The 111,870-nt window shown below is 68.5% G+C and carries 109 protein-coding genes and 1 pseudogene (1 of these 110 only partly in view); 57 read left to right on the top strand and 53 right to left on the bottom strand.

Annotated elements, in window-relative coordinates; translation table 11 throughout:
* Nucleotides 1-340 carry the final stretch of a glycoside hydrolase 5 family protein gene (locus ACNUDN_RS26920; protein WP_419125334.1) on the top strand. 797 nt of this gene lie to the left of the window's left edge, so only the last 340 of its 1,137 coding nucleotides appear in the window; its start codon lies beyond the left edge, outside the window; it ends in the stop codon at nt 338-340.
* Here the strand turns inward: ACNUDN_RS26920 and ACNUDN_RS26915 are convergent.
* Together ACNUDN_RS26915 and ACNUDN_RS26910 are read right to left on the bottom strand one after the other, a co-directional pair.
* Nucleotides 337-1,542, bottom strand: a complete 1,206-nt coding sequence (locus ACNUDN_RS26915) for an MFS transporter (RefSeq protein WP_419125333.1) — start codon at nt 1,540-1,542, stop codon at nt 337-339. The two genes, ACNUDN_RS26920 and ACNUDN_RS26915, sit on opposite strands and share 4 nt — an antisense overlap.
* A gap of 143 nt (nt 1,543-1,685) precedes the next feature.
* On the bottom strand, nt 1,686-1,961 hold the full coding sequence (locus ACNUDN_RS26910; protein ID WP_419125332.1) for a hypothetical protein: 276 nt from the start codon (nt 1,959-1,961) through the stop codon (nt 1,686-1,688).
* A 21-nt stretch (nt 1,962-1,982) separates the two neighbouring features.
* Here ACNUDN_RS26910 and ACNUDN_RS26905 point away from each other — a divergent pair, with 21 nt between their 5' ends.
* The gene (locus tag ACNUDN_RS26905; RefSeq protein WP_419125331.1) at nt 1,983-2,150 is read left to right on the top strand and encodes an Rv1535 domain-containing protein; all 168 of its coding nucleotides are present in this window, start codon (nt 1,983-1,985) and stop codon (nt 2,148-2,150) included.
* 5 nt (nt 2,151-2,155) lie between these two features.
* On the opposite strand, the pseudogene ACNUDN_RS26900 reads toward ACNUDN_RS26905, so the two are convergent.
* The 3 genes and pseudogenes from ACNUDN_RS26900 to ACNUDN_RS26890 form a co-directional block, all read right to left on the bottom strand.
* A pseudogene (locus ACNUDN_RS26900) lies at nt 2,156-6,439 on the bottom strand (HAD-IC family P-type ATPase); the annotation flags it as partial.
* Nucleotides 6,436-6,927 carry a hypothetical protein gene (locus ACNUDN_RS26895; RefSeq protein ID WP_419124732.1) on the bottom strand — a complete coding sequence of 164 codons (492 nt, stop codon included), beginning with the start codon at nt 6,925-6,927 and terminating at the stop codon, nt 6,436-6,438. The gene ACNUDN_RS26895 and the pseudogene ACNUDN_RS26900, both read right to left, overlap by 4 nt.
* Nucleotides 6,928-7,048: 121 nt before the next feature.
* Nucleotides 7,049-7,606, bottom strand: a complete 558-nt coding sequence (locus ACNUDN_RS26890) for a type 1 glutamine amidotransferase domain-containing protein (protein ID WP_419124731.1) — start codon at nt 7,604-7,606, stop codon at nt 7,049-7,051.
* An 87-nt stretch (nt 7,607-7,693) separates the two neighbouring features.
* On the opposite strand from ACNUDN_RS26890, the gene ACNUDN_RS26885 reads away from it, so the two are divergent.
* Together ACNUDN_RS26885 and ACNUDN_RS26880 are read left to right on the top strand one after the other, a co-directional pair.
* Nucleotides 7,694-7,969, top strand: coding sequence for a hypothetical protein (locus tag ACNUDN_RS26885; protein WP_419124730.1), 276 nt, complete (start codon nt 7,694-7,696; stop codon nt 7,967-7,969).
* Nucleotides 7,970-8,124: 155 nt separating this feature from the next.
* Nucleotides 8,125-8,775, top strand: a complete 651-nt coding sequence (locus tag ACNUDN_RS26880; protein ID WP_419124729.1) for a cutinase family protein — start codon at nt 8,125-8,127, stop codon at nt 8,773-8,775.
* Between the two features lie 16 nt (nt 8,776-8,791).
* On the opposite strand, the gene ACNUDN_RS26875 is transcribed toward ACNUDN_RS26880, so the two are convergent.
* Entirely contained in the window at nt 8,792-9,046 is a 255-nt protein-coding gene (locus ACNUDN_RS26875; protein WP_419125330.1) for a metallothionein, read from the bottom strand.
* Nucleotides 9,047-9,115: 69 nt separating this feature from the next.
* Here ACNUDN_RS26875 and ACNUDN_RS26870 point away from each other — a divergent pair, with 69 nt between their 5' ends.
* Both ACNUDN_RS26870 and ACNUDN_RS26865 read left to right on the top strand, forming a co-directional pair.
* Nucleotides 9,116-9,808: a HemK2/MTQ2 family protein methyltransferase gene (locus tag ACNUDN_RS26870; RefSeq protein WP_419124728.1), complete on the top strand. Its 693-nt coding sequence runs from the start codon at nt 9,116-9,118 to the stop codon at nt 9,806-9,808.
* Nucleotides 9,809-9,855: 47 nt separating this feature from the next.
* The gene (locus ACNUDN_RS26865; RefSeq protein ID WP_419125329.1) at nt 9,856-10,008 is read left to right on the top strand and encodes a CDGSH iron-sulfur domain-containing protein; all 153 of its coding nucleotides are present in this window, start codon (nt 9,856-9,858) and stop codon (nt 10,006-10,008) included.
* Nucleotides 10,009-10,033: 25 nt separating this feature from the next.
* Here the strand turns inward: ACNUDN_RS26865 and ACNUDN_RS26860 are convergent, their stop codons facing one another.
* The gene (locus ACNUDN_RS26860) at nt 10,034-11,044 is read right to left on the bottom strand and encodes an iron-containing redox enzyme family protein (protein WP_419125328.1); all 1,011 of its coding nucleotides are present in this window, start codon (nt 11,042-11,044) and stop codon (nt 10,034-10,036) included.
* Nucleotides 11,045-11,296: 252 nt separating this feature from the next.
* Here ACNUDN_RS26860 and ACNUDN_RS26855 point away from each other — a divergent pair, with 252 nt between their 5' ends.
* A complete protein-coding gene (locus ACNUDN_RS26855; RefSeq protein ID WP_419124727.1) occupies nt 11,297-12,286 on the top strand; it encodes a ferritin-like domain-containing protein in 990 nt (329 codons plus the stop codon).
* A gap of 370 nt (nt 12,287-12,656) precedes the next feature.
* On the opposite strand, the gene ACNUDN_RS26850 is transcribed toward ACNUDN_RS26855, so the two are convergent.
* Nucleotides 12,657-13,397, bottom strand: coding sequence for a hemerythrin domain-containing protein (locus ACNUDN_RS26850; RefSeq protein ID WP_419124726.1), 741 nt, complete (start codon nt 13,395-13,397; stop codon nt 12,657-12,659).
* A gap of 68 nt (nt 13,398-13,465) precedes the next feature.
* On the opposite strand from ACNUDN_RS26850, the gene ACNUDN_RS26845 reads away from it, so the two are divergent.
* Both ACNUDN_RS26845 and ACNUDN_RS26840 read left to right on the top strand, forming a co-directional pair.
* Nucleotides 13,466-14,182, top strand: a complete 717-nt coding sequence (locus tag ACNUDN_RS26845) for an NUDIX hydrolase (protein ID WP_419124725.1) — start codon at nt 13,466-13,468, stop codon at nt 14,180-14,182.
* Between the two features lie 70 nt (nt 14,183-14,252).
* The gene (locus tag ACNUDN_RS26840) at nt 14,253-14,765 is read left to right on the top strand and encodes a hypothetical protein (protein WP_419124724.1); all 513 of its coding nucleotides are present in this window, start codon (nt 14,253-14,255) and stop codon (nt 14,763-14,765) included.
* On the opposite strand, the gene ACNUDN_RS26835 is transcribed toward ACNUDN_RS26840, so the two are convergent.
* The 6 genes from ACNUDN_RS26835 to ACNUDN_RS26810 all read right to left on the bottom strand — a co-directional run bounded on the left by ACNUDN_RS26835 (nt 14,747) and on the right by ACNUDN_RS26810 (nt 19,756).
* Complete coding sequence (locus ACNUDN_RS26835) at nt 14,747-15,688, bottom strand: phosphotransferase family protein (protein WP_419124723.1); 942 nt, start codon at nt 15,686-15,688, stop codon at nt 14,747-14,749. The two genes, ACNUDN_RS26840 and ACNUDN_RS26835, sit on opposite strands and share 19 nt — an antisense overlap.
* 2 nt (nt 15,689-15,690) lie before the next feature.
* Complete coding sequence (locus ACNUDN_RS26830; protein WP_419124722.1) at nt 15,691-16,902, bottom strand: mechanosensitive ion channel family protein; 1,212 nt, start codon at nt 16,900-16,902, stop codon at nt 15,691-15,693.
* A 122-nt stretch (nt 16,903-17,024) separates the two neighbouring features.
* Entirely contained in the window at nt 17,025-17,672 is a 648-nt protein-coding gene (locus tag ACNUDN_RS26825; RefSeq protein ID WP_419124721.1) for an MOSC domain-containing protein, read from the bottom strand.
* 58 nt (nt 17,673-17,730) lie between these two features.
* Nucleotides 17,731-18,273, bottom strand: coding sequence for a DUF4333 domain-containing protein (locus ACNUDN_RS26820; protein WP_419124720.1), 543 nt, complete (start codon nt 18,271-18,273; stop codon nt 17,731-17,733).
* A 39-nt stretch (nt 18,274-18,312) separates the two neighbouring features.
* Complete coding sequence (locus ACNUDN_RS26815; protein WP_419124719.1) at nt 18,313-18,699, bottom strand: DUF2237 family protein; 387 nt, start codon at nt 18,697-18,699, stop codon at nt 18,313-18,315.
* A gap of 16 nt (nt 18,700-18,715) precedes the next feature.
* Nucleotides 18,716-19,756, bottom strand: a complete 1,041-nt coding sequence (locus ACNUDN_RS26810; RefSeq protein WP_419124718.1) for a CobW family GTP-binding protein — start codon at nt 19,754-19,756, stop codon at nt 18,716-18,718.
* Nucleotides 19,757-19,865: 109 nt separating this feature from the next.
* Between ACNUDN_RS26810 and ACNUDN_RS26805 the strand changes: the two genes are divergently transcribed.
* Entirely contained in the window at nt 19,866-21,377 is a 1,512-nt protein-coding gene (locus ACNUDN_RS26805) for a diguanylate cyclase domain-containing protein (RefSeq protein WP_419124717.1), read from the top strand.
* On the opposite strand, the gene ACNUDN_RS26800 is transcribed toward ACNUDN_RS26805, so the two are convergent.
* From ACNUDN_RS26800 to ACNUDN_RS26790, 3 genes are all read right to left on the bottom strand, one after another.
* Complete coding sequence (locus tag ACNUDN_RS26800) at nt 21,343-22,107, bottom strand: SDR family NAD(P)-dependent oxidoreductase (RefSeq protein ID WP_419124716.1); 765 nt, start codon at nt 22,105-22,107, stop codon at nt 21,343-21,345. The two genes, ACNUDN_RS26805 and ACNUDN_RS26800, sit on opposite strands and share 35 nt — an antisense overlap.
* Complete coding sequence (locus ACNUDN_RS26795; RefSeq protein ID WP_419124715.1) at nt 22,104-23,390, bottom strand: metal-dependent hydrolase family protein; 1,287 nt, start codon at nt 23,388-23,390, stop codon at nt 22,104-22,106. Before ACNUDN_RS26795 ends, ACNUDN_RS26800 begins: the two co-directional genes overlap by 4 nt.
* Before the next feature lie 141 nt (nt 23,391-23,531).
* Complete coding sequence (locus ACNUDN_RS26790) at nt 23,532-24,062, bottom strand: hypothetical protein (protein WP_419124714.1); 531 nt, start codon at nt 24,060-24,062, stop codon at nt 23,532-23,534.
* Between the two features lie 102 nt (nt 24,063-24,164).
* Between ACNUDN_RS26790 and ACNUDN_RS26785 the strand changes: the two genes are divergently transcribed.
* Nucleotides 24,165-24,815: a hypothetical protein gene (locus ACNUDN_RS26785; RefSeq protein WP_419124713.1), complete on the top strand. Its 651-nt coding sequence runs from the start codon at nt 24,165-24,167 to the stop codon at nt 24,813-24,815.
* Between the two features lie 11 nt (nt 24,816-24,826).
* On the opposite strand, the gene ACNUDN_RS26780 is transcribed toward ACNUDN_RS26785, so the two are convergent.
* Nucleotides 24,827-26,224 carry an aspartate aminotransferase family protein gene (locus tag ACNUDN_RS26780; RefSeq protein WP_419124712.1) on the bottom strand — a complete coding sequence of 466 codons (1,398 nt, stop codon included), beginning with the start codon at nt 26,222-26,224 and terminating at the stop codon, nt 24,827-24,829.
* A gap of 136 nt (nt 26,225-26,360) precedes the next feature.
* Here ACNUDN_RS26780 and ACNUDN_RS26775 point away from each other — a divergent pair, with 136 nt between their 5' ends.
* Entirely contained in the window at nt 26,361-27,914 is a 1,554-nt protein-coding gene (locus ACNUDN_RS26775; RefSeq protein ID WP_419124711.1) for an HNH endonuclease signature motif containing protein, read from the top strand.
* A gap of 3 nt (nt 27,915-27,917) precedes the next feature.
* Here ACNUDN_RS26775 and ACNUDN_RS26770 read toward each other — a convergent pair whose 3' ends face one another.
* The 3 genes from ACNUDN_RS26770 to ACNUDN_RS26760 are packed head-to-tail and all read right to left on the bottom strand — an operon-like array spanning nt 27,918 to nt 31,955.
* Nucleotides 27,918-29,345 (bottom strand): WS/DGAT/MGAT family O-acyltransferase, encoded by a 1,428-nt coding sequence (locus ACNUDN_RS26770; protein WP_419124710.1) that lies wholly within the window; start codon nt 29,343-29,345, stop codon nt 27,918-27,920.
* A gap of 23 nt (nt 29,346-29,368) precedes the next feature.
* Complete coding sequence (locus ACNUDN_RS26765; RefSeq protein WP_419124709.1) at nt 29,369-30,844, bottom strand: protein adenylyltransferase SelO; 1,476 nt, start codon at nt 30,842-30,844, stop codon at nt 29,369-29,371.
* A 10-nt stretch (nt 30,845-30,854) separates the two neighbouring features.
* Entirely contained in the window at nt 30,855-31,955 is a 1,101-nt protein-coding gene (locus tag ACNUDN_RS26760; RefSeq protein ID WP_419124708.1) for a hypothetical protein, read from the bottom strand.
* Between the two features lie 222 nt (nt 31,956-32,177).
* On the opposite strand from ACNUDN_RS26760, the gene ACNUDN_RS26755 reads away from it, so the two are divergent.
* On the top strand, nt 32,178-33,071 hold the full coding sequence (locus ACNUDN_RS26755) for a mycobacterial-type methylenetetrahydrofolate reductase (protein ID WP_419124707.1): 894 nt from the start codon (nt 32,178-32,180) through the stop codon (nt 33,069-33,071).
* Between the two features lie 7 nt (nt 33,072-33,078).
* On the opposite strand, the gene ACNUDN_RS26750 is transcribed toward ACNUDN_RS26755, so the two are convergent.
* Entirely contained in the window at nt 33,079-33,672 is a 594-nt protein-coding gene (locus ACNUDN_RS26750) for a hypothetical protein (protein WP_419124706.1), read from the bottom strand.
* A 14-nt stretch (nt 33,673-33,686) separates the two neighbouring features.
* Complete coding sequence (locus ACNUDN_RS26745; RefSeq protein ID WP_419124705.1) at nt 33,687-34,310, bottom strand: MspA family porin; 624 nt, start codon at nt 34,308-34,310, stop codon at nt 33,687-33,689.
* Nucleotides 34,311-34,452: 142 nt separating this feature from the next.
* Between ACNUDN_RS26745 and hrpA the strand changes: the two genes are divergently transcribed.
* Nucleotides 34,453-38,388, top strand: coding sequence for an ATP-dependent RNA helicase HrpA (gene hrpA / locus ACNUDN_RS26740; protein WP_419124704.1), 3,936 nt, complete (start codon nt 34,453-34,455; stop codon nt 38,386-38,388).
* Here hrpA and ACNUDN_RS26735 read toward each other — a convergent pair.
* Entirely contained in the window at nt 38,351-39,100 is a 750-nt protein-coding gene (locus ACNUDN_RS26735; protein ID WP_419124703.1) for an SDR family oxidoreductase, read from the bottom strand. The two genes, hrpA and ACNUDN_RS26735, sit on opposite strands and share 38 nt — an antisense overlap.
* Nucleotides 39,101-39,202: 102 nt before the next feature.
* Here ACNUDN_RS26735 and ACNUDN_RS26730 point away from each other — a divergent pair, with 102 nt between their 5' ends.
* Nucleotides 39,203-40,039: a helix-turn-helix transcriptional regulator gene (locus ACNUDN_RS26730; protein WP_419124702.1), complete on the top strand. Its 837-nt coding sequence runs from the start codon at nt 39,203-39,205 to the stop codon at nt 40,037-40,039.
* Here the strand turns inward: ACNUDN_RS26730 and ACNUDN_RS26725 are convergent.
* On the bottom strand, nt 40,008-41,642 hold the full coding sequence (locus tag ACNUDN_RS26725; protein ID WP_419124701.1) for a helix-turn-helix domain-containing protein: 1,635 nt from the start codon (nt 41,640-41,642) through the stop codon (nt 40,008-40,010). The two genes, ACNUDN_RS26730 and ACNUDN_RS26725, sit on opposite strands and share 32 nt — an antisense overlap.
* Nucleotides 41,643-41,710: 68 nt before the next feature.
* Here ACNUDN_RS26725 and ACNUDN_RS26720 point away from each other — a divergent pair, with 68 nt between their 5' ends.
* The 4 genes from ACNUDN_RS26720 to ACNUDN_RS26705 are packed head-to-tail and all read left to right on the top strand — an operon-like array spanning nt 41,711 to nt 45,071.
* Nucleotides 41,711-42,748 carry an ABC transporter substrate-binding protein gene (locus ACNUDN_RS26720; protein ID WP_419124700.1) on the top strand — a complete coding sequence of 346 codons (1,038 nt, stop codon included), beginning with the start codon at nt 41,711-41,713 and terminating at the stop codon, nt 42,746-42,748.
* Entirely contained in the window at nt 42,745-43,536 is a 792-nt protein-coding gene (locus ACNUDN_RS26715) for an ABC transporter permease (RefSeq protein WP_419124699.1), read from the top strand. The genes ACNUDN_RS26720 and ACNUDN_RS26715 overlap by 4 nt, the downstream gene beginning before the upstream one ends.
* A complete protein-coding gene (locus ACNUDN_RS26710; RefSeq protein ID WP_419124698.1) occupies nt 43,533-44,309 on the top strand; it encodes an ABC transporter permease in 777 nt (258 codons plus the stop codon). Before ACNUDN_RS26715 ends, ACNUDN_RS26710 begins: the two co-directional genes overlap by 4 nt.
* Before the next feature lie 15 nt (nt 44,310-44,324).
* Nucleotides 44,325-45,071, top strand: coding sequence for an ABC transporter ATP-binding protein (locus ACNUDN_RS26705; RefSeq protein ID WP_419124697.1), 747 nt, complete (start codon nt 44,325-44,327; stop codon nt 45,069-45,071).
* Between the two features lie 15 nt (nt 45,072-45,086).
* On the opposite strand, the gene ACNUDN_RS26700 is transcribed toward ACNUDN_RS26705, so the two are convergent.
* A complete protein-coding gene (locus tag ACNUDN_RS26700) occupies nt 45,087-46,247 on the bottom strand; it encodes a zinc-binding dehydrogenase (protein WP_419124696.1) in 1,161 nt (386 codons plus the stop codon).
* Nucleotides 46,248-46,277: 30 nt separating this feature from the next.
* On the opposite strand from ACNUDN_RS26700, the gene ACNUDN_RS26695 reads away from it, so the two are divergent.
* From ACNUDN_RS26695 to ACNUDN_RS26685, 3 genes are read left to right on the top strand one after another with little or no spacing between them, the layout of a single operon-like run.
* Nucleotides 46,278-47,069: a glutaminyl-peptide cyclotransferase gene (locus ACNUDN_RS26695; RefSeq protein ID WP_419124695.1), complete on the top strand. Its 792-nt coding sequence runs from the start codon at nt 46,278-46,280 to the stop codon at nt 47,067-47,069.
* The gene (locus ACNUDN_RS26690) at nt 47,066-47,962 is read left to right on the top strand and encodes a DUF1295 domain-containing protein (RefSeq protein ID WP_419124694.1); all 897 of its coding nucleotides are present in this window, start codon (nt 47,066-47,068) and stop codon (nt 47,960-47,962) included. The genes ACNUDN_RS26695 and ACNUDN_RS26690 overlap by 4 nt, the downstream gene beginning before the upstream one ends.
* Nucleotides 47,959-49,113: an FAD-dependent oxidoreductase gene (locus ACNUDN_RS26685; protein ID WP_419124693.1), complete on the top strand. Its 1,155-nt coding sequence runs from the start codon at nt 47,959-47,961 to the stop codon at nt 49,111-49,113. The genes ACNUDN_RS26690 and ACNUDN_RS26685 overlap by 4 nt, the downstream gene beginning before the upstream one ends.
* On the opposite strand, the gene ACNUDN_RS26680 is transcribed toward ACNUDN_RS26685, so the two are convergent.
* Entirely contained in the window at nt 49,058-49,957 is a 900-nt protein-coding gene (locus ACNUDN_RS26680) for a LysR family transcriptional regulator (protein WP_419124692.1), read from the bottom strand. The genes ACNUDN_RS26685 and ACNUDN_RS26680 overlap by 56 nt on opposite strands.
* A gap of 141 nt (nt 49,958-50,098) precedes the next feature.
* Here ACNUDN_RS26680 and ACNUDN_RS26675 point away from each other — a divergent pair, with 141 nt between their 5' ends.
* From ACNUDN_RS26675 to ACNUDN_RS26660, 4 genes are all read left to right on the top strand, one after another.
* A complete protein-coding gene (locus ACNUDN_RS26675) occupies nt 50,099-51,232 on the top strand; it encodes a PrpF domain-containing protein (RefSeq protein ID WP_419124691.1) in 1,134 nt (377 codons plus the stop codon).
* A 154-nt stretch (nt 51,233-51,386) separates the two neighbouring features.
* The gene (locus ACNUDN_RS26670) at nt 51,387-52,496 is read left to right on the top strand and encodes an ABC transporter ATP-binding protein (protein WP_419124690.1); all 1,110 of its coding nucleotides are present in this window, start codon (nt 51,387-51,389) and stop codon (nt 52,494-52,496) included.
* On the top strand, nt 52,493-54,253 hold the full coding sequence (locus tag ACNUDN_RS26665) for an ABC transporter permease (RefSeq protein WP_419124689.1): 1,761 nt from the start codon (nt 52,493-52,495) through the stop codon (nt 54,251-54,253). The genes ACNUDN_RS26670 and ACNUDN_RS26665 overlap by 4 nt, the downstream gene beginning before the upstream one ends.
* Nucleotides 54,250-55,362: an ABC transporter substrate-binding protein gene (locus tag ACNUDN_RS26660; RefSeq protein WP_419124688.1), complete on the top strand. Its 1,113-nt coding sequence runs from the start codon at nt 54,250-54,252 to the stop codon at nt 55,360-55,362. Before ACNUDN_RS26665 ends, ACNUDN_RS26660 begins: the two co-directional genes overlap by 4 nt.
* On the opposite strand, the gene lipE is transcribed toward ACNUDN_RS26660, so the two are convergent.
* From lipE to ACNUDN_RS26645, 3 genes are all read right to left on the bottom strand, one after another.
* Nucleotides 55,350-56,588: a lipase LipE gene (lipE, locus tag ACNUDN_RS26655; protein WP_419125327.1), complete on the bottom strand. Its 1,239-nt coding sequence runs from the start codon at nt 56,586-56,588 to the stop codon at nt 55,350-55,352. The genes ACNUDN_RS26660 and lipE overlap by 13 nt on opposite strands.
* The gene (locus tag ACNUDN_RS26650) at nt 56,585-57,016 is read right to left on the bottom strand and encodes an Rv1352/Rv1906c domain-containing protein (RefSeq protein ID WP_419124687.1); all 432 of its coding nucleotides are present in this window, start codon (nt 57,014-57,016) and stop codon (nt 56,585-56,587) included. The genes lipE and ACNUDN_RS26650 overlap by 4 nt, the downstream gene beginning before the upstream one ends.
* 66 nt (nt 57,017-57,082) lie before the next feature.
* Nucleotides 57,083-57,505 (bottom strand): heme-binding protein, encoded by a 423-nt coding sequence (locus tag ACNUDN_RS26645; RefSeq protein ID WP_498450170.1) that lies wholly within the window; start codon nt 57,503-57,505, stop codon nt 57,083-57,085.
* Between the two features lie 296 nt (nt 57,506-57,801).
* On the opposite strand from ACNUDN_RS26645, the gene ACNUDN_RS26640 reads away from it, so the two are divergent.
* Both ACNUDN_RS26640 and ACNUDN_RS26635 read left to right on the top strand, forming a co-directional pair.
* Nucleotides 57,802-58,209, top strand: a complete 408-nt coding sequence (locus ACNUDN_RS26640) for a VOC family protein (protein WP_419124685.1) — start codon at nt 57,802-57,804, stop codon at nt 58,207-58,209.
* 48 nt (nt 58,210-58,257) lie between these two features.
* Entirely contained in the window at nt 58,258-59,130 is an 873-nt protein-coding gene (locus ACNUDN_RS26635) for a rhomboid family intramembrane serine protease (protein WP_419124684.1), read from the top strand.
* 9 nt (nt 59,131-59,139) lie between these two features.
* On the opposite strand, the gene ACNUDN_RS26630 is transcribed toward ACNUDN_RS26635, so the two are convergent.
* Entirely contained in the window at nt 59,140-60,015 is an 876-nt protein-coding gene (locus tag ACNUDN_RS26630; protein ID WP_419124683.1) for an LLM class F420-dependent oxidoreductase, read from the bottom strand.
* A 23-nt stretch (nt 60,016-60,038) separates the two neighbouring features.
* Here ACNUDN_RS26630 and ACNUDN_RS26625 point away from each other — a divergent pair, with 23 nt between their 5' ends.
* From ACNUDN_RS26625 to ACNUDN_RS26610, 4 genes are read left to right on the top strand one after another with little or no spacing between them, the layout of a single operon-like run.
* Nucleotides 60,039-60,746 (top strand): beta-phosphoglucomutase family hydrolase, encoded by a 708-nt coding sequence (locus ACNUDN_RS26625; RefSeq protein ID WP_419124682.1) that lies wholly within the window; start codon nt 60,039-60,041, stop codon nt 60,744-60,746.
* Between the two features lie 2 nt (nt 60,747-60,748).
* Nucleotides 60,749-63,118, top strand: coding sequence for a glycoside hydrolase family 65 protein (locus ACNUDN_RS26620; protein WP_419125326.1), 2,370 nt, complete (start codon nt 60,749-60,751; stop codon nt 63,116-63,118).
* 3 nt (nt 63,119-63,121) lie between these two features.
* On the top strand, nt 63,122-63,895 hold the full coding sequence (locus ACNUDN_RS26615; RefSeq protein ID WP_419124681.1) for a hypothetical protein: 774 nt from the start codon (nt 63,122-63,124) through the stop codon (nt 63,893-63,895).
* The gene (locus ACNUDN_RS26610) at nt 63,892-64,188 is read left to right on the top strand and encodes a hypothetical protein (protein ID WP_419124680.1); all 297 of its coding nucleotides are present in this window, start codon (nt 63,892-63,894) and stop codon (nt 64,186-64,188) included. Before ACNUDN_RS26615 ends, ACNUDN_RS26610 begins: the two co-directional genes overlap by 4 nt.
* A gap of 12 nt (nt 64,189-64,200) precedes the next feature.
* On the opposite strand, the gene ACNUDN_RS26605 is transcribed toward ACNUDN_RS26610, so the two are convergent.
* Nucleotides 64,201-64,539 (bottom strand): aminopeptidase, encoded by a 339-nt coding sequence (locus ACNUDN_RS26605; RefSeq protein WP_419124679.1) that lies wholly within the window; start codon nt 64,537-64,539, stop codon nt 64,201-64,203.
* A gap of 101 nt (nt 64,540-64,640) precedes the next feature.
* On the opposite strand from ACNUDN_RS26605, the gene ACNUDN_RS26600 reads away from it, so the two are divergent.
* Nucleotides 64,641-65,552 (top strand): DMT family transporter, encoded by a 912-nt coding sequence (locus ACNUDN_RS26600; protein WP_419124678.1) that lies wholly within the window; start codon nt 64,641-64,643, stop codon nt 65,550-65,552.
* On the opposite strand, the gene ACNUDN_RS26595 is transcribed toward ACNUDN_RS26600, so the two are convergent.
* Nucleotides 65,528-66,103: a sigma-70 family RNA polymerase sigma factor gene (locus ACNUDN_RS26595; protein WP_419124677.1), complete on the bottom strand. Its 576-nt coding sequence runs from the start codon at nt 66,101-66,103 to the stop codon at nt 65,528-65,530. The two genes, ACNUDN_RS26600 and ACNUDN_RS26595, sit on opposite strands and share 25 nt — an antisense overlap.
* 85 nt (nt 66,104-66,188) lie before the next feature.
* Entirely contained in the window at nt 66,189-66,617 is a 429-nt protein-coding gene (locus ACNUDN_RS26590; protein ID WP_419124676.1) for a TIGR03668 family PPOX class F420-dependent oxidoreductase, read from the bottom strand.
* A gap of 108 nt (nt 66,618-66,725) precedes the next feature.
* Between ACNUDN_RS26590 and ACNUDN_RS26585 the strand changes: the two genes are divergently transcribed.
* Genes ACNUDN_RS26585 through ACNUDN_RS26570 form a run of 4 tightly spaced genes read left to right on the top strand, consistent with a single transcriptional unit; the run spans nt 66,726 to nt 70,534 of the window.
* Entirely contained in the window at nt 66,726-67,877 is a 1,152-nt protein-coding gene (locus ACNUDN_RS26585) for an ABC transporter substrate-binding protein (protein ID WP_419124675.1), read from the top strand.
* Nucleotides 67,870-68,730, top strand: a complete 861-nt coding sequence (locus tag ACNUDN_RS26580; RefSeq protein WP_419124674.1) for an ABC transporter permease — start codon at nt 67,870-67,872, stop codon at nt 68,728-68,730. The genes ACNUDN_RS26585 and ACNUDN_RS26580 overlap by 8 nt, the downstream gene beginning before the upstream one ends.
* Nucleotides 68,727-69,497, top strand: coding sequence for an ABC transporter permease (locus ACNUDN_RS26575; protein WP_419124673.1), 771 nt, complete (start codon nt 68,727-68,729; stop codon nt 69,495-69,497). The genes ACNUDN_RS26580 and ACNUDN_RS26575 overlap by 4 nt, the downstream gene beginning before the upstream one ends.
* Nucleotides 69,494-70,534 carry an ABC transporter ATP-binding protein gene (locus tag ACNUDN_RS26570; RefSeq protein WP_419124672.1) on the top strand — a complete coding sequence of 347 codons (1,041 nt, stop codon included), beginning with the start codon at nt 69,494-69,496 and terminating at the stop codon, nt 70,532-70,534. The genes ACNUDN_RS26575 and ACNUDN_RS26570 overlap by 4 nt, the downstream gene beginning before the upstream one ends.
* Here the strand turns inward: ACNUDN_RS26570 and ACNUDN_RS26565 are convergent.
* A complete protein-coding gene (locus ACNUDN_RS26565; RefSeq protein WP_431960953.1) occupies nt 70,521-71,099 on the bottom strand; it encodes an orotate phosphoribosyltransferase in 579 nt (192 codons plus the stop codon). The genes ACNUDN_RS26570 and ACNUDN_RS26565 overlap by 14 nt on opposite strands.
* A gap of 15 nt (nt 71,100-71,114) precedes the next feature.
* On the bottom strand, nt 71,115-71,927 hold the full coding sequence (locus tag ACNUDN_RS26560) for a HugZ family pyridoxamine 5'-phosphate oxidase (protein ID WP_419124671.1): 813 nt from the start codon (nt 71,925-71,927) through the stop codon (nt 71,115-71,117).
* 167 nt (nt 71,928-72,094) lie between these two features.
* On the opposite strand from ACNUDN_RS26560, the gene ACNUDN_RS26555 reads away from it, so the two are divergent.
* Together ACNUDN_RS26555 and ACNUDN_RS26550 are read left to right on the top strand one after the other, a co-directional pair.
* Nucleotides 72,095-73,165, top strand: coding sequence for a hypothetical protein (locus tag ACNUDN_RS26555; protein ID WP_419124670.1), 1,071 nt, complete (start codon nt 72,095-72,097; stop codon nt 73,163-73,165).
* Nucleotides 73,166-73,215: 50 nt separating this feature from the next.
* A complete protein-coding gene (locus tag ACNUDN_RS26550; protein WP_419124669.1) occupies nt 73,216-74,565 on the top strand; it encodes a maltokinase N-terminal cap-like domain-containing protein in 1,350 nt (449 codons plus the stop codon).
* Between the two features lie 201 nt (nt 74,566-74,766).
* Here ACNUDN_RS26550 and glgX read toward each other — a convergent pair whose 3' ends face one another.
* The 8 genes from glgX to ACNUDN_RS26510 form a co-directional block, all read right to left on the bottom strand.
* Nucleotides 74,767-76,926 carry a glycogen debranching protein GlgX gene (gene glgX, locus ACNUDN_RS26545; protein WP_419124668.1) on the bottom strand — a complete coding sequence of 720 codons (2,160 nt, stop codon included), beginning with the start codon at nt 76,924-76,926 and terminating at the stop codon, nt 74,767-74,769.
* 85 nt (nt 76,927-77,011) lie between these two features.
* The gene (locus ACNUDN_RS26540; protein WP_419124667.1) at nt 77,012-77,572 is read right to left on the bottom strand and encodes an isochorismatase family protein; all 561 of its coding nucleotides are present in this window, start codon (nt 77,570-77,572) and stop codon (nt 77,012-77,014) included.
* Nucleotides 77,569-78,246: a PAS and ANTAR domain-containing protein gene (locus ACNUDN_RS26535; RefSeq protein WP_419124666.1), complete on the bottom strand. Its 678-nt coding sequence runs from the start codon at nt 78,244-78,246 to the stop codon at nt 77,569-77,571. The genes ACNUDN_RS26540 and ACNUDN_RS26535 overlap by 4 nt, the downstream gene beginning before the upstream one ends.
* 56 nt (nt 78,247-78,302) lie before the next feature.
* Nucleotides 78,303-79,589, bottom strand: a complete 1,287-nt coding sequence (locus ACNUDN_RS26530) for a hypothetical protein (protein WP_419124665.1) — start codon at nt 79,587-79,589, stop codon at nt 78,303-78,305.
* The gene (locus ACNUDN_RS26525; protein WP_419124664.1) at nt 79,586-80,050 is read right to left on the bottom strand and encodes a hypothetical protein; all 465 of its coding nucleotides are present in this window, start codon (nt 80,048-80,050) and stop codon (nt 79,586-79,588) included. The genes ACNUDN_RS26530 and ACNUDN_RS26525 overlap by 4 nt, the downstream gene beginning before the upstream one ends.
* A complete protein-coding gene (locus ACNUDN_RS26520; RefSeq protein WP_419124663.1) occupies nt 80,047-80,196 on the bottom strand; it encodes a hypothetical protein in 150 nt (49 codons plus the stop codon). The genes ACNUDN_RS26525 and ACNUDN_RS26520 overlap by 4 nt, the downstream gene beginning before the upstream one ends.
* Nucleotides 80,193-82,049 (bottom strand): hypothetical protein, encoded by a 1,857-nt coding sequence (locus ACNUDN_RS26515; RefSeq protein WP_419124662.1) that lies wholly within the window; start codon nt 82,047-82,049, stop codon nt 80,193-80,195. The genes ACNUDN_RS26520 and ACNUDN_RS26515 overlap by 4 nt, the downstream gene beginning before the upstream one ends.
* Before the next feature lie 216 nt (nt 82,050-82,265).
* Nucleotides 82,266-83,660 carry an acyl-CoA dehydrogenase family protein gene (locus ACNUDN_RS26510; RefSeq protein ID WP_419124661.1) on the bottom strand — a complete coding sequence of 465 codons (1,395 nt, stop codon included), beginning with the start codon at nt 83,658-83,660 and terminating at the stop codon, nt 82,266-82,268.
* Nucleotides 83,661-83,805: 145 nt separating this feature from the next.
* Here ACNUDN_RS26510 and ACNUDN_RS26505 point away from each other — a divergent pair, with 145 nt between their 5' ends.
* Nucleotides 83,806-84,333: a hypothetical protein gene (locus tag ACNUDN_RS26505; RefSeq protein WP_419124660.1), complete on the top strand. Its 528-nt coding sequence runs from the start codon at nt 83,806-83,808 to the stop codon at nt 84,331-84,333.
* Nucleotides 84,334-84,342: 9 nt separating this feature from the next.
* On the opposite strand, the gene ACNUDN_RS26500 is transcribed toward ACNUDN_RS26505, so the two are convergent.
* Nucleotides 84,343-84,645 carry a hypothetical protein gene (locus tag ACNUDN_RS26500; RefSeq protein ID WP_419124659.1) on the bottom strand — a complete coding sequence of 101 codons (303 nt, stop codon included), beginning with the start codon at nt 84,643-84,645 and terminating at the stop codon, nt 84,343-84,345.
* Nucleotides 84,646-84,692: 47 nt separating this feature from the next.
* Here ACNUDN_RS26500 and ACNUDN_RS26495 point away from each other — a divergent pair, with 47 nt between their 5' ends.
* From ACNUDN_RS26495 to mmpH, 4 genes are all read left to right on the top strand, one after another.
* Entirely contained in the window at nt 84,693-85,148 is a 456-nt protein-coding gene (locus tag ACNUDN_RS26495) for a TIGR03618 family F420-dependent PPOX class oxidoreductase (protein ID WP_419124658.1), read from the top strand.
* Nucleotides 85,149-85,332: 184 nt separating this feature from the next.
* The gene (gene manT / locus ACNUDN_RS26490; RefSeq protein ID WP_419125324.1) at nt 85,333-86,568 is read left to right on the top strand and encodes an MMP alpha-(1->4)-mannosyltransferase; all 1,236 of its coding nucleotides are present in this window, start codon (nt 85,333-85,335) and stop codon (nt 86,566-86,568) included.
* Nucleotides 86,562-87,287 (top strand): class I SAM-dependent methyltransferase, encoded by a 726-nt coding sequence (locus ACNUDN_RS26485; protein ID WP_419124657.1) that lies wholly within the window; start codon nt 86,562-86,564, stop codon nt 87,285-87,287. The genes manT and ACNUDN_RS26485 overlap by 7 nt, the downstream gene beginning before the upstream one ends.
* Nucleotides 87,280-88,344, top strand: a complete 1,065-nt coding sequence (mmpH, locus tag ACNUDN_RS26480) for an MMP endo-(1,4)-3-O-methyl-alpha-D-mannosidase (RefSeq protein WP_419124656.1) — start codon at nt 87,280-87,282, stop codon at nt 88,342-88,344. The genes ACNUDN_RS26485 and mmpH overlap by 8 nt, the downstream gene beginning before the upstream one ends.
* Here mmpH and ACNUDN_RS26475 read toward each other — a convergent pair.
* Nucleotides 88,341-89,018: a class I SAM-dependent methyltransferase gene (locus tag ACNUDN_RS26475; RefSeq protein ID WP_419124655.1), complete on the bottom strand. Its 678-nt coding sequence runs from the start codon at nt 89,016-89,018 to the stop codon at nt 88,341-88,343. The two genes, mmpH and ACNUDN_RS26475, sit on opposite strands and share 4 nt — an antisense overlap.
* Before the next feature lie 65 nt (nt 89,019-89,083).
* Here ACNUDN_RS26475 and ACNUDN_RS26470 point away from each other — a divergent pair, with 65 nt between their 5' ends.
* Nucleotides 89,084-89,653 carry a TetR/AcrR family transcriptional regulator gene (locus tag ACNUDN_RS26470; protein WP_419124654.1) on the top strand — a complete coding sequence of 190 codons (570 nt, stop codon included), beginning with the start codon at nt 89,084-89,086 and terminating at the stop codon, nt 89,651-89,653.
* Between the two features lie 14 nt (nt 89,654-89,667).
* Here ACNUDN_RS26470 and ACNUDN_RS26465 read toward each other — a convergent pair whose 3' ends face one another.
* Entirely contained in the window at nt 89,668-90,261 is a 594-nt protein-coding gene (locus tag ACNUDN_RS26465; protein WP_419124653.1) for a TetR/AcrR family transcriptional regulator, read from the bottom strand.
* Between the two features lie 99 nt (nt 90,262-90,360).
* On the opposite strand from ACNUDN_RS26465, the gene ACNUDN_RS26460 reads away from it, so the two are divergent.
* Nucleotides 90,361-91,701 carry a cytochrome P450 gene (locus ACNUDN_RS26460; RefSeq protein WP_419124652.1) on the top strand — a complete coding sequence of 447 codons (1,341 nt, stop codon included), beginning with the start codon at nt 90,361-90,363 and terminating at the stop codon, nt 91,699-91,701.
* Between the two features lie 8 nt (nt 91,702-91,709).
* Here ACNUDN_RS26460 and msrA read toward each other — a convergent pair whose 3' ends face one another.
* Both msrA and msrB read right to left on the bottom strand, forming a co-directional pair.
* Entirely contained in the window at nt 91,710-92,219 is a 510-nt protein-coding gene (gene msrA, locus ACNUDN_RS26455) for a peptide-methionine (S)-S-oxide reductase MsrA (RefSeq protein WP_431960946.1), read from the bottom strand.
* Nucleotides 92,216-92,692, bottom strand: a complete 477-nt coding sequence (msrB, locus tag ACNUDN_RS26450; protein ID WP_419124651.1) for a peptide-methionine (R)-S-oxide reductase MsrB — start codon at nt 92,690-92,692, stop codon at nt 92,216-92,218. Before msrB ends, msrA begins: the two co-directional genes overlap by 4 nt.
* Nucleotides 92,693-92,759: 67 nt before the next feature.
* Here msrB and ACNUDN_RS26445 point away from each other — a divergent pair, with 67 nt between their 5' ends.
* The 9 genes from ACNUDN_RS26445 to ACNUDN_RS26405 all read left to right on the top strand — a co-directional run bounded on the left by ACNUDN_RS26445 (nt 92,760) and on the right by ACNUDN_RS26405 (nt 104,966).
* A complete protein-coding gene (locus tag ACNUDN_RS26445; protein WP_419124650.1) occupies nt 92,760-93,185 on the top strand; it encodes a hypothetical protein in 426 nt (141 codons plus the stop codon).
* 44 nt (nt 93,186-93,229) lie between these two features.
* Nucleotides 93,230-93,739 (top strand): nuclear transport factor 2 family protein, encoded by a 510-nt coding sequence (locus ACNUDN_RS26440; protein ID WP_419124649.1) that lies wholly within the window; start codon nt 93,230-93,232, stop codon nt 93,737-93,739.
* Nucleotides 93,736-94,785 (top strand): NAD-dependent epimerase/dehydratase family protein, encoded by a 1,050-nt coding sequence (locus ACNUDN_RS26435; RefSeq protein WP_419124648.1) that lies wholly within the window; start codon nt 93,736-93,738, stop codon nt 94,783-94,785. The genes ACNUDN_RS26440 and ACNUDN_RS26435 overlap by 4 nt, the downstream gene beginning before the upstream one ends.
* Before the next feature lie 92 nt (nt 94,786-94,877).
* Nucleotides 94,878-96,260 (top strand): NAD(P)/FAD-dependent oxidoreductase, encoded by a 1,383-nt coding sequence (locus tag ACNUDN_RS26430; RefSeq protein WP_419124647.1) that lies wholly within the window; start codon nt 94,878-94,880, stop codon nt 96,258-96,260.
* Between the two features lie 39 nt (nt 96,261-96,299).
* Nucleotides 96,300-96,674, top strand: a complete 375-nt coding sequence (locus tag ACNUDN_RS26425) for a DUF427 domain-containing protein (RefSeq protein WP_419124646.1) — start codon at nt 96,300-96,302, stop codon at nt 96,672-96,674.
* A gap of 9 nt (nt 96,675-96,683) precedes the next feature.
* A complete protein-coding gene (locus ACNUDN_RS26420; RefSeq protein ID WP_419124645.1) occupies nt 96,684-97,595 on the top strand; it encodes a DNA-3-methyladenine glycosylase family protein in 912 nt (303 codons plus the stop codon).
* Nucleotides 97,596-97,674: 79 nt separating this feature from the next.
* On the top strand, nt 97,675-98,223 hold the full coding sequence (locus ACNUDN_RS26415) for a Dps family protein (protein WP_419124644.1): 549 nt from the start codon (nt 97,675-97,677) through the stop codon (nt 98,221-98,223).
* Between the two features lie 607 nt (nt 98,224-98,830).
* Complete coding sequence (gltB, locus tag ACNUDN_RS26410) at nt 98,831-103,507, top strand: glutamate synthase large subunit (RefSeq protein WP_431960942.1); 4,677 nt, start codon at nt 98,831-98,833, stop codon at nt 103,505-103,507.
* Nucleotides 103,500-104,966 (top strand): glutamate synthase subunit beta, encoded by a 1,467-nt coding sequence (locus ACNUDN_RS26405; RefSeq protein WP_419124643.1) that lies wholly within the window; start codon nt 103,500-103,502, stop codon nt 104,964-104,966. The genes gltB and ACNUDN_RS26405 overlap by 8 nt, the downstream gene beginning before the upstream one ends.
* 512 nt (nt 104,967-105,478) lie before the next feature.
* Here ACNUDN_RS26405 and ACNUDN_RS26400 read toward each other — a convergent pair.
* Nucleotides 105,479-106,339 carry an LLM class F420-dependent oxidoreductase gene (locus ACNUDN_RS26400; protein ID WP_419124642.1) on the bottom strand — a complete coding sequence of 287 codons (861 nt, stop codon included), beginning with the start codon at nt 106,337-106,339 and terminating at the stop codon, nt 105,479-105,481.
* A 100-nt stretch (nt 106,340-106,439) separates the two neighbouring features.
* Here ACNUDN_RS26400 and ACNUDN_RS26395 point away from each other — a divergent pair, with 100 nt between their 5' ends.
* The gene (locus ACNUDN_RS26395) at nt 106,440-107,009 is read left to right on the top strand and encodes a TIGR03086 family metal-binding protein (RefSeq protein ID WP_419124641.1); all 570 of its coding nucleotides are present in this window, start codon (nt 106,440-106,442) and stop codon (nt 107,007-107,009) included.
* Nucleotides 107,010-107,011: 2 nt separating this feature from the next.
* Here ACNUDN_RS26395 and ACNUDN_RS26390 read toward each other — a convergent pair whose 3' ends face one another.
* Nucleotides 107,012-108,673 (bottom strand): SulP family inorganic anion transporter, encoded by a 1,662-nt coding sequence (locus ACNUDN_RS26390; RefSeq protein ID WP_419124640.1) that lies wholly within the window; start codon nt 108,671-108,673, stop codon nt 107,012-107,014.
* Complete coding sequence (locus tag ACNUDN_RS26385; protein ID WP_419124639.1) at nt 108,670-109,047, bottom strand: ArsR/SmtB family transcription factor; 378 nt, start codon at nt 109,045-109,047, stop codon at nt 108,670-108,672. Before ACNUDN_RS26385 ends, ACNUDN_RS26390 begins: the two co-directional genes overlap by 4 nt.
* Nucleotides 109,048-109,209: 162 nt before the next feature.
* On the opposite strand from ACNUDN_RS26385, the gene ACNUDN_RS26380 reads away from it, so the two are divergent.
* Nucleotides 109,210-110,217, top strand: a complete 1,008-nt coding sequence (locus ACNUDN_RS26380; protein ID WP_419124638.1) for a PHP domain-containing protein — start codon at nt 109,210-109,212, stop codon at nt 110,215-110,217.
* Nucleotides 110,218-110,604: 387 nt separating this feature from the next.
* On the opposite strand, the gene dinB is transcribed toward ACNUDN_RS26380, so the two are convergent.
* Complete coding sequence (gene dinB / locus ACNUDN_RS26375; protein ID WP_419124637.1) at nt 110,605-111,870, bottom strand: DNA polymerase IV; 1,266 nt, start codon at nt 111,868-111,870, stop codon at nt 110,605-110,607.

Genomic DNA, 111,870 nt, shown 5'->3' with positions numbered 1-111,870 from the left:
GTTCCACAGCTATGCCGATCCGTCGGGTTTCGAGGCCAGGGTGCAGGAGCTCGCGCCGATGGGCCGTCCGATGCTGTGCACCGAATACCTGGCACGAACCCTGGACAGCACGGTGGAATCGATCCTGCCAATCATGAAGCGCCGCAACATCGGCGCGTACACCTGGGGTTTCGTCGCCGGAAAGACCCAGACCTACCTGCCCTGGGAATCCTGGGACCGCCCGGTCACCGCAGCGCCAGGGCTCTGGTTTCATGATCTGCTACACGGCGACGGGCGCCCGTATCGCGATGGTGAGATCACCACGATCCGGCAGCTGACCGGCAGGGACAAGCCGAACTAGGACACCCGGGCGGGGAGCGGGCCGACCAGCTTGGCCGGCCGGCACAGCACCGTCATGAACAGACTCAGTGCGGCGGCGACGGCGAACGCCGTATACACGCTGAGAACGTCGGCGGTCCCGCCCAGCACCGCGGCCGCGATCGGCCGGGAGCCGAGGAAACCGACCAGCCACAACGCCATGATGCGGCCGCGCAGTTCCTCAGGCGCGCGTTCCTGCACCACGGTGCTCAGGCCCGTCATCGCGCATCCGAAGCCGAGCCCCGACACCGCGAAGCCGGTGAATGCCAGCCCGGGGGTGACGGCGAACGCCAGGACGGTGCTTCCGGCTCCCAGTGCGGCCATCCCGATCGAGGACACCACCGCCGAGGCGATCCGACCGCGCAGCAACGCCAGTGCGGTCATCCCGATCGCGGCGCCCACCCCGAACGCCGCGGACAGGGCTCCGACCAGGGACGCATCGCCGCCGAGTTCGTCGGCCATCGACGGGGTTAACGTGATGGACGGATCGGAGACGACACCGACGGTTGTGACCGCGAGCAGGGCGAGCAACAGTGGACGGTCCGCCAGCACGTACCGAACCGCGACGCGCACCCGGTAATCGGTGCCCGAACGGCGTTCGGGTGGAGCGGGGAAGCGCACCGCCAGCAGGAAAACGGCGAAAACCAGGTGCAGGACCGCACTGACCGCGAACGCGGTCGCAGGTCCGGTGTGCGCGGCCAGCGCGGCCCCGGCGGCGGGGCCGATGATCCGGCCGATCGTCATCGGGATGCTGTTGAGTGCCATGGCGGTGGGCAGTTCGCCGGCCCGGATCAGGGTGGGAACGATGGACTGCATCGCGGGACCGCCGACCACGAAACCGAAGCCGACGAGCGTGGTACCCAACAGCACCGGGATCGCGGCCCCCATGCCGGCGAGCACGTCGGGCCGGGCGAACATCCACACCGCGATCGAGGCCGAACCGGATACGCACAGCACCCGGCCCAGCAGAATCTGCCGTGCCGGGTTACCGGTGTCGGCCCATTTACCGCTGGTCGGGCTGAGGATCAACTGCGGCGCGAACTGCACGACGCCGACCAGGCCGACCATCAGAGCCGAGCGGGTCGCGTCGTACATCACGATCGCCGCCACGATGCCGTGGGTCCACACCGCGACGACGGAGAACATCTTGCCCCAGAACAGGGCGCCGAACACCGGATCGAACATCAGACCCAGCGCACCCCGGGTGGGCTGGGGCGGTGTCAGCAGTTCATCGGGCCGGAGGGATCTGGACTGCCGCACCAAATATGCATAGCACATGAATATTTGCTGGTCGAATCCGCTTTTCAGGCGGCCGCGACCGCGGGTGGTCAGTCGTCGTCGCCGACCTCGGCGACGATTTTCTGCGCGATGCGGTTCTGCTCCTCGTGGACCAGCAGGTGCCCGGTGGCCAGAACCAGTGCCACCGGCCATTCGATGATCTCGACGGCGGCCAGCACGCCGAGCGCACCGTAGAACGCCAACTGTTCGGGTCTGGGCAGCCGGACGCGTCCCACCACCGGCAGCTGTACGGCGAAGGACTGTGCCTCGCGGACCCTGCGCACGGCGTCGCGCTGCGATGAGCTCTGCCGCGAGGATTCGGCCATTTGTTGCCTTTCAGTCATGGCGTGTTCGTCGTTCAGACGTCCGCCGTGCGGACCGTGGATGTCGTGGCCAACTCCGAAATCAGTGCGTCTTCGGACCCGGTATCCGTGGTTTCCCGCTTCTTCGCGATCCCGTTGCGCGAGGTGTACGCCGTGTTGTGGCGGGTGGGCGTCCTCGACATCGAGGACTGAAACCGGCTCACCAGTCGCGGCGCGATGACGGCGGTGGCCGTCGCGGCGCCGGCGGTCCCCAGCGCCTGCGTCCAGCCGACCGGGCCCAGCGGCGTGCACCCGAGCAGCTGGCTCACTCCCGGTGTGCTGATCAGTGCACCCATGGTCAGCAGTGATCCGGCCGCGGTGGCGACCACCAGGGGACTGTGCGAATCGATCAGGGTCTGGCCCAACTGGGTCGACACGAGTGCGACCAGCGCCACCGTCGAGGCCCGCCGCGGCCGCAGGGTGAAGCCGGCCATCATCCAGGCCGACGTCGCCGCCGCGGCGGTGGTGGTGCCGCGGATCGCGACGGTCCGCCACAGCGCGGCCTGATCGGGCCCCCGGCCGGTGCCGTCGACGTGCCCGGTGGTCGGGCTGACCGCCAGCGCGGCCGCGGGGAGCGCGTCGGTCATCATGTTGACCAGCAACAGCTGCCGGGCGTTGAGCGGCGACCGACCTGTCAGCGCCGAACCGACGACGGCGAACCCGACCTCGCCGGCGTTGCCGCCGAGCAGCACCGCGACCGCGGCCTGCACCCTGCGCCAGAGTTGACGGCCCTCGTCGATGGCGTCCAGCAGCGCCTCGATCCGGCCGTCGAGCAGCATCACGTCGGCAGCGGTGCGGGCCGGGTCGCTACCGTGGGACGCCACGCCGATGCCGACGGTCGCGGATCTGATCGCCGCGGCGTCGTTCGCGCCGTCGCCGACCATCGCGCACACCAGTCCGGTGCGTTCCAGCGTCTGCACCACCTGCACCTTGTGCTCGGGCGTCATCCGTGCGAAGACGATGCTCTCGCCGACCGCCCGTTCCTGCCCGCGGCGCGACAGCGCCTCCCACTCGGCGCCGCTGATCACCTGTTCGGCCGTGACGGGCAGCCCGAGCTCCGCGGCGACCGCCGCTGCGGTGACGGGGTGGTCGCCGGTGACCAGGCGCACGCCGACCTGTTGCCGATCCAGCGCCGTCAGCAGACCCGCAGCCCCGGGGCGTGGGGTGTCGGAGATGCCCAGCAGGCCGGCCAGGGTGAGTCCGGTCCCGCACAGTTCGGCGAACACCGCGTCGTCGGCCCGGGCGGCGTCGGCCTGTGCCGGGGTCACGGTGCGGCGCGCCACCGCGATGACCCGCAGGCCGGATTCGGCCATCGAGCCGATGGTGCGCCCCAGGCCGGCGTCGGTGGCGCCGCCGCTGGCGTCGAAGACCACCTCGGGGGCACCTTTGAGCACCAGTTCGTCACCGGCGATCGCGGCCGAGAACGGTCGACCCGACCGGAACGGCAGGTGAATCGCATCGCTCCGCCGGTGCTCAGGTTCGCCGGCGGCCTCGATGACGGCGCCGTCGGTGGCGTGTTCGTGGCGGCTGCCGTTCTTCGGCGGGGTGGCCTGCGCCGCGATCGCCAGCACCTCGTCCGCGGTGAAACCGTCGGCCGGGTCGATACGGGTGACCCGCAACCGGTTCTCGCTCAATGTTCCGGTCTTGTCGAAACACACCACGTCCACCCGGCCCAGAGCTTCGACCGACTTCGGGCTGCGGACCAGCGCGCCGGCACCGGACAGTCGCCGGGCCGAGGCCTGTTGTGCCAGCGTGGCAACCAGCGGCAGTCCCTCGGGGACCGCGGCGACGGCGACGGCGACCCCGCTGGCGATGGCCTGCCGCAGTGGCGCGAAGCGCAACAGGCCGAGACCGCTGACCAGGGCACCACCGGCCAGGCTGACCGGCAGCGCGCGATTGGTCAGTTCTCGCAGCTGCGATTGCAGCCCCACGGCCGATCCGTGTGTGGGCGCGACCTCGGCCGCGCGTCGCACCTGGGTCTGCGACCCCACGGTGGTGACCACCGCGAACGCCGAACCGGCCACCACCGTCGTCGCGGCATAGAGCATGCAGCTGCGCTCGGCGACCGCCGAGCCCGGAGTGGGCTCGGATTGCTTCGGCACCGGGAGCGATTCGCCGGTCAGCGCCGACTCGTCGACCTCGAGATCGAACGCCTCGATGATGCGGCAGTCGGCCGGGATGACCTCGCCGGACCGCACCTCGACGACATCGCCGGGCGACAGATCGGCGGCATCGACGCTCTCCCGGCCGTTCGCGGGGTCGCCGGCGAGCACCAACCGGGCCGGCGGATCCTGCACGGCGAGCAATCTCCGCAACAGTCGTTCGGCGCGAACCTGTTGGGACGCAGCCAGTATCGCGTTGCCGGTCAGCACCGAGCCGACCAGGATCGCATCCACCGGGGAGCCCAGGAAGGCGCTCGCCGCGGATCCGACTGCCAGCACCGGGGTCAGCGGGTCGGACAGTTCCTGCCGGACCGCCGTCGCGAGTTCGCTCACCAACCGTAGTGGCGGTGCGGTGAGATTTCCCAGTGCCGAGGCTGACGCATCCGCGGTCGCGGCCAGGCGTGAACGCCGTTCGGGTATTTCACGTTCGGGCAGCGGCAACTCCCGGCGGACCTGATCGATCGACATCGCGTGCCATTCCTGGGTGGCGGCGCGAGGTGGTGGGGAGTCGGCGAGGACCGAGCGCGCCAGCCACACGCCGGTGACCAGACCGGCCGCCGCCCCTGCGGTCACCGGTCCCGGGCCGCGGCCGCGCACCCCCGGGACCATCAGCAGAGCACCCAGAACCGTTGCGCTGGTGGCAAGTTCGACCCCACGTCGGCTGGCACGCCGCGCCCCCGGTAGCGCGTGCATCAGCCGCCATGCGGTGTCCAGGTCGGGGACGAGCACATCGGCGACCCAGGGTGGGCGCCGGCCTGCCGGCGTCATGCCGATGGCAAGATCGCAGGCCAGCAGGGCGTCCGTCGCGTCCGCGGACAGTACCGCCACCGTGCGACCGGCGGTCTGCAAGGAGACGACGGCGTCGACCAACGCGGTGTCGACCGACTGTGCGTCTTCGTGTAGTTCATCGAACGATGAGCGCAGATCGTCGAGTTCGTCACTGGCGATCGAGATCACCTCGACCTCTGCGCGGCGGATCTCGCCGATCACGGCGGCGGCCAACGGGTGGTGCACGTGGCCCACGAACGCCTTGGCGGTGGGCTTACCGTTGCGGCGGCGGGCGGCACTCGGCGCAACGTCGTGCCACCCGGCGCCCAGGCTGCCGTCGTGCACGTGGTGTTGAGCCCACTGCCACGCCGCGGTGCGGTCGCGATCGGTCAGGCGGCCGCCGTCGGCGCCATTGCGCAGCCGCACGACATGCAGCTGCTCGGTGAGGAGCACCCGCGGATCGACGACCACTGCGTCGACCCGGTCGAGCCGACGCAGCGCCTCCCGGCTGAGCGTGAGCACGCCGTGGCGGTCTGCCAGTCCCCGTGCCAGGGTGGCCGCAAAGGCCTCCCGGGCGTGGCGAGCCGCCTTCGGCGCGGTCACCACCGCTGCGGTGGCCGCGGCGTTGAGGTCGCGGGCCAACACTCCGACCGAGGCCGCCGCGAAGACCTGCGCGGCGCCGCTGCGTTCGGCGTGACGTTCGACCGGTCCGGGAGGCAGCGGGCAGGGGCGGGTCGGTCGCTGTCGTGGTTCGGGGGCGTCGGCGTGCTCGGCCAGCACGGGTTCGCGCCGCTGCCACGCACCGCGTGCGGCGGCCACCTCGCCGAGCTGGTTCAGATGCCTGAGGAATTCGACGGCCAGCGAGGTCGGCGACTGCGCCAGCGTGTAGACCGACGTCGCGGCCAGAGCGAGCGCTGTCTCGGCGGCCTGCGCGCCCAGCCGATCTTCGACGATCGCGCGAAGACGGGGTTGATAGTCGACCGCCGTGACAGCCGCGATCAGGCCGGTGGGCAGTGCCGGCCACAGGAGGAGGCGTCCGGCAGCGGCGGCACAGAATCCGACACCGGTGGCCGCTGTCGAGATCATCAAGCCGCCGATCGCCACACCGTCACCGGGCAGCTCGGCGGTGGTCTCGCCCGGCCGTTCGTCCGTCTCGGCGACCCGCTCTTCGGTCTCGGCGATGACGCCGGACAGCGTGTGCACGTCCGGCCCGTCCGGATCGACGGTCACCACCACCCGCGACACCGACATGTTGAGTCGGACCGCGCGGACGCCCGGGACCGATCGCAAGGCCTCGACGACAGCGGAGGCCAGCTCGTGTCCGCCGTCGAGGCCGCGGACTTCGATCCAGCACCGGTCGTCGCAACTCCAGTGCCGGCGAGCGGGCGTGGCGCCGACCAGTTCGCGCGCGGCGTCGACGACTCCGGCGCGCAGATCGGGGGCCAGCACCGCCAGCGGTGCGGTCAGGGTGGCCACCGAACCCGCGGCGAGACGGCCGAGAAGTCCGATCACTTAGCGGCGGTGCGGCGGGACACCGCTTCTCGGGCAGCTGGAGCTTTTCGGGCGGCCGGAGCTTTGCGGGCGGCCGGAGTCTTTCGGGCGGCCGGAGCTTTGCGGGCGGCTGGAGTCTTGCGGGCGGCCGTCGTGGACGCAGAATTGGACGCCGCAGAATCGGACGCCGCAGAATCGGACGACCTGTCGGGCCGGCCGCGCCGGCTGATCTGGTGCACGACAAGTGCCGCGCCGCCGGTGGCGAGCAGAATCGGCCATTCGACCAGTCCCGCGGCGCCGATCGCGCCGAGGGTGAGCGCCGCCGCGGCGGGCGACTGGCTGCCGCTGCTCACCCCGCTGCGGATCCCGTTCGCGGTACCGCGGACTCCGCCGACCACGCCGTTGATCGCGGCGCCGCCGACGGCTCCCGCGGCCGCTGTGGTGGCGTCGGCCACCTTGGTCAGGCCTCGATAGGTCGCTCGAATGGTCGCTGGAAATATCGTTGTCATCGGGTTCATCATCGATTTCTCCTTCACATCCCGGGAACCGGGTGTTCACATGCAATGATGCCCCCGATAACGGTCCGTTATACCGACCGAAAGTGAACGAGCACTTTCTCCGGTACGGGCGTCAGGTATGGGCCGGGGTATTGGCGAACCGGTCGGTGATCGCCTGGCAGAACGCGTCGAGGTCCTGAGGTGAGCGGCTGGTGATCAGGTTGCCGTCGATGCACACCTGCTGGTCGACGACCGTGGCGCCGGCGTTGCGCAGGTCGGTGCGCAGGCTCGGATAGGACGTCAGCGTGCGTCCCTTGACGACGTCGGCTTCGACCAGAGCCCATGGTCCGTGGCAGATGGCGGCGACCGGTTTGCCCGAGCGGACGAAGTCGGCGACGAACTTGACCGCATCCTGGCTCAGCCGCAGCTTGTCACCGTTGACAGTTCCGCCCGGAAGTACCAGGGCGTCGTACTCGTCGACGCGGGCGTCCGCGACGGTGCGGTCCACCGTGAACGTCCCCGCCGGTTCCAGATCGTGGTTGCGCGCGTCGATCTCGCCCGTCTGCACCGACAACAGGTCGACGGTGCCCCCCGCATCGCGGACCACGCCACGGGGTTGTTCCAGTTCGACCTTCTCGACACCGTCCGCGGCCAGGAAGGCGATCTTGCGCCCCTGCAGTTCGTTGGGCATGTCGTCTACTCCTCTCGTTTCTTTCGATGTGTTGGGAGCATTACCCGCAGACATCCGATCGTGGTCCGCCCGCGTACGGTCGGACGTATGACCGCACAACCCGACCGCGATCGCGTCGACACCGTCGCGCCCGGAGACCTCATCTCGCTGCCGCTACCGGACGCCCCCGACGGTGGTGAGCAGCAGTACAAGGTGGTCCACATCGACCCGCGAGGTGCCGCCACCGAAGCGATACTGCTGACGTTGGAATCCGACGACGGCCAGACCTTCGACCTCGAGCTGGCCGCCGACACCGTGGTAACCCGAACCCTGGAATCCAAGTGGGAGTCCCCGCAGAGCCCGACCCCGCACCAGGGGTCTTAGACGTGGGGATCATGTTCTCAGACAACCAGTTTGGCGGTGAAGCAGAGGTGGTACTGACCGATGGCGCACGTGCCGGGGGTCGGTGACACCGAAGGGAGACACTGTTGGGGAGGAGTCGGACGGCGGGCCTGGCCGGTGCCGTGGCATTGGGGGCAATGAGCATTCTCGCCGGTGTGGGGGCGCCTTCGGCGGCCGCGCAACCGTGTCCGGACGTGGAAGTGGTGTTCGCGCGGGGGACCAGTGAACCGACCGGGGTCGGAGGTGTCGGCCGGGCATTCGTCGACGCCTTGCGCGCCCGGGCCGGCTCGAAGACTGTGGGTGTGTACGCGGTGAACTACCCGGCGGCCAACAACTTCCGTGACCGGCCTGCCTTCGCTCGGACCGTCACCGACGGTGTCCGAGATGAGACGGAGCGCCTGCGGTCGATGTCGGTGCGATGTCCGCAAACCCGGTTGGTGCTCGGGGGGTACTCCCAGGGCGCGGCGGTCACCGAGTTCGCCACCTCCGACCGGGTGCCCGGTGGAGTTCCGGCCACCGTCGCGCCCAAACCCCTGCCGCCGGACGTGGCCGACCATGTCGCGGCCGTGGTGCTCTTCGGAGCTCCCGAAGGACAGTTCCTGGTCAAATACGGAGTACCGGGCGTGTCGGTGGGACCGCGCTACGCGCACAAAACGGTCGAGCTGTGCGCGGCCGGCGACAGCGTCTGCGAGGGGGTGCCGAAGGGCGGTCCGAACCCCGCGCACTCGCTGTATCCGGTGAACGGGATGGTCAACGCGGGCGCGCGCTACGCCGCGGGACGGCTGTAGCCCCACGCACCGCCGGCTATGCTCCGGCGGGCACCGGGTAACGGTCGTTGACGTCGGCGTTGGTGTCCTTGCGGGCGCAGTGAGCGCAACAGAAGATGCCGTCATCGGTCTCGATGCCGTGGCCCAGGATGCGGCATCCACAGTGGCCGCACTCCGGGGCCAGCCGCGCCGCAGCGCATTCGACGCTGTCGAACGTCGCGGTCTGTCCGTCGTGCCGGGTCACAGTGAACGCCTTGTCGTAATCGTTGCCACAGGTATCGCAGATGCTCATGCTCGCCGGGGTTCCCGTGCGCCCGACGCGCAAACGTTTGGTGGACGAAGAAGTGGGCATCAATGATCCGTGACGAGCGCATACACCGAATTCGATGCCCCCGAGCTGGCCGTCGACGTCTATCCCCCGCAAGAGGATTCGCAGCTGTTGATCGCGGCTGCGACCGCGGCCGGGGTGCTACCCGGGGCCCGGGTCGCCGATCTGTGCACCGGCAGCGGAGTGGTCGCGATCGCCGCCGCGGCCGCCGGAGCCGCCCAGGTGAGCGCATTCGACATCTGCCCTCGAGCGGTGCAACGCGCGCGCGAGGGTGCGCTGGCCGCCGATGCCGACGTCACGGTGCATCGCGGATCCTGGGCTCGCGCCGTGGAATTCGGCCCGTATGACGTGGTGCTCGCGAATCCGCCCTACGTGCCGCAGGCGCCGGAGGTCGACGGGGTACCCATTCCCGCTGCCGCCGGACCGTCCCGTGCCTGGGACGCCGGAGCGGACGGACGGATGGTCCTGGACCCGCTGTGCGCGGCAGCGCCGTTGCTGCTCGACGAGGGCGGCACGATGCTCATGGTGCATTCGGAATGCTCGAACGTCAGAAGCACCCTGAGCGCGCTGCGTGCTCAGGGTATGCGCGCTGAAGTCGTTGCCCAGCAGCTGATCCCGTTCGGTCCGGTGATGTCGGCTCGGGCACCCTGGCTCATGCGAGCCGGTTTGCTGCCCCGCGGCAGCCGCCAGGAGCGAATCGTCGTGGTCCGCGCGGACGCGCCGTGACCGACCAACAGGCGCGCACGGTCCGGGTCGTGCCGGGAGGCCCGATCATGGTCGAAGGGCCGGTGCGCATCGAACTTCCCGATGGAAGCCAGGTGGAATCGGACCGCTTCATGGTCGCGATCTGCGCGTGCCGCAGATCGAAGACGTATCCGTTGTGCGACACCAGTCATCGTCGACGGTCACGGACCGGCGACGGCTGACCTTTCGTTACCCGAGCCGGCCGCGTCAGTCCAGCGCGCGGCGCAGTGAGGTCCGGCCGGCCTGCCACGCTGCCATCAGGTGGTCTGCCAGCCTGTTCTCGACCAGGTCGAAGGCTCGTATCCCGAAGACGACATCACGGTCGAGCGCCGGTTCGCGGGCGACGAGGTCGCCGACCACATCCGTGCGAACCACCTGCTCGTGCACCGCGTCGGCTTCGACATGCTCGGCATAGAACGCCTGGCACTGCTGCGGTGCGCCCAGGCGTTGCAGCGCCTGCACCATACGGCGTGATCCGGGCGGGGAGGTGACCTCCGTGGCCGCGAAATGACCCACTGCGCAACCCCGCAGCTTGCGGTGCAAGCCGAACATCGACATCAGGTTGACCACTGCCAGGGACTCGGCGGGCACATCGGCGAGGTAGCCCAGATACGAGGTGTCCAGATCGGCGGCGCCCATCAGGTCGGCGAACAGCTGTTGGTGCAGGCGAGCCCCCTTGCCTGCCCCGAACTCGTCGAACTCGACGGCGACGAAGGACGCCTTGGCCTGGCCGGTCAGCCGCGGGATGGCCCACGCGTGCGGATCGCCCTCCTTGAGGTGGTAGAGCGACCGGTGCGCGAAGTACTCGCGCATCTGTTCCCAGCTGCCCTCGTCACGCAGGTAGTACGACGGACCGTCGCCGTCGACCGGCTCCACACACAACGTGTCGAGCTCGTCGAGGGCGCCGGAGTCGGGCTCCAACTCGCCCACGCCGCGCCGCACGTCGGCGAGGAAAAGCTCCTCCAGCCGGCCGCGCAGATACAGCAACCCCGGATTCCACTCCCAGCCGGCGTCCACACCGGCGAAGCCGTGATAGTGCAGTTCGTAGCAGACGTACAGCGCAAGCTGTAGGTCGAGCCCGGTGGGGTCGGCGTCGGCCAGCGAGGTCTCGACTTTGGCCAGGTAGCGCAGCGGGGCCCGCTCGGCCAGCAGCTCCACGACAGACAGGGAGATCGGCCCACGGGGTTCGGGCAGTTGCGGTTGCACCAGCGTCGGCATCACGTCGCCGAAGGTACCCAGCGGCTCCACGCTCAAACGTACTGCTGCGCTCAAACGTATTGCGGCGGGGCCCGTATGCGGGTGCGGGCGGGTACCCGCTGCCCACCCCCGACTACACGCATTGACGGGTTTTTCACATCGGGGCCCGATTGCGATGGCCGGCCCGACCCGCGGGTAACCGACACCCGAGCGCACAAGGCGCTGAAGAAGTTCCGACATGCCGAAATCTCAGTTGAAGGGGTGAACGAGAACATGGCAGCACCGACCAGGACCATCGAGTCCACCGACTCCGTCAAGGCCACCTTGATTGCGCAACTGCGCACCGTGCTGGACCTGACGCACACCGAGATCCAGGTCGCCGAGACCCGGGTGACTCAGGCGCGCACCGACGCTGTACGACGCGAACTGAGCCAGAACGCGGAGAACGCCAAGATCCGCGCCGAGGCGATCGAGAAGGCCATCCGCGAACTCGGCGGCTTTCCCGACGTGATCGGGCCGTTCCTCGGCCGCGCCGCCGCCGCGGTGAAGGCGCTGACCGAGCAGGCCGAACCGTTCGATGAAGCGCTACTGGGCGACCTCGCATTGGAGGGCCAGTTGCTGGACCGGGCCCGGTACGTCAAGGCGCTCGCCGTCGCCGTCAAGGACCGGGACGTCGAGGCGCTGGCCGACCGGTTGATCACCGCCCATTCCGCGACAGTCGAATGGTTGACGACGGTGCTGGCCGAGGACGCGTTGGGCGGCCCGGCCGCGTTGCGCCGGACCCCTCTGCAGGCAGCTGCCGGGCTCGCCGTGAAGCTGGCGAATCTGCCGTTCACCTGGTCCACGCGCAGGGCCGAGCGGGTGGCTGAAGCGATCCGTTCGGTCCGGCCCGCGGTCGCCGACCTCATCGAGCGGGGTTCTGCGACCAGCGAGGTGGCGGCCAAGGCGCTCGCCGGCGCACGCGACTCCGCACTGCAGGCGGCCGAACGGATCACCCGTGAACAGGGTGCCGAGGACGCCGCCGACGTGATCCATGCCGCCCGGGGGGCGACCGGTGTCCTGGACGCCGACGAGCTGCCGATTCCCGGCTACGACGAGCTGAACGTCAACGATGCGGCCAACGCGGTCAAGGATCTGACCGAGCCGACCGACATCCGGACCATCGTGGCCTACGAAGAGGCGCACAAGAACCGCCAGCGGGTGGTGTCCGCCGCGCAGACCAGGCTGGCCGCCATCGCTCAGGAAGTGGTGGGTATCAACTAGCTCCACGCCGCAGACCGCCGGCACGGGACATCCCGTGCCGGCACTGCGTGTGAATACCCGGTGTTTGGATGCCGGTCGCCGGGGTATCACTGCGGCCTTCGGGTCGGCGCGAATGCCGACCGAGTTCTGCAGGAGGCCAAGGTGACCGGGTCGATGAGTATGGAGTCGGTGTCGAAGCGTGCGACGCGCCGATCGTGGCGGGTGACGCTGGCTGCGGCCTTGTCGCACACCGCAACGCGGTTGACCGCTCCCCGCGAGCCGGCCGTGCCGACGCCACCGGGTCTGTGGAGTGGGTCCGCGACCACGGTGCATTGGTGGAGGGCCCTGTAGTTGGTAAGGCCCTGTAGCTGGTAGAGCCGCTGGAGCAGCCTCAACCCGCGCTGTGGGTGGCGCGATGCTCACCGCGCGTGAGGAGAGGGAGGTGCTCCAGCAGGCCCGCCGCATCGGCCATCCGTGCCGAAAGCCCTTCAGCTGCCGCGCTCAGCGGGCTGTCAGTGCTCCGCGAGAGGCGGTCGAGCTGGTCGCGGAGGCGGTCGATGACGGTCAGGGGCAGTGCTGCGATCACGTTTCCGGGCGGTCGTCGCGCCACCACCGGGTGCGGGCGAGTCGGCGCGGTGCGCCGCACCGACTCCCACGCCGCACCCAGCACGATCAGGTGGCCGCGGGTCAGCGCGGCCTGCACGCGGGGGAGCAGTACGTCCTCTTCGTCGCGGACGTCCTCGCTGAGCAGTTCGGCGATACGGTCGAAAAGCGCGCGGTGGTGGTCCTCGTCGGGCTCCGTGCGCTCGAGCTCGGTGAACAGCTCGTTGATCTCCTGATGTTCGCGTTCGACGCGCAGCGTGAGTTCGTCCCCGTCCGGCAGCACCCGCCGAATGACGGGCCACAGCACTGACTCCTCGGCGAACGCATGCGGGAAGACCAATCGACACAGCCGATTCAGAAGTGCCTGCTGGTGCACGCCGTCGGCGGCGCGGATGGCCGCGATCAACCGGTCGAGTTCGACGTGGTCGCGCTTCTGCCGGACGAGCACGCTGTGGGCGCCGCCGAGCTGCTCATCGTTCTGCGTGGCAAGCGATTCCAGGGCTGCCGATTTCGGGGTGACCGAGCTCATGGCTGCGCAGTACCCGCCCGGCGACGGTTGAACCCCGAAGCACACCATCGGCTGTCTAGTCTCTAACGGTGATCATCAGCTACGACGACCGGCTGCGCGACCAGGTCCGGAATCGGCTGGCGGGGCACTCACGCAGAACCGTGCTCGATTCGTCGAAGCGGCACGCGGCCGTCGCGGTGGTGCTCGTCGACTCCGTCGTCGGTGAGGATCGGGTCGACCCGGCCCCCGTCAGGGATTGGATCGCCGGACGGCCGATGCCCGAGGATCTCGACGGCCGCATGGTCGACGTGTCCGGAGGTGCCTCATTCCTGCTGTGTCGCAGGGCTTCCCGGCTTTCCTCCCATTCGGCCCAGTGGGCCTTGCCCGGCGGCAGGCTCGACCCGGGCGAGTCGGTTGTCGACGCGGCGCTTCGCGAGCTCGACGAGGAGGTCGGAATACGGCTACCCGATACCGCGGTGCTGGGTCTGCTGGACGACTATGCGACCCGGTCGGGCTACGTGATCACCCCGGTGGTGATCTGGGGTGGAGGCAGGCTGGATCCCCGGCCTGCGCCCGACGAGGTGGTCGCGGTGTACCGGGTCGGTTTGCACCAGCTCCTGCGCGCCGACTCGCCCCGGTTCATCACGATCCCGGAGAGCGCGCGTCCGGTCGTGCAGCTGCCGCTGGGCAACGACCTCATCCATGCGCCCACCGGAGCTGTGTTGCTTCAGGTGCGCTGGCTGTGCCTGGAAGGGCGCCACGATCCGGTCGGTGATCTGGAGCAACCGGTGTTCGCCTGGAGGTAGCGGCCCAAGGGTGCTGAGCAGGACCCGGCTCGTTTCACAACACCGGCGCTCGGGTAGCCCACCGTTCGACATGACTTCCACCCAGCACAGCGGTCGACACCGCAGCCCCGACCGGGGCGCCACGCTCCGACGCCGTCTGACGACGGTGTCGCTGATGGGCGCCGCCGGCACAGCCGGGTGGCTGTGGACGTCGACGACGTTGCAGCAGCCCGCAGAGACCGCACCGGCCGAGACTGCGCCGGCCCAGACTGCGCCGGCCCACGCTGAGCCGACACAACCTGCGGTGGCTCTGCCCGCACACCGGGAGATCCAGCGGTACGGCCAGGTCATCGCGGCCACCCGGGACTCGGTGACCACGAGCACCCCCGGCGGCCAGACCACCACCTTCCGGGTCACCCCCGATACCGCTCGGATCGGCGAGAGCCAGTCCACCCAGACCGCTGTGCCGGCGTCGTTTCCGCTGAAGAGCCATGTCGTGGTGTTGGGTGTGATTCATGACGGGGTGGCGGTCGCGACCGCGATCGCCGACCAGGCGGCGGTGGGCCCCGACGGGCCCCCGATGGACTACCACCTGCCCACCTGAGGGCCCGCCCACCCGCGCCATTGCGCGAGCGTTTGCATCAGGCCGTCGGCCAGCAGCGGTAACTGCGGCACCAAGGTCAGACATGCGACGAACTGCAGGCGCCGGGCCTGGTCCATCACGGTCCGAACGTCCGGATCGGCGGTCCGTAGGCCGTAGCGCCGCGCTACGGAGTCGTACTCGTCGATCGACTGCTGCTCCAGCAACGCGAGGTCCCATTCCACCGGGCCGCAGGTGACGTCCTCGAAGTCCGAGAATCGAACTCCCGAGGTGGTCCGGATGACGTTGTGTGACGGTCCGTCACCCTGCAGCGCCTGCACCGGAATGCCCGGAAAGGCCGCTTCGAACGCCCCGCGGTCAGCCAGCACTGCGCGCAGGCGATCGAACTCCGCGCGGGCGCGGTCGACGTCCGCGGCCGTCAACGCGTCGACCTGGTCGAGGTCGGCGAGCATCTCGGGCAGACCGTGGTTGAACGGGGCGAGGAAAGGCAATTCGCCCGGGTAACCGGCCAGGCCGCGGTGCAGTTCGGCGCTGTAGTCCATGCTCACGCCGCGGTAGGGCTGATGGTCGGCCGCCACATCGGCCAGTTCCCAGAACGTCATGCCGAACCCGTCGCGACACACCGGGCGGCGCGGCACCAGCGGCGTGGGCCGAACCACCGGGATCCCGGTGCGGTCCAGCCAGTCGACGACGTCGAGCTCACGCTGTTGACGAGCCACCCGACTGGCCGGGTCCGTGCCTGCGGTGTGCACCACCGGAACTCGGGCGACCACCGGCTCCGGCGCCAGATGCACGACCACCGAGAACACGTCGTGCAGAACGACTCCGTGCTCGATGTGCAGCCCCAGATCACGGCCCGCAGACACCGCCGCGCCGACCGCCCGGCGGGTGCGGTCGGCGAGTTCGGCGGGCGTCAGGGTGTCCACGCTCAGGTCCGGGTCATGGCGCGGACTTCCTCGCCTTCGGCATGGTCGAATGCCCGGCCGCGCCGTTCCGCGCTGGCGCTGCCGCTGAACAGGCCGGAATCCGCCTGCGGCCTGTCCGGTCCGGTGCCTGCGGTGACCTGTCGGCTCGCCTCGTTCTGGTGCTCGATGCGCTTTCTGGGCAGCGCGCACGGGCTGGAGCGCTGCAGCCAGGCGACCATGCCCTCCCGGACGTCGCAGCGCAGGTCGAACAACGCCCCCGCATTGGGGGCGCTGACCAGCATCCGCACTCGGACCAGCCCTTCCACCGCGTCGGTGACCTGGAGCACGCCGACCCGTCCGTCCCATTTGTCGTTGGCGTGCAGCAACCGGTCCAGCTCGGCGCGCATCTCGTCGAACGGGACGGTGAAGTCCACGTCCAGCTCCGCGGTGCCGAGCAGTTCGGTGGCGTTGCGGGTCCAGTTCTGAAACGGCGTGCTGGTGAAGTACGTGCACGGCAACACCAGGCGGCGCTCGTCCCACAGATGCACCACCACATAGGTCAGCGTGATCTCTTCGATGCGGCCCCACTCGTCTTCGAGCACGACGACGTCGCCGACGCGGATCGCATCCGAGAACGCGATCTGGATGCCGGCGAACACCGAACCCAGCGAGGTCTGCGCGGCCAGGCCCGCGACCACGGTCAACACTCCTGCCGAGGCGAACAGCGTCCGCCCGATGTCGCTGAACGACGGGAACGTCATCAGTGCGGCAGCGGTGCCCAGCAACACGACGACAGCGACTACCAGCCGCCTAAGCACGGTGACCTGGGTCTTGATCTTGCGGCGATGCCGGTCGGCGTCGGTCAGCCCCTCGTCGCCGCCGGCGAAGCGGGAGATGACCTGACGTTCGGCCACCCGGATCAGGCTGACCAACACCCAGGTCACCGTCGCGATGAGGGTGATCACCAGCGTGTGGTCCAGCCATCCGCGCCAGCCCGCCTGACCGTCGGTGATGCGCCGTACCGCGATGGAGGCACCGATGACCACCAGGGTGGCGCGCAGCGGCAGCCGGGTCAGCTGGGCGACATCGGCCATCACGGCGCTGCGCCGCCCCAGCCGGGTCAGTAGCCACGACACCGCGAGGCCGAGTCCGTAGGCCAGCATGACCGCTCCGGCCAGCCAGGCCGCCGCGGCCGCGTACTGGGTTGCAGAGTTCAATTCGATCGCTTCGTCCATGACAGGTGAGAACACACTCCTGTGAGATCGGGCGTCAGGTGGGGAGGTCGCGCGACACCGACGTCACGCCCTCGAAGCGTTCCCGGGTTTCCCGGGGGGCCAAACCTGGTGCTGCGGTCGCACTATCCGGCTTTGGCGATCTGTGCCTTGATCTTGTCGGGCAGGGCATCGGCGACCGCCAGCGTCGGCAACAGCGCCCGATCGCCCATCAGTGCACGGAACACGGTGCCGATCGTCACCGTGTGGTCGGGGCGGGCGATCACGTGGATGCGGTCGCCGGCGCGGACCGTCCCCGGCTCGATGACCCGGAAGTAGGCTCCCGGTCGCCCACCGGCGGTGAACGTCTTGATCCAGCCGGGGATCTCGAGCCATCTGACGAAAGTCTGGCATGGCGTGCGCGGACTGGTGACCTCCAGCACCAGGCCGTCGTCGCCGACCGACCAGCGTTCGCCGATCAGGCACGCCGTCAGGTCGGTCCCGGCGGTGGTCAGATTCTCGCCGAACATGCCGTTGGTGAGCTCGCGGCTCAGTTCGGCGGCCCAATGATCGAGGTCTTCGCGGGCGTAGGCGTACACCGCCTGGTCGTCGCCGCCGTGATGCTTGCGGTCACACACTGAGTCCCCGACGATCCCGCTGCCCAGTCCCCCGCTACGCGGCCCGGGCGCGCGCACGGCCAGCGGTTCGGCGCTGGGCCGCTTGTCGATGCCCGACCTGCGCGAGCCGAGGTCGAGCGGGGAGGTCGCTGTGTTCACCGTCAACACCGATGCCATGAGAACAGCTAACCAGGCGCCGCGGGGCGATGTGGGGTGGTGTCGGCGGCCTGCCGTGTCACTCCAGCAGTTCCCAGCTGTCGTTCTCGCCGGCCGGCGCCGCGGTGATCCGGACCGTCCGTTCGGCACCCGTGTCGTCGGCGGCGGTGCAGTCGAAGGTATCGCCCACCTCGACCGCTTTGAGACCGTCGCCGCAGTCCACCGTCACCGGGAAGCCGAGCTGGTTCGACAGCTCTTCGGAGAGCGTGGTTGCGGTGCTGGCCAGCTCGTAAAGGGTGTCCCTGGTGCTGAAGTCGACGTTGTAGTCGTCGTCGGTGACCGTCGACTCCACCCGGACCGTCTGCCCGCCGACCTGCGCGGTGCAGTCGAAGGTGTCGCCTTTACCGGGCCGAGATGACTGCTCCGGGCACTCGACACCGGAGACCTGCTGATCGATCGATGCGTAACTGCGGTTGAGCTCGTCGGTGATCGCACGCTCGAGCTTGTCGTAGTCCAGGCCGCCGCCGATCGAGAACTGACACGCCGACATCAGCACGGCGGCACCGCCGGCCAGCGCGGCGGCGGCGCAGGTATGCAGCAGCGAATCCCGGGTCGGGGCCATGGGTCAAGATCATATGGACTCCGGATCAACCGGTAAAGGTCATAGGCCGGCGGGGTCGTCCGGGACATCTACCGCGTAGCGGCGCAATACGTCCATGGGTACCGACAGCAGGGTCCGTTCGTGTGTCGAGGCCAACACCACCGGACAGGCGAAGCCGTCCTCGTGTGCGCGTAGCCAGTTCAGCGCAGTGACGCACCAGCGGTCCCCGGGTTCCAGGCCGGGAAACCGGTAGGCGGGCATCGGCGTGGACAGGTCGTTGCCGATCGAGCGCTGATGGCTGAGGAACTCGGCGGTCACCACCGCGCAGATCGTGTGCCGCCCCAGGTCCTCATCGCCCGTGCTGCAGCAGCCGTCACGGTAGAACCCTGTCAAAGGTTCGGTGCCGCAAGGGTCCAGCGGCGCGCCCAGGACGTTTCGATCGGCCATCAATCCAGTATCACCCTCACAGGCTCAGCCGGCGGTAGCGCTGCAGACGCCGCACGCCGGGTGCGGGCGCGGCCCCTGCGATCGGCGTGAGCGCCGTGCGCATCCGCTCCCGCACCGCGTCGACGTCGAGTCCCATCCCGATCGCGACCAGACTGTTGGAAAGCGCCCGCGGCGGAGCGGTCCTGATGTGCACCGACGGCCCCACCACGTTGACGCTGTACGGACGGGTTGAGGTCCGGTATCGCACCGCGATGGTGCCCTTCATCCGGTAGACGCCGTCCGGTGGGTTCTCCAGCAGCTCGATGACCGCAGCCGGGTCCACGGCACCCTCGCCGGTGACGGTGACCGAATCCGCGTGCGCGTGATGATGATCGGCGTCGTGGCCGGGTGGGTGGTCGTCGGGTTCGGCGTCCGACCACAGTTCCCGGAACGTCAGCTGACCGCCCGTCCGCGCATCTTCGGCGACGTCGTAGAGCAGGGCCGGATCGACGCGGCCGGCCGTGACACCGACGACGTAGGCGTGCGGATTGAGCTCTCGAACCCGGCTTTCGATGCGCTGCAGCGCATCGGTGCGCTCCCGGGCGGGAATCTGGTCGAGCTTGTTGACCACCACCAGCGACGCCGCGCCGTAGCGTGCCGGGGGACTGGCATCGCGGTCGACGGTGTCGAAATGCGTCGCCGCGTCGATCACGTCGACGATGCCGCCCGGGCGGACGCCGTCCACTCCGCTGAACCGGATGATCCGCGACACGGCGACCGGGTCGGCGAGTCCGCTCGCCTCGACGATGATCGCGTCGAGGCGCAACTTGGGGTCGGCCAGGCGGGACAGCGCGTCGTCGAGACCTCCCTCGTCGGGAAGGCAGCAGATGCACCCGCCGGCGATGGACGCGGGTTCGTCGACCTGGCCGGTGACCAGCCCGGCGTCGACATTGAGTTCGCCAAAGTCGTTGATGACCACGCCGATCCGAGCGTCCGGGCTGCGCAGCACATGGTTGAGAAGTGTCGTCTTGCCGGCGCCGAGATAGCCGGTCAGCGCGATGACGGGTATCGACTGCACAGCTGGGCAGGCTACCGGTAGTACGGGGTGGCGGGCGATCTCCGCAGATCAGCTCCGGCGCGGGCCCCGCGGTGAGTAGCATGATGTTTCGCACCGCATTCTTCGGCGCGTGGGGGGCAGGGTGCACGACGGCGACATCGGCAGTGGCCTGGGCGTGACCGTGCCCAGCGCACGGACCGATGCCGACACTGCCGAACTCGCCGCGCTGCGGGCGCTGCTGCGTATCTCCGAAGCCGTCGCGCGCGCTGACCACGTCGACGAGGTGCTTGAGGTCGTCGCGCAGCAGGCGAGGGCCGCGCTGCGCGCCGCATCGGTGTCGGTCGGGCGCTGGGACGACGGGCGGGTGGCACTGCGGACGTTGGTCACCGTCGGTGCTCGGGTGGGGCACGGGACCGAGCTCGCGGCGCCGGTGATGATCGGGGACTCCCGGTGGGGTGAGATCCGGGCCACCGACGCCGGCGGTCGCCGCTTCGGCGCTGGCGAGGCCGATCTGCTGCAGACCATCGCGGCCCACACCGCGGTGGCGATCGGGCGCTCCGAGCTGTTGACGACGGTGTGGCGTTACGCGTTCGAGGACCCGCTCACCGGGATCGGCAACCGGCGCGCCCTGGAGCGACGTTTCGCGGAAATCCGCTGGGAGCAAGCGTATCCCGTTGCCCTGCTGTGTGACCTCGACGGCCTCAAGCGGATCAACGACCGTGACGGCCACCCCGCCGGGGATCGGCTCCTGCGCGGTGTCGCCCGCGAACTGGACCGGTTGAGCGCCACCATCGCCGGTGCGGTGGCCACCCGACTCGGCGGTGACGAGTTCTGTGTGCTGTTGCCCGACGCCACACTCGCCGCGGCACAGGTTTTCGCCATGGACGCGACCAGGGCGATCCGTGACGCTCTCGGAAGCGGGGCCACCGTGTCCTGGGGTGCCGCGGTGGCCGGTCCGGACGTCCGGGACGGCGACGCACTCCTGGCCGCCGCCGACGCCGCTTTGATGGAGGCCAAGCGGCAGGGGCCGGCGCGGTTCAGCACCGCGGTGCTGACCGCGCGGGTACCCAACCGCACCGATCGTCGCAAACGTGATGTCGACGCCCGCCCCGCGGCGGAGGTGCTGCCCGCTGTTCTTGTCCAAACTCTTTCGGAGAAAAGGGATTTCACGGTCGTGGGGGCGCTGGAGGTGCTGGCGACGCAGGTGCAGCAGCTGGCCGGTATCGCGGCATGGTCGATCTCGGAGTGCACACCGGATGGCACCGCGCTGGTCACGGTCCGCAGTGTTGATTGTCAGCGCCGACAGGACTACGGACTGTCGGTGATCACCGATCTGGGACCGTCGTGGTACGAACTCGTCGACTACCCGGCGTCTGCGCGTGCGGTCGCCGAGGGCACGACATTCGTCGCCGCCCTCGACATGGATGACGCAGATGCCGCCGAAGCAGCGCTGCTGGGACGGCTCGGCTACCAGGCGGTGCTCGGGGTCGGTGTGCTCGCCGGTCCGAAGCGGTATCTGCTGGAGTTCTTCTCACATGACGGACATCTCGGTCTGACCCGGCTCGCACCGCTGGTCGAGGTGCTGGCCGCCTACTGTGTGTCGCGACTCAGCGAAACCCGGCAGTCCCGCCGTCGACCATGAGTGTCTGCGCGGTGACGTAGGCGGACTCGTCGCTGAGCAGGAAGCAGACCACCGGACCGATATCGGTGTCCACATCGCCGAGTCGTCCCATCGGCACGCTGCGCAGACTGCGCTCGTAGGCCTCCGGCGCCATCTCCCGCCACAACCGGATGCCATCGGATTCGGCGAACGGGCACACCACGTTGACCCGGATGTTGTCTCTGGCCCATTCCATCGCCGCAGCCTTGGAGATCCCTCGGATCGCCTCTTTGGCGCCGGCGTAGGCACCGAACTTGGCCTTCCCCGATGTGCCCGACCCGGAGCCGAGGTTGACGATGCTGCCACCGCCGTTGCCGATCAGCGCCGGGTGGACGGCCTGCATCAACTCGAAGGTCGCGCGGGGACCCACGTCGAATACCAGGTCGTAGTCCTCGCGGGTGATGTCGAGGAACGGTTTCGGCTCATTGGTGGCGATGGCGTTGTTCACCAGACCGTGCACCGTGCCGAATTCGCCGACCGCTGCGGCGACGATGTGTGCCGCACACCCCGGTTCGCGCAGGTCTGCCACGAGGGGGTGGACCGCGCCTCCCAGCTGCCGCGCGGTCTCGCCGAGCAGGTGTTCGTCCCGGTCGACCGCGAACACCGAGGCGCCGCGGGCTGTCAGCGCCGCCGCGATGCCCTTGCCCACGCCGCGGGCTGCGCCGGTGACGATCACGGCGCGACCCGACAGCAACTCCGGAACTCTGGTCACGGTGTGGCCGGCAGCGTGTTCTTGACGACCACACCGTCTTTGACGATGACGGCCAGGTTCTGAGCGGGATCGCCGAGCAGTGTGAGGTCGGTGGTCGGATCACCGTCGACCAGGAGCAGATCAGCCCAGGCGCCAGGGGTGATCTCGCCCAGCCGGGCGGCCCGATACGGGTCGCGTTCGCCGGCGAGCCGGAACAGTTCGGCGTTACCGGAGGTGAGCACCTTCAGTGCGTCGACGGTACTCATGTACTCGCCCAGGCGCACTGCCATCGCGCTCTGCAGGTCGTCTCGGTCGGGTTCGAACAGCAGATCGGTTCCCCAGGCGACGTTCACACCGTGCTTGGTCGCCCAGCGGTACAACTGATCGGTTCCGGCGCAGATCTCCCGGTTCTTGTCGGCGCTGTCGGGGTTGAGGAAGCTGTGGTCGTGTTCGGCGAACGGCTGGGTGGACAACCACACGCGCTGCTCGGCGAGCATCGCGACGGTCGGTTCGTCGGCGAGGTGCCCGTGCTCGATGGATTTGACCCCGGCGGCGACCGCGCGCCGGATACCCGCCACGTTGTACACGTGCGTGGCCACGTAGGTGCCGTAATCCTCGGCGGCCTGCACCGCGGCCCGCAGTTCGGCATCGGTGAACTGCACCGTGTACAGCGGGTCGTACAGGGACGCCGCCCCGCCTCCGACCATCAATTTGATCTGCGATGCGCCCAGCTTGAGCTGTTCACGTACCGCCGCGAGCATCCGGTCGGCACCGTCGGCGACACGCATGAATCCGATTTGTTCAGCGCGCGATTCGGAGCCGCCCAGCGCGGTCGGGCGCTCGTAGACGAAGCCGAAGTCGCCGTGGCCGCCGGTTTGGGATATCGCTGCCTGGCTCGGGTAGATGCGCGGACCGAGCTCCGGCCGGGCGTCGATGACCTTCTTGACACCGACCGTGTCGCCGGCCATGTCGCGCACCGTGGTGAATCCGCGCAGCAGTGTGTCTTTCGCGGCAGCCAAGGTGGCCGCGGCCAACTGGGTCTGGGAGCCCATCGCGAGATCGAGCAGAGTGTTCGCCATCCCGACCAGATGAACATGGGCGTCGGTCAGTCCCGGCATCAAGGTGCGGCCCGCACCGTCGATGACCGAGGTGACGTCGGTTTCGGCGATCGGTGAGGTCTCCACGGCGGCGATCATCCGCCCGTCGACCAGCACGTGGCCGTCGGTGGAGCGGTCGGACAGACCGTCGAAGATACGCACGTTCTTGATGAGCAGACGGTCGCTCGCCGAGCCTGATGGCGTCATCGGCTACCTCCTCGTGTCGCGCACCACGTTAGCTGGGCGGTGTGAGGGGCTCGGCCCGGACAGCGCGAAAGGGCCGGGCCCGAAGGCCCGACCCTTTCGTCGTGCTGTGTGTCGGCTAGCTCATCTCATCGGAGCAGGGAATCAGGGTGCGGGGATCGTGGCGCAGCCGATGCCCGGGATGCAACCCGAGGCGCCGTCGGGTCCGGCAGTACCCGAAGGACCGCCGGGGATCGCGCCGGTGGCACCGTCGGGTCCGGCAGCGCCGCTGGGGCCGCCGGGGTTGGTGCTGCCGCTCACACCACCGGGACCGGCCTCACCTGCGGGGCCGCCGGGAATGGCGCCTGCGGCGCCACCGGGACCGGCTTCACCACCGGGGCCGCCGGGGATGACGCCTGCGGCGCCACCGGGACCGGCCTCACCTGCAGGGCCGCCGGGAATGGCGCCTGCGGCGCCGCCGGGACCGGCCTCACCTGCGGGGCCGCCGGGAATGGCGCCTGCCGCACCGTCCGGCCCTGCCGTGCCGCTGACCGCACACGGGGTGCCGTCGGGATTGAAGCACGGTGGCGGCGCGGGCGTCGCAAAGGACAGGGGCGCCGTCGCGATGGCAGTCGCCGCAGCGCCCGCGAAGAGAAAGGATCCGAGGATTCGCGGTGTTGAGGTCTTGTTTCGCATGACAGGTTTGTTACCTGATCCGCGGAATCCGAAACCACCTGATTTGTGATCACCGGCATACGGTTGAACTGCGTGGTGTGTCTGCGGTGGCATGCTGGCTCAATGGGATTGGTGATCAGGCTGCTTGAGCTGTTGCTCTTGCTGGTGCCGCTGATCGGGGCGGGGTATGCCGCGTTTCTCGGGGTCAACGCGCTGCGCAGGCGTCAGACCGACGCGTTGCCGCCCACCGAGCAGGCGCCGCAGGTCGCCGATCCCGCCGCGGCGAAACGCAGGGCACTGGGCCGCGCGGTCGAGGTACACGACCGCACGGACACCCGGTGGCTCGAGTACGAACTCGATGTCGCCAAGCTGCTCGACTATCCGATGATGACCGATCTGCGCGACCCGCTCACCGAACGTTTCCACCGCGCCAAGCTGCGGGCCGATTTCATGCGGCCCGCTGACATCTCCGATCTGATCGACGACCCCGACGGGACCCGCGAATACCTGGACGCGGTGCAGGAATATGCCACCGCTTTCGACATCGCCGAGGCGGAGGCGCTGCGGCGCAGGCGTAGCGGGTTCGTCGTCGAAGATCAGGAGCGCCTTGCCAGGGCGCAGCGGTTACTGCGTGTGGCCGCCGATTCCGCGGCCACGCAACAGGAACGGGACCGTGCCTATCGGCTCGCACAGCGCGAACTCGACGGCCTGCTCGTGCTCCCCGAGCGGGCGCGGGCCGAGCTGGAACGAGGGATCAAGGGCGAACTCGACTAGGACGGACTCGATCAGCCGGCGGATATCGCGGCGTCGGCCACATCGAGGGCCCGGTCCAGCATCTCAAGACCTTCGCGTGCCTCGTCGTCGGTGATGACGCACGGCGGGACCACATGGATACGGTTGTAGTTGGCGAATGGCAACAATCCCTGCTTCTTGCATTCGGCGACCACCGAGTTCATTGCGGCACTGGAACTTCCGTACGGTGCGAGGGGCTCGCGGGTGGCCGGGTCGGCGACCAGTTCGACGGCCCAGAACACCCCGGCACCACGAACCTCGCCGATGCAGCGATGGCGCGCGGCGAGATCCCTCAGACCGGGGCCGATCACCTCGGCCCCGACACGGGCGGCGTTCTCGACGATCCCCTCGTCGGCCATCGCGTTGATGGTGGCCACCGCCGCCGCGGTCGCCAGCGGATGTCCCGAGTAGGTCAGTCCGCCCGGATACGCACGGTGGGCGAAGGTCTCGGCGATCGTCGGGTTGATGGCCACACCGCCGAGCGGCACATAACCGGAGTTCACGCCCTTGGCAAACGTCAGCAGGTCCGGGACGACGTCGAAATGGTCGATGGAGAACCACTTGCCGCTACGGCCGAAACCCGCCATCACCTCGTCGGCGATGAAGACGATGCCGTACTCGTCGCACAGGTCTCGCACGCCGGCCAGGTATCCCGGCGGCGGCACCATGATCCCCGCGGTCCCGGGAATCGACTCCAGGATGATCGCCGCGATCGTCGATGGCCCCTCCATTCGGATGGTGTCGCGCAGGTGCGCGAGCGCCCGCTCGGATTCTTCGGCCTCGGTCTCGGCGTGGAACTGCGACCGGTACAGGAACGGTCCGAAGAAGTGGACGACGCCGGCGTTGCCGTGGTCGTTGGGCCAGCGGCGGGGGTCACCGGTGAGGTTGATCGCGGTTTCGGTGCCGCCGTGATAGGAGCGGTAACGGGCCAGCACCTTGTAGCGGCCGGTGTGCAGGCGCGCCATCCGGACCGCGTGTTCGACCGCATCGGCACCGCCGTTGGTGAAGAAGATCTTGTTCAGCTCGCCGGGCGTGCGCTCGGCCACCAGCCGGGCCGCCTCCGAGCGTGCGTCGTTGGCGTGCTGGGGCGCCACCGTGCACAGCTTGGCCGCCTGCTCGGCGATAGCGGCGACGACTTTCGGGTGCTGGTGGCCGATGTTGGTGTTGACCAGCATCGAGGAGAAGTCGAGCAGCTTGTTGCCCGCTCCGTCCCAGACGTGGCAGCCCTGGGAGGCGACGATCGTCATCGGCGCGATCTCGGCCTGCGCCGACCACGAATGGAAAACATGGGCACGGTCGAGTTCATAGGTGCGGGCCGCCTCCGCCCGGGCCGCGTCGACGGTCAGCCCGTTGGGTAGCAGGCCGGTATGGGCAAGCGTTTCGTTCAGCACAGGGAAACGGTAGATCCCCGAGCTGAGAACCGACAGTCGCGCCGGCTCCGGTCAACGCCTTCCCGCCGCTGCGGAGGTTATCCACACGTCGCGAGCGTGCCAGAAGCTTGTCGGAGAGTGGGCTAGTATAGAACGTATGTTCGAAGATTGGTCGGACGCGTCGGTGGTGGGGCTGGCCGAGGACGCCCACCGCGACGTCGCCATCGCCATGGCGCGCGCGCTGGCCGCGGTCGCCGAGCTGTTGGACCGCCGCATCGATGAGGAGCTGGAACGCGAGCAGGACGTCAAGTCGATGATCACCGGGTTCCGGCGCGCAACTGCTGAGGTGGGCGCGGCACTGAAGCTCAGTGCGGCCCAGGCTCGGACGCTGCTACGCCAGGCCGACGCGCTCAACACCCGCCTGCCCGCAGTCGGGACGTTACTCGCCTCGGGGCGCGTCGACTGGAACACCGTGCAACTCGCGCTCAGTCGCACCGATCTCGTCGACGATGAGCTGATCGGCCGTGTCGACGCCGCCCTGGCTGCGCAACTCGGCGGTTGGCGCACGTGGTCGCGCAAGAACGTCATCGACGCCATCGACGCCGAGGTGATCGCACTGGACCCCGACGCCGCGAAGCAGCGCCGAGCGAGGGCATACGACGAGCGGTCGGTGGTCGTCGAGTCCGGTCTGGACGGTATGGGCTGGCTGAAAGCCCGGATGAGCGCCACCCAGGCCGCGGCCTGGGACAAGAAGCTCGCCTCGATGGCCACGGCAACATGCCCGGCCGATCCGCGGACGCTGCAACAGCGTCGCAGCGACGCATTGGACGCCATCCGCGATGATCGTCCGTTCGGTTGTGCCTGCACCGAACCCGACTGCTCGGCGCGTGCCGGCGCGGCGTGCTCGGGTGCGACGATGGTGCTCCATGTCATCGCCACCGCCGAGACCGTGGCCGGGCGCAGCGATCGACCCGGTTACCTGGCCGGGTACGGCGTCGTCGACGCCGAACTGATCCGCGAGCTGGCCCGCGACGCGACCCGCCGGCTGGTCGAAGAACCCGTCATCAGCGACGAGCAGGCCCGAACGTACCGGCCCTCGGCCGCGCTGGACCGCTACATCCGCGCCCGCGATCTGACCTGTCGCTTTCCGGGCTGCACGGTGCCGGCCACCCGCTGCGACATCGACCACACCGAACCCTTCAACCACGACGATCCCGCGTCCGGCGGTCAGACCGTTCCCGAGAACCTGGCCTGTTACTGCCGTGAACACCATCGCGACAAGACCTTCGACAAGGGGTGGCGCGACCGGCAGTTGGGCGACGGCGCCATTGTCTGGACCTCGCCGACCGGCAAGGTCTACCGCACCACCCCTGGCGGCACGGCGCTTTTCGGGCCCATGCACCGGCCCCGACGTCCCGACGAGCGTCGGCGCGTCTCCCGCTCCCGGAGACAACTCGACGAGCACCGGCACGGCAGCATCTACAACCGGTACCGCAACCGCGAGGCCAAAGAGGAAGTCCGAATTCGACGCTGGCGTAACGAATCTCGACGCTTCCGCGTCCTGTTCCATGGCGAGACGACCGACGTCAAGCCCAGCAAGAGCCCGTTCTGCACCTGGATCAACGATCCGATCGAGGACGAGCACCTTCCCGCGAACTGGCAACCGCCGCCGCTGCACCGGGACGATCCGGACGAGCCGCCGCCCTTCTGACGGTCAGCCGGCGGACGCGGCCTCCAATTCGGCGAGGGCATCCCCGGTGTAGACGGCGAGCCGTTGCAGATGCGGCAAGCGGTCGCGGCAGCCGACAAAGCCGAGATTCACTGAGTCCGCGTAGCTCTGCAAGGTGATGTTCAGTGCCATCCCGTGGATCGGTATCGACACCGGGAAGGTCGCATCGAGACGAGAACCGTTGAAATACAGCGGCTCTCGGGGTCCCGGCACATTCGAGACGCAGAGGTTGAAGGTGTAGGGCCACGGCGGGTCCACCCCGGTCAGCGCCCCGGCGATCTGTCCGCCGGCGGGGGCCAACAGTGCAGCGCTGTAGGCGATGATCGCCGCCGGGGACATCGACTGCAGCTGGGCCTTCGCCGCCCGGGTGGCCGCCGTGATCACTTCCAGCCGCACGACGGGGTCGTCGATGTCGGTGCCCATCGGGGCCAGCATCGCGCCCACCGCGTTACCGCCACCCTCGTCACCCTTGGGGCGCACGTTCACCGGCAGAAACGCGATCAGCGAGCGATCCGGCAGCTTGTCGAAATCGGTGAGGAATGTGCGCAGACCGCCGCCGATGATCGCCAACGCAACGTCGTTGATGGTCGCGCCGTGCGCGGCGCTGAGCTTCTTGAGCCGGTCGAACTCGTACTGTTGGGTCGCGAAACGGCGGTTCCGGCTGATCCGGGCGTTGAGGATGCTGTGCGGAGCCGATGCCGAACCGGAGATGAGGGCGAATTCGCCGTCGCGCCGGAGCTGGGTGTTGACCAGAGCCGCCGCCAGGTCGACCGCCGAGCTGACACCGCCCGTCACCGCCGATCCGACTCCACCGAGAGCGCGAAGCGTGACGGCCACCGGGTTGGACGGCCCGGCCGTCGCGAGGTCGCGGCGGGCACGTCTCGGCACGGGCACGTTGAAGAACATCCGGGTGTCCCGGGACTCCGGATCGGTGGTCAGACTTCGCCCGAGCATCCGCATGGCGCTGTATCCGTCGACGAGCGCATGGTGGATCTTCATGTACAGCGCGAAGCGGCCACCCTCCAGACCCTCGATGACGTGCAGTTCCCACGGCGGCCTGGTCAGATCGAGGTGATTGCTGTGCAGCCTGGACACCAAGATGCCCAGCTCACGCTCATCACCCGGACTCGCCAGCGCGGAGCGCCGGACGTGGTAGTCGAAGTCGAAGTCCTTGTCGGTGACCCAACTGTGCAGCGGGCTGAACTGCAGGCGCGGATGCGCCAGCTTGCGGTTGAACGGCGGCACCACCTCCTGCCTGCGCGCCTCGTCGACCATCTGACGCAGGTAGTCACGCGGTGCGTCCGCGGGTGGGGTGAACGGCAGCAGGCCGCCGACGTGCATCTTCGAGCTCGACGTCTCGCCGTAGATGAACATCAGATCCTGCAGTCCGAGGCGGACACTGTTGGCGCTCACGGGTGGCACGCTAGCCCGAGCAGTCAGGTTCCACAGAAGGTTTGGAACGAGGCGCTGAACTCTTTCTCGGCGGGTTGGCTGTAGCGCTGCAGGCCGGGCCGCTCGTCGAACGGCGATCCGATCGCCGCGAGCAGACCCTGTACCGGTGCCAGGTCCCCGCCGGTGGCCGCGGACAGTGCTTCCTCGACCAGGTGGTTGCGCGGGATGTAGAGCGGATTGGTCCGGTCCATCAGGTCGGGGTCGGGCCCGAGGGCGCGCCAGCGTGCGAGCCAGTCGTCGAACGCGGCCAGGTCGATGAACTCGCCACGCACCGGTTCGGCGTCGCCGCGGGCAGCCACGGCCAGTCGGCGATAGAACGACGTGTGATCGACACCGCTCTGGGCCAGCTGCGAAAGGAGCTGCTCGGCCAGCGTGGCGATCGCCGCGTTCGGCGCGTTCGGGACGCCGAGCTTGGCCCCCATGCCCTCCGTCCAGGCCGCCTCGTAGCTGCCCTGGAAAGCCCCCAGGGACGTCTCGGCCATGCCGATCGCGGTACCGGTGTCCTCGTCGAGCAGCGGAAGCAGTGTCTCGGCGAACCGCGCCAGATTCCACAGCGCGATCGACGGCTGATTACCGTAGGCGTAGCGACCCCAGCTGTCGATCGAACTGAACACCGTCGCCGGATCGAAGGCCTCCATGAACGCGCACGGCCCGTAGTCGATCGTCTCGCCAGAGATCGTCATGTTGTCGGTGTTCATCACGCCGTGGATGAAACCGACCAGCATCCATGTGGCGACCAGCCGGGCCTGGGCCGCGCTGACGGCGTCCAGCAGCGCCAGGTAAGGGTGCTCGGCCTCGGCTGCCTGCGGGTGGTGACGGGCGATCGCGTGGTCGGCGAGCCTGCGCAGCACATCCGTGTCCGCCTGCCCGGATGCGGACCCGGCCCGGGCGGCCAGCGACGCCGCGTATTGGAACGTCCCCACCCGCAGGTGGCTGGCGGCCACCCGGGCGAGCACGGCGCCGGGCAGCGCCGTCTCGCGGTACACCACCCGCCCGGTGCCCACCACGGCCAGCGCCCGGGTGGTCGGGATACCCAGCGCGTGCATGGCCTCGCTGATGACGTACTCGCGCAGCATCGGCCCGACGGCGGCCAAACCATCGCCGCCCCGGGCGAAGGGCGTGCGCCCGGAACCTTTGAGATGCAGGTCGCGCAGCCCTCCGGTGGTGTCGACCAACTCGCCGATCAGCAGCGCGCGACCGTCTCCGAGCCGCGGCTGGTAGCCGCCGAACTGATGGCCCGCATAAGCCTGCGCCGCGGGGGTCGCCGTGGGCGGGACGGCGACCCCGACCAACAGAGCCAGCCCGTCCGGTCCGCGCAACCAGTCCGGATCGAGGCCGAGCTCGACGGCCAGCGGTTCGTTGAAGGCGAGCAGCTCCGGTTGCGGCGCGTCCTCGGCCTTCCAGCTCACGGCCAGCTCCGGAAGCTCTCCAACGAATCGGCTCTGTAGGGCGACAGTCACCCCATCCAGCCTACGGAGCCGGAGCCGGCTGGATCACCGCGAGCGCGTCGACATCGTCCTTGATCGAGATCCGGCGCGAACTCTCCTCGAGAACCAGCGTTCCCGCCGGATCCCCGAGGTTGTCGCTGGCGGGCAGGATCAGCGCACGCTGGCCCGGCGCGACGTCCGCGGTTTGCAGAGCCGAGGTGGGCGGGTCGGTCTGCGCGATGTGGTCACCGGACACCTGCCACACCACCGGTGGGAACGTCTGCGGTTGGCCGCACTGCCAATTGGTCAGGCTCAACTTCGGTGCGCCGGTGGCCGGCCACCACAGCTTGGTCACCCGCGATCCGGCGTCGACGTCCGGGCCGGCCACATCGAAGGTCTGCTGGGTCCCGTCGGCGTCCGACGTCACGATCGCCGCGGTGCCGCAGGCACTGTCGGTGCTGCGGTAGAGGGCGTAGGCCAGCGACGCTCCGTCGGGACTGAGCCGGGCGACCGACACCGGGCTGTTGGCGTCCACCTGGCCCAGCGAGGCCGGGGGCCCGGGACCCCGGACCGCGTAGAGCGTGTCGGGCCCACCGAACGGCGACGGTGGGTCCTCCACCCGCGCCACCACCGCGGTGCCACCCCTGGCCACCACCAGCCGGGGTTCGCCCGGCCGCACCCCCGCCACCGGTGGCAGGTCGACGACCTGATGCAGTTCCGGCTGGGAACCAGGGTCGGACAGATCCAGGCGCATCAACCGGTTGGGCTGCTCCCACCACAGCACGGTGCTCCCACCCGCAGTGCCCAACGCCGGGCCCACCTGCAGCTGTCGTGTCGTCGCCTCGCCGGAGGCGACGTCGAGCGTGACCAGCTGATTGTCGGTGGTGCGGGAGAACACGAACCGGCCGTCCTCGGTGGTGATCAGATCGTTGGACGGTTCGAACGCGCCGGACGCGGACGCGACCACGCTGGTGCCGTCCACGACGCCGAGTTCGTCAGCCGCGCGGTAGGCCAGGATCGGGCCGGTCGGCGTGGGCGGCCGTGTCGTCGTCGGCTCGAACGGCGACGGTGCGCTGGTCGCGGTCGTCGTGGTCGCGCCGGGCTGGGTCTCGACGCCGGTGCAGGCGGTCAGCAGCGCGGCCATCACGGCCAGCGTCGCAGTCAGGACGGATCGGGTTCTCGGGCTCGGGTTTCTTCGTGGCATCTTCATGGGGCTCCACTCCATGAAAGCTCAACACGGTTCGTGATGCCGCCAAAGGTATGGTGATTCTCCCGGCCGGCGGGGGACGCGGGGCCGCGGTGACGGGGCCGTGACGACGATGTCCGCAGGCCTGGAAAAGACTGCCGTCAGATGTGGAGCAACGCTGTGAGCCTGAACACCATCGCCCTTGAGCTCGTGCCGCCGAACGTGGAGCGTGGGCGTGAGCAGGCCATGGAGGACGCCGAGAAGGTGTTGCGGTGCTCGGGCGAAGCCGGGCTGGCAGGACGGGTCCGCCACGTGATGATCCCGGGCATGATCGAGGAGGACAGCGACCGGCCGATCGAGATGAAGCCCAAGCTCGACGTCCTGGACTTCTGGGACATGATCAGGCCCGAGTTGCCCGGCATCAAGGGGCTGTGCACCCAGGTCACCGCGTTCATGGACGAGACCAGGCTGCGCGCCCGGCTTGCCGAACTCGGCCAGAGCGGGTTCGAGGGCATCGCGTTCGTCGGGGTGCCCCGCACGCTCAACGACGGCGAAGGTACCGGGGTGGCGCCCACGGACGCGTTGTCGATGTTCGACAGCGTCGTCGCCAACCGAGGCGTCATCCTGATCCCGACCCGGGAGGGCGAACACGGCCGGTTCAATTTCAAATGTGACCGCGGCGCCACCTACGGGATGACCCAGCTGCTGTACTCCGACGCCATCGTCGGCATGCTCACCGAGTTCGCCGACAAGACCGACCACCGACCCGAGATCCTGCTGTCGTTCGGCTTCGTACCGAAGGTCGAGAGCCGGGTCGGCCTGATCAACTGGCTCATCCAGGATCCCGGCAACGAGGCTGTCGCGCGCGAGCAGGAGTTCGTCCGCAGGCTCGCCGACACCGATCCGGTAGGGCGGCGGACGCTCATGGTGGATCTGTACAAGCGGGTCATCGACGGTGTCGCCGACCTCGGCTTTCCGCTCAGCGTGCACTTCGAGGCCACCTACGGGGTCAATACCGCGGCGTTTGAGACGCTGGCCGAGATGCTGTCCTACTGGGCGCCGGACAAACCCTGACGGCCCGCTACTGCGGGCGGGGTCCGTACACGCCCTCGACCCCTTCGCGGATGGTTCCCGGCGTCTCCAGGACCGGCGCGGGATAGCCGCCCGGGGTGAACAGCTCTTCTGGCTGGCTCGACTCGACGGCCACCGGGTCCTGCCGACGGCCAGCCGGGTCCTCACCGGCGAGTTCGCCGGCGATTCCGGCGCGGACGTCGATGCCCGTGTTGGCCGGTTGGGGTGGTTCGGCACCCGCCGAGATTCCGTAGCGGGAGTTCGATGTCACCAGCGGGCCCGCCGCCTGAGGGGAGTTGCCCAGGCTGCTTCCTGGCAGTCCCGCCGACTTCATGTCGGTGTCGACGGAGGCGCTGATTCGTGTGCCGCGGGAATCTGTCGCCGGCGGTGGCCCCACCGCGATGACGTTATAGGGGTAGGAGAAGCTGCCGGGTTCGATGTCGGGAGCGCCGACGACGTAACCGGGCGTGTCGGGCAGGATCACCGGATTGCTCGGATCGGCAGTGGCGACCGGCGCCCACGGCAGCGCCCCCGGAAGCGCCCCCAGCAGTGCCGCGGACGCGACCGACGCTGCGAGGACCGTGTGCCGGCTGACTGCGGGCATGGGCTCACCGCCTCTCAGATCTTGATCGGATCGCCGTAGACGGCGAACTGGGTATGTGCGGCCTCGGTGGAGATCCGGAGGTAGGCGTACGACCGGATCGTCACGTCGCCGCCGCAGGCGTCGGCCTTGATGTGGATGTTGTCGATGTCGAGCATGGCTTGACCACCCGGGCCCAGCGTCATGTTCGACAGCGGTAGGTCCACGATCACTCCCGGCTGCAGCACGGTCTGGACGAAGCCCGCCGCGCCGCCGGTGACGCCGACCGACGCGCTCGGCAGGATCCCGCCACCGACCCCGAGCGAGCCCACCGGACCGAGACCGGCGGTGCCGCCGTACTGCAGACCCGCCGATACATCGGACTGACAGCCGAGTTGGTAACCGAGAATGAAGATGCTGTCGGTGATGGGGTTGACGCCGCCGACCGCCGTCGCGGTGGCCGAAGCGGTGACGAAGCCCTCGCGCGAGTCACGAGCGTTGGCCAGGTTGGGAATCGAGTGCACCACCTCGTTGTCGACTCGAATGTTCAGCTGCCAGCCATCGCGTGACACCTTGTCGTAACTCAACGGACGCATCGAGATCGGTTCGCCGCGAGCCGGAGCAACGTCGATCACCGCCACCGCCACCAGTGCGATTGCCATCGTCGCACGTCGTCGCACGTGCATCTCCCGGTCCACTTCGGCCGACCGACCATCTCATGTCGGCAAATTGACTTGCGGCGCAATCTAAGCAGACCCGGGCGGGGTGCGCTGCCCAACGTCGGGCCCGCCTATCCTGTACCGAGTGCCCGAGTCTCCCCCCATCGATGTGCGCAGTCTGCGCGCGCGGCTGGACGGGTTGACGATCAACGACGCTGCCCGCATCGGCAAGCAGTTGCGACAGCTGCGTGACCCCTCCACCGACCGACTCGAGCGCCTCGCGCAGCGGATCTCGACGGGGGAGGCGCTGGTGGCGTCCCGGCTGGCGGCGATGCCCCAGATCAGCTACCCCGACCTGCCGGTCACCGACCGGCGTGACGAGATCGCCGCGGCCGTCGCCGCCAATCAGGTGGTGATCGTGGCCGGCGAGACGGGCTCCGGTAAGACCACCCAGCTGCCCAAGATCTGCCTCGAACTCGGTCGCGGCATCCGCGGCACGATCGGCCACACCCAGCCGCGCCGGCTTGCTGCCCGTACCGTCGCGGCGCGCATCGCCGAGGAACTCGCTACCCCACTGGGCGAGGCCGTCGGCTATGCGGTGCGATTCACCGACCAGGCGTCCGACCGCACACTGGTCAAACTGATGACCGACGGCATCCTGCTCGCCGAGGTGCAGCGGGACCGTCGGCTGTTGCGCTACGACACCTTGATCATCGACGAGGCGCACGAGCGCAGCCTCAACATCGACTTCCTGCTCGGCTATCTGCGTCAGCTACTGCCGCGCCGGCCCGATCTGAAGGTGATCGTGACTTCGGCGACGATCGAGCCGGAGCGGTTCGCGAGGTTCTTCTCCGACGCCCCGATCGTGGAGGTGAGCGGCCGCACCTATCCAGTCGAGATCCGTTACCGGCCTTTGGAAGTCACCGTGGCCGATCGGGGTGGCGAGGATCCCGACGACCCGGACCACGAGGTGGTGCGCACCGAGCTTCGCGATCCCACCGAGGCGATCATCGACGCGGTGGCCGAGCTGGAAGCCGAGCCGCCGGGCGACGTTCTGGTGTTCCTGTCCGGCGAACGCGAGATCCGGGACACCGCAGAGGCTTTGCGTGCTGTTGTCGACGCGAACACCGAGGTGCTTCCGCTGTACGCCCGGCTGCCGACCGCCGAGCAGCAGAAGGTGTTCCACCCGGGCCGGACGGCGCGTCGAATCGTGTTGGCCACCAACGTCGCCGAAACCTCTCTGACCGTGCCGGGCATCCGGTACGTCGTCGACCCGGGTACCGCGCGCATCTCGCGGTACAGCCGCCGGACCAAGGTGCAGCGGCTGCCCATCGAACCGATCTCGCAGGCCTCGGCGGCGCAGCGGGCCGGGCGCTCCGGGCGCACCGCGCCCGGGGTGTGCATCCGGCTCTACAGTGAGCAGGATTTCGATTCCCGGCCGCGCTACACCGATCCGGAGATCCTGCGCACCAATCTGGCGGCGGTCATCCTGCAGATGGCCGCACTGGGGTTCGGCGACATCGAGGGGTTCGGCTTCCTCGACCCACCCGATGCGCGCAGCATCCGAGACGGTGTCGTGCTGTTGCAGGAACTCGGCGCATTCGACCAGCAGGGCCACCTCACCGAAATCGGGCGCAGGCTCGCCCAGATCCCGGTGGACCCGCGGCTGGGGCGGATGATCCTGCAGGCCGACAAAGAGGGTTGTGTGCGCGAGCTGCTGGTGCTGGCTGCCGCGCTGTCGATTCCGGACCCGCGGGAACGGCCCGCCGACAAGGAGGAGGCCGCGCGGCACAAGCACGCCCGGTTCGCCGACCAGCATTCGGACTTCACCTCCTATCTGAACCTGTGGACCTACCTCGGCGAGCAGCGAAAAGAACGATCCGGCAGCTCTTTTCGCCGGATGTGTCGCGACGAGTTCCTGCACTACCTGCGAATCCGGGAGTGGCAGGACCTGGTCGGGCAGCTGCGCGGGATCTGCCGCGACATCGGTATCAGGGAGCAGGACGAACCCGCCGATCCGGCAGCGGTACACGCAGCGCTGACCGCGGGGCTGTTGTCGCACATCGGGATGCGTGACACCGACGGACGCGGCTATCAGGGTGCCCGCAACGCCAGGTTCGTGCTGGCGCCCGGATCGGTGCTCAGCAAGCGTCCACCACGCTGGGTCGTCGTCGCCGACCTGGTGGAGACCAGCCGGCTCTTCGGCAGGACCGCGGCCCGAATCGAGCCCGAAGCGGTCGAGCGGGTCGCCGGGCACCTGGTGCAGCGGACCTACAGCGAACCCCATTGGGACGCCGAACGCGGCGCGGTGATGGCCTATGAGCGGGTCACCCTCTACGGGCTGCCACTGGTGGCGCGCCGGCGCATCGGATATGCGCAGGTGGACCCCGAGGTCTCCCGGGAGCTGTTCATCCGTCACGCGCTCGTGGACGGGGACTGGCAGACCAGGCACCACTTCTTCAGGGACAACGCCAGGTTGCGCGAGCAGCTCGCCGATCTCGAGGACCGGGCACGTCGCCGGGATCTGCTGGTCACCGACGATGAGATCTTCGCCTACTACGACGCCCGGGTGCCCTCGGATGTGGTGTCGGCCCGTCACTTCGACGGGTGGTGGCGTAAGCAGCGGCACCGCACCCCCGAGCTGCTCACCATGTCCCGGGACGACCTGCTGCGCCACGACGCCGGAACCGAACAGCCCGACGCCTGGCGGGCCGGCGACCTGTCCCTGCCGCTGACCTACCGGTATGACCCCGGCGCATCCGACGACGGCGTCACCGTGCATGTCCCGGTCGACGTGCTGGCCCGCTTGGGTGGCGACGACTTCGCGTGGCAGGTGCCCGCCCTGCGCGAGGAGCTGCTCACCGCGTTGATCAAGTCCTTGCCCAAGGATTTGCGCCGCAACTTCGTGCCGGCCCCCGACACCGCCCGGGCGTTGTTGTCCTCGATCGCTCCGGACAGCGGCCCGCTGCTCGACGCGATCCAGCGGGAATTACGCCGGCGCACCGGCATTCTCGTTCCCATCGATGCGTTCGACCTGGACAAGCTGCCGCCCCACCTGCGGGTCACGTTCGCAGTGGAGTCCGCCGACGGCACCGTCGTGTCCCGCGGCAAGGACCTCGACGCCCTTCAACGACGGCTGGCCGATCCGTCGCGCCAAGCGGTGGCGGCCACCGTCGCAGGCGATCTGGAGCGCACCGGGCTGCGGGACTGGCCTTCCGGCCTCGACGAGTTACCCCGTGTCGTCGAGAACCAGGGCACCGCCGGACATCTGGTCCGCGGCTACCCCGCGTTGGTCGATACCGGAACAGCCGTCGACATCCGGGTGTTCGCCACCATTACCGAACAACAGGCCGCCATGGGCCCCGGCAGCAGCCGCCTGCTGCTGATCAGCGGACCGTCGGTCACCAAGAGTGTCGAACGGTCCCTGGACACCCGGACCCGACTGGTGCTAGGCAGCAACCCGGACGGATCCCTGGCCGCGCTGCTCGAGGACTGCGCGGCCGCCGCGGTACAGGTCCTGGTCCCCACTCCGGTGTGGACGAAGGCCGAGTTCGGCGTCGCGCGGGAAAAGCTCAAAGCAGGTCTGACCCAGACCACCGGCGATATCGTGCGCCGGGTGCAGAAGGTGCTCGCCGCGCTGCACTCGGTGCAGGGCTCGTTGCCGGCGAACCCCACCCCGGCGCAGGCCGACGCGATCGCCGACATCCGCGCGCAGCTGGCGCGGCTGGTCCCGCCGGGATTCGTCGCCGCCAGCGGCGCAGCCCATCTCGGCGACCTGGCCCGCTACCTGACCGCCGTCGGGCGGAGGCTGGAACGGTTACCACATGCCCTGGGCGCGGACCGGGAACGGATGGAGCGGGTCGCCGCGGTGCAGGCGGAGTACGACGACCTGCGCCGGGCGCTATCCCCGGCCCGCGCCGCCGCGCCGGACGTCGCCGAGATCGCGCGCATGATCGAGGAACTCCGGGTGAGTCTGTGGGCTCAGCAACTCGGCACCCCGCGCCCGATCAGCGAGCAGCGGATCTACCGGGCCATCGACGCGGTCAGCGTTGCCGGACCGGACGGATCACGATCTCGCTGACGTCGACGTCCGGATCGGTGCCGATCGCATAGGCGACCGCGTCGGCGATGGCGTCGGGGCCGATGGCGTTGCGCCGATACTCGGCCATCACCTCACGGGCCACCGGATCGCTGATGGTGCTTGCCAATTCGCTCTCCACCACACCCGGTGAGATCGTGGTCACCCGCAGCCATTCCGGTGACTCCAGCCGCAACCCCTCGGTGATCGCCCAGGCTGCGAACTTGGTGCCGCAGTACACCGCGGCGGTCGGGCTCACCTCGTGCGCACCGATGGACGCGACGGTCACCACGTGTCCGCTCTGCCGCCGCTCGAAGTGCGGTAACGCTGCGGCGATACCGTGCAACAGTCCACGGATGTTCACGTCGATCATCAGGTCCCACTCGGCGACCAAGCCGGCGTCGAGCCTGGACAGCGGCATCACCCCCGCGTTGGCGACCAGAACATCGAGCCTGCCGTGTCGGTCGACGATGTCGGCGACCGCGGTCTGCACGGCCGCCCGGTCGGTGACGTCGAGCGCACAGGGCACGACGGTGCCGTCGGCGGTGGCGGCCAGTTCCTCCAACCGGTCCACCCGCCGGGCGGCGGCGATCACCACCTGCCCGTCGGCGGCCAGCCGGGTGGCGATGGCCCTGCCGATCCCGCTGCTGGCGCCGGTCACCAGGGCGACACGGGGTTCGTTACTGCGGGGTTCGTGACTGCTGGGTGCGTTCATGACGACCACTGTTGCCGGGGCGGCACCGACGCACGAGGACGCGGTGTTCCTGGGTGCGTCAGACCCAGGTAGCCCATGGTCGCTCTCATTAGCATGGGCGGAGTGGCGGACAACGAGCTCGGCGACTACCTGCGGGCCCGGCGCGCCCAGGTCACGCCGGCCGATGTGGACCTGCCCGACATCGGGCAACGCCGGGTCAGCGGGCTACGCCGGGAAGAGGTGGCGCTGCTTGCCGGTTTGAGCGTGGACTACTACACCCGGCTGGAACAGGGGCGCGAACGGCGGCCGTCACCCCAGGTGGTCGACGCGTTGTCGGCGGCGTTGCGGCTGCGCGAGGATGCCAGGGACCACCTGTTCCGCCTCGCTGCGCTCAGTCCGCGGGCGCGGGGCGGCGTCAGCGCCCGGGTCGATGCGGCGCTGCTGGAGCTCATGAGCATGTGGCCGCACAACCCGGCGATCGTCTACAACCGGGCCTACGACGTGCTCGCCGCCAACGCGATCGCCGACGCGATGTTCACCGATTGGGCGCACTCGAAGAACCTGCTGCATGTGGTGTTCACCGAACCGAATGCGCGCAGCTTCTACCCCGACTGGGCCGCGGTGGCCCGTGACGCCGTGGCCGGCTTCCGGCACGGTCACGGCCAGGCGCCGCACGATCCGCGGATCCGGGAGGTCCTGGCCGAGCTGCTGGCGTCCAGCCCGGACTTCGCCGAACTGTGGGCACACCACGATGCCCGCCGAAAGTCAGCCCAAACCAAAGGGTTTCATCATCCGGAGGTCGGATCGATGACCTTGCGGATGCAGACCTTCGACGTCCGGTCCAGCCCCGGACAGGAGCTGGTGGTGTATCACGCCGAGGCGGGCTCGGCCAGCGCCGAGGCCTTGGCGTTGTTGGGTTCGCTCGCCGCTAGCACAGAGCGGCAATCCGAGCGACGCTGAGCGCCGCGGTGAGCTGGAGCAGATCTGCCGGACGTGCCAGGCTGAGCCCGGTCAGTTCCTCGAGTCTGCGGATGCGTTGCGCGATCGTGTTGGGGTGCAGGTGCAGTGACTGTGCGGCCGCACGCCGGTCCAGGCCGTGTTCGACGAGTACCCGCGCGGTGTGGAGCAACTCCGTGGAACGTGCGCGGTCGTAGTCGACGGCGCGTCCGAGCACCGCGGACGCGAAGTCCCGCAGCCGGGCCGGATCGTCGAGTTGCAGCAAAAGGTGATCGATGGTGGGTTCGTCGAGATCGATCAACGTCGAGCCCCGGCCACCGGCCAGATCGAGTGCGCCCCGGACGGTCCGGAAGCAGCCGGGTAGATCCCGGGCGTGGACCGAACGGGACACCACGGCCGTCGGTGCCTTGTCGAGATTGCGGGCAGCGATGAGGAATTCGAGCAGACGGGCCGTGGTCGGCACCGGCCTGCCGCCGGACGACGGCCAGACCAGAACCAGGTCGCCCCGGTGCAGTGCGGCGAGCGGACGCGGCATGACACCGGCGACGAAGCGGTCGGCGGCGGCCAGGGTGCGCTCGTCGGCCGGCCGCAACGCGGTCAACGTCTGAGGGCCGGACAGGTCCCAGCCGAGGCGGCGGGCCCGGTCCAGCAGTTCAACCATCCCGGCGCCGTCTGCGCTGAGCAGATCCGCCACCAGCGACCCCCGGATCCGCTGCTCGACTTCGGCTGCGGTGCGTGCCCGCAGCAACTCCAGGGCCGTGACCACGGTGGCGTGTTCGACGGCCCGCCGGTCGAGTCCGGACAGCTCGGAATCGGCCGCTGCTACCTGAATTCGAGCCACCACAGCGTTGTCCAGAGTCACCTCGGCGACCAGGCGGTCCTCGGCGCCGGGGTCCGGACCGGACCAGTTCGCGTCCGCAAGCGGTTCGCCGTAGACGTCCTCGATGAGTACACCGCGGTCGAGCAGCTCCGACAGCGCCGAAGCGACCCCCTCGACACCTTCACCGCGCAGGGCGGTCGCCGTCAGCAGAGTGTGGATCTCCTCACCGCGCCGCAGTTCCCGGATCGTGGCCTGTTCCTGTGCGCGCAGTTGCGCGGTGCCCAGCGCGATCGCGACCTGGGTCGCCAGCGTGGTCACCAGCGAGACCTCGGCGCGGTCGAATCGATGTGGTGTGGTGCGGTAGCCGTTGAGGGCCCCGACCACGGTGCCGGCGCGTCGCAGCGGCGCCGAGATCAGCGCCCGGTAGCCCTGCTCCTGAGCAACGCCGCCCCAGGTGAAGTCCGGCACCTGCTCGATGTCCTCCAGGGTGACGACGTCGCCGGTGCGAAACGCCAGGCTGGTCGGCGCCTCGTAGTCCCCGCGGACGTCGAGCAGAATGGGGCGGTTCGCGTTGACTTGGGCGATGTACTCGGCGGACAGGCCGTAGGACCCCTCGATCGTGAGCGCCCGACCGTCTGCGCCGGGCAGGAACACCGCACAGAAGTCGTAGCCGAGCAGAGTGCATGCGGTCCGGGCCACCCGGTCGAGTACCTCGGCGACCGGTTCGTCGCCGCCCACCGCCTCACCAATCTCGGCCAGCGCACTCAACCAGTGTTCAAACGACATAGTGACAACGATAACTGTGTGTGCACGAACATTGCTGGGTGTGACCTCGACAACGCATCGTGTGATCCGTGACCACTATCACAAAGCTCCTGGCCGCATTGTCGGCCTTGTTGCTCGTCCTGCTGACCCCGGCGTGCTCCGCGGGGCTGGGCGGACCGGCTTCGTCGCGCTCGGCCCGTGACGGCGTCATCCGGTTCACCTTCGCCCCCGACCCGATCTGGGATTACATGCACGACACCGGCCTGGTCGACCGGTGGCAGCGCGACACCGGCTACACCATCGAGACGAGCGCGACCTGGGATGAGTTTGGGCTCTTCGCCGGCGGCCACGCCGACATCATCTCGACGGCGTCGTTCGAGGTGCCCGGACTGGAGGAACAGACGCTACGCGAAACCGTGATCATCGGTCGCTACAACGCCGAGCGCAGCCGCATCCTGGTGCGCACCGATGACACGGCGCAGTCGCTGGCCGACCTGACCGGTCGCCGTCTCGGTGTGTTCACCACGGTCTCGGGCACGCTGGTGTGGAGTGCCCTGGTCGCCCAGATGCACGACCTCGAGGTGCTCGACGGAGACTTCGACGTCGTGGTGGCCGACATCCAGAATCTGTCGAACCTGTTGGCGCGCGGCGAGATCGACGCCTGCATCTGCTATCCGGACCTGTCGGCACGGGAGTTGCGCGAGGGCTCGGTGCGTGCGCTCTACGACGGCAAATCGTCGGCCGACCTTTTCGCAGAACTGGTGGCGCCCGGCCACGACGGTCCGATGGGGAACGTCTTTGTCGCCCGCAGGGACTGGGTCGACGGCCATCCCGGTGAGGTGGCGGCCTTTCTCGACCTGTGGGACCGCGGGCTGGCCGAATGGCAACAGCACCGCGACGAGATGATCGAGAGCTACCCCCAGCATTTCGCCGTGGCCACCCCGGAAGACATCGAGTTCATGAAGGCATATGTGGCCGAACATGACTGGGTCACCGATTCGGTCCGCTTCGATGCCGGATGGGCCCAGGACGAGAGCGCGGTCTTCGACCTGATGCGGGCCACCGAAGTCATCGGCGAGGACACCGACGACCCCCAGTTCCTGCCGACCGAAGGAGTCCAGCCGTGACCCAGACCGACGCCCCGCCGGACGCCGTGTCGGCCATCGCCCCTCGACGCTGGCTGATCTCGGGTGTGGCCCTGCTGCTGGCTGTCGGTTCGTGGGCGGCCCTGGCCGCCTGGATCGACGACCCGATCCTGCCGCGACCGATGAGCGTGGCCGAACAGACCTTCGCGATCGTGGCCTCGGGGGAGGCGTTCACCAACTTCGCGGCCAGCATCGCCAAGATCGCCGCCGGGTTCGCGATCGCGATGGTCGGCGGGTCGGTCATCGGATTCATCATGGGCCGTTCCCGGTTCATGACCGCGTACTTCTCGTTACCGCTGTTCGTCCTCGGCAACATGCCCGGCCTCACCTACGCGGTGTTCGGGCTGTTGATCTTCGGGGTGGGCGCCGGCGGGCCGATCGTGGTGTCAGCGCTGGTGGCGCTGCCGTTCATCGCGATCAATGTCGCCGAGGGGGTGCGATCGGTCGACGGCAAGCTGTTGGCGATGTGTCAGGCGTTCGAGCGCAATCGCACCGACATCCTGCGGCATCTGTATCTACCGGCGCTGACGACGTTCGTGTTCGCCGGTGTGCGGTACGGCTTCGCGATGGCGTGGAAGGTCGAGGCGCTCACCGAGGTGTTCGGCGCGAGCTCCGGCGTCGGCTTCATGATCCGCAAGGCCTACCAGGAGTTTCAGGTCGCCGACATGCTGTCCTGGACAACGCTTTTCGTCATCACCATGGTGCTGATCGAGCGCGGCCTGGCGTACCTGGAGGGCCGTTTCTTCGCCTGGCGGAAGGAAATCGCATGACCACCCAGACCTGGCGGCACCAGCTCCGCGGGCAGACCGGTTCGGCGACAGCTGTGCTAGCCGCGGTGCTCAGCATCCTGGCCGCCTGGCAGCTCGCCGTGATCGTCGGCAACCGGGTGCCCTCGGTCACCGAGAGTGTCGCACGGCTCGGCGCCGAGGCCGCCGCCGGCGAGTTGTGGCACAACCTGGCGATCAGCATGAACCGGTTCGCACTGGGGCTGGCGCTGGCGCTGGTGGTGGGCGCGGCCATCGGTGTGGTGATGGGCTTGTCCCGCGTCGCCGACCTGGCGTTGGCGGATCTGACCGCCGCGGCACTGGCGATCCCGGCCGTCATCTGGGCGCTGCTGACCACGATGTGGTTCGGCTTCGGCTGGTTGACCCCGGTGGTGACGGTCTTCCTGTCCGGTCTTCCGTTCGTCGTGGTCAACATCGCCAAGGCCACCAGAGCGGTACCCGCGGACCTGGTTCTGATGGCCCGGTCGTTCGGGGTTCCCCGGTACCGGGTGTTGCGCGAGATCGTCGCACCCGCCGTCGCCGGATCCACCTTCGCCGCAGTGCGATTCGCCGTCATGAGCGCGTGGAACGGCTTGCTGCTCGCCGAGTGGTTCGGGTCCACCTCCGGGGTCGGCTGGCGGGCGCGCTACTGGTACGACGCCAACCAGCTCGACGGCTTCCTGGCCTGGGTTCTGGTCTTCATCCTCCTGCTGGTCATCGCCGATCTGTTCATCCTCGGTCCCATCGAGCGCCTCGCCACCCGCTGGCGCACCGTCTAGAAAGCGAGACAACTCGTGGCATCCATCGAAATCCAGTCATTGGTCAAGGAATTCACCGACCGTAAGGGCGCAGTCACCCGCGTCATCGACGGAGTCGACCTCACCATCTCCGGTGAGACGTTCGTGTCGATCGTCGGCCCGTCGGGCAGCGGCAAGACCACGCTGCTCAACATCGTGTCCGGCATCGAAACTCACACCGCCGGTGCGGTCCGGTTGCGTGCCGGCGCACGGGACGCCCGGGTCGGGTACGTCTTCCAGGATCCGCGGTTGCTCCCGTGGCGCACGGTGTTGGCGAACCTGGGGTTCGTCCAGCATGAGCGGGCCGGCTGGCAGGAGCGCGCCCGGCACTACCTCGACCTGGTCGGGCTCGGCCACTGCGCCGACCGCTTCCCCGCCCAGTTGTCCGGCGGTCAGCAGCAGCGCATCGGTATAGCGCGCGCGTTCGCCGTCGAACCTGATGTGCTGCTGATGGACGAACCGTTCAGCCATCTCGACGCGATGACGTCCCGAACCCTGCGCGAGCACCTGGAGCGGATCTGGCTGGAGTCGCGCCGTACCGTCATGTTCGTCACCCACGATGTGACCGAAGCTGTGCAACTGTCGGACCGGATCGTCGTGCTCGAACCCGGCGGACGCATCCACGAGATCATCGACGTCGACCTGGCCCGCCCGCGCCGGGCCTCCGATCCCGCTGTCGCGGTCCTGCAGGCCGAGGTGCTGGCCCGCTTCGAAGCACTCGAGGCGGTCGGGTCGGGGGTCTGAGTCAGAGCGGTCTGGTCAGGGGGTGGTGACGGTGCCTGCCGGGTCGATCAGGATCTTGGCGTGCGTCTCCGGCTCGCCGAGCGCCTCGAACGCGGCTGCCACGCCGCCGAGGCCGACCGTGCCGGTCACCAGCGCAGAGGCGTCGAGCGTGCCGTCGGCGAGCATGTGCAGGGTGTCGCGGAACTCCAGCGGTGTCTGACCGAACACGAACCGCAGGTCGATCTCCTTGCCGATCGCCATCGCAGGACGCAGCGTGTCCTGACCCATGCACACACCGACCACGATGACCCGCGAAGCCAGCGGCGCAGCCGAGATGATGCCGTCGATCATCCCGGGCACCCCGACGCACTCGAAGATGACCGGTCGCTTCGGCGCCGTCCCACCCAGCCGGTCTGCGAGCCGGTAGACGTGCGACCAACCGGGGACCTTGCGCAGCTTCTCCATCGACCCGACACCGAGCTCGAACAGCGCGGGGAGTTCGGTGAAGCCGCGCTGTCTGGCCGGCACCGCCTCATACGGTGATTCCTGCGCAGGGTCGACAACGATGTCGGCGCCGCACCGCGTCGCGAGCGCACGCCGGCCCGGCGAGAAATCGCTGGCCACGATCGTGCGGATCCCGCGCGCCTTGAGGTGGCAGATGATCGCCAGCCCCACCGGGCCGCACCCGATGATGATCGCGACGTCGCGGCGGCCGATCTCGCTGCGGTTGACCGCGTGCAGCGCGATCGACATCGGCTCGGTGAGCGCCGCGATCGCCGGATCGAGGCCGTTGGGGACGGCGAAGGTCATCGCGGCCTCGGTCACCACCTGCTCGGCGTAGGCGCCCGGCGCCAGCGGTGACAGCCCGGTCAGGTGCACGCCGCCCGCGGCACGTCGCAGCGGGAACGCCACCACCGTTGTGCCCGGTGTGAACTCCTTGCCCACCTTGCGTCCTCGCTCGGCGACCACCCCGCAGAACTCGTGACCCATCACGACCGCGGTGTCGCTGCGGACGAAGTCGTGGTAGCCGCCCTCGGCCATCACGTCGGTCAGTTCGTCGGCGTGATCCTTGGCGTGCAGGTCCGATCCGCAGATGCCGCAGCGCACCACATCGAGCACCAGCTGTCCCTCGTCCGGCCGCGGGGAGGGGAGGTCGACGACCTCCAGAGCACCGTTGAGACAACTGACCGCTTTCATTCGGCCATCGTCGCACGGTAGAACGTCGATATGACGAAGTCGCGAATGTGGGCTGCCCTGGGTGCGGGCGCGACCCTGGTGGTGGCCGGGACCGTGGCCGGTGTGGTGGCACCTGTGACGCACGCCGAACCCACCGTGCCGGTGGTCGAGCCGGTCGTGCTGGAGGAGATCCCACACGATCCGGACGCCTTCACCCAGGGCTTCGAGATCAGCGGCCCGATCCTCTACGAGGGCACCGGCATGGCGGGAGAGTCGCAGCTGCGTGAACTCGACCCCGGCACCGGCGAGGTGATGCGCGCTGTCGACATCCCCGGGGACTACTTCGGTGAGGGCATCACGGTGGTCGGGGACCGGATCTGGCAGCTGACCTACCGGGACGGCGTCGCGGTGGAATGGGACAAGGCCGCCCTGACACCGCTGCGCGAGGTTCCGGTGAGCGGCGAAGGCTGGGGGCTCTGCTATGACGGGGAGCGGCTGATCCGCAGTGACGGCAGCAACCGCCTGACGTTCCACGACCCCACCGACTTCGCCGAGACCGGTGCGATCGACGTGACCCGCGACGGGCGCGCGCTCAACGGGCTCAACGAGTTGGAGTGTGTCGGCGGGAAGGTGTGGGCCAACCTCTGGCCGTCGGACAATCTGGTGCGCATCGATCCCGCAGGCGGGGCGGTGGATCTCGTCGTGGACGCCTCCGGGCTGCGGGACCGTGGGATCCCGCCGAGTGCCCAGGTGCTCAACGGTATCGCCCACGTGCAGGGCACCCAGTTCCTGCTCACCGGCAAGGACTGGCCCAAGACTTTCCGGGTGCAGCTCGCCGGATGATCGCGACACCGAACAAGACGCGCTCGCTGACCATCGTCGCGGCCGCGTACGTGGCCGCCGTCGCCGCGGCTGCCGCCTGGCTGCTGTGGGGTCCCGGCACCGGACGGCTCTGGCTGGACACCTTCATCGCCGACGTCGTGGCGACCCTGGTGGTGTTCGGCTTCAGCCGCGTCTACCGCAACTCCAGCTTCTACGACGCGTATTGGAGCGTGATCCCGCCCCTGCTGTTGTTCTACTGGTGGTACCAGAGCGGCATTACCACCTGGGTCACCTGGCTGCTCGCCGTGCTGGTGGTGGTGTGGGCGGTCCGGCTCACCGGTAACTGGATCTATGCTTTTCCCGGTCTGCACCACGAGGATTGGCGCTATCCGATGTTCCGGGAACGGGCCGGCCGTTTCGAGTTCGTCGCCGATCTGATCGCCATCCACCTGATCCCCACTGTGCAGGTGTTCCTGGCGATGCTTCCGGTCTACGTGGTGCTCACCGCGTCGGGACCGGTCATCGGCTGGCTGGTGGTGCTCGCCTTCGTCCTCGGGATGGCGGCGGTCGCGCTGGAGTTCGTCGCCGATCTGCAGATGCACCGGTTCGTGGCACAGCGGCGTCCCGGTGAGGTGATGGATCGCGGTCTGTGGAGTTGGTCGCGGCACCCGAATTACTTCGGGGAGTTCGGGTTCTGGTTCGCGCTGGCGTTGTTCGGCATCGCCGCGTCCCCCGGGGCATGGTGGGTGTTCCTGGGCGCGGCGGCGATGCTGGCGATGTTCCTGGGTGCCAGCATCCCGATGATGGAAGCTCGCAGCCTGCAGCGTCGCCCCGGTTATCAGGCGGTCGTCGAACGTGTTTCGCGGTTCGTGCCACGCAGGCCGAAGCAGCCGCCGACCAAGGTGGGTGCATGACCGGCAGGCGGGTGGTCATCGCCGGGCTCGGTGACGTCGGGGTGCTGACCGCCATCAAGCTTGCCAGGCACGCGCAGGTGGTGGGGATCTCGGCCAAACCGGGCCTGGTCAGCGGACAGGAGCTCGGCTGGCGGCTGGCCCGGCCCGACGACTGGGCGCGGCACAACTGGGTGTCGTTCGGCCGGTTCCGCGGATTGGACCGGGTGCAGACGGTGCACGGAATCCTCACCGGTGTCGACCTCGACTCCCGGTCGGTGGCGGTCGCACTGCCCGACGGCACGGCCACCGATGTCGACTACGACGCCCTCGTCATCGCCACCGGTGTCACCAATGGATTCTGGCGGCGCCCCACATTGCAGACCGCGACGCAGATCGACGACGAGCTACGCGGCCCGCATCGCAAGCTCGCGGCCGCACGGATTGTCATCGTGGTCGGGGGTGGAGCCGCCGCGGTCAGCAGTGCGGCCCAGATCGCGGCGGCGTGGCCGGACACCCGGGTCGAGCTGTGTTTCCCGGGGGAACGCGCACTGGCCGGCCATCATCGGCGGACGTGGGAAACGGTTCGGCGCAGGCTCGACGACGCCGGGGTGGTGCTGCGGCCCGGACATCGGGCCGAGCTGGAGCCGGGTTTCACCGGCGACGAGCTGACCACCGGCGTGGTTCGGTGGAGCACCGGTCAGCCGGCCTCGTCGGCCGATGTGGTGCTGTGGGCGATCGGGCGGGTGCGGCCCAACACCGCATGGCTGCCCGCCGAACTGCTCGACGAGGACGGCTTCGTGCGTGTCACCTCCACGCTGCAGGTACCCGCGCACCCCGAGGTGTTCGCGATCGGGGACGTGGCCGCCACCGATCCGCTGCGCAGCTCCGCCCGTAATCGCGCCGACGGGCTGCTCGCCCGTAACGTGCGCGCCTTCTTCGACGGCGGGCGGATGCGGGATTACCGTGCGCCCGAGCGTCGTTGGGGCTCGGTATTGGGAATCCAGCCTGACGGCCTGGAGGTGTTCACGCCCAACGGGCGTGCGTTCCGGTTCCCGGCCTGGTCGTTCGAGCGGGTGCTGATGCCCGTGATCGTGCGGTGGGGCATCTACCGCGGGATCAGATCCGCGCGACGTCGACGAACGTTTCCGACAGCTTGCATTCGGCAGGGGTGAGCCTGTGCTCGGCCAAGTGGGCCAACAGGATCCGACGTGACGGAGCTCCGCGCAGCGCGACGACCCGCACGTCGTCGCGGAGGTTGGACAGCGCCAGTCGGGGCGCCATCGACACGCCCAGGTCGATAGCCACCATCGCCTGTGCCTCCTGGTAGTCGTTGGCTGCGAAAGCCACTGATGGTGTGAAACCTGCTGCGCTGCAGGCGCGTTGCAGAGCCTCCCCGACGGGATGGGCGTCCTCGCGGGTGATCCACTGCTCGTCGGCCAGCTCGGCCATGTCCAGCGAGGACCTGCCGGCGTGGCGGTGGTGCGCTGACACCAGAAGGGTAGGCGGATCGACGAGAAGCTCCTGGACGGTCAGTTCCTCGTCGGCGACCTGGGCCCAGTGGTAGTCCCAGAGCAGCGACAACTCGATCTCGCGGGCCTCGAGCATCGCACGCAGAGCCGCGAAGCGTGAACTGCGGACCGTCAGCGACACGGCCGGATGGTGAGCCTTGAACTCCTTCACGACGCGGGGCAACAGGCCGGCCCCCGCGGTGGGGAAGGTGCCGAGACGGACGGTTCCCGACCGCAGGCCGGCGATGTCGTCGAGCTCGTTGCGGGCCGCGCGCAGTTGCATCTCGACGCGCTCGGCGCGCATGGCCAGTGCCGAGCCGGCTTCGGTCAACCTCACCCCGCGCGCGTGCCGTTCCAGGAGAGGTTGTCCTGCTTCGGATTCGAGCTTCGCAATCTGCTGGGAGATAGCCGAGGTGGTGTAGCTGAGCCTTGCCGCCGCGGCGGTGAGGGATCCCGCCCTGACCACGTCGAGCAGCAACAGCATGCGCCGGGGATCGAGATCGCTCATCGACTGAGCGTATAGCTCAGCTTAAGGGACATCGATATTTCCGAGATTGTTCTCGAGGCTGAACGTGGTGCACCCTCGAATCACCGGGCTTTCGTGACCGGGATCACGCCACACCAAACGTCCTGGGAAGGTTCGCCACACATGCTCACACTGCGAGGCACCTGGATGCGCGGCGGGACCAGCAAGTGCTGGCTGTTCAACGCCGTCGACGTCGACCCTCACGTCCGGCAGGACGGTGACCTCGACCGCCTGCTCAGCGCTGCCTTCGGGTCGGGCGACCCGGCACAGCTCGACGGGGTGGGCGGTGGCAGTTCGACCACCTCGAAGGCAGCCATCGTCCGCCGCTCGACCGTCGTCGGCATCGACATCGACTACCTCTTCGCCCAGGTGGCGATCGGTCGCCGCGCCGTGGAGTGGGGGAGCAACTGCGGCAACTGTGCGACAGCGATCGGTCTGTACGCGCTGCAAGCCGGGCTGGTTCCGGTAGCCGCCGACACCACGGTCATCCGGATGCGCAACCAGAACACCGGGGCCGTGCTGACCGCCGAGATCGACACCGCCGACGCCCGGATTCCCGCCGAGGGCACCGCCGCGGTGCCCGGCACCACCGCACTGGGCGTCCCCGTCACCTTGACCTTCGACGCGGTGGCCGCGTCCGCAGCGTCGATGTTGCCCAGCGGTCGTCCCACAGACCTTCTGGAGGCGGCGGGCCGACTTCACGCCGGCACCCTGGTCGCTGCCGGAGCGCCGGCGGCGCTGTTCGACGCCGGGGACTTCGGGATGACCGGCGCGGAGGGCAACGAAGTGCTCGCGGAGCGGCTGCCGGTCCTGATCGAACTGCGTAGGCAGGCGGCGCTGGCCATGGGCCTGGCCGATCCGCAGGACCCTGTCACCCACGCCGTCCCCAAGGTCGGAGTGGTCGGACCGGCGCTCGCATACCAGACGGCGACGGGTCTGACCGTCGGCGCCGACGACTACGACGTGTCGGTTCGCATGGTCTCGATGATGGCCCCGCATCCGACCATCGGACTGACCTCGGCCGTTGCGGTCGTCGCCGCGGCCGCGGTCGCCGGCAGCACCGTTGCCCGGCAGATCGCCGCACCGACAACCGGACGGCTACGCATCGGCACTGCGGCGGGAGTGGTCAGCGCGACGTTCGCCCGACAGCCCGATGGCGCCGTCACGTCGGTCAGCCTGCAACGGGCGGCCCGGCGCATCGCCAGCGCAGAGCTGTTCGTCGCCGAACCGTCCGCCGTGCTGGCCGGGGCGCCGTGATTACCCCGTTTGCCGGATCGATTGCCGCCGAACTGCAGATACTGGCAGAGACCGCAGTCACGCCGAGCCGGCCGGCCGCAGCCCGCACCACGACGCACCGTCAACCACCGACCGGCGACCTCGGACGGGGTCATCTGAGAAACGAAGGAACGCCATGAAAGTCACGATCGAGAACCTCAGCCTCGCCTACGGAGGCAACACGGTCGTCAAGGACCTGGACCTGGAGATCAACGACGGCGAGTCGTTGGTGCTACTCGGCCAGTCCGGCTGCGGCAAGACCAGCACCATGCGCTGTGTCGCGGGGCTGGAGACACCGAACGTCGGCCGCATCACGATCGGTGACCGTGTCGTCCATGACAGCGATACCGGCAAGTCGGTTCCTCCCTACAAGCGCAACGTCGGCATGGTGTTCCAGTCGTACGCGGTGTGGCCACACAAGACCGTGTTCGAGAACGTCGCGTTCTCGCTGCGGATGCAGAAGGTCTCCCGATCCGACACCGCTGCCCGTGTCGGGGAGGCGCTCGATCTCGTCGGCCTCGGGGACTTCGCCTCCCGCGGCGCAAGCCTGCTCTCCGGCGGACAGATGCAGCGCGTCGCGCTGGCCCGCAGCCTGGTCATGCGGCCGAGCGTGCTGATGCTCGACGAGCCGCTGTCGAACCTCGACGCACGGCTGCGTGAACGGCTCCGGATGGAGCTGCGTGAACTGCAGTTGCGACTGGGACTCACCACCGTCTACGTCACCCACGATCAGATCGAGGCGTTCGCCCTGGCGGACCGGATCGCGCTGATGCAGAAGGGCCGCATCGTCCAGATCGGTTCTCCCGAGCAGATCTACCAGAACCCGGTCTGCGCGTCGGTCGCCGACTTCCTGGGGATCGGCAACATCTTCCGCGGGGTCGCCGGTGTCGACGGCTTCCGGTTGGCCGACTATCCGATGATCAGCGTGGATGTGGGCCGCGCCTCGGCAAGTCTTGAACCGACCATCGTCTGCCTGCGCCCGGAAGATCTTCTGGTCAGCGGAATGTCGGAGCCCAGGCCGGACGGCCAGCACTGGACCGGCCGTATCGAGGTCGCCAGCTACCAGGGTGCGTCGATCCGGTACCGCGTCACCCTCGACCACGGCCCGGAGATCGAGGCCATCGCCACCGGACACGGCAGTCCTGTTCTCGGCATCGGGGAGACGGCTTGTGTCACAGCACGTCCCGGCGCCGCGCAGGTGCTCGTCGACGATCGCGTCGACTCCCCTCCGGCGGTGACGGCATGAGCGCACCCACCACAACGCGGCCCGCGCCGCCCGCCTCAGGAGACCTGGACGTGCAGGTGCCCAACCCTCGCCGGCGCCTGAGTCGCTGGATCCCGGTGCTCCTGCAGCTCGCGGTACTGACGGTGATCGTGCTGTGCCCGATGCTGTTCATTCTGGCCGGGGCCTTCACCACCGACTCCGATCGTGAATCACTGTTCGACTTCGGCAGTTTCACCCTCGACAACTTCAGTGTCCTCGGCTCGGGCACCGCGCGCACGGCGTTGCTCAACTCTGCTGCCGTCGGGATCTGCTCGTCGATGGTGGCGCTGATCATCGGCTGCCTGTTGGCCTTCCTGGCGGCGCGCACCGACGTTCCCGGACGAAAGTTCGTGTACGGCATAGCGATTGTGCCGCTGTTCCTGCCCGCGCTCGTCGGCGCTCTGGCCTGGGCGTTGCTGGGCGGGCCCGCCACGGGCTACGTGAACCTGGCCTTGAATGCGATCGGCCTGCCGCACCTGGTCAACATCTACAGCTTCGCCGGAATGGTCCTGGTGCTGGGGCTCTACTACGCGCCGTACCCGTTCCTCATGGTGCATTCGGCGCTGTCACTGATGAACCCCGACCTCGAGGATGCGGCCAGCCTGCACGGTGCCAGGGTCAGCCAGATGCTGCGTAGGATCACATTCCCGCTGGTGATGCCGGCGATCCTCGGCTCGGCGATCCTGGTGTTCGCCCTCACGGTGGAGAACTTCCCGGTCGCCCAGGTGATCGGGGTGCCCGGCGGTGTCGACACCCTGCCCACCCTGATCTACCGGCTGATGAACGCCTCACCGGCACGGTCCAACGACGCGGCCGCCGTGGCCGTGGTGCTCACGGTGCTGCTCGTGGTCGTGGTGGCGTTCCAGCAGCGTGCGATGGGCGGCAAGCAGTACACCACCGTCAGTGGGAAGGGCGTCCGCGCCCGCTTGGTACCGCTGCGGGGGTGGCGCATCCCGGCCGCGGCCTTCGCGTGGACCTATTTCGCGCTGGCGGTCGTGCTGCCGGTGGGCGCCCTGGTGGTCGCGGCGATGCAGACCAGTCCCTATGTCGCCGACCTCGGTCAACTGACCCGGCCGGGTGCGCTGTCGCTGTGGGGGATGGGCCAGACGGTGACGAGCCCGGACTTTCATGACGTGGTGATCAACAGCGTCGTGGTCGGTGTGGCCACCGCCGCGATCGGGACCGCACTGTGCTTCGCCCTGGCCTACACCCGCTACCGGACGACGGCGCCGGGCCGCAAGCTGCTCGAATACGTGGCGATGCTGCCGCTCGCGGTGCCGGCGATCGTGCTCGGGCTGGGTCTGCTGTGGACCTGGCTGGCGTTGCCCATCCCGGTGTACGGCACGCTGGCGGTGCTGGTCATCGCGTTCGTCGCAGTCTTTCTCCCTCAGGGCTACCGTGGAGTTTCGGCGTCGATCATCCAGCTCGACAAGGATCTCGAGGACAGCGCCATCATGCTCGGCGCGCGCCGCCACCGGGCTATCACTTTCGTCACCGCTCCACTGCTGCGGGTCGGCCTGTCATCGACGTTCCTTCTGCTGCTGATGCTTTCGATGCGCGAGCTGACCGCAGCACTGTTCCTGTTCACCTCCGACACCCGCCTGTTGTCGATCGCGATCTTCGACGCCTACGACAACGGATCGTTTCAGTCGGCGGCAGAACTGAGCCTGCTCTACTGCGCGGTCATCGCCGTGCTGGCACTGCTGGCCCGTCGCTTCGGTTCCAAGGAGATCTCATGATCGGCAAAGCGTGGAGAACAGGCCTGGCTGCGTTGGTGGTCGTCGGTGCCCTGGCGGCCTGCTCGCCGCCGCCGGAGGCCCCGCCGCTCGCCAGTCCGGCGCAATCCATCCAGCGCGACGGGGCCCTCGTGATCGACGGTGAGACCATCGCCGATCCCCAGATGTGGCAGCAGGCGCAGGACGAAGGTGGTCTGGTGCTCTACAGCGGTTACACGCAGGACAGCGAAGCGACGGTCCTCGAGCAATTCGAGGCCGACACCGGCTTGGAGGTCAAGCTGATCCGGTTGACCCCGAATCGCCTGTACGAACGCCTGGTCGCCGAATACGGCGCCGGGAAGCTCAATGCCGACGTGGTGCGGATCTCCGACGCGGGGTTCGTCTCTGGGCTCAGCCGCCGCGGCGTGTTCGCCCCGTACACGCCCGCGACGGCGACAAACCTGCGTGATGACGTCGTCTTCGACGGCGGCAACTACTACCGCACCTTCGACCCGATCTACACCTTCGGATACAACACCGCGATGGTGGATGCCGACGAAGCGCCGCGCACCTGGAAGTCATTGCTGGAACCGCAGTGGGACGACAAGCTCGGGATCGCCCAGGCGGGTGCCGGCGGCAGTGCGCTCGCGTTGACCCGATTCCAGCGCGAAGTCCTCGGTGATGACTATCTGCGAGAGTATGCAAGCGGAACAAGGGTTTTCGATTCCCTCGGCGCCGAGCTGGATGCCCTGGCCCGTGGCGAGATCACGGCGGGCACTGTCGTGGTGAGCAGTGTGAACATCGCGATCAACGAGAACGCGCCGGTGACCTTCGTCGTCCCCGAGGAAGGCGTCACGGCCTATGACTACTACACGGGTCTGGCGTCGACAGCTCACAATGATGCTGCGGCCAAGGTCTTCATGAACTGGAACCTGGCCAAGCGGGGCCAGAACGTGTTGCGCGACATCGGCGAGTACTCGGTGCGCTCCGACATTCCTGCGCCGCATGTGCGGGGTGTGCAGCTGCCTGACTTCGACGATCCGCGGGTGCATCGCATCACACCGGCAGACTCGATAACCCACGCCCCGGACGATCAGAAGGCATGGAACGCGATCTTTGGTTACAACGAGTAGTGCATCTCGGCGTTGATCCGGTCCAGCAGCTGTGGGTAGCGCTTCGCCTCGCGATGGGGCCCGGGCTTTCCGCTGCTGACCACCGCGACCGACAGCGCGCGCTGCGGGTCGGCCCAGACCGCGATGTCAGTGAGGCCGGTGTGCCCGAACGCACCGGTTGCGTCCCGGCCGAACGGTCCGAAGCGCTTGGAGCCCAACATGTAGCCGGTACCCCACCGCATGGGCTGCAATCCGGTCGCGAGGTCGGGGCGTAGCCGGCGGGCCTGGGCGGTCGCGGCGCGCAGGGTGTCCGCCGACATCACCCGCACGCCGTCGAGTTCCCCACCCCGACAGAGCATCTCTGCAAAGCGAGACAGCTCGTAGGCATTGGACACGGTGTTCGACGACGGGATCACGCCGGTCAGGAAATCGGGGGTGTTGGAAAACGGGATGATCTGCTGCGGTGTTCCACCGACCGCGGCCTTGAAAGCCTTCGCGATGGGGGCCGGTAGCGGGCGCCCGGTGACATGGCTGGGTGCCACCAGCCGAACATCCTGTGCGGCAACACCGTAGTTGGTCCAGCGGAAACCCAGCGGGGTGAGGATCTCCTCGGCGAGGATGTCTCGGATGTTGCGACCCGTTGCCGCGTGGATGATCTCGCGCATCAGCGGCCCCCACGTCACACCGTGATAGATGTGGACCATCCCGGGCGGGTACACCGGTTTCATCCGGCCCAGCATCTCGCGCGCGTACTCGCTGTCGTCCATGCGCTTGAGGTCAGGCTTCGGGCCGGTGGCGAACGGGATGCCGGCGCTGTGGGTCAGCACGTGGCGGATCGTGGTGCGCTCCTTGCCGTGACCGGTGTAGGTCGGCAGGTAATCGCACACGCGGTCCTCCAGTGAGAACTGTCCGCGTTCGACGAGCAGGTGAGTGACCGTGGTGGTGATGGCCTTGGCCGCGGAGTACACGCAGAACGGAGTCTCGGTGGTGACCGGGATCTTCTCGGCGTCCGGCGCATCACGGGGGCCGTTGCCCCAGGCGTGACCGATGGCGCGGTTGAGGATCACCCGGCCGTCGCGGCGCAGGCACAGCTGGATCGCAGGGTGCATCCCCGCGCGGTACCAGTGCACGGCGGCCTGCCAGACCCGCTCGACAGCGTCGGGGTCGATGGCGGCGTGGTCTTCGGATCCCCTCGTGGTGACCGCGTCGAGGTCGGTGGGAACGTCGATCCGGCCGTCCTCGGTCAGCGCGGCCCCCCGGAGAACATGCCGCTGCCGATCGCCTGCGTCAGCTGTCCGAGCAGATCGCCGGGTCCGGGCTGTGGCGGCATCGGCGCATTGGTCAGCTGCCACACCTGGCAGTCGCTGGTGGTGAAGGTGGTGTCGGTCGGCAGGATCTCGACGAACGCCGGTTTCTTGGTCAGCCTGTTGTCGAGCAACTGGTCACCGGCGGTGCGTTTCCAGTAGCACGCGCCGTCGTCCACCGGCCCCGCGGACTGGTACACGCCGGGGACGATATCGGTGCCGACCGCATACGACCCGTTGGTGTCGATCGTGGTCCTCGCCCCGTCGACGGGCGCGGCATCAGTGGCGGGCTGAGCGGCGGCCGGTGCTGCGGCGATTAACCAGCCCGTCAGCATGGCCGCTCCCACGCCGGTAGCTTTCGTCAGCCTCATAGGAAGTCAGTCTAAGTGCTGCGGCGGCGGGTGAGAACCCGCCGCCGCGACCGAAGCGGTGCCGGGTCAGCCCGCCATGAAGGTGTCGTACGCCGACTGCAGGTCGGCGGGCAGGACCGTCACATTGCAGTTGCGCTGCGCGTCGCCCAGCGGTGCCAGAATGCCCCGCAGGTCGTAGTACTGCGCCGGGTTGGCGTTGAAATACCCGCGCAGGTTGGCCTCGGCCTCGGGCCGGGGCTGGTTCATCGCCGTGGTGACCGCCTGATTGGCGCCCGGATTGTCGGCGAGGTACTGACGCGCCTCGGCGGTCACCGAGCTGACCGTGCCGCTGAGCGCGGACGCGGTGCACTGCTCGGGCTGGGCGAGCGCCGAAGGCGCTGCCACCGTTGCTGCGGCGATGCCGCCGAACAGACACGCCGCTCCCAGACCCGCCACAGCGCGTCGGCTGCCGAGCTTCACGGGCACGTTGAATTGACTGACATTCATCATTGATGTGGTCCTTTGGATCTTGTGAATCGATTACTGCATCCCCCAACTGAAATCCAAGGTAACCGAGATGTGAAGTGCTCAAACGTCACTCGTCGACTGCGCCTCCGCGCTGACGCGGGTGTTACATTCCTGGGGCGTGACGTTGACCTCAATTCGGCCCGAACGGGGTGCGATATCGGTGCGGGGATTCTCCAAACTCTGAAGATCCTCAGAATTTGCCGCCATTACTTAAGTGATCGTGATCTGTGTCGTCACCGAATCGTGACCGCGGGAGGGGCGCGAGATAGGTTGGTGCGGTGAAACTGGACCTGCTGACGCCCGGCATCGAAGTCGGGCTCGTCACCACCGACCCCGAACCGATGGTGGCTTTCTACGAGGGATTCCTCGAACTCGAACCCCAGGGTGAGATCGACTTCGAGGGCGGCTCGCAGCGGCGCTATGCACTGGGCGGCAGTGTGCTCAAGCTCGTCACCTACCGCGTCCCGCCACCCGCGGCCGCGGCGCCGGGAGGTGGCCGCGCGCAGGCCGGACTGCGGTACTTCACGATCGGCGTCAATGGGCTGCGCGCCGTCGCCGAGGCGTTCGAAGCCTCGCCGTACGAGGTGGTGGAGCCGCTCACCGAGTTCGCGCCGGTACCCGGGATGGGGTGGATGTTCGTCGCTGATCCCGACGGCAACCACATCGAGCTCTTCGGGACCCTGTGAGCGAGCGAACGATGGGGCTGCTGTGAGCGAGCGAACGATGAGGCTGCTGTGAGCTATTCCGGCCCACCGGGCTACCCCGCTGCCCCGGTACCGACCTGCTACCGGCACCCCGACCGGCAGACCTACGTGCGATGCGCGCGCTGCAACCGGTTCATCTGCCCGGAATGCATGCGCAACGCGGCGGTGGGCCACCAGTGCGCGGATTGTGTCGGCGAGGGTGCCCGGTCGGTCCGTCCGGTGACCAATGCCGTCGGGGCCACACAGACGACGTCGACGACTCCGGTGGTGACCTACACGCTGATCGGTCTCAACCTGCTGATGTTCGCGCTGCAGATGGCGTCGCCAGATCTGGAGCGGGCACTGGGGCTGTGGTCGCCGGCGGTCGCCGACGGCGAGATCTACCGACTGCTGACCTCGGCGTTCATGCACTTCAGCATCACCCATATCGCGTTCAACATGCTGGCGCTGTACTTCGTGGGCGGACCGCTGGAGTTCGCGCTGGGCAGGGTGCGATTTGTCGCGCTCTACCTGCTCAGCGCGCTCGGCGGCTCGGTGCTGGTGTACCTGCTGACCCTGCAGGCACTCACCGCGGGGGCCTCTGGGGCGGTGTTCGGGCTGTTCGGGGCGATGTTCGTGGTGGGCCGCAAGCTCAACATGGATGTGCGGGCGGTGCTGGCCATCATCGGGCTGAACCTGGCGTTCACCTTTCTGATCCCGCTGTTCACCTCGCAGAACATCAGCTGGCAGGGCCATATCGGCGGGCTGGTGACCGGTGCCGCGGTGGCGGCGGCGTACGTGTACGCGCCGCGCGCACAGCGAAACCTGGTGCAGGGCGGCGCGACCGTCGCGGTGCTGGCGCTGTTCGTCGGGTTGGTGGTGTGGCGCACCGCCGAGCTGCGGGCGATGTTCGGACTCGCCTGACGTACCGAATCAGGGCGCTGGGCGCAGGCCCGCGCCGATCGCGATGTCCTCCAGCGCCGCCAGGTGGTCGTCGACGCCGCGCAGGCCTGCGCCCATGGTGTCCACCGACAGGTGCGATGCCCCGCACTGCGCCCATCGGCTGATCTCGGCCGCGGCGCGCTCCTGGTCTCGGCGCCACCGGACACGGCCCTCCATACCGATGGCGGACGGGTCGCGCCCGGCGGCTCGCGCGGCGGTGTCGACGGTCGCCTTGGCCGCCTCCAGTGCGGGTCCCGGACCGACCATGGGGAACCACCCGTCGGCCAGCCGACCTGCGCGAGCGTAGCCGCGGGGCGATGCGGCGCCGATCCACAGCGGGATCGGCCGCTGAACCGGCAACGGCGCGATTCCCGCCCCGGTGACGTGATGGAAGTCGCCGGCGAAGGTCACCGTCCGCGTCGTCCACAACCGCCGCAGCAGCGCCACCTGTTCCTCTGAGCGCGCACCGCGGTTGTCGAACCGTTCACCGAGCGCTTCGTACTCGACGGCGTTCCAGCCGACGCCCACCCCGAAGCGCAGCCGCCCGCCGCTGAGCAGGTCCACCTCGGCGGCCTGTTTGGCCACCAACGCCGTCTGGCGTTGCGGGAGGACGATCACACCGGTCACCAACTCGAGGGTTGTCGTGACCGCAGCCAGAAAGCCGAACAGCACCAGCGGCTCGTGAAAGGTGGTGTCGATGTCGTAGGGGCCCGTCCAGCCGGGGTGGACGGCGGGGTCGGCACCCAGCACGTGGTCGTAGGCGAGTAGGTGGGCGTACCCGAGCTCCTCGACCCGCTGACCGTAGGCGCGCACGGCCCCGGAATCGCCGCCGAACTCCGTCTGGGGGAACACCACACCGATCCGCATACAAAACAGGGTATGAGTGGGAGATGCTCGGCTTACCCGACAACATCCAGGCATGCCTGTTCGACCTCGACGGCGTGCTGACCGACACCGCGAGCGTGCACCGCCGAGCCTGGAAGGCGATGTTCGACGAGTTCCTGCAGAGCCGTGCCGAGGACGATCAGCCATACCGGCCGTTCGACGCCGGTGCCGACTACGAGAACTTCGTCGACGGAAAGCCGCGTCTGGACGGCATTCGCTCGTTTCTGGACAGCCGGGACATCGTCGCCGACGATCAGACCGTGACGCGGCTGGGGGACCGTAAGAACGCCATGTTCACCCGAACCCTGCGCACCGACGGGGTCACCGTGTTCGAAGGGTCTCGCCGGTACCTGAAGGCAGCGGCCGACGCGGGGCTGCGCCGCGCGGTGGTGTCGTCGAGCGCCAACACCAAGGAGGTCCTGGAGATCACCGGTCTCGACGTCTACGTCGAGCAGCGCGTCGACGGGGTGACGCTTCGGGAGGAGAACCTTCCCGGCAAGCCGGCGCCCGACGCGTTCCTGCGGGCCGCGCAACTGCTCGGCGTGGCCCCGGGCGACGCCGCGGTTTTCGAAGATGCCATCTCCGGGGTGGCCGCGGGCCGCGCCGGCGGGTTCGGCCTGGTGGTCGGAGTGGACCGAACCGGGCAGTCAGAAGCGTTGCGGCACAACGGCGCCGATATCGTCGTCACCGACCTCGGGGAGTTGCTTCACTGATGATGATCACCGACGAGGCCTTCCCGGTGGAGCCCTGGCAGGTCCGCGAGACCGAGCTGAGGGTGGAGTTGCTACCCCAGACCGAGTCACTGTTCGCATTGTCGAACGGACACATCGGGCTACGCGGCAACCTCGATGAAGGCGAACCGTTCGGTCTGCCCGGAACCTATCTCAACGGTTTCTACGAAACCCGGCCGTTGCCCTATGCCGAGGCCGGTTTCGGCTATCCCGAAGATGGCCAGTCCATCGTCGACGTCACCAACGGCAAACTGATCAGGCTGCTTGTCGACGACGAACCCTTCGACGTCCGCTACGGCGAGTTACACGCTCACGAGCGGGCGCTGGACCTGCGCGCGGGCACCCTGACGCGCACCGCGGACTGGACGACGCCGGCCGGCAAGCGGGTGACGGTGAACTCGACGCGGTTGGTGTCGCTGGCGCAACGCAGCCTGGCCGCCATCGAGTACGTCGTCGAAGCCGTCGACGACGTACTGCTGACGGTGCAGTCCGAACTCGTGGCCAACGAGGACCAGCCCTCCGCATCGGCTGACCCCAGGGTGGCGGCGGTGCTCACCAGACCACTGGAGGCGGTACAGCACGAACGTAGCGACCGCGGGGCGATGCTGATCCACCGCACCCGCTCCAGCGAGCTGACGATGGCGGCGGCTATGGACCACATCGTCGAAGCGCCGGGCCGGGTCGACGTCAGCGGGGACTCCGGGGACGACTGGGCGCGTACCACGGTGGTGTGCGCGCTCAAAGCCGGTGAACGGCTTCGATTGGTGAAGTATCTGGCCTACGGCTGGTCGAGCCTGCGGTCGTGCCCGGCGCTGCGCGATCAGGTCGCCGCGGCCATTGCCGGGGCCCGCTACACCGGATGGGCCGGGCTGCTGCGGTCGCAGCGCGACTATCTCGACGAATTCTGGGACTGCGCCGATGTCGAGGTCGATGGGGACGCCGACTGTCAGCAGGCGGTGCGGTTCGGGTTGTTTCACGTCCTGCAGGCCAGTGCCCGTGCCGAACGCCGGGCGATCGCCGGAAAGGGCTTGACCGGCACCGGGTACGACGGTCATTCCTTCTGGGACACCGAAGGTTTCGTGCTTCCGGTGCTGACCTACACCGCGCCGCGCGCCGCGGCTGATGCACTGCGCTGGCGTGCGTCGACGCTGGACATGGCGCGTGACCGGGCTGCCGAACTGGACCTGCGCGGCGCGAGTTTTCCGTGGCGCACCATCCGCGGTGAGGAATGTTCGGCGTACTGGCCGGCCGGCACGGCGGCGTTCCATGTCAACGCCGACATCGCGTTGGCGTTCGACCGCTACCGCGTGGTCACCGGCGACGATTCTCTGGAAAAGGATTGCGGGCTGGCAGTTCTGGTCGATACCGCGCGCCTGTGGATGTCACTGGGTCACCACGACCGGTACGGCAGATGGCGCATCGACGGGGTCACCGGTCCGGACGAGTACACCGCAGTGGTGCGCGACAACGTGTTCACCAACCTGATGGCGGCGGCGAACCTGCGCATCGCGGCGGACGCCTGCTCACGGCATCGGGACACCGCCGCCGATCTGGGGGTCGACACCGAGGAGACGGCCGCTTGGCGCGACGCCGCCGATGCGGTGCATATTCCCTACGACGAGGAGCTGGGCGTGCACCCGCAGTGCGACGGCTTCACCACGCTTCGGGAATGGGACTTCGCGGGGAACACGAAATACCCTCTGCTGCTTCATGAACCGTACGTGCGGCTCTACCCGGCACAGGTGATCAAACAGGCCGACCTGGTGCTGGCGATGCAGTGGCAGAGCAGCGCGTTCACCGACGAGCAGAAGGCCCGCAACGTCGATTACTACGAACGCCGCACCACCAGGGATTCGTCGTTGTCCGCGTGCACCCAAGCGGTGATGTGTGCCGAGGTCGGCCATCTGGAGCTGGCACACGACTACACCTACGAGGCGGCCATGATCGATCTGCGCGACCTGCACCGCAACACCGGTGACGGACTGCACCTGGCGTCCCTGGCGGGCAGCTGGACCGCGCTGGTCGCCGGATTCGGTGGACTGCGCGACGACCGTGGTGTGCTGGCGCTGGACCCACATCTGCCCGGCGGTATCTCGCGGCTGAGCTTCCGGCTGCGCTGGCGCGATTTCCGGGTGACCGTCGAGGCAGACCACGAGGAAGTGACATACCGGTTGCGGGACGGTCCCCAAGGAGTGCTGACGATCCTGCACGCCGGCGAACCGTTGGAGCTGAACACCCGGGAGCCGACCCGGGTGGCGGTGCGCCCGAAGGTCCCTCTGCTCGCTGTGCCGCGGCAACCCCCCGGCCGGGAACCGCTGCGCCGACGGCCGCCGGTCTCGGATCCGAAGGACTGATCGATGGGGTTCGCGGTGGAGCCGGCGCTCGACGAGCTGCACTCCTCGGCGCCCGAACTGTTCACCCAGGTGCGCACCCGGCTGTCGGCGGCGGCCAAGAACAGCGGCGATCCCGACGCGGCCCGGCGCATCGCGTCGAGCCGCAAACCGACCGTCGCCGCATGGGTAGTCAACGCGTTGGCACTGGACGGGTCGGCCAGAAACACACTCGCCGACCTCGGCGCCCGATTGCGGGAGGCGCACGCCGCGATGGACGGAGACGCGATCCGAACCCTGACCGCCGAGCAGCGCAGGCTCGTCGACGAGCTGACGCGCACCGCGCTGGGCCGCGCCGGTATCGCGACGCCGTCGGCGGCGCTGCGCGACGATGTGTCCGCGACGCTGCAGGCGGCCGTCGCCGACCCCGAGGTGACGGCGCGCCTGGGTCGCCTCACCAAGGCTGAGCGATGGTCGGGATTCGGTGAGTTCGGTTTCAGCGGCACGGTGTCGCAGACGCCGGCCCGGGCCGAGCGGGCGAAGCAGGAGGCCGACGCTGAGCGGGCGAAGGAGCAGGCTGAAGCCGCTCTGTCGGGGTTGCAGTCCGGGCTGTCCGAGGCGCGATCGCGCCACACCGACGCCCGCCGCCGACGGACCGCCGCCAAAGAAGCGTTGACCGCGGCCGAAGAAGCGTTGACCGCAGCCGAGGAGGCGCTGACCAGGGCTGAAGCAGCCTACGAGGCGGGCAAGCGGGCTGCGCTAGGGTGGGCTGGCATCCACGAAGGGGAGACGCGTAGATGAAGCTTCAGGTGCTGCCTTACGTCACCGTCGAGGTCGATGACCGCTTGCGGCGCCGCCTGCGCGCCGTCGGCGAGACATTCCGGGTCACGGTCCGGGCCTACCTGCGCAGTGCAGCCGACGACGTCGACGCCGCGGGCGACCGGGTCAGCGGCCTGTGCGACCGCGCGGTGCACCGGGTGGACTCGGTGGTCGCCCGGGTCAACGACCGGATCGCCCCGACCGGGGGCGGCGCCACCGCCGCCCCGACCGGGACGACCCCGCACCTTCGGGTCGTCGACGACCGGGCGTCCTGACCGAAGTCCGTATCAGACGCGTGCCGGGCCGCTTCTGCCCCCGACGAAGAACGATCCGACCAGGACCACCAGCCCGACCACCGCCACCGGGATGGCCCAGGAGCGGCGCGAAGACAGGGCCGACTCGCAGGCCGCCGCGTAGTCGGTGTGCGGGACGATCTCGTTGAGGATCGGCAGGTTGGCCAGATTTCCACTGTCGGCGTCCCGGGCGGCCGACAGGTCGGCGGCGATCGCGTTGCCGCAGCCGATGCTGCCGTCGGGTCCAGGGATGCTCACCGGTATCAACAGGGCGATAAAGCCCACCAACAGCACCGCCGCGCCGGCGATCATGACTATCCTTCGCACATTCATGGCAGCCTTTGTGCCCCAGTTCCGCGGCGCCGAAACAAGATCGATCAGTAGCCCGACGACCGGACTGGGCGCTGCGCCGGTAAGTGTGCTGTCCTTGTCGGGTGATCGGCCATGGTCTTACCGTGCTGCTGGCGTTCCTCGCCGCGGTGTTCCTCGCTATCGGGATAGTGGTGCGGCAGCGGGCGACTCTGGACGTGCCTGCAGAGCACGGTGTGAGCGCCGTGATGTTCCAGACGCTGGTGCGCAGACCATTGTGGTGGGCGGGCACCGCGGCCGCCGTGGCCGGGTATCTGTTCCAGGCCCTCGCGCTCTCCACCGGCTCGCTGCTGCTGGTACAGCCCATCCTGGTCTCGGCGCTGCTGTTCGCCTTGCCGCTGAGCGCCCGGCTGGCGCACCGCCGGGTGACGCGCGCCGAATGGGCCTGGGCGTTGCTGCTCACCGCCGCGCTGGCGGTGTTCGTGGTGCTCGCCAAGGCCAGCCCAGGCGACTACGAGGCGTCGCTGTCCACGTCGGCCGTGGTGGCGCTGGTGTGCACGGCCGCGGTGTTGGGCTGCGTCATCGTCGCGGTACGCATCGTCGGATGGATCCGTGCGGTGCTGCTGGCCGTCGCCGTCGGGGTGCTGTTCGGCGTGGTGGCGGTGTTGACGAAGCTGGTCATGCATGTGCTGACCCACGAGGGGGTCACCGCCGTGCTGACCACACCGGTGCTCTACCTGCTGGCCATCCTCGGCGTGGTGGCCACCCTGCTACAGCAGTCGGCCTTCCATGCCGGGTCGTTGCAGACCTCGGTCCCGACCATGCTGGTGCTCGAGCCGATGGTCGCCGTCGTCCTCGGGGCGGTCGTCCTGGGCGAGCACCTGAACGTCAGCGGGTGGGACGCGGTCGCGATCGCGGTGTCGACGCTGGCGATGGTGGCCGGGACCATCGCGTTGGGACGCGACGAAGGGGCCTACGAGGAGCTGCTGGAGGCCGACAAGGCGGGCAGCGCTCAGGCCGCCGCGGGCAACCGGTAACCGCGGTCGCGGGCCAGTCCGGACAGCGCGTCGCGCAGCTGCTTGCGGCCGCGGTGCAGCCGCGACATCACGGTGCCCAGCGGCGCGCCGGTCAACTCCGCGATCTCCCGGAACTTGCGTCCCTCGATGTCGGCGTAATAGACCGCGGTGCGGTACTTCTCGGGAAGCGAGCGCATCGCCGCGGCGACCGCGGGGTCGCCGGCGAGCGCGAGTTCCTCGGTGGACGGCGATGCGCCGCCGCTGCCGTGGGCGAACCACTGCCCGTCGGTGAACTCGTCGGTGAACTGCAGCTTCGGGCGGTGCTGCTGCCTGCGGTAGGCGCTGATGTGGGTGTTGACCATGATCCGGTACAGCCAGCCCACGAGGTTGGTGCCCTCCTGGAAGGTGCCGAAGGCGGCGTACGCCTTGGCTGCGGTCTCCTGCAGCAGGTCCTCGGCATCGGTGTGGTCGCGCGTGAGTTTGACGGCGTGCCGGTACAGACCGGCGATCAGAGGCACTGCATCGCGCTCGAAACGTTCGTCGAGCCGGCGGTCGAGGCGGGTATTGGGCATGCCTAAACTCTGGCGCGACGGCGTCGTGCAGTCTGCCCGGCTGGCCTCCACATCGCTTCCGGAGAACCGCACCGGCGACTACCGGTTAACCCCCACTCCATGAGGACCAGCGACCGATTGCGACGGTGATGACCGGGCCGTCGAGTTCGACGCGCTGATACTGCGGATACTTGGCGCGCAGCTGAGCGTAACCGGTGGCCAGCTCCACGCCGCTGCGGTGGATGGTGGCGATGCCGTCCGCGCGCACCCACCACAGCTGTGACCAGTCGTCGGTGTAATGGTCGACCAGCAGGCTCACCGCGGGGTTGTTCTCGATGTTGACCAGCCGGCGCAGCCGCTGGGTGGACTTCGGTTTGGCATCGATGGCGGTGTACAGGATGTCGGCGGCCGGCTCGGACAGGGCGAACACCACCGGGACCACGTGGGGGACGGCGTCGGGTCCGGCGGTGGCCAGCATCGCCACCGGTGCCGCGGCGAATGCGGCGCGTGCATCACGATCCTCGAATGTCGCCATCTCCCCAGGGTAGGGTCCGTCCAGCTGGTTGGATTCGTTCACCAGCCGGTCGTGGGGTGGTAACCGCCGCGCCACGGTGCGGCCTCCTGCTCATCGGAAGGTTCGGCAATGAACACGTCACGGCACACCTTGCGGTCACCGATCCGGGTCCTCTGCCTCGCCGCGTCGGCGCTGCTGGTCGGCGGCGCCGTGGCCTGCGCACCCCCCGAGCGGGACAATTCCAACGCCCAGACCGAGTCGGGGGTCAACGCCGCCGAGGCCACCTCGGCGGCGGACTTCGGCGGCATGGAGGGCCTGATCGAGGCTGCCAAGGCCGAGGGTGAGCTCAATGTGATTGCCCTGCCGCCGGATTGGGCCAACTACGGCGCGATCATCACGGCGTTCTCCGACAAGTACGGCATCAAGGTCAACTCTGCGCAGCCGGACGCGTCCAGCCAGGACGAGATCAACGCGGCCAACCAGCAGAAGGGGCGCAGCACCGCGCCTGATGTGTTCGACCTCGGGCAGTCGGTGGCGCTGGCCAACACGGCGATGTTCGCGCCGTACCGGGTGGAGACCTTCGACGACATCCCGGAGGCGTTCAAGGACCCCGACGGCACCTGGGTCAACGACTACGGCGGCTATATGTCCATCGGTTTCGACTCGTCGAAGGTGCCGCCGGTGAACAGCGTCGACGATCTGCTCAAACCCGAGTACCAGGGCAAGGTCGCGCTCAACGGGGACCCGACGCAGGCCGGTGCCGCGTTCTCCGGCGTCGTCATGGTGGCGTTGTCGCAGGGCGGCTCGGCCGACGACATCGCCCCCGGGGTGGAGTTCTTCCGCAAGCTCAAGCAGGCGGGCAACTTCCTGCCGGTCGATCCGACGCCGGCGACCATCGGGTCCGGCCAGACGCCGGTGGTCATCGACTGGAACTACACCAACTCGGCCGAGACGAAGAAGCTCCCGTCCTGGACGGTGGTGGTGCCGCCGGAGAACCCGGTGGCCGGTTACTACTATCAGGCGATCAACAAGGACGCCCCGCATCCGGCGGCAGCGCGGCTGTGGCAGGAGTTCCTCTACAGCGACGAGGGGCAGAATCTGTTCGCCGAGGGTGGTGTCCGTCCGGTGCGGGCCGACAACATGCTCACCGACGGCACGCTGGACCCCGCGGTGGCCGCGGCGATTCCGGTCGTCGACGGACCGGTCACGGTGCCGACGCCCGAGCAGACCGAAGCGGCGTCGAAGTACCTCGCCGACAACTGGGCCGCCGCGATTGGCTGACGTCACACTCGGCCGCCGGTTGCGGGATTCGCTGCCGCTGCTGCCGTTTCTGACCGTCGTGGTGATCTTCCTGGTCATCCCGACGGTCACCGTCGTCGTGAGTGCGGTGTACAGCGACGGGGTGTTCAGCCTGGACCGGATCGCCGCGCTGTTCACCGGGACGGCGTTGTCGGCGTTGCGCGACAGCGTGCTGCTCTCCGGGGCGACCGCCCTGCTCGGTGCCGCGCTCGGAGCGGTGATGGCCTGGTTGATCGTCAGCAGCCCGGCCACCTCGATGTTGCGGCGTGCGGTGCTCTCGCTGTGCAGTGTGCTGGCCCAGTTCGGTGGTGTGGCATTGGCGTTCGCGTTCCTGGCCACCGTCGGCCTGAACGGGGTGCTGACCCTGTGGGTGCAGCAGGTGTTCGGTTTCAACCTGGCCGGATCGGGATGGCTCTACAGCCTGAGCGGACTGATCCTGGTGTACACCTATTTCCAGATCCCGCTGATGGTGATCGTGTTCATCCCCGCGCTCGAGGGGTTGCGGGCGCAGTGGCGCGAAGCGGCGGTCAGCCTCGGCGCGTCGACCTGGGCGTACTGGCGCGAGGTGGCGATCCCGCTGTTGACCCCGGCGTTCCTGGGCTCGGCATTGTTGTTGTTCGCCAACGCATTCGCCGCCTACGCCACCGCGGCTGCCCTGGTCAGCCAGGGCAGCCCGATCCTGCCGCTGCTGATCCGCGCCTCGCTGGTCAGCGAGGTGGTGCTCGGACAGGCCGGTTTCGCCTACGCCCTGGCACTGGAGATGATCGTCGTGGTGGCGCTGGTGATGGCCGCCTACAACCTGCTGGTGCGGCGCAGTTCGAGGTGGCTGGCATGAAACGGGCCGGGCGCGGGCTGCTGTGGGTGATGTTCGGCCTGTTCTTCCTGTTCCCGCTCTACGCGATGGCCGACTTCTCCACCCGGAATCTGATCGGCGGCGGCCGGACGTGGCAGGCGTGGGCGAATCTCGTCACCGACGAAGCGCTCTACCGGTCGATCGTGGTGTCGCTCTCGCTGGCCGTTCTCACCGTCGCCGCCATGCTGATACTGCTGGTGCCGACCATGATCTGGGTGCGGTTGCGGGCCCCGTGGGCGAAAGGGCTGGTGGAGTTCCTGTGCCTGCTGCCCCTGACGATTCCGGCATTGGTGATCGTGGTCGGCCTGCGCAACGTCTACCTGTGGGTCACCTATTTTCTGGGCGAGTCCGCCCTGACGCTGACGTTCGTCTACGTGATCGTCGTGCTGCCGTTCGCCTACCGGGCCATCGACGCCGCGCTGTCGGCGATCGACCTGCGGACACTGTCGGAGGCGGCCAGATCGCTGGGCGCGGGTTGGCGCACGACCATCACCTCGGTGATCGTGCCCAACATCTGGTCGGGAATCCTGTCGGCGGCCTTCATCTCCATCGCCGTGGTGCTCGGTGAGTTCACCATCGCGTCCCTGTCGGGGTACGAGACATTGCAGGTGCAGATCGTGCTGATCGGGAAGAGCGACGGACCGACCTCCGTCGCGGCATCGCTGGCCACCCTGTTGTTCGGCTTCGCCCTGCTGCTGATTCTGTCGCTGGTCACCCGGGGACGACGCCATGTGGGGGTGACGATATGACCAATCAGGGAGTCGGGGTCGAACTCGACGATCTCACCCGTGTCTACGGGGAGACCAAGGCGCTCGACGGGTTGACGCTGCACATCGAACCCGGCGAACTGGTCGCGTTGCTGGGACCTTCCGGCTGCGGGAAGACCACCGCGCTGCGCATTCTCGCCGGTCTCGACGAGGCGACGTCGGGCACGGTGTCGGTGGACGGAGTCGACGTCGGCACGGTGCCCGCCAACAAGCGCGATATGGGCATGGTGTTTCAGGCTTACAGCCTGTTCCCGCACCTGACGGTGCTCGACAACGTCGCCTTCGGATTGAAGATGCGCGGGAAAGCCAAGCGGGACAGGTTGTCCCGGGCTACCGAGATGCTCGAGCTGGTGGGTCTGGCGAAGATGGGCGGCCGGTACGCCAAAGAGCTGTCGGGGGGACAGCAGCAGCGCGTGGCGCTGGCGCGCGCGCTGGCGATCCGGCCGCGGGTGTTGCTGCTCGACGAACCGCTCTCGGCGCTCGACGCCAAGGTCCGCACCCAGTTGCGCGACGAGATCCGGCGCGTTCAGCTCGAGGTCGGCACGACCACCCTGTTCGTCACCCACGATCAGGAGGAGGCGCTGGCCGTCGCCGACCGGGTCGGGGTGATGAACCAGGGCAGGCTTGAACAGCTGGCCGCGCCCGCCGATCTGTACGCCAATCCGGCCACCCCGTTCGTCGCCGACTTCGTCGGCCTCAACAACAAGGTCCCGGCGCGGGTCATCCACGCGACCGCGAGCCTGCTGGGCACCTCGACGACGGCGTTACCGGGGTCGGTGCAGGGGGAGGGGCTGGCGATGGTGCGCCCCGAGTCGATCACCGTCGCCGCCGACCCGCGCGGGGCAGCCACGGTCGGTTCGGTGTCGTTCCTCGGGGCGATCTCGCGGGTGCACATCGGCCTGCCGGACGGCTCGACGGTCACCGCTCAGCTCGCCAGTACCGCCGCGCGGGCCTTGGCGCCCGGTGACCGGGTGACCGTTGGCATCGACGCGGTCGGGGTGCTGGTCACACGTCCTTGACCGGTTCGATCCCGAGGTCGCGGTAGGTCACCAGAGCGTGGAAGGGCACGTTGCGTGCGGCAAAGCGCGCCGCGGCGACGTCGCCGCGGTCGACCATCGGGATCACACCGGTGACGACCACCCCGAGCGGGGTGATGCGTTCGAGGGCCTGCTCGGTGGATCCGCCGGTGCTGATCACGTCGTCGACCAGCAGGACCCGGGTACCCGGCTGCAGCCGGGTACCCTCGACCCACTGCTCGCGGCCCCGCGACTTCTGTTCCTTGCGCACCGAGAACCACGCCTTGCCGGTGACCATCGCGACGCCGTGCGCGAGCGGGTCGGCGCCCATGGTGAGGCCGCCGACGGCGTCGAACTCGATCCCGCGGGCCGCGGCGAGGTCGGCCACCGCCCTGGACACGATCGTGAGACGCTCGCCGGTGTCGACGGCGTACTTGCCGTCGATGTAGTCGTGGCTGAGCTGACCGCTGGCCAGCTTGAACGGTTCCTCGCGCCGTTCGTGACCGCGGGTGCGGATCAGTTCGAACGCGGCGTGCCAGGTCGGTGGGCGGTCGGTCTCGGCGGGCATATCGGGCATCGTAGATCAGCCGTTACGTGCCCGTTGCGCCAACTCGACCGTGGCCGAACGTAATTCGTCGATCGATCGGATCGGTTCGGCGTAACCGATGCGGGCGTAGGCGATCCCCCGAGGTGTGCTCAGCCGCAGGTCGAGTCCGTAGCGGTCGGCGCCGGTGCACAGCGCCGACTCGGCGTCGGGATAACCGCCCAGCGTCCGGGCCATCGCGGTCAGCGAGTCGGCGTGGTCGGCGTTGAGGTGTGCGATCGCACCGGCCGCCCGCGGTGCCACCGGATCGGGTTCGGCCTGCAGGTATTCGCCACCGCTGGTCGAATCCATCCGGCCGTAGCCGCCCACCCAGCGCACCCGGGCCACCCGCAGCACCCACAGCGTGAAATCGCTGTAGTCGATGTAGTACTTGGCGGCCGCGACCGCCGACAGATGGGCCGTGCGGGCCGCTTGGTGTTCGTCGCCCTCAGGCACCTCGACCCGGCCGGCCAGCGTCACCCTGGCGCTGGCCAGCGGATCGGTGTCGGTCGACGGCGCGACGATCGAGATGCTGGCCCTGGGATCGGCTGCCAGGTTGCGGCCGTGCTCGGCGAGATTCGACACACACAACACCGGCGCGCCGCCGAGCAGACCGTAAGTGATGAAGGACGCCCACGGGTCCCCCTCGGTGGTGAGGCTCGCCAGCGTGGCGGTGTGCGTCGAGGCCGCGATGGTCCTGGCCTCCTCGGCCGCCGACGGGCGCGCGGAGCGGGCCGGATCGGTCAGGGGCGGCGGTACGGTGGGCGCATCGCCCGGGTCGCCGTGATCACGAGTCGCACCGCCGGACGTCACGACGGCACCCTATCGCGTGGGCTCCGCCCCGGCCCAAACTGACGCTTTCGTCGATTGTGCTGTTTGCCCGGCCACGGCAATCGACGCGGGCCTGTGACGCGATGTGCGAGAATTGCGGCAGTTCCCCACCTCGTGACAGCGACGAATCCTCCGGAGATGGAGGTGCCATGCCCGGCCCCGCACTGCGCACTCTCGCGGTTGCCGGTGCGCTGACCGTGACCGGTGTCTTCGGCGGGGTGACCGCGATTCCGGCTGTCGCCGAGCCCGGGGACACCGACTCGTCCAGCCAGCAGTCCGAAGGTCCGGGCGGCCAGGGGTCCGGCGACACCGGCGGGACCGGCGGGACCGACGGGACCGGCGGTGGCAGTTCGGCACCGTCCGGCCAGCCCGACGATTCCGCGGGTCCGGTCGACGACGATTCCGACGATTCCGACGATCCGGACGAGGACGCTTCCCGCGTCCCCGAACCCACCCGCATCCAGGAATCGGATGCGGGAACGGGTAGCTCGGGCAGCCGCACCGAGCCGCCCGCGCAGAAGCCGCGGCCCGCTCCCGCGCTGCGGGAATCGCCGTTCAGCAGTTCGGTCTCGGTGCCGTTCTTCCGGTTACCCGCCGCCGGGGAGATCCCGATGGGCGGCTGGCCCACGCCCTCGACGTTCTACACCACGGTGACGATCCCGGTGCCCACGCTCGGTGACTTCCTGCGGGCTCTGCAGATCGTCCCCACCCCGGCCCCGGCCCCACCCGGGCCGGCGTTCCGCACCCAGGAGGAGGCGCCGGTCGCCGACGCCACCACGGGCACCGCCGGTGGAGGTGGCCCAGGCACCTATTCCGAGCCGATGGTGTTCCGCGCCCCACTGGTCACCGTGCCCCGCACCGGCACAATCGCCGGCAGGACCGTCCGGGCCGAGCCCGGGACACCCGGCGCCACCGTCGGGCCCGGCATCACCCAACCGGGGGCAGCCGGGGTACGGACACCGGCGATACGCGGCTCGGTGCCGCCGACACCCGGTGCGACGGCCCCGCCGGCGGCGACCGCGATGAGCGGTCAGACCACCAGGGTGGGTGCCTACCCGCGCGGCGTGACGAACCCGACCCTCGCCGAGATCGCGGCCGTGGCACTGCCCGGCGCGGCCGGGCTGCTGTTCCTGACCTTCAGCGGAGGGGTGATCGGCTACCGGCAGGCCAACAGCACCCGCTTTGTCAGGACGGCGGGAGCCGAGCGCTTCCTGCCCTGAGAAGAATCGCGCGTGATTCCTTTCCGGGCGAGCTGGGTAGGTTCCACAGCATGACGCTGGCATTCGGCGATTGGATCGTTCACCGCCGCTGGTACGCCGGCCGCAGCCGCGACCTCGCCTCGGCCGTGCCCGCGACGGTAACTCCGCTCGGCGCAGACCTCGAGCACGTGCTGCTCGACGTCACCTACACCGACGGCACCACCGAGCGTTACCAGCTGCTGGTGCGCTGGGAGGCCGGGGCGACGGACAGCGCGGCCGGCGAGGCGCCAGCGGCCACCGTGATCGGTACGGTGATCGGTACCGACAGCGGTCCCGCAGGCAAGCGCACCGCCTACGACGCGCTGTATGACCCGGAGGCCGCCCGCACCCTGCTGGGTCTGATCGACTCCTCGGCCACCGTCGCGGATCTGCGATTCAGCAGGGAGCCGGGCGCGACTCTGCCGGTGACCGCCCCGCCGAAGGTGTCGAGCGCCGAGCAGAGCAACACCAGCGTGATCTTCGGAAAAGACGCGATGCTCAAGGTGTTTCGCCAGGTGACGCCAGGGATCAACCCCGACATCGAGCTCAACCGGGTACTTGCCCGCGCCGGCAACCCGCACGTCGCGGCACTGCTCGGGTCCTACGAGACCAGCTGGGCAGGTCCGGGGACGCCACCGTGCGCGCTGGGCATGGTGGCCGCGTTCGCGGCCAACAGCGTCGAGGGCTGGGACATGGCCACCGCCAGCGCCCAGGAGTTGTTCGCCGACGAGGTCGGGAGCGACTTCGCCGACGAATCCCACCGGCTCGGTGCGGCGGTGGCGTCGGTGCACGCCACGCTGGCCGAGGCCCTCGGGGTGTCGACCGAGCCGTTCCCGGTCGACACGGTGCTGGCCCGACTGGCGTCAGCCGCCCACGCGGCGCCGGAACTCGCCGACCGGGTGACAGCCATCGGGCAGCGCTACCGACAACTCGCCGACACGACGATCACGGTGCAGCGAGTGCATGGGGATCTGCACCTGGGGCAGGTGCTGCGCACACCGGAGAACTGGCTGCTGATCGACTTCGAGGGTGAACCCGGTCAGCCGCTGGAGGAGCGTCGGCGGCCGGACTCGCCGCTGCGTGACGTGGCCGGTGTGCTGCGGTCCTTCGAGTATGCGGCCTACCAGCGGTTGGTGGAGCTGGGGCCTGACCAGGACGGCAGCGATCGGCTCGCCACCCGAGCCCGTGACTGGGTGGACCGCAACAGCTCGGCGTTCTGCGCCGGGTACGCGTCGGTCTCCGGCACCGACCCGCGCGACCACGGCGAGGTGCTGGCCGCCTACGAACTCGACAAGGCGGTCTACGAAGCGGCCTACGAGGCGCGTTTCCGCCCGACCTGGCTGCCCATCCCGATGCGGTCGATTGCGCGCATCCTCAGCTGACAGCACACAAGCTGGCAACCGTGGCCGCCGGGTAGGGCGCCGCCGCTCTTCGGCTCCTACATCCGGCCCGCCCGGCCGGCGACAGACGGGAACACCCGCTGTCGACTCGACGGCCACGGTTGCAACAGCACGATCAAGTTAACACACGGCGGCCCGGAATCGGGTCAACTCGGCGCTAAGCGTGATGGCGCACAACAGTTTTCAGCCCGCAGTTGCCTCGGCCCGTAACACCAGCACTGTTCTGGCGTCGACGGACAACGTGGCGCCGGCCTGATGCGACTGGCCGGGTTCGGGCGCCACCGGCTCGGCAGAGCAGACGACGGGCTCCCACGACGCCGCAAACTCTTCGGCCGGCAGGGTGAACTCGATCGGCTCGTGATGGGCGTTGAAGAACAGCAGGAACGAATCGTCGATGACCCGCTGCCCGCGGGTGTCCATATCGGGTATGCCGTGGCCGTTGAGGTACACACCGACCGACTTGGCGAAACCCGAACCCCAATCCTCGCCGGTCATCTCGGCCCCCTCGGGGGTGAACCAGGCGATGTCGGGCAGACCGGCCTGACCACGTCGGCCCACCGGCTTGCCGCTGAAGAAGCGGCGCCGGCGGAAGACCGGATGGTCGGCGCGCAGCCGGGACACGGTCCGGGTGAACTCCAGCAGATCGGCGTCGGCGGTCGACCAGTCGATCCAGGTGATCTCGTTGTCCTGGCAGTACCCGTTGTTGTTGCCGCCCTGGGTGCGGCCGAGTTCGTCGCCGTGGCAGATCATCGGCACACCCTGCGACAGCAACAGCGTGGTCAGGAAGTTCCGTTCCTGCCGCGACCGCAGGGCGAGCACCTCCGGATCGTCGGTGGGTCCTTCGACCCCGCAGTTCCAGGACCGGTTGTGGCTCTCGCCGTCGTTGTTGTCCTCGCCGTTGGCTTCGTTGTGCTTCTCGTTGTAGGACACCAGATCACGCAGCGTGAAACCGTCGTGGGCGATGACGAAGTTGATCGACGCGACCGGACGCCGCGCGGTGTGCTCGTAGAGGTCGGCCGACCCGGTGAGGCGGTAGGCGAACTCGTCGAGGGTGGCCGGCTCGCCGCGCCAGAAGTCACGCACGGTGTCGCGGTACTTGCCGTTCCACTCGGTCCACTGTGGCGGGAAGTTGCCGACCTGGTAGCCGCCCGGCCCGACGTCCCATGGTTCGGCGATCAGCTTGACCTGGCTGACCGTCGGGTCCTGCTGGACGAGTTCGAAGAAGGTGGCCAGTCGGTCCACCTCGTAGAACTCGCGGGCCAGGGTGGAGGCCAGGTCGAAACGGAAGCCGTCGACGTGCATTTCGGTGACCCAATACCGCAGCGAGTCCATCAGCAGCTGCAGGGCGTGCGGATGGCTCACGTTCAGGCTGTTGCCGGTTCCGGTGTAGTCCATGTAGTAGCGCTTGTCGTCGTCGACGAGGTGGTAGTACGCGGCGTTGTCGATGCCGCGCATCGACAACGTCGGCCCCAGGTGGTTGCCCTCGGCGGTGTGGTTGTAGACGACGTCGAGGATCACCTCGATGCCCGCCTCGTGCAGCGCCCGGACCATCGCCTTGAACTCCTGCACCTGCCCGCCCGGGTTCGGGTTGGAGCTGTACTTCGAATCCGGGGCGAAGAAGCCGATGGTGTTGTAACCCCAGTAGTTGGACAACCCCTTCTCGATCAAGGTCGAGTCGTTGGCGAAGTGGTGCACCGGCATCAACTCGATGGCGTTCACTCCGAGCGAGGTGAGGTGCTCGATGATGGCCGGGTGCGCGACGGCCGCGTACGTTCCGCGGATCTGTTCGGGGATGTCGGGGTGGGTCTGAGTGAGGCCTTTGACGTGGGCTTCATAGATCACCGTGTCGGCGTACTCGTGGCCGGGCGGGCGGTCGACACCCCAGTCGAAGTACGGGTTGATGACCACCGACTTCGGCATGCTCTGAGCCGAGTCGTCGTCGTTGCGGCTGTCCGGGTCACCGAAGTCGTACGAGAACAGCGACTGGTTCCAGTCGAAGTTCCCGTCGATGGCCTTCGAGTACGGGTCGAGCAACAGCTTGTTGGGGTTGCAGCGCAGTCCGTTGGCCGGATCGTACGGGCCGTGAACCCGGTAGCCGTAGCGCTGGCCGGGCTCGATGTTGGGGATGAAGCCGTGCCACACGAAGCCGTCGACCTCGGGCAGCGTGACCCGGCTTTCGGTGCCGTCTGCGTCGAACAGGCACAGCTCCACCTTGTCGGCAGCCTCACTGAACAGGGCGAAGTTGGTGCCGGACCCGTCGTAGGTGGACCCGAGCGGGTAGGCCTTGCCCGGCCACAGTTCCGGCGCAATGGTGGTGCCCGACGTACCGGCGAATTGGGTCAACTGGGTTCTCCTGAAATAGGCGCAGAAACTGCGATAGCGACGATAGGGGATGCCCAGGCAAGGGCCGACGCAACCGTCGATTACCTCACAGGATCTCGACTCCGGCGTCGCGCAGCTCGCCGACCGCCGCGGTGGTGGTCGCGAGGGAGACCCCTGCGGTCAGATCCAGCAGCACCCGGGTGGTGAAACCCGCCGCGACCGCGTCCGCGGCGGTGGCCTTGACGCAGTGGTCGGTCGCGATTCCGACCACGTCGACGGCCGTGACGTCGCGGTCCCGCAGCCATTCGGCCAGCGAACCGCCCGCGTCGAGGGTGCCCTCGAACCCGCTGTAGGCGGCCGAGTAGTGCCCCTTCTTGAACACCGCCTCGATCGGGGTGGTGTCGAGGTCGGGGTGAAACTCCGCCCCGGCGGTCTGCGCGACACAGTGCACCGGCCAGGAGTCGACGAAGTCGGGGTGGTCGGAGAAGTGCGGACCGGGATCGATGTGGAAGTCCTTGGTGGCCACCACGTGGTCATATCCCGGCGCGGTGGCGAGCAGGTCGTTGATCGCGCGGGCCACCGCCGCACCTCCGGCAACCGCCAGCGAGCCGCCCTCGCAGAAGTCGTTCTGCACATCGACGATGATGAGTGCCCTGTTCGACGTCATCCGTCCACGGTATCGCCGGAGCGCGCGACCCGCTGGTGCGCGGTCAACAGCAGGTGGTCGAACGTCGCCCGCGGCGGCAGCGACTCCTCATACACCAGCGCGCCATAATCGGCCAGCAACTGTTCGGCCAGCACCCGCAACTTCACGTTGGTCTCCTGGGACCGCCACCGCAACAGCTCGAACGCCGACTGGTCGTCGACCCGGTAGATCAACATGAGCATCCCTTTGACCTGTTCGATCACCGCGCGGTTCTCGGTGATCTCCGCCAGCGCCGCGCTCATCATCGCCTTGGCCTGGGCGTCGGTGGGAGTCATGTCGACGTAGAAGCCGTGCGTGCCGACCAGGCGGCCGGTCTCGTCGAGCAGCTGATCGCCGATCACCACGACCTCGTGGGTGTCGCCGCGGGTGTCGATGATGCGGTGCCGGGTGGAAAACGACCGGTGGGTGCGCCGCATCTCCTCCAGGGTGGCCGCGACCTGCTGACGGTCTTCGGGATGCTTGTGTGCCAGCACCAGTTCGGTCGTCGGTGTCACCGTTCCCGGCTCGTAACCGTGCAGGATCTGCACTTGCTCGGACCACTCCCAGCGCTCGTCGGCGAAGTAGAACCGGAACCATCCGACCCGCTGCGGAGCTCCCCCGGCGAGCGCCTGCTCCACCGAGTCATCGCTGGTCACACTGCGGACCCTGAATCTGACGTCATGGCCGAACTCTAATGTCATTGCTCGACAACTCATCCCCCGAACAGCAAATACAGTCCGGTGAAGGTGTAGCCGACCATCACCAGCATCATCGCCAATTGCCCGGTCAACTGGTGCCGGGCCGGAAGTACCGCCAGCGCCCGGTCATGCGCGGCGATCACACCGGCGATGTGGCCGGCCACCACGAAACCGACCTTCAGCGTCGCCAGCACCGCCGGGTGCATGGAGAGCAGGTAGACCACCTCGGCGTCGGGCCGCCCGAGCAGGCGGTACACCGTCTGTTGGCCACGTTCCACCAGATAGGTCAGGTAATGGGCGAAGACGTATCCGATCACGATCGGGATCAACGAATGCGCCAGCAGCCCGGGCAGCTCCCGCCGCGTGCGCGCGTCCACTCCGCCCGTGCACCGGGCCGCCGCGCTGAACGTGCCGGCCACGACACCGACGAACACCACCAGGGCGACTGTGCGCACCGCGCTGGCGGCTGCCGCCGAATCGGTCACCCCGTCGACGAAATTACGGAACTGTGGTGTCGCCGAGTAGCTGTCGAAGGCTGTCGAGCCCAGCAGGACCGCAAGTACGGCGACGATGCCCGGCCGCACCGGAAGCGACAGCAGATGGTCGAACGGATTGCCGATCGCGATGCGGCCGTCGGTATTCCGGCGCATCGGGGACAGGCGGGCGGCCACGCCGCTGTACACCTCGAACGGATCCGCGCGGGCGCACCACCGGGGTCCGCACCACAGCGCGCCGGCCAACGTCACCGCCAGATAGACCAGCAGCCAGACCCGGATTGCGGTGAGCGAACCGGGATCCGGGCTGGCCAGCTCGAGCCAGACGAAGGCGAACAGGCCGGCCGCGGCCGGCCAGTAGCCCAATGCCGGGGGGTAGCTGCGGCCCAACGAACGGTGGCCGAGGAATCGGTGCAGGGCGCGCACCGGCGAGAGCACCCGCCACACCGGGCCGAACAGCACCGACAACGCCACAACGCCGACCCAGAGCAGCACGTAAAACACACCCGGCAGCGCGTTCTGCGAAGTCTGCGGCCCCCGGATGGTGGCCACCGCGACCCATCCGGCCGCCAGCAGCGCCACCGTCGCCAGTGTCCACCGTGTCACCGGCGCGTCGACCGCGCGGGTGACCCAGTGCGGCAACGGGAACGCCGGTTTGTCCGCCGAGAACCGCGGACTGCGCCAGGCGAACGCCACCACAGCGAAGGTGAACGTCAGCGCCCAGGCCGCTCCGATGAGCGCATAGGTGAACGGGATGGGCAGGTCGGTGGAACCACCCAGACCGTGCGCGAGAACTTGTGCGCTCACTGCACCTGGATCGTCGCGATCGTCGTGTGCAGCGTGTGTAATTCGACGTCCACCCGGCCCGGAACCTCGACGGTGAACTGGAAGGTCTGGGCGGGTCCGATACCGACGGCGAAGGTGTGCTCCGGCGTGGAGTGCACGTGCAGTTCGTCGGTCGCATCGCTGGCCACCCGCACCACGATCGGTTCGTTGACCGAGGCCCGCAATTGCTGGTTGGTCGGGGTCACCTGGCCGGCTTCGATCACCACGTCGATCACGAGCTGGTCGGGAGGTGACTGGGCGTCTGAGATCATCGGAGTCCCGGCCGGCGCGCCGGTCGTCACCTCGGCCGGGGCCGAGCCGGGACTCGTTGCGCCGCTTGCGGACTCATTGGTGCCAGCGCAGCCGGCCGCCAGCAGCGCCGCCGCACCGACCGCAAGGATGAGCTGTGCGCCCCGGTGCCGATGTCGTCGTGCGGTGATCACTGTTCTCCCGGGTTGTCGGGCCGGCGTCGGTTCTTGGCGGCGATGTAGACGATGACACCGGCCACCACGATCGCCGGTGCGAACGCCGGAACCGCCAGCCAGATGGGATGGTCGGCCAGCAGCGCGACGTCGGGCTGACCGGTCATGACTGGGCGCTCGGCTGGAACTGCGCCTCGCTGCCCTGGGGTTCACTGTTGTTGATCCGGCCGGCACCCCAGGCGATGCCGGCGACCATCGCCAGCGAGCAGACCAGGACGATCAGGCAGCCGATGAACCACAGCGACGCCGGGATGTCGGGGCTGCGCTCGCGCTGCAGAATGGTGATCTCCGAGACGAACGGCCGGGTGAACTGTGCCTCGGCCGGCACCTCCTCGGCACCGATACCCGGGTCGCCGGCGAGGAAGATCGGCACCGCGGTGAGCGTGCTGCCGTCGTGCACGCGCAGCAGGGTCTTCCAGGTGCCCGCGACCGGCATGGGCGCGGTGGACCGGTAGTGCCCGTCACCGACTCGTTCGAGGCGGTCGATGAACTGTCCTCTTTCGTTCTCCAGGCCGCCCTGCCAGCCCAGGACCGCCACCCAGTTCGGGTCGTCGCTGATGACGTCGGGCGGGTTGAAACGGATGTCGGCGGTGACGTGACGTTGACCGTTGACGGGTTCGGCTTCGGTCAGCGTGACCGATGCGGTCGCGTTCTCGGGAGTGTCGTAAGACAGGCCGTTGGCGGCAGCACCCCCGAGTGCGAGCACGGTGAGTGCCACCAGGCTGACGCCGATGGCGCGGCGGGGCAGGCGTTGGCCGGTCAGCACCATGCCGACCATGGCGCCGCACGCACCCACGAGCACGGCGACCGGGATCGACATCGCCAGCGCTTCGGGCCAGATGCTCATCGGCCACTGCAGCGGGTAGACGGTGTTGATCCACAGCGATTCGAGCCACAGTCCGACGGTCGCGATGCCCAGTCCGGCCACCGCGCCGAAGATGACCGGCCGTTTGAACAGCGCGGTCAGCGCCAGCAGTTCGACCACGACCGCGGCCCCGAGGTAGAGCGGGAACCAGTTGACCGGGGCGTCGAGCACAGGTGCCACCAGGAACGCGACGATGCCGCGCAGTCCGATGGCGATCACGGCCGCGATCAGCGCGGCGCCCCGGCCGAGGAAGATGCGGGCGCAGACCAGCGCCAGAGCCGCTGCGGCGGCGATCAGCATCGGCTGGAACACCTGACGGAACTGCGGGACACCGAAGTCGAACTCGATCTGGTAGACCGACGCGCCGATCAGCACACCGGCGAAGGCGAGGTAGAGCATGAACCGCAGCCCCAGACCGTCACGCGGCCGGTCGGGACCGGAGGCGCGTCTGCCCTCGTACTCCAGAAACGCCGCGGCCAGCGTCGAGAACCCGGCGCCGCCGATCATCATCAGGTGGGTCGGCCCCCACAGCGTCACGTCCTGGCCGAAGATGCGGTGCCAGATGTCGTCGAGCGGGAAACCGAGTAGCGCATAGAGGCCGCAGCCGGCCATCACGATGCCGCCGACCGGTGCGTACCAGTCGTCGGTGATGCGCACCGCGGCCGGACCGGGCCGGTCATCTGCCCCCCTGGGCAGCACCATCGCGGTGCATCCGGCCACGAAGATGCCGAACAGGCCGATCAGGATGAAGTAGTGGGCCGGGTTGGCCAGCGCGCCGTCGTCGCGGCCGTCGCCGATGTGCAGGCTCACGTCCCAGATGAAACCGAACAGCGCGCAGATGATCGACGAGGTGAACATGGCGACCGGCAGAGCCACCCAGGACGGCCGCTTGAAACGGCGCCCGGACCAGTCGGCCAGGCTGGTCAGCCAGGAGATCTTGTGGCTGCGGTGCAGGTAACCGATCCACAGCAGGATCGCGGTCACGACGGCGCCCGCCACCGACAACGCGATGATCTCGCTCAGCGCGGCACCGCCGCCCTCGTCACCCCCCGACGGCTGCGCCAGCACGGAAACCGCGTGCAGAGAAAACTCCATCGTCATCCCTCCCGACACCTGACTGGTGAGTAATATTGCCAGAAGCTTCCCATGCGAAACCTGCGGTACCGGGTTTTTGCGAAACCTCCGGGTGTGCTGGTGTCCGGGCGGTTGCCGCCGGCTCACGGTGGGGACTTAAACGGTGCTGAACTGTGTGAACGCCGGGTCATGGGCGCCGGCGTGCGGGGCCGCCACCGGGCAGGGCGGCAGCCGGGCTCACGTGCGCGGCGGCCGGAGAACCCTCATCGCCAACTGCATCATCGGGGCGGGAATGCGGTCTTTCATCGACAGCGCCGACGCGGCGACCTGGGTGCGGGCCGGAGTACCGCGTCCGAACATCCGGTTGATCGGACCGCCGGTGGGCTCCAGGTCCACGTGCAACGGTGGTCTGCCGTCCGCCGCGCCGAGTGCATTGGATATCACGATGCGCTGGATCTCGCTGGTGCCTTCGAAGATGGTGTACAGCTTGGCGTCCCGATACCACTTCTCCACGGGATGGTCCTTGACGTAACCCCAGCCGCCCATGGTCTGAATGGCGCGCTCGGTGGTGCGGACCGCGAGCTCGCTGGCCGCCAACTTCGACATCGAGCCCTCCCCGCGTTCGAACGGAACTCCGGTGGCCGCCATCCAGGACGCCCGCCAGGTGAGTAGCCGGGCGGCGTCCAGGCCGGTGGCCAGATCGGCCAACGGGAACGAGATGCCCTGGTTGTCGATGATGGGCGCCCCGAACGCCTCCCGGCGATTGGCGTATTCGGTGGCGTACTCGAGGGCGGCCCTGGCGATGCCGAGCGCCTGCGCGGCCACCATCGGACGGGTCTGCTCAAAGGTGCCGAGGGTTGCCGACCCGGAATGTCGTGCTCCCTCGACGGCTTCGCGGGCGCGCGCCAGCTTGTGGTCGAGCTTCTCCTGTCCACCCAGCAGATGGTCGGCGGGCACCCGCACGCCGGTGAACTTCAGTTCGGCGGTGTGTGAGGCTCGGCAGCCGAGCTTGTCGAGCTTGCGCACCATATCCAGACCCGGTGTGCCGCCGGGCACGATGAACAGTGCTTGGCCCTTGTGCCCGAGTTCCTGATCCACCACGGCGTTGACGACGTGCACATTGGCGATGCCGCCGTTGCCGATCCACATCTTGTGCCCGTCGATGATCCAGTCGGCATCGGGACCCGAACCGTCCCGGCGCGCCGTGGTGCGCAGGTTGCGGACATCGCTGCCGCCTTCGGGTTCCGAGATCGCCAAGGCGGCCAGTTTGAGGTCGCCGGGGGTGCCGAAGCATTCCGGCGCCCATTGCAGCATCTGCTCCGGCGAGGCGGCCTGACCGATCGCCGAGAGCGCCAGTGCGGGCATGACGACGGCCAGACCGATGCCGGCGCAACCCCAGAACAACTCCTCCATGAACATCGGCAGCGACAGTCCGGTCGGATCCCCGATGAGGTCGCGGTAGAACAGCGGACTGTAGAACCCCTGCCGTGCCGCCTCCTCCAGCACCGGCCACGGGAATTCCTGCCGTTGGTCGTAATCGGCGGCCACCGGTCTGATCACCTGCTCGGCGAATTCGTGTGTGCGCCGAGCCAGATCGTGTTGCGCTGCGGTGGGTGTGATGTCGAACGTCATCGGCCGCCCTCCCCGGGCATCGCGTGCTACGGCAACTGATTTGGCAGATCGGCAGGCAGCGCAGAGACAGGTTCATCACCGGCCTCCACCGGCCTAGGGTGGCGGGTACCCACCGTCGACGGGAAATCCACCGCGAAGGATGTCGATGAAGATCCGGCCGGCGCAGTTTCGACAACGTGACACCATCACGTGCGGTCCGACTGTCGCGGTCATCGCGGGCGCGATGCTCGATCCGGTGTATGGACAGTCGCTGTCGGGACCCGACGCTGCCATCTGGTTCGGCGCGGAACAAGGCCGAGTCCACGCGTCGGTGAACCGGGTGTGGCCGAGGTCGTTGGGGACCACGCCGCGGGGGATGGCGCGGGCTGTCACCGTCCGCTCACGTGTTCGTGGCGTCGTCTACCGGTGGCGCCTGTGGCGCGGACGTCGCGATGAACTCACCGATGTGCTGTCGGCGGCCGCGTCCGGGTGGCCGGTGGCCATGCTGGTCGGGCGGTGCATCCCCAGGCACTGGATCCTGATCGTCGACGCGACCGACGGGGCGGTCCGGTGCTACGAACCCTCGTCGGGAGACGTCCGCACAGTCGGCGTCGAGGCGATCCGGGCGGCGCACCTGACCGGCGTGGGCTACCCGCGTCCGTTCGCGTTCGTGCTGCCGCGGCTCCCGGGCTAGTGCATACGGCTAGGTCGGAGCCGCCCCCGCATCGGCGATGCGGCGCTGAGCCTCGCCGACCGAGATGCGGAGCCGCCGGGCCAGCACATCGGCCCACGGCGCGCCGGCGAACTCGACGGGCGGCGGACCCGCGGTCATCTGCGCGAGCAGGTGGCGCTGCCGCGCGGTCAGCAGCTTCGCCAGCTCGTCCAACGCGACCAGCAGGGCCCGCTGATCGACCGGACGCAATGTGTGGAAGGCCAGTGCGGCCACCGACCGGTGGGCGTGATCCACGGCGTCGAGGGCCGCGGTCCAATCTTTCTTCGAACTCATGTTCGACAGCGTAGGGGTGGGGTCCGACACGTCGATAAGCTCGGGTGATGGCCCGCAAGTTCGCCACCGCCGAGGTGGTCACGCTGCCCGAGCTACTCGACTTCATCCGTCCCCGCCACCGGATGGTGCTCACCACCTTCCGGGCCGGAGAATCCCTGCAGAGTTCCCCGGTGACCGGTGGGGTGGACGCCGATGGGCGCATCGTCATCGCGACCTACCCGCTGCGCGCCAAGGCGGCCAACATCAGGCGTCGCCGCCGCGCCAGCGTGGTGGTGTTGTCCGACGACTTCGACGGACCCTATGTGCAGGTCGACGGCCATGCCGAGATCGTGGATCTGCCGGCGGCTCTGGAACCGCTCGTCGAGTACTTCCGGTCGGTGTCCGGTGAGCACCCGGACTGGGAGGAATACCGGCAGGCGATGCTCGATCAACAGAAGTGTCTGATCCGGGTCACCCCGCAGCGCTGGGGGCCGGTGGCCACGGGCGGGTTCCCGCCGCAGTAGCACGCCGGGCCGGCGAGGCCGGAAGGGACGGACCACCGGAACTGTGGTAGTCAGAGCGGACGGACAAATTGCGTCTGCTAGCACGTCAAACTATAGTCTGGACACATGTCCAGGAGGGTGCGGATTCCTTGCTCCATACGATTCGGCCGGCTCTGCGCCGCTCTCCAGGCCCGATGAGATGAGTATGCGCATCGCGTTGCTGTCCTACCGGAGCAAAACCCACTGCGGCGGCCAAGGCGTCTACGTCCGTCACCTGAGCCGGGGGCTGGTCGAGCTCGGCCACGACGTCGAGGTCTTCTCCGGTCAGCCCTACCCCGACGGGCTCGATCCCCGGGTGCGGTTGACCGAGGTGCCGAGCCTGGACCTCTACCGCGAGCCGGACCCGTTCCGCGTTCCGCGGCCGAGTGAGATCAAGACCGGCATCGACCTCCTCGAACTTCTGACCACATGGACCGCGGGCTTCCCGGAGCCCAAGACGTTCAGTATGCGGGTCGCCCGGCTGCTGGCCGACCGCCGCGACGAGTTCGACGTCGTCCATGACAACCAGTGCCTCGGTAGCGGGCTGCTCGACATCGCGGCGACGGGCCTGCCGGTGGTGGCCACCGTGCATCATCCGATCACCCGGGACCGGGTGGTGGACGTCGCCGCCGCGCCATGGTGGCGCAAGCCGCTGGTTCGGCGCTGGTACGGCTTCGCGGAGATGCAGAAGCAGGTCGCCCGCCGGATCCCCGAACTGCTGACGGTGTCGTCGACCTCGGCAGCCGACATCATCGAGGATTTCGCGGTCGACCCCGACCAGCTGCATGTGGTGCCGCTGGGTGTGGACACCGAGCTGTTCGGACCCGCCGAACAGCGGGTGCGCAATCGCATCATCGCGATCGCGAGCGCCGATGTGCCACTCAAGGGCGTCAGTCATCTCCTGCACGCGGTCGCCCGGTTGCGCGTCGAACGCGACCTCGAGCTCCAGCTCGTCGCCAAATTGGAGCCCAACGGCCCGACCGAGAAACTCATCGCCGAGCTGGGCATCTCGGACATCGTGCACAGCTCCAGCGGACTGACCGACTCCGAATTGGCGGGCCTGCTGGCATCGGCTGAGGTGGCGTGCATCCCGTCGCTCTACGAGGGGTTCTCGTTGCCCGCTGTGGAGGCGATGGCCAGCGGTACCCCGATCGTGGCGAGCCGGGCTGGTGCGTTGCCCGAGGTGGTGGGCGCCGACGGCGAGTGCGCACGGCTGGTGAGACCTGCCGACGTCGACGAGCTCACCGCCGTTCTCGGAGAACTGCTCGACTCACCGATGGAGCTGCGCAGGCTCGGTTCCAACGGCCGGCGGCGGGCGCTGGAGGTTTTCAGTTGGGAGTCGGTGGCCGCACAGACCGTCGCGGTGTACGACCGGGCCCGTGAAAGGGTCGCCGCATGCTGACCGTGGATTTCGACCGACTCGGCGTGGGAGCCGGAACCAAGGTCATCGACGTGGGATGTGGTGCCGGCCGGCACACGTTCGAGGCATTCAGGCGGGGTGCCGACGTCATCGGTTTCGACCAGAGCGTGTCGGATCTCAACGATGTGGACGAGATCCTGCAGGCCATGAAGAAGCAGGGCGAGGTTCCTGCGTCGGCCAAGGGCGAGGCGGTCAAGGGGGACGCCCTGGACCTGCCGTATGCCGACGGCACCTTCGACTGCGTCATCGCCTCGGAGATCCTGGAGCACGTCCCCGACGATGATCAGGCGATCGCGCAACTCGTCCGGGTACTCAAACCCGGAGGCGCACTGGCGATCACGGTTCCGCGCTGGCTGCCCGAGCGGATCTGCTGGGCGCTCTCGGACGAGTACCACGCCAACGAGGGTGGCCACATCCGCATCTACCGGGCCGACGAACTCCGCGACAAAGTGGTCGCCCACGGGCTGCGCCTGACCCACACCCACCACGCCCACGCTCTGCACTCCCCGTACTGGTGGCTGAAATGCGCTGTCGGGACCGAGAAGAACGATCATCCGATGGTCTTGGCGTACCACAAGCTGTTGGTCTGGGACATGATGTCGCGCCCGTGGCTGACGCGGACGGCCGAGGCGGCGCTGAACCCGCTGATCGGCAAGAGTGTGGCGCTCTATTTCAGGAAGCCCCCATCTGCCGATGCATGACATCCCCGGTGTGCCGGGCGTGTTCACGCCGGCTCAATGTCGGCAGACCGCTGAATCGATAGCCGCGACTCAGGAGTCCAGCGGTGCGATCCCGTGGTCGGTGGGCGGGCACACCGACCCGTGGGACCACATCGAGAACGCGATGGCACTCACCGTGGCGGGATTGGTGGAGCCTGCGCGCGCGGCGTTCGAATGGTCGCGTATCACGCAGCGCCCGGACGGGAGCTGGCCGATCCAGGTCCGCAATGGGATCATCGAGGACGCCAACAGCGACAGCAACTTCTGCGCCTACATCGCCACCGGGGTGTGGCACCACGTGCTGGTCACCGGTGATCGCACTTTCGCCGAGTCGATGTGGCCGGTGGTTGCCAAGGCCATCGACTTCGTTCTCCAGCTGCAGTTCAGCACCGGTGAAATCGCTTGGGCCCGAGGGCCTTCCGGCGCTGCCCAGGAAGCCCTGCTGACCGGATGTGCGAGCATCTACCACAGCATCCGCTGCGCCCTGGCGCTCGCCGACCATGTCGGCAATCCGCAACCGGAGTGGGAGGTCGCGGTGGGCCGACTCGGCCACGCGATCGCCGACCACCCCGAAGGCTTCGTGACCAAGGACCGCTGGTCGATGGAGTGGTACTACCCGATTCTCGGCGGCGCGCTGCGCGGGCCGCGGGCGCGGTCTCGCATCGAGGAGCGATGGCACGACTTCGTGGTGCCGGGCCTGGGGATCCGATGCGTAGACGACCGCCCGTGGGTGACCGGCGCCGAAACCTGCGAGTTGGTCATGGCTTTGGAGGCCATCGGGGATAGGGCGCGTGCCCACGAGCAGTTCGCCGCCATGCATCATCTGCGCGAGGAGGACGGCTCGTACTGGACCGGCTTGGTGTATTCCGACGGCAAGCGCTGGCCGGTGGAACGCACCACCTGGACGGGCGCCGCGGTGATCCTGGCCGCCGATGCGCTGTCGTCGACCACGCCGGCCAGTGGAATCTTCCGCTGTCTCGATCTGCCCAGAGGCCTTGAGGGCGAATATGATTGCGAGTGCGCGACCAGCGATCGCTAGCCTGTGCCGAGGGCTCCCGGCCCGCCGGAAACCCGTTCGAGCACTCGCATCGATCCCACCGCCCGCACCTCGCGGAAGTCTCCGGTGTCCAGAGCGCGCCGGTAGATCAGGAACGGGGCCCGGCCACCGTCGGCGGGGTCCGGGAACACGTCGTGGATGACCAGTGCAGCGCCGAGGTCAACCCACGGCGCCCAGCCGGCGAAGTCGCGGTTGGCCGCCTCCTCGGTGTGGCCGCCGTCGATGAACAGCAGCCGCAACGGAGTTCGCCAACCGCGGGCCACCACCGGCGAGCGGCCGACCACGGCCACGAGGTTCTCGTCGAGACCCGCGGCATCGAGGGTGTGGCGCAGGGTGGGCAGCGTGTCGAAAAGACCGGTGACCGGGTCCACCAGCGTGGAATCGTGGTACTCCCAACCGGCCTGGTGTTCCTCCGAGCCGTGATGATGGTCGACGGTGTAGATCAGGCCGCCGGTCTGTTGCGCCGCGGCGCCGAGCATCACCGTGGACTTGCCGCAGTACGTGCCGATCTCGACGCCGATGCCGTCGGCCAGGTACTCCAGCGCGGTGTCGTAGAGCGCCCGCCCCTCGTCGGCGGGCATGAACCCGGTGACCCGTTCGGCAAGCTCGAAAAGGGCTGCTGCGGCAGGAGGCAGGACGGTGTCGGTGTCAGTCATCGCGGTCCAACTTACCGTTGCCCTGCCCTAGTGGTTCCCGGTTTGTTGTAGTAGCGTCCGGACATGTGTCCGATCCGGCTCTGGAGTCGACTCGGCGTCGTCTGACGGCCAGGCAGGCCGATACGGTGGACCGTCTGGGGCGTGCGGCGGTCGAGTTGCTCCGCCGGGAGGGTTTCGCCGGCCTGACCGTACGTCGTGTCGCCGCGGAGGCCGGGGTGGGCGCGGCCACCGCCTACACCTACTTCTCGTCGAAAGAACATCTGGTTGCCGAGGTGTTCTGGCGCCGGCTGGCCGGCTCGCCAGGGGTCGAGCACGGCTCCGGTGACCCGGCAACCCGGGTCACCGAGGTGCTCGCGCACATCTCCTCGCTGGTCGCCGACGAGCCCGAGTTCGCCGGTGCGGTGACGACCTCGCTGCTGGGCAAGGATCCCGACGTCGACGTGTTGCGGTTGCGCATCGGTCGCGACATCCGGGACCGGCTCGCGGCGGCACTCGGCGCCGATGTCGATCCTGACGTCATCGACGCCCTCGAGATGCTCTACTCGGGCGCGCTGGTGCGCGCCGGGATGGGGCACTCGTCCTATCCGGAGATCGCGGCGCGGTTGGAGAAGTCGGCCCGGCTGATGCTGGGTTGAGGGTCCCCGGGGCGTCAGCGGGCGCCGACCAGAGCGGTCGCCGCAGCCACCGCGGGCTGGATCAGGCCCGCTATATCGCGCCCGTCCTCGACGAAAAGCGCTGTGAGTTCCCGTAATCCGCCCAGCAGGATGAGTGCGATCGGCGGCGTGACAGGCCGCAGGCCCGCACGCCGGAACCCGGCGTTGCTCGTCAACGAGACCAGCAGCCCGGTCAGGTCGTGCATCACCTGACGATGCAGTGGCTGTGCCGCCGCGCCGAGTGCGGGTGCCTCCCGAATCCAGCACAGCGTGAGAGCGGGGCGGGCGCTGATGTGATCGACGTAGGCATCCACCGCCTGGCGAATCTGCACCCGCCAGTCGGCCTCGGAATCCACTGCCGCCTCGATGCCGGTGATCAGGTCGGAGTTGTTGCGGCGCAGCAACTCGATCAGACACTCCTGTTTGCCGGCGAACTGTTCGTAGAACGTGCGTTTGGAGGTGCGGGCGTGCCGGACGACGTCGGCCACGGTGCTGTCGCGGTATCCGCGCTCGACGATGGCCGAGGTCAGGCCGTCGAGCAGACGGTCGGCCGTCGACGTCGTAGGACCGGCCGGTGCCGGTGTCGTCATTCTCGTCAATCCGCCCTTGCACCCTGGTGGTACCAAGCGGTACCGTACCGGAACTATACGGTGGTACACCGCGGTACCACGTGACGATCGGGGAGTCCGATGAGCGATGTAACCCTCACCGCACCGCGTGCCGCCACCACCTCGGCTCGACCGTCGCGACTACCGCCGACACCACGCATCCCCAAGTTCGCACAGGGGCTGGCCTTCTCGGTGTCCCGGCAGCGGACAGTAGGCCAGATCGTGCGCCGATACGGAGATGTCTTCACCATGACGCTGCCGGTGTTCGGGCCGACGGTGATCGTCACCGATCCGGCGCTGGCCAAGCAGTTGTTCGCAGCCAACACCGACGACGTGGGCAATATTCAGCCCAATCTGTCCCGGGTGCTCGGTTCGGGGTCGGTGTTCGCGCTCGACGGCACCGACCACCGCCGCCGCCGGAGGCTGCTCACCCCGCCGTTCCACGGCAAGAGCATCAAGAATTACGAGCAGATCTTCGAGGAGGAGACGCTGCGCGAGGCGGCGAACTGGCCGGAGGGGCGACCGTTCGAAACCCTCGAGCCGATGATGCGGATCACCCTGAACGCGATTCTGCGAGCGGTGTTCGGCGCCGACGGCGCACATCTGGACGAACTGCGCCGGATCATTCCGCCGTGGGTCACCCTCGGCTCACGGCTTGCGGTTCTGCCCACCCCCCGGCGTACCTACGGCCGCTTCAGTCCGTGGGGCAGGCTGGCCGCCTACCGGCGCCGCTACGACGAGGTGATCGGCCGCCTCATCGACGCCGTGCAGGCCGATCCGCACTTCGACACCCGCGCCGACATCCTGGCTCTGCTGCTGCGCAGCACCTACGAGGACGGCTCGACGATGTCACGCCAGGACATCGGAGACGAGCTTCTGACCCTGTTGGCGGCGGGCCATGAGACCACCGCGGCGACGCTGGGGTGGGCCTTCGAGCGGATTAGCCGCCACTCCGACGTGCTGGCCCGGCTGGTCGCCGAGGCCGACACCGACGGCAACGAGTTCCGGCAGGCGACGCTGCTGGAGATTCAGCGGTCTCGCACCGTGATCGACTTCGCGGGCCGCCACGTCTACGCGCCGACCTTCGAACTCGGCGAATGGGTGATCCCGCAGGGGTATTCGATCGTCGTCGCGATCGGGGAGGTGCACCACCGCAGTCAGGACTTCCCCGAGCCGGAGCGTTTCGACCCGCAGCGGTTCATCGGTCAGCGGCCGAACACGTTCGCACACCTTCCGTTCGGCGGCGGCACCCGTCGATGCGTGGGTGCCGTCTTCGCCAATGTGGAGATGGACATCGTGCTGCGGACGGTGCTGCGACACTTCGTGATCGAGACGACCACCGCCCCGGGGGAAAAGATGCACTCCCGGGGAGTGGCCTACACCCCGGCCCAGGGCGGCCGCGTGGTGATGCGCCGCCGCTGAGCCGGGAACTACACTTCAGCGCGTTTGGGCAGCTTCCAGCCGGGCCGCGGGAAATGGCAGGTGTAACCGCTCGGGTAGCGCTGGAGGTAGTCCTGGTGTTCGGGCTCGGCCTCCCAGAAATCGGGTGCCGGGCTCACGTCGGTGACAACCTTTCCCGGCCACAGCCCTGACGCGTCCACATCGGCGATGGTGTCCAGCGCGATCTGACGCTGCTCGTCGTCGACGTAGAAGATCTCCGACCGGTAGCTGGTCCCGACGTCGTTACCCTGCCGGTCCTTCGTCGTGGGATCGTGGATCTGAAAGAAGAACTCCAACAGGGCCCGGTAATCGGTCTGTGTCGGGTCGTAGACGATCTCGATCGCCTCGGCGTGGCCGGGATGGTTGCGGTAGGTCGGGTGGTCGTTGCGACCTCCCGTGTAGCCCACCCGCGTCGACACGACGCCGGGTTGCTTACGGATCAGGTCCTGCATACCCCAGAAGCATCCGCCCGCCAGGACGGCCCGCTTGTAGTCGCTCACGCTTGCTCCTTCTCGATGGCTTTCTCAGAAGCACTGAATAATCCACGGTACTGCCCATAGCCCTGCGCTTCGAGGTCGTCGAGGTGGATGAACCGCAGCGCCGCGGAGTTGATGCAGTAACGCAGTCCACCCTGCTCGCGCGGACCGTCGGTGAAGACGTGGCCCAGATGACTGTCGGCGTGCGTCGAGCGCACCTCGGTGCGGATCATCAAGTGCGAGAAATCGCGCTTGCTCACGATGTTCTCCGCCTCCAGTGGCCGGGTGAAGCTGGGCCAGCCCGAACCACTTTCGAATTTGTCGACCGAGGCGAACAGCGGTTCACCGGATACCACGTCGACGTAGATGCCAGGTTCGTGATTGTCCCAGTACTCACCGGTGAACGGACGTTCGGTGCCGTTGCGTTGGGTGACGTGGTACTGCTCGGCTGAGAGCGCGTCGAGCGCATCCGGGTGCTTTTCGTATGGCTGTGTCATGGCGTCGGTACAACCTTCTGTGCTGCGGTTTTAATCCCTGGCCGGCGCCCCTGGCTAGGCTTCTGGGATGCGTGTGGGGATGCGTGCCTTCGGCGTCGTGGTGCTGTGGGGAGTGATGTTGCTGGCTGTCGCCGGAGCCGGTGCCGCGCAACCGCCCGGCCCGGTGCTGATCCCGGAGACGCCGCCGGGTACACCCACGGCGATGTTCGTCGACGACCCGGCGATCGTGAACTCCTATCCGACGCGGCCGCAGGCGTGGAGCCGAACGCTCGACGAGCGCGTGCTGCGGTTGCACTTCACCACCGGCACGCCCGAGTGCTACGGCGTCACCGCCACCGTCGACGAGCGCGACGACGAGGTGCTCGTCGACCTGCGTACCGGGACGTTGCCGCAGGCCGTCGACCGCGCCTGCATCGCGATCGCCCTGTTCGGCGCCGTCGATGTACCGCTGCAGCAGCCGCTCGGGCAGCGCCGGGTGCTGAGCCTGACGTAGCAGGCCCTCGACAAGCGCGGGTAGAACGTGTTCTATTTTTCGGTGTGACGGGCAGCACTTTCACGCGAGACGAGTTGGTCGAGGCGTTCGCGGAGTTCGAGAAGACGGTCGACCGTGCCGCACAGACCCGGGACTGGGATCCCTGGGTCGACCAGTACACCGACGACGTGCTCTACATCGAACACGCGGCCGGCACCATGCGTGGCCGCGAAGAGGTTCGGCCCTGGATCTGGCGCACGATGGAGACGTTCCCGGGCAGCTATATGACGTCGTTCCCGTCGCGCTGGAGCGTGGTCGACGAACCGACCGGGCGGGTGATCTGCGAGCTGGACAATCCGATGCGCGACCCCGGCGACGGCACCGTCATCAGCGCCACCAACATCTCGATCGTGACCTATGCCGGCGACGGCAGGTGGTGCCGTCAGGAGGACATCTACAACCCGTTGCGGTTCGTCTCCGCGACGGCGAAGTGGTGCGCGAAGGCACAGGAACTGGGCACGCTGCCCGATGTCGCGGCAGAGTGGATGGCCAAATACGGGCGGCAGCCGCGGTGACCGAACCCCATCCCGCCGGGTCCCGGGGCCCGGCACTGGTCATCGGCGCCAACGGCTATCTGGGCAGCCACGTCACCCGCCAACTCGTCGAGGCCGGTGGCCAGGTGCGGGTGATGGTGCGCGACGGCGCCCACACCACCGGCATCGACGATCTGGACGTGACGCGTTTCGTCGGCGACATCTTCAGCGACGATGTGCTGCGCGCAGCCATGACGGGGTGCGAGGTCGTGTATTACTGCGTCGTCGACACCCGCGGCTGGTTGCGGGACCCGGCGCCGCTGTTCCGGACCAATGTCGAGGGCACCCGCAACGTCCTCGACATCGCGGTCGAACCGGAGGTGGCTGCAACACTGCGGAAGTTCGTCTTCACCAGCAGCTACGTCACCGTGGGGCGGAGACGCGGGCGGGTTGCCTCCGAGCAGGACGTGATCTCCGATCGCGGGCTGACCCCCTACGTCCGTTCCCGGGTTCAGGCCGAGAACCTCGTCCTGGCCTATGCGCGCGAGCGCGGACTGCCGGCCGTGGCGATGTGTGTGTCGACCACCTACGGGGCCGGGGACTGGGGTCGTACCCCGCACGGCGCGATCATCGCCGGCGCCGCGTACGGAAAGCTGCCCTTCGTGTTGAGCGGGATCGAACTGGAAGCCGTCGGTGTCGACGACGCCGCTCGGGCGCTGGTGCTGGCCGCCGAGCGGGGACGGATCGGCGAGCGTTATCTGATCTCGGAGAAGATGATCGCCAACGCCGAGGTGGTGCGGATCGCGGCCGAGGCGGCCGGTGTGCCCGCACCGAGTCGAGCGGTCCCGCTCCCGCTGTCGTACGCGATGGCCGCGCTGGGCAGCCTCAAAGCGCGGCTGCAGGGAACCGACGAGCGGCTGTCGCTGGATTCGCTGCGGCTGATGCGGGCCGAAGCGCCGGTGGACTGCAGCAAGGCCAGGCGCGAACTCGGGTGGCAACCGCGTCCGGTCGAGGAGTCCATCCGCGAAGCGGCGAAGTTCTGGGTGGGCCTGCGAAACGCCAGGCGGGCCCGCACGGTCGACGGCTGAGACGCGACCCGGCGCGCGAGCGTCCTCGTGCACTCCGGCATCGCCCTCGCGCCGACGGCTGCGATAATTCAGACGACTGCGACAATTCAACGGTGCTCACTCGCCCGCCCGTGAACGGCCACGTGTCCCACTGGTTCGACCGGCTTCCCATCAGCCGGGCGCCACTGCCGGGGAGCCGGGAGGCCGATGTCTGCATCGTCGGCGCAGGCTACACCGGGCTGTGGACGGCCTATTACCTCAAGCGTGCCGACCCGTCCCTGCGCATCGTGGTGCTGGAGGCCCGGTTCGCCGGTTTCGGTGCCTCGGGCCGCAACGGCGGCTGGCTGTCCGGGCTGGTTCCCGGCGATCGAGAGCGGATGGCGCGGCAGTACGGACGCGACGCGGTGATCGCCTGGCAGCGGGCGCTCAACGACGCGGTCGACGAGGTGATCGAGGTCGCCGACCGCGAGGGTATCGACGCGGGCATCGTCAAAGGTGGCACGCTGGAGGTGGCGCGCAATGCCGCACAGGCGTCCCGACTGGCCGCCGCCATCCAGGCAGAGCGGCGCTGGCAGGTGGACGGTATCGAAGCGCTGAGCGCAGCCGAAGCGGCGCAACGCATCCGGTTCGACGGTGTCACCGCGGCCTATCACAACCCGCACTGCGCACGGATCCAGCCGGCACATCTGGTGCGCGGGCTGGCCGATGCGGCCGAGCGGCTCGGTGTCGTCATCTACGAACGGTCCCCGGTCACCGAGATAGGTCCGGGACGGGCCGCGACCGCATGGGGGACGGTGACCGCGGACGTCGTGCTGCGGGCCACCGAGGGTTTCACCGCGGGGCTGCCCGGTTTGAAGCGGCGCTGGCTGCCGATGAACAGTTCGATGATCGCGACCGAACCCCTATCTGCAGAGCTGTGGGAGACCATCGGGTGGCAGGGCAGGGAGACGGTAGGCGACAGCGCTCACGGCTTCTTCTACGCCCAGCGCACGGTCGACGACCGGATCGCGATCGGCGGACGTAGCGTGCCCTACCGGTTCGGGTCGCGCACCGACCGGGACGGTCGGGTGCCCGAACGCACCATCAAGCACCTCAGTGCGACCCTGCGGGCGATCCTGCCCCAGGTGTCGCGGGTCCCGGTGGCACACGGGTGGTGTGGTGTGCTGGCCGTCCCCCGCGACTGGGAGGCCGGCGTGGACTTCGACAGCCGGAGCGGGCTCGGCTGGGCGGGCGGCTACGTCGGGCACGGTGTCACCGCGACCAATCTGGCGGCGCGCACACTGACCGACCTCGTCATGGGAAACGACTCGCCGCTGACCGGGCTGCCCTGGGTCGGCCACCGCTCCAAGAAGTGGGAGCCCGAGCCGCTGCGGTGGCTGGGGGTCCGGGGCATGTACCTGGCCTACCAGGCCGCCGACTGGCACGAGGCGCGGGGCGCCCGACGCACGTCACCGATCGCGGTCGTCGCCGACAAAATCGCCGGCCGGCCGCACTAGGCCCGTTACAAGATCCGCCGGCAGGCGTTCAATGGGTCTATGACCGAGCGACCCGTCCTGGAACCCACCGCAGCACACCCGATCACCATCGTCCCGACCGGTCGGCACGTCGTCGTCACAGTCAACGGTGACGTCGTCGCCGAGACGGATGCGGCGCTGACCCTGCAGGAGGCGTCTTACCCTGCGGTGCAGTACATTCCGATCGGCGACGTGCAGGGCGACCGGCTCTCGCCCAGTGCCACCGCGACGTACTGCCCCTTCAAGGGCGACGCCGAGTACTTCGACATCACCGCGGGCGGGGACACGATCGCGGACGCCATCTGGACGTACCGGAATCCGTACCCGGCGGTGGCGCAGATCGCCGGACATGTCGCGTTCTACGCCGACAAGGCCGATGTCAGCGTGGCCCCCTAGGCTGTGGCGATGCGCAGTTCGGCCAGCGTGGTGTTCGCCGGCCTGGCAAGTCCCGGCTGGACGCTGTCCCCGCTTCGCCGGGGACGGGCAGATCCCTGCCACCACGACGCCGCCGACGGCGCGATCTGGCGGACCAGTCTGATGCCCAGCGGTGCCGTCACGGCCCGGATCAGCCTCAGCAGCCGCAGCACCGTGGACTGCGAAGCGTGGGGGCCGGGTGCGGCCGAGTTCACCGACGCACTGCCCGCGATGCTGGGCGCCGACGACGACGCCTCCGGCTTCGATCCGCAGGAGCCGACGGTTGCCCGCGCGCTGCGCGCGGCGCCGCAGCTGCGGCTGGGGCGCACCGGTCGGGTCCTGGAGGCGCTGATCCCCGCGGTTCTCGAACAACGCGTGGTCGGCAAGGACGCGTTCGCCGCGTGGCGCCGACTGGTGACGCGCTACGGTGCCCCGGCTCCCGGGCCGGCCCCGACCCATATGCGGGTACCGCCGACGGCGCAGGCCTGGCGGCGGGTGCCCTCCTGGGAATTTCACCTGGCCAACGTCGACCCGGGACGGGCGCGCACGGTCGTCGGTTGCGCCCAGCGCGCCGACGCGCTGGAACGGCTCGTCGACCGGTCCGCCGAAGCGGCCCGGGCCGCGATGATGTCACTGCCCGGGGTCGGGATCTGGACAGCCGCCGAGACCGCGCAGCGCGCGTTCGGTGATGCCGATGCGCTCTCGGTCGGGGACTACCACCTAGCCAAGGTGGTCGGCTGGACCCTGCTCGGGCACCCCATCGACGATGCGCAGATGGTCGAGCTCCTGGAACCGCTGCGGCCGCACCGCCACCGGGCGGTGCGGCTGCTGGAGGTCAGCGGTCTGGCATACCAACCCCGCTTCGGACCCCGTCTGCCGATACCGCGGCTGGCCGATCTGTGACCTCCGCGTCACCGGTGATTACCTGCCCACACACCCGGGTACACGGGGCGGGACAGTCGATCGTGCGAAGGAGCAAGCAATGACTGCGTTCACCGTTCCCGGCCTGTCCGACAAGCAGGGGGCCGAAGTCGCCGAGCTGCTGCAGAAAGCGCTCAGCAGGTACAACGACCTGCACCTCACCCTCAAGCATGTGCACTGGAATGTGGTGGGGCCCAACTTCATCGGTGTTCACGAGATGATCGACCCACAGGTCGACCTGGTTCGTGGCTACGCCGACGAGGTGGCCGAGCGCATCGCGGCACTCGGCACTTCACCGCTGGGCACCCCGGGGGCCATCATCAACGATCGCACCTGGGACGACTACTCGGTGGCCCGCGACACCGTCCAGGCCCACCTGGCGGCCCTGGACCTCGTCTACACCGGCGTCATCGAGGACACCCGCAAGAGCATCGAGCGGCTCGAGGAACTCGACCTGGTCTCCCAGGACATGCTCATCTCGCATGCCGGTGAGCTGGAGAAGTTCCAGTGGTTTGTCCGGGCCCATCTGGAGAACTCGGGCGGTCAGTTGGTCACCGAGGGCGCTTCCACCGAGAAGGCCGCCGCCTCGAAGGCCAAGCAGAACTCGTAACGCCCCGACGGCCGCCGAGGAGCACGTCGCCCCACACCGGGTGGGCGGCGGGTTCCTCGGCGGTTTTGTCAAAGATGGTGCCGCACAGCGGCCGTGGCCGCGTCCCGCCGGTGTGGGCCAGGTCGGCCGAGTTTGCCGGCCTGCGGCAGATCCCGGTCTGCCGCCCTCGGCCCGTCGGCGGCGGATTCCTAAGAATCCAGATAGTCTTTGCGCAAAGTTCAGCTGGCTTGTCACCGCAGTACAGAGATTCCCGTGGGCGGTCACAGCAAACTGCTCTCGATGAAGCCGAAGAGATGTGACCTAGCGCTCATCTGCCGCAAGGGGCCGAGATGCTGGTGAAAGCGATACCGCCCCAACGTTATTCACCTGTGATCTGTCGGCGGCGGGGCATTTGCGCCCGAAAAGCCGGCGAACCAAGTTAGGCTGGGCTAAGTTGGCATGTCAGGGGCCTTTTGTCATATCGTTTTCACCACTTGAGGCGAATGGAAAAAGGCCCGTCGTTCAGTGCTGCACGAACGTGCCTCCATCGCCGAACCGGCCAACGTTCTCGTCCACGGTTGCCATCCGTAACTCTCGCCGAGACGTGTGCATCAAAAGGTAGGTGGGAATGGCTCCCAGTCGTCAAGGGCTGTACAACCCGGCGTTCGAACACGACGCGTGCGGTGTGGCGATGGTGGCCGATATGCACGGCAGACGCAGCCGCGACATCGTCGAAAAGGCGATCACGGCGCTGCTGAACCTGGAACACCGCGGAGCCCAGGGCGCCGAACCGAACACCGGTGACGGTGCGGGCATCCTGTTGCAGGTCCCTGACGAGTATCTCCGCGCCGTGGTGGACTTCGATCTTCCCGAGCCCGGCAGCTACGCGACGGGCATCGCTTTCCTGCCCCAGTCGTCCAAGGACGCCGCACTGGCCTGTGCGTCGGTGGAGAAGATCGCCGAGGCTGAGGGCCTGCAGGTGCTGGGTTGGCGCGAGGTGCCGACCGACGACTCGTCACTGGGGGCCTTGGCCCGCGACGCGATGCCGACCTTCCGTCAGGTGTTTCTGGGCCTGGGCGAGCGCAGCGACGGGACGGGCCTGGGCGAGCGGAGCGACGGGAGGGGCCTGGGCGAGCGGAGCGACGGGACGGGCCTGGGCGAGCGGAGCATGGAGCTCGAGCGTCGTGCCTACGTCGTGCGCAAGCGGGCCGAACACGAACTCGGCACCAAAGGCCCCGGTCAGGACGGACCGGGTCGGGAGACCGTCTACTTTCCGAGCCTGTCCGGCCAGACGCTGGTCTACAAGGGCATGCTCACCACGCCGCAGCTCAAAGCGTTCTACCTCGATCTGCAGGACGAGCGGCTGACCAGCGCGCTGGGCATCGTGCACTCGCGCTTCTCGACCAACACGTTCCCGTCCTGGCCGCTGGCGCACCCGTTCCGCCGGGTCGCCCACAACGGTGAGATCAACACCGTCACCGGCAACGAGAATTGGATGCGGGCCCGGGAAGCGCTGATCAGGACCGAGGTCTTCGGTGCCGGTCAGGATCTCGACAAGATCGCACCGGTCTGCACCCCGGGTGCGTCCGACACCGCGCGCTTCGACGAGGTGCTGGAGCTGTTGCATCTGGGTGGGCGCAGCCTGCCGCACGCCGTGCTGATGATGATCCCGGAGGCGTGGGAGCGGCACGAGTCGATGGACCCGGCCCGCCGGGCGTTTTACCAGTACCACGCGTCTCTGATGGAGCCGTGGGACGGACCGGCAGCGGTGTGCTTCACCGACGGAACCGTGATCGGCGCCGTGCTGGACCGCAACGGTCTGCGCCCGTCACGGATCTGGGTGACCGACGACGGCCTGGTCGTGATGGCGTCGGAGGCCGGTGTCCTCGACCTCGACCAGAGCAAGGTCGTCAAGAAGATGCGGCTGCAGCCGGGCCGGATGTTCCTCGTCGACACCGCGCAGGGGCGCATCGTCTCCGACGAGGAGATCAAGGCCGAACTGGCCGCCGAGCAGCCTTATCAGGAGTGGCTCGACGCGGGGTTGTTCCAGCTCGACGAGCTGCCTCCCGGTGACTACGTGCGGATGCCGCACCACCGCGTGGTTCTGCGGCAGCAGATCTTCGGCTACACCTACGAAGAGCTCAACCTGCTGGTGGCGCCCATGGCACGCACCGGAGCCGAGGCGCTGGGGTCGATGGGCACCGACACCCCCATCGCGGTCCTCTCGGCCCGCCCCCGCATGCTCTACGACTACTTCCAGCAGCTCTTCGCCCAGGTGACCAACCCGCCGTTGGACGCCATCCGTGAAGAGGTGGTCACCAGCCTCAGCGGCACGGTCGGACCGGAAGGCGACCTGCTCAACCCGACCGCGGATTCATGTCGCCAGATCGCGCTGTCCAACCCGATCCTGCGTAACGCCGAGCTGTCCAAGCTCATGTGCGTCGACCCCGACCATGAGATCCGCGGCCACAAGCACGGATTGCGGGCGGCGGTCATCCGCTGTCTGTATCCGGTCAACCGAGGCGGCCAGGGGCTCAAGGAGGCGCTGGACAATGTGCGCGCCAAGGTGTCGTCCGCGATCCGTGACGGCGCCCGCATCATCGTGCTGTCCGACCGCGAGTCCGACGAGTCGATGGCGCCGATCCCGTCGCTGCTGAGCGTCTCGGCGGTCCATCACCACCTGGTCCGGGACCGCACGCGTACCCAGGTCGGTCTCGTCGTCGAAGCCGGTGATGCCCGCGAGGTGCACCACATGGCGGCGCTGGTCGGTTTCGGTGCCGCGGCGATCAATCCGTACATGGCGTTCGAGTCGATCGAGGACATGGTCGACCGGGGTGTCATCACCGGGATCAGTAGCGACCAGGCCAAGGCCAACTACGTCAAGGCGGCCGGCAAGGGCGTGCTGAAGGTGATGTCGAAGATGGGCATCTCGACGTTGGCCTCCTACACCGGCGCGCAACTCTTCCAGGCGATCGGGATCAGCCAGAAGGTGCTCGACGAGTACTTCACCGGGCTGTCCTGCCCGGTGGGTGGTATCGATCTCGACGACATCGCCGACGACGTCGCCGCCCGGCACGCACTGGCCTATCTGGACCGACCCGACGAGTGGGCGCACCGCGAACTCGAGGTCGGCGGGGAGTACCAGTGGCGCCGCGAGGGCGAATACCACCTGTTCAATCCGGACACCGTCTTCAAGCTGCAGCACTCGACCCGCACCGGTCAGTTTTCGGTGTTCAAGGAGTACACCAAGCTGGTCGACGACCAGAGCGAGCGGATGGCGTCGCTGCGCGGACTGCTGAAGTTCCGGACCGGCGACCGCCCGCCGGTTCCCCTCGACGAGGTCGAACCGGCCAGCGAGATCGTCAAACGTTTCTCCACCGGTGCCATGAGCTACGGCTCGATCTCCGCCGAAGCCCACGAGACCCTCGCCATCGCGATGAACCGCCTTGGCGGCAGGTCGAACTCGGGCGAAGGCGGCGAGTCGGTGGCTCGTTTCGATCGTGACGAGAACGGCGATTGGCGCCGCAGCGCGATCAAACAGGTCGCCTCGGGCCGATTCGGCGTGACCAGCCACTATCTGACCAACTGCACCGACATCCAGATCAAGATGGCCCAGGGCGCCAAGCCTGGCGAGGGTGGGCAGCTACCCGGGCACAAGGTGTACCCGTGGGTGGCCGAGGTGCGGCACTCGACGCCCGGCGTCGGGCTGATCTCGCCGCCGCCGCACCACGACATCTATTCCATCGAGGATCTGGCGCAGCTGATCCATGACCTGAAGAACGCCAACCCGCAAGCTCGAGTGCACGTGAAGCTGGTGTCCGAGAACGGGGTCGGCACGGTCGCGGCAGGTGTATCCAAGGCCCACGCCGACGTCGTCTTGATCTCGGGTCACGACGGCGGCACCGGCGCGACACCACTGACCTCGATGAAGCACGCTGGGGCGCCGTGGGAGCTGGGCCTGGCCGAGACCCAGCAGACGTTGCTGCTCAACGGCCTTCGGGACCGCATCGTGGTGCAGGTCGACGGCCAGCTCAAGACCGGTCGCGACGTGGTGGTCGCCGCGTTGTTGGGCGCCGAGGAGTTCGGCTTCGCGACGGCGCCGCTGGTGGTCACCGGCTGCATCATGATGCGGGTGTGCCACCTCGACACCTGCCCGGTCGGTGTGGCGACCCAGAACCCGGAGCTGCGCCGGCGATTCAACGGCAAGCCCGAGTTCGTGGAGAACTTCTTCCTCTTCATCGCCGAGGAAGTGCGGGAACTCATGGCGCAACTGGGGTTCCGCACCGTCAACGAGATGGTGGGGCAGGTCGGGGCGCTCGACACCGCCCAGGCTGCCAAGCACTGGAAGGCGCACAAGCTGGACCTGTCCCCGGTGTTGCACGAACCGGAGTCGGCGTTCATGAACCAGGACCTGTACTGCAGTTCGCGGCAGGACCACGGTTTGGACAAGGCGCTCGACCAGCAGCTCATCGTGCAGTGCCGGGAGGCCCTCGATGCCGGCTCGCCGGTCCGGTTCTCCACGACCATCGCCAACGTGAATCGCACAGTCGGTACCATGCTCGGTCACGAGGTTACCAAAGCCTATGGTGGACAGGGTCTTCCGGACGGCACCATCGACATCACCTTTGAGGGCTCGGCGGGCAACAGCTTCGGCGCCTTTGTGCCCCAGGGCATCACGCTGCGGGTGTACGGCGACGCCAACGACTACGTCGGCAAGGGCCTGTCCGGTGGCCGGATCGTGGTGCGTCCGTCCGAGAGTGCGCCGCCGGACTATGCGGCGGAGGACAACATCATCGCCGGCAATGTGGTGCTGTTCGGCGCCACCAGTGGGCAGATGTTCCTGCGCGGCCAGGTCGGCGAACGGTTCGCCGTTCGCAACTCCGGTGCGCACGCGGTCGTGGAGGGGGTTGGTGATCACGGCTGCGAGTACATGACCGGTGGCCGGGTGGTGATCCTCGGTCCGACCGGACGGAACTTCGCCGCGGGCATGTCGGGCGGCATGGGCTATGTGTACGACCCCGACGGCACGCTCGCCGACAATCTCAACACCGAGATGGTGGAGTTGGAGGGCTTGGACGACGACGACGTCGAGTTCCTGCGCGACATGATCCAGGCCCATGTGGATGCCACCGATTCAGCGGTGGGACAACGGATTCTGGGTGATTGGGACGGTGAGTTGAGCAACTTCACGAAGGTGATGCCGCGCGATTACAAGCGGGTGCTGCAGGCGATCGCGGAGGCCGAGCAGAGCGGCGCCGACGAGAACGGTGTGGCCGAGGCGATCATGGCGGCCGCAAATGGCTGATCCGCGCGGTTTCTTGAAGTACACCCATCGGGAGACGCCGCAGCGTCGGCCCGTCGACCTTCGGCTGAAGGACTGGAAAGAGGTCTACGAGGACTTCTCCCACGAGACCCTCCAGGCGCAGGCCAGCCGGTGTATGGACTGCGGTATCCCGTTCTGCCACAACGGTTGTCCACTGGGGAATCTGATCCCCGAATGGAACGACCTGGTTCGCACCGGCCGGTGGCGGGATGCCATCGAGCGACTGCACGCCACCAACAACTTCCCGGAGTTCACCGGACGGCTGTGTCCGGCGCCGTGCGAGGGCTCCTGTGTGCTCGGGATCAACCAGGATCCCGTCACCATCAAGCAGGTCGAGGTCGAGATCATCGACAACGCTTTCGACGAAGGCTGGGTGGTTCCGCTGCCGCCGACGAAGTTGACCGGTAAGAAGGTCGCCGTCGTCGGGTCGGGACCCGCCGGACTGGCCGCGGCGCAGCAGCTGACGCGCGCCGGGCACTCGGTCACCGTGTTCGAGCGCGACGACCGCATCGGTGGTCTCCTGCGCTACGGCATCCCGGAATTCAAGATGGAGAAGCACCATATCGACCGGCGCCTGGACCAGATGCGCGCCGAGGGCACCGGGTTCCGCACCGGAGTCAATGTCGGTGTCGATATCACTGCCGCGCAACTGCGTTCAGAGTTCGACGCGGTGGTGCTCGCCGGCGGAGCCACCGCCCGCCGTGACCTTCCCATCCCGGGCCGGGAGCTCGACGGTATCCATCAGGCGATGGAATACCTGCCGTGGGCCAACCGGGTCCAGCTCGGCGACCCGGTGCTCGACGCCGACGGTGAACCTCCGATCACCGCCAAGGGCAAGAAGGTCATCATCATCGGTGGCGGTGACACCGGCGCGGACTGTCTGGGCACTTCGCACCGCCAGGGTGCTGTCGAGGTGCGCCAGTTCGAGATCATGCCCCGACCGCCGGAGACCCGCGCCGATTCGACGCCGTGGCCGACCTACCCGCTGATGTACCGGGTGACCTCCGCGCACGAAGAGGGTGGCGAGCGGGTGTACTCGGTCAACACCGAGGAGTTCATCGGCCAGGACGGCCGGGTGACCGGCCTGCGGGGCCACGAGGTCGTCATGAACGCCGGCAAGTTCGAGAAGGTCGACGGCACCGATTTCGAGATGGACGCCGATCTGGTGTTGCTGGCGATGGGCTTCACCGGTCCGGAGCGTGAGGGGCTACTGACCGACCTCGGGGTGGAGATCAACGAGCGCGGCAATGTCGCACGCGACAAGGCGTTCGCGACCACGGTGCCCGGTGTGTACGTGGCCGGTGACATGGGGCGCGGGCAGTCGTTGATCGTGTGGGCGATCGCCGAGGGGCGCGCCGCGGCCACCGCGGTGGACCGCTATCTCGTGGGTAGCTCGGCGTTGCCGGCACCGATCACGCCGACCGCGGCACCGCAACGGTAGTCGGGCGAGGGCCCTGGCCACGCCGGAGCGGCGCAAGATCGCAGTTCGGTATCGATTGCCTCTTTCGCGCTGAGGCGGTGGCACCCGCATCGTCACGAAACCAATCACGGTGCGGTCTCAATACGGTTGATTTCGGTCCCTCCTGCCACTCCAGTCACATCAGAAACATCCGATCATTTCTCCGGCGTGCCTCCTGCAGTTTGCCGGGGGGTAGGCGTCTAATGACTTGGTGAGGGGGCTGGGGTAAGGTGGCTCCCCGGTTCAGCTATTGCACACCGCAGGAGTAATCGCCATGTACCTCAACCCGATTACCCGGACACGGGTGGGTCGAATCGCCTGGACAGTGTTCCGTCACCCGGTCAAGAGCCGTGAGTTTCCCGCGAAGGCCGAGCGATTGATCACCGCCGACGAGCTTCTCCGCTACGGCGTCTAGCGAACTTCGGGACGCGGATCGCGCCGGTGCAGGCGGCCTGTCCCACCGGGTTTGCTTGATCGTGATCTTGCCGTGATCGTCACTCGGATTTGCTGTTGAGCAGACCTGATGCCCTGATCGCGTCGGCCAACGGTTCCAGAACCGCCGGGTCGTGCGGCGGTGGCAGATAGATGATGGCGAGATCGAGTCCTTCGTCGCCGAGGGCGGCTGCCTCGGCGACGGCTTTCTCGTAATCGAGTTCTGGACCGAGCCGGACGTGCGCCGACACCATGATCTCCGCGGGGTCGCGACCGATGTCGGCGCAGTGGCCGGCCAGCACCTCTCGTTTACGGGCGAACTCCTCGGGAGTTCCGCCGACGAAGTTCCAGTGGTCGGCATAGCGCGCCGTGATCCGCAGCGTGCGCTTCTCACCGCTGCCGCCGATGCAGATCGGTGGATGGGGCTGCTGCGGCCCCTTCGGCTCGTTGCGGGCGTCCTTGAGTTGGTAGAACGTGCCGTCGAAGGTGGTGGTGTCCTGCGACAGCAGTCCGCGCAGCACCTGGCACGCTTCCTCGAAGCGGTCGAAGCGCTCCTTGACGGTGCCGAGTTCGATGCCGTAGGCGCCGGACTCCTCCTCGTTCCAGCCGGCGCCGATACCGAGTTCCAGACGGCCGTCGGAGACGATGTCCAGCGCAGAGGCCATGTTGGCCAGCACTGCCGGATGACGGTAGTGGATGCCGGTGACGAGCACCCCCACCCGCAGTCGGGTGGTGGCCTGGGCCAGCGCGGTCAACGTGACCCATCCCTCCAGGCAGGGGCCGGTCGGGTCGGCGAAGATCGGATAGAAGTGGTCGAAGGTCCAGCCCGATTCGAAGACGTCGATCTCGTCGGCGGCCTTCCAGACGGCAAGCATGTCTGTCCACGTGGTGTTCTGGGGGGAAGTCTTGAATGCGAATCTCACTCCGTCAACTCTAGGACGGGTCAACTCTAGGACGGGTCAACTCTGGGACGGGTCGACTCTGGGGCGATGAGTTCTACCGCGCCGTTCGGTCAGTACCGGCATGATCGACATGACCGAGGCGTGTGCTCGCACCGCCGCGCTGGTGGGACAGGTCGGTGACGACCAACTGGACGCTGCGACCCCGTGTCGCGAGCTTGACCTCGGTGCAGTGATCGCCCATATCGGGAGCCTCGCACCGGTGTTCGAAGCCGCCGCTCGAAAGGATTTCGGGATCCTCACCGACACCCCCGCGGAATTCGCGGGGCGCCCGGAGCGCGATTGGCGCGACGTCTACCCCAGACGGCTCGCCGCACTGGCCGAGGCGTGGCGGGACCCCGCCGCGTGGAACGGGATGTCGCGGGCCGGGGGAGTGGACTTCCCCGCTGAACTCGGTGGTCTGATCGCACTGTGCGAGGTGGTGGTGCACGGGTGGGACGTGGCCGCCGCGGCCGGGCTGCCCTACGTCGTCGACGATCGGCTGTCGGAAGCGCTGCTGCCCTACGTCACAGCTTCGGCCGAGACTCCGGTCGACGGGCTGTTCGCCGCACCCGTCGCAGTGCCGGCCGAGGCGCCGCTGCTGCACCAGGTCGTCGCGCTGACCGGGCGCAACCCCCGGTGGCCCCGGAACTGAACTCAGTGCGGTCGGCCGCCGGCGGCGTGGACACGGGCATGGGCAATAGCCTCGTCCAGGGTGTCCACCAGGTGGTTTTCGTGACGCAGGGATTCGAAGACACCGACGTTGGCGAGCAGCGATGCGTGCTCGGGTCGGACCCCCTTGATGATCACCGTGATGCCGCGCCCCTCCAACTCGGTGCAGATCTGGGCCAGGGTGTTGGCTCCGGTCGCATCGAGCATGCCGAGTTGGGACATGCGGATGATCACCACCGAGGTCCGAGGATGGTGGGGGTCGACGATCGCCGTCGAGATCCGCTCGGCCACACCGAAGAACATCGCCCCGTCGAGCCGCAGCACAGCGATCTCCTCGTCACCGGGACGGTAGGGCACGGGTAGCTCCTCGCGGACGACGCTACTGCGCCTGGCAACGCTGCGCAGGGCGAAGAAGGCCGCCACCAACACCCCGATCTCGACAGCCTCGATCAGGTCGAAGCACACGGTGACGACCGCGGTCAGCAGGAATGTGACGGCGTCAGATCGGGTGGAGGTCAGAATCTTTCGGATTGTCGACCGCGAGATCATCCGGAATGACGTCACCATCAGCACACCGGCCAGCGCCGCCAGCGGGATGGCCGACACCGGTCCGGTGGCCAGGTACACCACCCCCAGCAACACCAGCGAGTGCACGATCGCCGAGAGCCGCGTGCGGGCGCCCGACCGTACGTTGACAGCCGTACGGGCGATCGCGCCGGTGGCCGGCATACCGCCGAAGACGCCGGAGGCGACCGAGGCCAGACCCTGCCCGACGAGCTCGCGGTCCGGATCGTAGGGCCCGGTCGGCGCCATGGTTGCCGCAACCCGTGCGGACAGCAGCGATTCGATGGCGGCCAGCGCCGCGATGGCCAGCGCCGCGCCGAGCAGATCACGCAGCACGCCGAGGTCGGCGTGGGGCAGTACCGGTGCGGGCAGATGTGACGGCAACTCGCCGATGGTGGCGACCGGGAGCCCTGCCAACGTCACCGCCACGGTCGCCGCGACGACGGCGGCCAGGGATGCCGGAACGGCGTGGTGGATCCGCGGCAACACCACCATCAGCGCCGCGACGAACGCGATGACTCCCAGTGTCCTGGCGGCCTGAGACCAGTCGGCGTGAGTGACCACCTGCCACGCGGCGGGCAGGGTGCGTCCGCCGGGTGGGCTGGAAGCGGCGAACGCGGCCGGGATCTGCTGCAGAAAGATGATCGCGGCGATGCCCAGCGTGAAACCCTCGATCACCGGCCACGGGATGAACGTGACCGCGCGCCCCAGTCCGGTCACTCCCGCGACCAGAACGAGGAGGCCGGCAAGCACGGTCACCAGGGCGATGCTGCCGAGTCCGTGGACGGCGACGATCGGTGCGAGCACGACGGCCATCGCCCCGGTCGGGCCGGAGACCTGCACCGACGAGCCCCCGAACACGGCGGCGACCAGGCCGGCGACCACCGCGGTGATCAAGCCGGCTGCCGCGCCGACGCCCGAGCTGATGCCGAACGCCAGGGCCAGCGGCAGCGCCACCACGCCGACCGTGACGCCGGCCAGGACGTCTCGGCGCCACGATCGCGGCAGTTGCGCGTAGTCCCGGCGATGCGGGAGCAGGCGACCCAGGTTACGGGCGGCGAGGTTGGCGGCGCTGGAGTTCACGGCCGTTTCTCCAGCGGCGGGAGCGTGTCGAGTGACCGCAGTTGCTCGCGCTGTCCGGCCAGAGTGTCGGCCAGAAAGGTGCGGGCGATGACGAGAAGCTCGGAGACGAGCGGGTGGGCGAGTTCGTAGAACACCGCATTGCCCGTGCGGCGGGCGGTCACCACGCAGTGGCGCTTGAGGACCGCGAGGTGTTGGGACAGCAGTGTGGGTTCCAGGCCGGTGTCGGCGAGGATGTCGCGCACCGAGGTGGGTCCGTCGCCGCCAGACAGTATTTCCAGCACCCGGATACGCGCCGGGTGGGCGAGCGCTTTGAACAGGTTCGCCTTGATCTCGTAGAGCGGCCGCTGCTGGTCGGCGGGAAAGCTGGTGGGCATGCGGCGCCTTATGACTTGATGGATTGAGAGATTCTTCAATCAGGGTAGGTCACCGAGGACGGTCTCCGGGGCCAACGTGTCGAGGTTCACCCGCAGGGCCGAACGGCCGGGCAGACGAAAGGTGCCCGAATTCCCACCGCCGGAACGGGGCACACTGGAGCAATGGACCCGGTCACCGCGCTGCGTCGGATCGCCTACTACAAGGACCGCGCGCGCGAAGACCCGCGCCGGGTGATGGCCTATCGCAACGCGGCCGACGTCGTGGCGGCGCTCACCGATGCCCAGCGCGACAAGCACGGTGCGGCCAACAGTTGGCAGACTCTCCCCAAGGTGGGGCCCAAGACCGCCGCCGTCATCGCCCAGGCCTGGGCCGGTCAGGAGCCCGACGCGCTGGTGGAATTGCGGGGGGCCGCCCAGGACCTCGGTGGCGGTGACATCCGTGCCGCGTTGCGCGGCGACCTGCACGTGCACTCGAATTGGTCGGACGGGTCGGCGCCGATCGAGGAGATGATGTTGGCCGCCCGCGACCTCGGCCACGAGTACTGCGCGCTCACCGACCACTCGCCCCGGCTGCGGGTCGCCAATGGGCTGTCCCCGCAGCGGCTCCGCGAACAGCTTGACGTCATCGACGAAGTTCGCGAAAAGGTCGCTCCGATGCGGATTCTCACCGGCATCGAGGTCGACATCCTCGAAGACGGGTCGCTCGACCAGGAGCCCGAACTGCTGGAGCGTCTCGACGTCGTCGTGGCCAGCGTGCACTCCAAGCTCGCGATGGACGCTCCGGCGATGACCCGGCGCATGCTCAAGGCCATCACCAATCCGCACACCGACGTGCTCGGGCACTGCACCGGTCGGCTGGTCACCGGTGGGCGCGGGATCCGTGCCGAATCGAAGTTCGACGCCGAGAAGGTCTTCACTGCGTGTCGCGACTCCGGCACCGCCGTCGAGATCAACTCGCGTCCGGAACGGCGCGACCCGCCGACCCGGCTGTTGACCCTGGCGATGGACATCGGCTGTGTGTTCGCCATCGACACCGATTCGCACGCGCCGGGTCAGCTGGAGTTCCTCGGGTACGGCGCGCAGCGGGCGCTGGACGCGGGCCTGGAGGCCGAACGCATCGTCAACACCTGGTCCGCGGACGATCTCCTGGCCTGGACCGGCGCGGGCTAGCTTTCGCGGCGGCGAGCAGGCGCGCCGCCGCGGTGCGTGCTTGACGGCTTGCGGGGGCCGCCCCAGGCCACCAGGGAGTCCACCAGGTGATCACTGACACCGGTGCTGTCGGCATGCGAAAAGCTCTGCCGTGTCAGCGATCTCCGGTATTCCGGGCAACGTGGTCAGGAATCCCAGGGGGCTGGCCGACAACCTTCGGCTCTGCGGTACCGATTCCAACGCATCGAGATACCGGCCCAGTGACGCCAGCGCGTCCGGGCGCTGTGCGGTACCCAGGCCGACCGTCCGTCATCGCTCACATCGATGGAGAAGCCATACTGCCCCAAGTGAGCTGGTGGCATGCCGGGACCGTATGACCTGAACCGAACTTCAGGTCAAGGCGTGGTTTCAGTCGGGCAGCATCGGCATCTCCATTCCCGGGTCACGGCCGACCAGCACGCCCCGGGTCAACGCGGCGTTGCCGTAGCGTCCACGGACCCGGTCGATCGCCAGGTCGATCGTCAGCGAGTCGTCGGCTGCCACCGTGTGCCCGAACGGCAGCTCCAGCTGCTGGGCACCTTCGCGGTCGATATTGCACACCGCGAACCCGATCAAGGTCAGTCCGCGCTCGGCGATCAGCGGACCCGCCCCCGCGACGAGCCGACGTGCGGCCTCAAGAACCGTGTCGGTCGAGGCTGTCGCCCGGGGCATCGTGTGTGAACGGGTAGCACGACCGAAATCGTCGAACCGCAGCCGTAACACCACCGTTCGGCCGGTCCGTCCCGCCGTGCGCATCCGCCGGGTGATCCGGTCGACGAGATTGACCACGACCGCGTCCACCTCGGCGGGAGACAGCGCGCTGCCCGCGCGCCCGAGCGCGCGCTGGGCGCCGACCGAACGTCGCCGATGCCCGGTGACGACACGACGACGATCGATGTTGTGCGACAAGGCGAACAGTTGACGGCCCATCGCGGCACCGACCAGCGACCCCAGCGTCGTCTCACTCAGCTCGGCCACGTCGGCGACCGTCTCGATGCCGTGCGCCCGCAGCTTGTCGGCGGTTTTGCTGCCCACGCCCCACAGCCGGCGCACCGGCAGCGGGTGCAGGAACGCCAGTTCCCGGTCGGGTGGCACCAGCAACAGGCCATCCGGTTTGGCCTCCTGGCTGGCCACCTTGGCGAGGAATTTGGTGCGCGCGATCCCGACGGTGATCGGCAGGCCCACCTCGTCGCGGATCCGCTCGCGTAATCGGGCGCCGATCTGCACCGGTGTGCCCGAGACCCGGCGCAGGCCGGAGACGTCGAGGAACGCCTCGTCGACCGAGAGCGGTTCGACGATCGGGGAGGTGTCCCGAAAAACGTCGAAGACCGCGGCACTGGCCGCGGAGTACGCCGACATGCGGGGCGCAACGACGATTGCGTGTGGGCAGAGTGCCCGTGCCTGGCCGCCGCCCATCGCGGTGCGCACGCCGTACGCCTTCGCCTCGTAGCTGGCCGCCAGCACGACGCCGCCGCCGACGATCACCGGCCGCCCGCGTAGTGAGGGGTCGTCGCGCTGTTCGACCGACGCGTAGAAGGAATCGAGGTCGGCGTGCAGGATGCCGGCCGGTGGTCCAGAAGAACGCGGCAACCCGGAAGATGCCAGGGATCCAGGGTCGGCAGCGGACACGAACAT

The organism is Mycobacterium sp. smrl_JER01 (assembly GCF_048513595.2).
Classification (GTDB): Bacteria; Actinomycetota; Actinomycetes; order Mycobacteriales; family Mycobacteriaceae; genus Mycobacterium.
The sequence above is the reverse complement of the archived record's forward strand: the minus strand, read 5'-3'. Positions and strand labels throughout refer to the sequence as shown.

Bases quoted from the DNA above. Each gene is read 5' to 3' on its own strand.
- ACNUDN_RS26915 (WP_419125333.1), bottom strand. From the start codon at position 1,542: ATGTTCGATCCGGTGTTCGGCGCCCTGTTCTGGGGCAAGATGTTCTCC.
- ACNUDN_RS26910 (WP_419125332.1), bottom strand. From the start codon at position 1,961: ATGGCCGAATCCTCGCGGCAGAGCTCATCGCAGCGCGACGCCGTGCGC.
- ACNUDN_RS26895 (WP_419124732.1), bottom strand. From the start codon at position 6,927: ATGACAACGATATTTCCAGCGACCATTCGAGCGACCTATCGAGGCCTG.
- ACNUDN_RS26890 (WP_419124731.1), bottom strand. From the start codon at position 7,606: ATGCCCAACGAACTGCAGGGGCGCAAGATCGCCTTCCTGGCCGCGGAC.
- ACNUDN_RS26885 (WP_419124730.1), top strand. From the start codon at position 7,694: ATGACCGCACAACCCGACCGCGATCGCGTCGACACCGTCGCGCCCGGA.
- ACNUDN_RS26880 (WP_419124729.1), top strand. From the start codon at position 8,125: ATGAGCATTCTCGCCGGTGTGGGGGCGCCTTCGGCGGCCGCGCAACCG.
- ACNUDN_RS26875 (WP_419125330.1), bottom strand. From the start codon at position 9,046: ATGAGCATCTGCGATACCTGTGGCAACGATTACGACAAGGCGTTCACT.
- ACNUDN_RS26865 (WP_419125329.1), top strand. From the start codon at position 9,856: ATGGTCGAAGGGCCGGTGCGCATCGAACTTCCCGATGGAAGCCAGGTG.
- ACNUDN_RS26860 (WP_419125328.1), bottom strand. From the start codon at position 11,044: ATGCCGACGCTGGTGCAACCGCAACTGCCCGAACCCCGTGGGCCGATC.
- ACNUDN_RS26855 (WP_419124727.1), top strand. From the start codon at position 11,297: ATGGCAGCACCGACCAGGACCATCGAGTCCACCGACTCCGTCAAGGCC.
- ACNUDN_RS26850 (WP_419124726.1), bottom strand. From the start codon at position 13,397: ATGAGCTCGGTCACCCCGAAATCGGCAGCCCTGGAATCGCTTGCCACG.
- ACNUDN_RS26840 (WP_419124724.1), top strand. From the start codon at position 14,253: ATGACTTCCACCCAGCACAGCGGTCGACACCGCAGCCCCGACCGGGGC.
- ACNUDN_RS26830 (WP_419124722.1), bottom strand. From the start codon at position 16,902: ATGGACGAAGCGATCGAATTGAACTCTGCAACCCAGTACGCGGCCGCG.
- ACNUDN_RS26825 (WP_419124721.1), bottom strand. From the start codon at position 17,672: ATGGCATCGGTGTTGACGGTGAACACAGCGACCTCCCCGCTCGACCTC.
- ACNUDN_RS26820 (WP_419124720.1), bottom strand. From the start codon at position 18,273: ATGGCCCCGACCCGGGATTCGCTGCTGCATACCTGCGCCGCCGCCGCG.
- ACNUDN_RS26815 (WP_419124719.1), bottom strand. From the start codon at position 18,699: ATGGCCGATCGAAACGTCCTGGGCGCGCCGCTGGACCCTTGCGGCACC.
- ACNUDN_RS26795 (WP_419124715.1), bottom strand. From the start codon at position 23,390: ATGACGCCATCAGGCTCGGCGAGCGACCGTCTGCTCATCAAGAACGTG.
- ACNUDN_RS26790 (WP_419124714.1), bottom strand. From the start codon at position 24,062: ATGCGAAACAAGACCTCAACACCGCGAATCCTCGGATCCTTTCTCTTC.
- ACNUDN_RS26785 (WP_419124713.1), top strand. From the start codon at position 24,165: ATGGGATTGGTGATCAGGCTGCTTGAGCTGTTGCTCTTGCTGGTGCCG.
- ACNUDN_RS26775 (WP_419124711.1), top strand. From the start codon at position 26,361: ATGTTCGAAGATTGGTCGGACGCGTCGGTGGTGGGGCTGGCCGAGGAC.
- ACNUDN_RS26760 (WP_419124708.1), bottom strand. From the start codon at position 31,955: ATGGCCGCGCTGCTGACCGCCTGCACCGGCGTCGAGACCCAGCCCGGC.
- ACNUDN_RS26750 (WP_419124706.1), bottom strand. From the start codon at position 33,672: ATGCCCGCAGTCAGCCGGCACACGGTCCTCGCAGCGTCGGTCGCGTCC.
- ACNUDN_RS26745 (WP_419124705.1), bottom strand. From the start codon at position 34,310: ATGGCAATCGCACTGGTGGCGGTGGCGGTGATCGACGTTGCTCCGGCT.
- ACNUDN_RS26735 (WP_419124703.1), bottom strand. From the start codon at position 39,100: ATGAACGCACCCAGCAGTCACGAACCCCGCAGTAACGAACCCCGTGTC.
- ACNUDN_RS26725 (WP_419124701.1), bottom strand. From the start codon at position 41,642: ATGTCGTTTGAACACTGGTTGAGTGCGCTGGCCGAGATTGGTGAGGCG.
- ACNUDN_RS26710 (WP_419124698.1), top strand. From the start codon at position 43,533: ATGACCACCCAGACCTGGCGGCACCAGCTCCGCGGGCAGACCGGTTCG.
- ACNUDN_RS26700 (WP_419124696.1), bottom strand. From the start codon at position 46,247: ATGAAAGCGGTCAGTTGTCTCAACGGTGCTCTGGAGGTCGTCGACCTC.
- ACNUDN_RS26695 (WP_419124695.1), top strand. From the start codon at position 46,278: ATGACGAAGTCGCGAATGTGGGCTGCCCTGGGTGCGGGCGCGACCCTG.
- ACNUDN_RS26690 (WP_419124694.1), top strand. From the start codon at position 47,066: ATGATCGCGACACCGAACAAGACGCGCTCGCTGACCATCGTCGCGGCC.
- ACNUDN_RS26685 (WP_419124693.1), top strand. From the start codon at position 47,959: ATGACCGGCAGGCGGGTGGTCATCGCCGGGCTCGGTGACGTCGGGGTG.
- ACNUDN_RS26680 (WP_419124692.1), bottom strand. From the start codon at position 49,957: ATGAGCGATCTCGATCCCCGGCGCATGCTGTTGCTGCTCGACGTGGTC.
- ACNUDN_RS26675 (WP_419124691.1), top strand. From the start codon at position 50,099: ATGCTCACACTGCGAGGCACCTGGATGCGCGGCGGGACCAGCAAGTGC.
- ACNUDN_RS26670 (WP_419124690.1), top strand. From the start codon at position 51,387: ATGAAAGTCACGATCGAGAACCTCAGCCTCGCCTACGGAGGCAACACG.
- ACNUDN_RS26665 (WP_419124689.1), top strand. From the start codon at position 52,493: ATGAGCGCACCCACCACAACGCGGCCCGCGCCGCCCGCCTCAGGAGAC.
- ACNUDN_RS26660 (WP_419124688.1), top strand. From the start codon at position 54,250: ATGATCGGCAAAGCGTGGAGAACAGGCCTGGCTGCGTTGGTGGTCGTC.
- ACNUDN_RS26650 (WP_419124687.1), bottom strand. From the start codon at position 57,016: ATGAGGCTGACGAAAGCTACCGGCGTGGGAGCGGCCATGCTGACGGGC.
- ACNUDN_RS26645 (WP_498450170.1), bottom strand. From the start codon at position 57,505: ATGATGAATGTCAGTCAATTCAACGTGCCCGTGAAGCTCGGCAGCCGA.
- ACNUDN_RS26630 (WP_419124683.1), bottom strand. From the start codon at position 60,015: ATGCGGATCGGTGTGGTGTTCCCCCAGACGGAGTTCGGCGGCGATTCC.
- ACNUDN_RS26625 (WP_419124682.1), top strand. From the start codon at position 60,039: ATGCTCGGCTTACCCGACAACATCCAGGCATGCCTGTTCGACCTCGAC.
- ACNUDN_RS26620 (WP_419125326.1), top strand. From the start codon at position 60,749: ATGATCACCGACGAGGCCTTCCCGGTGGAGCCCTGGCAGGTCCGCGAG.
- ACNUDN_RS26615 (WP_419124681.1), top strand. From the start codon at position 63,122: ATGGGGTTCGCGGTGGAGCCGGCGCTCGACGAGCTGCACTCCTCGGCG.
- ACNUDN_RS26610 (WP_419124680.1), top strand. From the start codon at position 63,892: ATGAAGCTTCAGGTGCTGCCTTACGTCACCGTCGAGGTCGATGACCGC.
- ACNUDN_RS26605 (WP_419124679.1), bottom strand. From the start codon at position 64,539: ATGAATGTGCGAAGGATAGTCATGATCGCCGGCGCGGCGGTGCTGTTG.
- ACNUDN_RS26595 (WP_419124677.1), bottom strand. From the start codon at position 66,103: ATGCCCAATACCCGCCTCGACCGCCGGCTCGACGAACGTTTCGAGCGC.
- ACNUDN_RS26590 (WP_419124676.1), bottom strand. From the start codon at position 66,617: ATGGCGACATTCGAGGATCGTGATGCACGCGCCGCATTCGCCGCGGCA.
- ACNUDN_RS26585 (WP_419124675.1), top strand. From the start codon at position 66,726: ATGAACACGTCACGGCACACCTTGCGGTCACCGATCCGGGTCCTCTGC.
- ACNUDN_RS26575 (WP_419124673.1), top strand. From the start codon at position 68,727: ATGAAACGGGCCGGGCGCGGGCTGCTGTGGGTGATGTTCGGCCTGTTC.
- ACNUDN_RS26570 (WP_419124672.1), top strand. From the start codon at position 69,494: ATGACCAATCAGGGAGTCGGGGTCGAACTCGACGATCTCACCCGTGTC.
- ACNUDN_RS26565 (WP_431960953.1), bottom strand. From the start codon at position 71,099: ATGCCCGCCGAGACCGACCGCCCACCGACCTGGCACGCCGCGTTCGAA.
- ACNUDN_RS26555 (WP_419124670.1), top strand. From the start codon at position 72,095: ATGCCCGGCCCCGCACTGCGCACTCTCGCGGTTGCCGGTGCGCTGACC.
- ACNUDN_RS26550 (WP_419124669.1), top strand. From the start codon at position 73,216: ATGACGCTGGCATTCGGCGATTGGATCGTTCACCGCCGCTGGTACGCC.
- ACNUDN_RS26540 (WP_419124667.1), bottom strand. From the start codon at position 77,572: ATGACGTCGAACAGGGCACTCATCATCGTCGATGTGCAGAACGACTTC.
- ACNUDN_RS26520 (WP_419124663.1), bottom strand. From the start codon at position 80,196: ATGACCGGTCAGCCCGACGTCGCGCTGCTGGCCGACCATCCCATCTGG.
- ACNUDN_RS26515 (WP_419124662.1), bottom strand. From the start codon at position 82,049: ATGGAGTTTTCTCTGCACGCGGTTTCCGTGCTGGCGCAGCCGTCGGGG.
- ACNUDN_RS26510 (WP_419124661.1), bottom strand. From the start codon at position 83,660: ATGACGTTCGACATCACACCCACCGCAGCGCAACACGATCTGGCTCGG.
- ACNUDN_RS26505 (WP_419124660.1), top strand. From the start codon at position 83,806: ATGAAGATCCGGCCGGCGCAGTTTCGACAACGTGACACCATCACGTGC.
- ACNUDN_RS26500 (WP_419124659.1), bottom strand. From the start codon at position 84,645: ATGAGTTCGAAGAAAGATTGGACCGCGGCCCTCGACGCCGTGGATCAC.
- ACNUDN_RS26495 (WP_419124658.1), top strand. From the start codon at position 84,693: ATGGCCCGCAAGTTCGCCACCGCCGAGGTGGTCACGCTGCCCGAGCTA.
- manT (WP_419125324.1), top strand. From the start codon at position 85,333: ATGCGCATCGCGTTGCTGTCCTACCGGAGCAAAACCCACTGCGGCGGC.
- ACNUDN_RS26485 (WP_419124657.1), top strand. From the start codon at position 86,562: ATGCTGACCGTGGATTTCGACCGACTCGGCGTGGGAGCCGGAACCAAG.
- mmpH (WP_419124656.1), top strand. From the start codon at position 87,280: ATGCATGACATCCCCGGTGTGCCGGGCGTGTTCACGCCGGCTCAATGT.
- ACNUDN_RS26475 (WP_419124655.1), bottom strand. From the start codon at position 89,018: ATGACTGACACCGACACCGTCCTGCCTCCTGCCGCAGCAGCCCTTTTC.
- ACNUDN_RS26465 (WP_419124653.1), bottom strand. From the start codon at position 90,261: ATGACGACACCGGCACCGGCCGGTCCTACGACGTCGACGGCCGACCGT.
- ACNUDN_RS26460 (WP_419124652.1), top strand. From the start codon at position 90,361: ATGAGCGATGTAACCCTCACCGCACCGCGTGCCGCCACCACCTCGGCT.
- msrB (WP_419124651.1), bottom strand. From the start codon at position 92,692: ATGACACAGCCATACGAAAAGCACCCGGATGCGCTCGACGCGCTCTCA.
- ACNUDN_RS26445 (WP_419124650.1), top strand. From the start codon at position 92,760: ATGCGTGTGGGGATGCGTGCCTTCGGCGTCGTGGTGCTGTGGGGAGTG.
- ACNUDN_RS26425 (WP_419124646.1), top strand. From the start codon at position 96,300: ATGACCGAGCGACCCGTCCTGGAACCCACCGCAGCACACCCGATCACC.
- ACNUDN_RS26420 (WP_419124645.1), top strand. From the start codon at position 96,684: ATGCGCAGTTCGGCCAGCGTGGTGTTCGCCGGCCTGGCAAGTCCCGGC.
- ACNUDN_RS26415 (WP_419124644.1), top strand. From the start codon at position 97,675: ATGACTGCGTTCACCGTTCCCGGCCTGTCCGACAAGCAGGGGGCCGAA.
- gltB (WP_431960942.1), top strand. From the start codon at position 98,831: ATGGCTCCCAGTCGTCAAGGGCTGTACAACCCGGCGTTCGAACACGAC.
- ACNUDN_RS26405 (WP_419124643.1), top strand. From the start codon at position 103,500: ATGGCTGATCCGCGCGGTTTCTTGAAGTACACCCATCGGGAGACGCCG.
- ACNUDN_RS26395 (WP_419124641.1), top strand. From the start codon at position 106,440: ATGATCGACATGACCGAGGCGTGTGCTCGCACCGCCGCGCTGGTGGGA.
- ACNUDN_RS26385 (WP_419124639.1), bottom strand. From the start codon at position 109,047: ATGCCCACCAGCTTTCCCGCCGACCAGCAGCGGCCGCTCTACGAGATC.
- ACNUDN_RS26380 (WP_419124638.1), top strand. From the start codon at position 109,210: ATGGACCCGGTCACCGCGCTGCGTCGGATCGCCTACTACAAGGACCGC.
- dinB (WP_419124637.1), bottom strand. From the start codon at position 111,870: ATGTTCGTGTCCGCTGCCGACCCTGGATCCCTGGCATCTTCCGGGTTG.